Genomic DNA, 115,343 nt, shown 5'->3' on the forward strand with positions numbered 1-115,343 from the left:
TCAATGAAATCACCGAAACTTGTAGAACCTAATAATACTTCAATGTAACCTACATTGCTTCCGCCGCTTTCTTGAAATGCAAGAGCTCTTTCTTTTAAGATTTCATTACGTTTATCAATTCGCTCTTGTATTACTGCGATTTCAGATTCAAGTTTTTTTACTTGCTCTTGTGCTGTTTTTATGTCCGCTTCTGTCTTTATTATCATTTCATTATTATCGGCTACAGCCTGATCTACTCTTTTAACTTGATCATCTAACTTAGCAAGCTCTGTAAGGACAGCTGCGAGCTCTTTTTCAGCTGCTGAAAGATTGGATTGCAGTGTAGAACGCTGTTTCTGGATGCTATCAACTGTTTCTGCTTGTACTGCAGGTAGTGCTAATGAACCTAATCCGAGCATAATAGTAGTATTTAAGACAACTAGCTTTTTCTTCAACATATTCCCCTGCTTTCACTATGTATATAAGGATTATCTCTATATGTAAATAACAGACACTTTTTTATATTTTATGACAATTTAACTAGTACTAATTTCTATACAAATGGGATTATAACATCATATTTTGACAACCGTGTAATAATAATATTACAAATATATTACTAAATACGACAGATTACGAGTTTTCATCCTATTAATTTCCTATTTTTTATCTATTACTTGTTTAATCATTAGCTAAAATGGTATTTTATTTGTAATTCATTCAATAAAGGAGCTTTTGTATGCCAAATATATCGCTTGCTGAAGCTGTAAAATTAAAAAGTGTCTTATCTAAAAGAATTCACGAATTAGAAGAAGAAATGGATCGAACTGCTTTTGTGGAAGTAGAAAAAGGAACTCAACCGCCTAAGCAATCCCGTACATTAGCTCAAGTAGAAAGCGATCTTGCTGCCATTCGCAAGGATTTCCGCCTGCTTGATGTATTAATGTATAAGGCTAATAGCATAAACGAAATCGAATTCGAAGGCAATCATTATACGATCGTAGAAGCGATTGAATTAGCAGCTCAACTTAGAGCTCAAGCGAGAAAATATAAAGTATATGGGTCGGTTCATAAAGAAGAATTTCTTTATGCAGTTGGAGATTCTTCAGCCATGCATAGAGTAGCAACTTTTGAACCTGAAGAATACCGACTAAAAGCTTTAGAAACCGAAAGACAGGCTAATCGTCTTTCGAATGCAATTAATGCAAAGAATTACAGCATTCTACTGGATTTTAATGGCGATCAATATTTTTAACCTTGGAGAGGTGAGACTCCTCTTCAAGGCGTAGAAGGAAAACCTGGTGTGCATATAAGTACAATTGAATAAATGCAAATGGCAAACCAATGACCATTTACCATTTACTCTTTTACCATTAACCCATTCCCAACTATGGCAATGGATGGCTGAATGCCAAAATCGTAATTTTATTTCCTTCTATGAATGTCTCGGCGTTTACGTCGAGGCATTTTTATATTCTTTTCCACTTTATACACAGAGGAACTTTAACAATTGAAATCTTTGTAATGTTTTTGTAATAAAAGTGAAACTTTTTTCCAGCTCTATCCGTCTAATAAGTAACTGAACTATTGGAGGGACATTATTAAAATGAAGAAAACGATATTATCAATTTGCATTCTTTCTGGGAGCCTGTTCTTCTCACCAATACTATTATCTGAGGCACATGTTCAATCAACTTCTTCTAACACAGAAAATATCCAAAATAATGTGCATGCGGCAGAAACAAAGGTGTTATCGAAAACATCTTCTTCAAGCTTAAAATTAAATGCACATCCAGATATTAAGACGTTAAAGGAAATGAGCAACCCGACACATTCAAAAGATGAAATAATCAGCACTTTTGGTGAACCAGCCGATGTTTTAAGAGGCGCGATGGATAACAATCTATTATGGCGCTATGATTATAAAAATGATGAAAACTATGTATTTACACACGATCTTGATGCCATTGACGTGGATGCACTAAAATCAGGTGAACTTGAGTACGTTATCTATATCAGTTTTGAACAGGATGAACAAACAGTTAATAGTATTGCAATTTATTATATTGATCAGGATGGAAAGTTTCATGAGTATCGTGAATATGCTGATGGGTATGTGAAGGATTTGGTGGAATGAAGTTGAACCTAAAAAAGAAGCTGAATGTTCAGCTTCTTTTCTAATTTCTATTTTAATATAATGCAAATGGTGGATCAATTCCTAATACAGGCTCTCCATTTACAGTTAGCCAAATGTAAAAATGATCGATTTCTGTATCTAGTAATTTTTCAATTTTTGCAATAATAGCTTCTTGTACTTCAAATGAGATTCTTGCTGTTTCTTCACCTAGTTCAACATCTTTTAAACCGACTAGATCAGCAATAAATCTGGCTTGTTCAAATGTAACCTCAACATATTGATCATGTTCAGGTAAATAAGCCGCTTCTGCTGAACTTACACTGATTACAGCCGCAAGCAAAAATGCTGTAAACATAACAGTAATTTTTTTCATTAAGTTTTCCCCCTATATTTCTATTATTTTATTTTTTAATGCAAGAAAAACATCTACCACCTTAGGGTGATACATAGTACCCTTACACCTCAAAATCTCATCAAATGCTTCTTCCTTTGAACGTGCTGTTTGATAGACTCTATTAGTTGTCATAGCATCAAAAGAATCCACTACTGAAATAATGGCAGCTTCAATAAGGATTTCCTCACCGGATATACCATTAGGATAGCCTTTTCCATCAAACCTTTCATGGTGCTGCTCAACGATCTTCCCAGCCTCTTTTAAGAAAGTAAGCCCAAGCTCTTCTAGTATTTCTCTGCCATGCTTTGAATGTTGTTTCATTAGTTCCCATTCTTCTTGATTTAACTTTCCAGGCTTCTGCAATACTTCTAATGGAACTCTTAATTTACCTACATCATGAAGAAAAGAAGCAATATTTAAACCCTTTAATTGCTTTGTATTTAAATCCATAGCTTCTCCAACAATCATAGAAAGCTTATTAATCCTTTGACAATGGTCAACTGTATATCCATCTTTTTCTTCAATTGAGATTGAAAGTTCCATTAATTGTTTGGTAGCTTTGCTGTAATAGTGAAAAATAGGCTGAGAACTTACATATAGGAATTCAGTAATACCTATAGCTTGGAAGATATAATGTTGTTCTACAGGAATTTTGAAAAAAGAATCTCCTTCTTTAATAGTTCTTTCTTCATTTGAATATTTTATATTTAGCTGTCCGGAAAGCACATGCAAATATTCCATTGCATCCCAGCCCTCCTGCGGCTCTATACCCCACATTGCTTGATCTTCTAATTTATGATAGATAACCTCTGTCCCATCTCCAGATGCAATTAAAGATATTTGCAGACCTTTCATGTGGACGGTTTCAATGAAGCTATCCTCATTTATTTTGCCCACGCTAAACCCTTCTTTCTCTGTTTCCGCTTTGCGAGACTAAAATGTTACGTGTTTGTCATATAGTAGTTTAGACATAATGCCATTTTATTATATAAAATGTCAAATTTCCACATATTTTTTAATTCTAATAGAATTTGTCAGTACAACTAAATGACAACTATCTCGGAACTATTTCCATAGTAACTAAAGAAAAGCTGCCAACTTTTTATTGACAGCTTTTTTCTTCCTATTTAAATGGGTTTTTCCATTCCATTAGTACACCATAATTTAATGATTCATTATCCTCTAAATAGTTTTCACATACAGCAATCGGTTTTCTGCCGCATCGCAGCAAGAAAGAAATGACGGGATCTTTATAATTTCCCCTGACGACTTCAGCTATATATTCATCAGGTGTTAGTTTCTCCGCTAACAGATGATATCCCGGCATTCTTCCCCCTCCAAGAAGGCGCTTTAGATTTAATTGAATGACGATATGATACATTGCCTCCATTAGCATCTTACCTAATCCTAATTTACGGAACTTCGGCTTCACACTAATGTCAACAATGTAAAGGGTATCTCCATTAGGATCATGGCTCTTGATATAACCATGATCCGTCACTTCCTTCCATGTATGATAAGGATGGTCAGGGTCAAAATTAATCATTAGACCTGTTAAAGAACCAGCAAGCTCACCATCTACTTCAATACATAAGGCACCTTCAGGAAAATGATGAATATGGCTTTTTAGCTGCTCTTCACTCCACCATAAATCCGAAGGAAATGGCGGCGGGAAGCACTCAGCCTGGATTTGAATTAAATCATCAAAATCCTGATCTTTATAATTTCTAATGACAGCGGCTGCGGTTTTTCCGTTGGCATTTATATAAAAGTCGCTGAAATAGTGAATAGTATTATCCATCAATATTCTCTTTTTCCCAGTCTGTATATAAATCAGTCCGCCGATCTCGCCACGTTGTTACCGAACCTCTTTCCCTTACTTCATATAGAAGGTTTAGATCAAGGTCGGCTGTAATGATCATATCATCATTTAATTCGCCTTCTGCCATAATTCCTTTAGGCGGGAATGGTATATCATTCGGAGTGATAATGGCCGCCTGACCAAAGTTCGCTCTCATGAAATCCACGGTTGGCAGCGAGCCAATCGTTCCTGTCACCACAACATATACTTGGTTCTCAATGGCCCTTGCATGGGAAGTATAACGGACCCGATGGAATCCATGACGATCATCTGTGCAAGACGGACAAAAGATGACGTCTGCACCTTTCGCTTTAGCCATACGGACAATTTCAGGAAATTCAATATCATAACAAGTTAAGATCGCAATTCTGCCTTTCTGCGTATCAAATACTTGAAAATGATCTCCTGCCGACATATTCCATTCATCTACTTCAGTTGGAGTAATATGAAGTTTTGCTTGTTCTTCCACTCTTCCATCCGGATAAAATAAATGGGCAACATTATATAACTTCCCATTTCGCGAAATAACATGTGTACCTCCAATAATATGAAGGCTGTTATTGACCGCTAGGCTTATAAACAGATTTTTATATTGTTCTGTAAAGCCTGGAAGTTCATTTATCGTTAAGCTTCCTCCCGCTTCACTTCCTATGGAAAGCAGCTGTGTAGTAAAAAATTCAGGAAATAGGACGAATTCGGCTCCAAACTCCTGAGCTGTTTTCACATAATGTGTACACTGGGCAGCAAATTCCTCAAAAGACCTGATACTATGCAAATGGTATTGCACAGCTGATACTCTCATTTTCATTTATCGTCCTCCTTCTCCACCGTAATGGAACTCATGAATTATCAATGATTTTACAGGATAATAAACACTATGTGTACCCTTTTTCGTAAAAAAAACAATTAGAAGCAGTCCTTATTTCTCCTGAAAGTGCAAGTTATCCCTGAGTCATGAACTCTACTCACATAAAAAGCAGTGAATCGATGTGATTCACTGCTTTATCCTACGCTTTTTGGAATTGAATTTTGTGCAGATTAGCAAATATACCGCCTTTTTCAATTAGCTCATCGTGACTGCCTTCCTCTGCAATCCCATTTTCTGTTACAACGACAATCCGATCTGCATTTCGAATTGTTGCCAGTCTATGGGCAATTACCAATGTTGTTCGATTTTTTGCGAGGTCGGTTAATGCCGCCTGAATAATTCGCTCTGTCTCAGTGTCCAGTGCAGAAGTTGCTTCATCTAAAATTAAAATAGGAGGATTTTTCAAGAACATTCGAGCAATCGCTAAACGCTGCTTTTGCCCTCCGGAAAGTTTTAAGCCACGCTCACCAATTTGAGTCTCATAGCCAAAAGGTAGTGAAGCAATAAAATCCTCCAAATGTGCTTTGCGTGCAGCCTCATAAATTTCTTCATCAGAAGCATCGAGGTTGCCATATCCGATATTTTCCTTTATCGTTCCAGTAAATAAGAAGACATCCTGCTGCACAATTCCAATTTGCGAGCGAAGAGATTGCTTTGTCATGTCCCTCAGATCGATTCCATCAATTTTAATACTGCCGTTTGAAACATCATAAAAGCGTGGAATCAAAGAACAAATCGTTGTTTTCCCTGCACCGGATGGTCCAACAAATGCAACGGTTTCTCCTGCTCTTATTGAGAGGTCAATATCCTTAAGGACAGATTTGTGTTCATCATAGCTAAAGCTGACATCCTCAAAACGGATATCCCCTCTTAAGGTTGATACTTCGACCGCATCCTTTCGATCTTCAACTTCAGGGTCTGTATCAATTAATTCGGTAAATCGTTTAAATCCAGCCATGCCTTTTGGATAAAGTTCCATAAGCGCACTTATTTTATCAATCGGCTTTAACAATACATTTACATAAAGTATAAAGCTGACAAGCTCTCCATGAGTCAGCTCTCCTGTAAAACTTAACCAAGCACCGTATACTAATACAAGCAAGGTAATTAAGCGAGTCATCATATAAATACCAGAAGAACTATAGCTCATAATTTTATAAGCTCCAAGTTTAGCTTTGCGAAATGTCTGGTTATCCTTCATAAACCTAGCAATCTCAAACTTTTCATTAGTAAAAGATTGAACAACACGGACGCCGGAAACACTATCCTCAACACGGGCATTCACATTAGCAATTTCACCATACATTTTTTTCCACGCTTTATTCATGCGTACATTACAAAAAGCAATCAGCCAAACGAGGAATGGCATGACAACAACCGAAACAATGGCAAGCTTAACATTAATGGTCAGCATGATTCCAAAGGCCCCAAAGAAAGTCATGACAGCAATAAATAAATCTTCGGGTCCATGATGGGCAAGTTCACCAATATCCATCAAGTCATTTGTAACCCGGCTCATAATATGTCCGGTCTTCGTATTATCAAAAAAACGAAATGATTGGCGCTGAACGTGATTAAAAAGCTGCTGGCGCATATCTGTTTCTATATTAATGCCAAGCATGTGTCCCCAATAGTTAACGATATATTGGAGAAATGTACTTGTTACGTAAAAGGCAAGCAATCCTGCACTTACAGAAACAATCATAGCCCAATTCTCATCCGGCAGCAGGTCATCGATAAACCATTGCACTGCGAGAGGAAAGCCCAGTTCAAGGAGTGCTACGATAACCGCACTCGAAAAATCAATGATAAATAATTTCTTATGAGGTTTATAATAAGTAAAAAAACGACGGATCATCATGTTCTCCTATTCTTCTGAGATTTTTATGCTACTTGGATTATATGCCCAACAACAGGCTGTTACAAGCCTTTTACTAACTTTTCACCTTTCTTAATGGTATTTTCCGAATCAGCTGATTAAGAACCTCTGAAACAACTAGGCCTACTGCAATTGAGCCAGAAATCATAAATGCTTTGGCTGCAAGCTGAATAGCCGTATTATAATCATTTTCAACAAAGTTCCGCATCGCATCATAAGCAAGTCCTCCTGGGACAAGCGGTATGATTCCTGACACACTAAAAATGATAATGGGCGTCCGGTAATACCTCGCAAACATTTGACTCAGCACTGCAATGGAAAAAGCGGCTATTAATGAAGAAACAACTGCATCAAAATAGCGATCGACTAGTATAATGTAAATCATCCAGCCAACCATTCCGACAAAACCGCATTGAAGCAATGATTTCTTTGGTGCATTAAATAAAATCCCAAATGCTGCGGAGGCAATAAAGCTAGTAACTAAATGTGTAAGCATGTATCTCCGCCTCCCTTATGAATAAAATGCAAAAATAACGGCAATTCCCGTTCCAATGGCGAAAGCTGTTAAAAAAGCCTCTGCTCCCTTTGATAGCCCTGAAACAAGATGCCCAGCCATCAAGTCACGGACTGCGTTCGTTATAAGCAGCCCAGGAACCAGAGGCATTACGGAGCCAATAATAATTTTGTCCAGCTGTGCTCCAAATCCGCTTTTTATAAATAAAAACGCAGCCAGCCCAATAATCAATGAAGCAAGAAATTCAGAAAAAAACTTTATTTGAACAACGCGATGCAGGTATATAAATGAAGTAAAGCCAATTCCTCCGCATATCACCGCTGGTATAAAGTCACTCCACTGTCCTAAAAACATCAACATGAAACAGCCGCTCGCAATAGCAGCCGCCACAATTTGCTGATAAATAGGAAAGGTGAAATCAGCCTCTTCTATTTCTTTTAATCGTATGTATGCCTGTTTGCTGGTTAATTCCCCGCTGGCGGCCTTTCGCGATACTCCATTCACTAACGTTACCTTATATAAGTCAGTAGTTCGTTCAGAAATACGAATCAGCTTCGCAGGTTCTGTTCCGTCAACAGAAAAAATAATGCCCGTTGGGGTAACGTAACTATGGGAATCAGGAATTCCAAATGTTGCAGCGATTCTTGACATGGTATCTTCTACCCGATAGGTTTCAGCTCCGCATTGAAGCATAATTTTACCTGCCAGTAAGCATATATCAATTACCTCCAAGCTGGTAGGAAATTTATGTTCCATTCTTCCGCCTCCTTCCGCGTCATGCATAATGCCTCATTCATCTTAATCCAAATATGCCCTTTAATAAAGTCCTTATTACATCATACAATATTTTCATTTTAGAGAACGTTTACACCCGGAGAAAAGTCACCAAAAAATTAAGTCTCCCCTTGAACGATTGTTGTTCATGGGAATAACTGCAGAACAGATGGGTACTTATCTGATATCTTTTCTTGCCTTTATTGGAAGAAACCGGTGAATTAAGCGGAGATTCTACCCTTATTTTAAGAATTGAGCCATTTTTGGCCAAAATAAGCGGAGATTTTACGGTTATATTGAAAAAAATCGCCTATTTGACCGTTTTTTAGTTCCTTAGCCGGAATTTCTCCGTCTATTTCAGCACAATTTAAGTGATTTTACGATTTAAGCGGAATTCTTCCGCCTATTTATGAAATGTGTAACTCTTGCATTTTGGGGAGTATGGTATTATACCTGTTGGCTGAAGACGAAATAGCAAGAGCCATACGCGGTTAAGCTCAGGCACACCCGCATAGCCTGAATGTGTACTCTGAAGCGAAAACCTTTATACATCTAACTAATAAAGGTAAAAAAAGCATAAAAAAAGAAACTCACGCCATTGGGAGTTTCGCATTTCAAAAATGATCGCTATCACTTTTTGGGATAGCGGTTGGATTGGTTAAAACGGGCATTCAACTGCCCTTGTATCATTTTGTTTCTCGTCGCTGTATCTTCCTTCTTCTTCTTTTTCTTTAATTCCTGAAGTATTTCGTCTGTCCTCACACCTTCTTCTCTTTTATTTGCAATTTCAATGAGTCTTTCCACATCCATAAAAGAATATTTGCGATTTCCCCGATCAGACCTTTCTGGAGAAATTAGCTTTCTTTCTTCATAATACCTAATTTGCCTTTCGGTTAATCCCGTTAACTCGCTTACAGTTCCGATTGAAATGACCTTTCTATTTTTATATGATGCTTCATTTTCCATACCGAGCCCACCCCAAATGAAAAGGTTTTAATACTATTATACACGTTTGTTAGATTTTTTCACTATATATGTTATAAAATATAACATTAACAAAAAAACATGTTAGGATATCTTACAATATAAATGAAAGTTCTCTTTTAATCATATAAACTGACAGAAATAATACGAAATGAGGAGATGGAATATGCAATACTTACGAAAAGCGGTTGAAAAGAAGCGCAACTATTTAATCCAGCTACTCGTAAAAGCTGGTGTTTCTAAAGAAATCGAACAATTGCAAAATCTAACATTAACAGAACTTGAACTACTTTCAAAAAAACATATGGTCGTTAAATAATAGTTACAGGGAGGAAATGAAAAGATGGAAAGTCATGATGCACTTGAACTCGCTAAAAAAATCATTGAACTTGACCTTTTACGGGATAGGATTTGGGAGAACTTAGCGGAAATGGCCGGAGACAATGCATATGAATTAATCAGGAGGGTGCAAAACAGCTAAACCTGTTCCTTAAAATAAAGAATAGAAATTTTTCAGAGGTAATTCAATATGAACACATATAAAACACTGAAGTAGATCGGTGTTTTTTTGTTGTTCATTTTTATCTGTCTCTTATCCTTAAATAGAACCTCCAGCAAAATCATTAAATTTATAAACGTTTTATGCCCTTATACGCCATGATTTTGTTTGATTTCAGTAGACGCCCAATATATACTTACATTATCGATTTCCAATATTGCTTTTCGATAACAGAAAGGAAGTGGTCTTATTGGAAGATCGTGTACTTAGAAAACTGTTTTTAGGCTTTATCCAAATTCACATTCTGCATCATGCTGATGAAGAGCCCATTTATGGTCTATGGATGTTAGATGAATTAAAGGAACACGGATATTCAATGAGTGCCGGTACCATTTATCCCATTCTGCATTCCATGACAAATGATGGCCTGCTTCTTCAGGAAAAGCAAAAAGTGGAGGGAAAGATTAGAAAGTATTATCGTACAACCGAAAAAGGAAAAGAGGTTTTACTGGAAGCAAGAAAGAAAGCTTTTGAACTATTTAAAGAAATAAAAGATTCTTAAGGAGTGGAGATGATTGAAAAACAAATTGGCAAGCTTATGGGAAATCCTGCTTGTGTCAACCAAATTAGGGCTAACGTCATTCGGAGGTCCAATTGCGCACCTTGGCTATTTTAGAGATGAATATGTCATTAAACGAAAATGGATGGATGAGGATAGCTATGCTCAGCTTGTGGCATTATGTCAGTTTATACCTGGGCCAGCAAGCAGCCAAGTAGGCATTGGAATCGGGATGGTACGGGCCGGTTGGCTTGGAGGTATTATATCGTTTATTGGGTTTACCTTTCCATCTGTTTTGGCACTTATACTATTTGCGCTAACATTGCAAAGCTTTAATCAGTTTGATTTAGGCTGGATTCAAGGATTGAAAATTGTTGCAGTTGCCGTTGTTGCTCAGGCTGTAATGGGGATGGCTAAAAATCTTGCGCCAGATTTCCCAAGAAAAACGATTACCCTGCTGGCAGTTGTCACAGCGGTTTTATGGCAAACTACAATGACACAAATTTTAATTATCATTATAGCTGGAATCATTGGCTTCTTCGTTTATAAAAACGTGACGGAGCATAAAGAAACAAGTCTTCATGTGCCTGTTTCTAAGAAATTCGCTTTGCTCTCTCTCGTCATGTTCTTTGCTATATTGGTTTTACTGCCAATCATAAATCAAATTTTCACAGCAGATTGGATCACCGTATTTGATCGATTTTATCGTTCTGGCGCCCTTGTTTTTGGGGGTGGACATGTGGTTCTTCCGCTTTTAGAAATGGAATTTGTTCCTAGCGGTTTTCTTTCTGAAGAAGCATTCCTTGCAGGTTATGGTGCCGCACAGGCTGTTCCGGGTCCGCTATTTACGTTCGCAGCTTACCTCGGAACAATCATTAATGGCTGGCAGGGTGGATTATTAGCGACTTTTGCTATCTTTTTGCCTGCTTTTTTGCTCATTGCAGGAACATTGCCTTTTTGGCAGCAGATCAGCAAAAACAAAAATATGAAAGCAGCCTTATATGGGGTGAATGCAGCAGTTGTCGGCATATTAATTGCAGCGTTATATGATCCAATTTGGACGAGCACCATTCATACTGCAGCCGATTTTTCATTAGCTGCCATTTTATTCTTTATGCTCAATTATTGGAAGCTCCCGCCTTGGATTGTCGTTGTTACTGGTGCTGCAGCTGGAGCATTGATGCACATGCTGTAGAACTTTCAGCAGTTCTCTTAATTAACAGATGTTTACTGTTTAATTTAAACACAAAAACTCTTGCCAGCTGTACGGCAGAGTTTTTGTGTTTTTTTATTTTATATGGGCATAACCAATACTACCCTTGTTCCGCGACCTTTTTCAGAAAGGATATCCAAAGAGCCGCCTTCCACTTTTGCTCTCTCCTCCATACTAAAAAGCCCGACACCCTTCTGAATTTCTTCGTAATCAAACCCAGCACCATAATCTTCAATTACTACTCTAATTTCATGATCATGTTCACGGATGGTAACAAAGGCTTCGTTTGTCCCTGCATATTTACGGATATTCGTTAATGCTTCCTGGATGATTCTATAAATGGTCAATTCTTTATCTGTGCTGAGGCGCTCATTTAAATTACTCGTAAATTGCACATCTATTTGATGGTATTGGGAAAATCGATGCAAATAAGAACGGATGGCAGGCAATAAACCTAAATCATCCAGAACAGACGGCCGCAGCTCTCTTGAAATATCTCTCAGCTCTTCAATTATTTCTGCTGTTTCCGTGTAAAGCTGTTCTAGAAGCGGATGGTTCAATTCAGCTTGCAGGCGATTAATAGTTATCATATGGCTATATAAATTTTGCCCTACCCCATCATGAAGATCGCGTGAAATGATTTTTCGTTCGTCTTCCTGTAAGTTAATCATCCGCGTCATCATATTCTTGATTTCTTCTTCCGCTTTTTTGCGATTGGTGATTTCATGGCGAATGGCTAAAAATTGATATGGCCTTTCATCACCATCAAGGAAAGGAACGATCGTTGTATCCACCCAGTAATTGCTTCCATCTTTGGATTTATTCTTTATTTCGCCTTTCCAAACTTCCCCCTGATTAATTGTTTCCCATAATTGTTTAAAAAATGATTTCGGATGATAACCCGAATTGATAATCCGATGATCAGCACCTATTAATTCGCTTCTGTTATATTTAGAAATTCTGCAAAATTCATCGTTAACATATGTAATTTTCCCTTTCCGATCGGTTATAGCTACGATGGAAGAGGCATCTAGAGCAAATTTCATATCACTTAGCTCTTTATGATAGGAAGCTTCTTCTCTTAGCGGATCAACATTAGCATTCCGATTACTCTGTAATCCTGCATTATTATCATTTTTTGACGCATACTGCTGCTGAGGGTTATTTGTATTCTTCATCTGAACCTCTCCTAATCATGGCTGAATACCACCTTTTCGAGCTTGCTTGTGTAATCTCTTACAGCCTTTTGTTCATGAAGCTGGAACGGTTTTTTCACACGGCGTCCGACCAGCAGCACTCCTTTTGCACTGCCGTTTAAAATAATCGGAACTGCGTAAGCGCTGATTAGCTTCTCAGCAAGCATAATTGGATACTCTAAGTCTCTGCCAATTATATTATCCGGAAAACGATCTAGGTGAATGGGAGTCCCAGTTGAAATAACTCTACCAGCAATCCCTTTTCCATAACGCAGGGTAATTCTTTTATACTTGTCGTTCAAATTTCCGGCAGCATGCTTCCATTTAACATCTGAACCCTTTGGAATCTGAATTGCAATGGCCGCAAATTCACATGGTATATCAACTAGCAGATCGTTTAACATTTGAAGAATCATCTGGTTTTCCATTACTAGGCCATCCTCCTATATACCATAGCCCAGCAGTCCTTTTTTTAATGCAAACTGAACAAGCTCTGGCCGTGTTTTCATCTTCAGCTTTTCCATTACATTACTTTTATGTGTTTCAACCGTTTTAACAGAAATAAAAAGCTGTTCGGCGATTTCTTTATTAGAGAATCCTTTGGCTATTAACGTTAAAACTTCCTTCTCCCGATCTGACAGCAGTTCAAAATGATCAGAATCTCCGCTTCTTACTGTATTTAGGTATTCTTCCATTAATCGTTTTGTTGCAGAAGGATGCAAATAAGCTTCACCCGAAGCAACACTTCTAATGGCTGATATTAGTTCATCATGCGGAGAACTTTTTAACAGACACCCAGATGCACCAGCCTGTATGGCTTTAAACAAGTATTCTTCGTCATCATGCATTGTTAGGATTAAAATTGAAATTTCCGGTTTTTTCTTTTTCAGCTCAATTGTTGCACTTAATCCATCTTTTCCGTGTGGCATACTTAAATCCATAACTACTACATTAGGTTCAAGCTGCAGCGATTTTTCAATCGCTTCATTGCCTTCAGATGCCTCCCCAATTACCTCAAGCTCCGGGTGATTATTTAATAGCATTTTTAACCCCATTCTCACTACTGCATGATCATCGCACAGCAAAATCTTAATCATTTCATTTCCCCCTTTGTCCATTTCCCCATATAAGGCTGCCTCTTTCTAGTATGGTAATGATAGCGTAATAAGTGTTCCATTCCCAATTGCTGATGTGATTAAGCATGTACCCCCAATTAACTCCATTCTTTCACACATAGCTGCTAACCCTGATCTTTTAGCTAAACCTGTATGAATATCAAAGCCTTTGCCGAAGTCTTTTATTTCGATTATTACCTTCTCAGCTTCCCAATTCAATTTCATATGAACAAGATTTGCATCTGCATATTTAGCTATGTTTCCTAATGCTTCTTGACAAACACGGTATAACATAATGTTTTGTTTTTCAAGTAATCTTCTTTCATTGCCAGCAGATGTTAATTCTGTAATAATTCCATAGGTTGAAGTATATAACTTTAAATAACTTTTAAGAGCGGCGGTAATACCTGAAGAGGCTAATGACGGAGGATGCAGCTCAAGAGATAACAGCCGAATCTCCTGTATCGTTTTACTTAACTGCTCCCGTATTTCTGCAGTATAACTTTTCATTGCCGGTTCCTGCATACTGCCTTCCAGGTACTCCAGTCCCGTAAATACACTATATAGCGTCTGCCCTACTCCTTCGTGTAATTCATTTGAAATCCTTTTAATTTCATCTTCTTGTGAGTCTATAATATAATGGCTGATTACAGTATCCTTTTCCACTTAATACACTCCCTTCAATAAGTATAAAATATTTAACCAGTATGTTTATAGGGTTTTCATTGAAAATAAAATTTGCCGGCTGGCAAACTCCATACTACAAAGATCAAGCATCAGCACTCAGTCAGACCTTTAAGTCCAGCTATAATTGACATAAGGCCTGCCCGCAGAAAGTGCGAGGCAGGCCAAATCAGGTTATAAATCTAGTTAGCTTTCTTTAAAGGATAGGTTGTATTCAACTTAGCTTTACGCTGATAATAGAAGAAATTCAGTATAAATGATATGACATATATCACTATGAAAATATATAATGCATTGACAGGCGTTCCAGTTGACTTAGTAGACCAGCCGAATAATTGCGGGATAAAATATGAGCCGTAAGCCGCAAATGCAGCTGTAATACCTAATACTGGAGCAGCTTCTTTTACAGGGAAGATTCCAGGTATCATCTGGAATGTTGAGCCAGAACCAATTCCTGCAGCAATAAACAAGATTAGAAAAGCGGTTAAAAATCCTGCAAACGAAGCTTGTTTAGTAAAGTAGATCACTCCGCCTGCACCAGCACTCATGACAACGAATACCCAAGCAGTTACGGATGCTCCTCCAAATTTATCTGACAGCCAGCCTCCAACCGGTCGTGCAGCTGCCGCTAAAAATGCACCAAGGAATGCCAGCCCCATGTGTTCAGGGAATTGTGATTTTAATAATAATGGGAATGCAGCAGAATACCCAATAAATGAACCAAATGTTGCAACATAAAGGATTGTCATAATCCAAGTATGCTTTCGTTTCAATACAACAAACTGTGCACCAACTGATTGTTTTGTATTTGGAAGATTATCCATTCCAAAATAAGCAGCAATCGTTAAAACTGCAATTGGGATGACCCAGATAAATGCTGCATTTTGCAGCCATACCTTTTCACCACTGGCTAAAGTTTGGCTGTCTCCAAAGAAGGCAAATGCTCCGCTGGCAATGACAAGCGGTGTCACAAATTGTACGACTGAGACACCCATGTTTCCTAAGCCGCCATTAATTCCTAATGCTGTCCCTTTTTCTTTTTTAGGATAGAAAAAGCTTATATTTGCTGATGAAGAGGAGAAATTTCCTCCGCCAAGACCGCATAGTGCAGCCAGTAATAGCATCACTGAATATGGAGTTTCAGGATTTTGAACCGCCATACCAATACCGATCGCTGGAATAGCTAAGACTGCTGTAGAGATAATAGTCCAGTTTCTTCCTCCAAATGATCCGACAGCAAATGTGTAGAAGAAGCGTAATGTTGCTCCTACAAGTCCGGGTACAGCTGCTAAAGTAAATAATTGCTCATCTGTAAATGAGAAGCCTATTTCATTTAATTGTACAGCGACAACAGACCAAATTTGCCATACAATAAAAGCCATCATTAAAGAAGGAACTGAAATCCATAAGTTTCGTTTAGCATGCTTTTTTCCTTGTGTTTGCCAAAACTGTTCATTTTCAGGCATCCAGTCGTTTATTCTTTTCGTTTTCATTTCTTTTCACCTTCCTGTTACAATACTTTTCATTCGACTCGGCATTGCTGTGTGTTAAAGATTACTGATTCAATTCTTTAAAAACGATCTGTCACAGTTTTAAAATTGCCTTCTATTAAAAAGTCATCATTAAAGCATGTACAGATACCCTTATACGCTTATTGGCTTTACTTACTTCAATCAGCTGCCTGCAGCGGAATTTCCTATCACTCAGTTATTCGTTATTTTTCGAATGCAGTATTGCAGCTGACTGTTTTCATCAGTAGCGACCAGTCGGTCATTCTTCCATTCAAATCGTGCTTCCATGGGAATGGCCAAAAACTGAAGGTGGTTTACATACATTCTGAAATGAGTGTGATCAGGACAATTTTCTATCCGTTCAATTCTTTTTGTTAAGAGGGGTGCCTGATCCTCTCCATCTGTATCGATAATGGCTATTTCTACATCTTCATGTATGAACATGCTTAAGCTATTCTTTTTATCGGACTCCACAGCTTTTCCCTCCCTTACTTTGAGGATAGATAAAAGCTTTATATCCTTGCAGATACGTCCAGAAGTCTTCTTTTGCATTTGTCTCTATGAACTGTATCAGCTCAGCTTCGGACTGCCATTTGCTCATCCCTTTAATTTCCGCAACGATGATCTCAAGGCCATCTTTTTGTTTTACGTCTAAGTACCAGTTCAGCCGAATTTTAGCGAACAGTTCTCGTAGCAGCTGATCAATTTCCTCTTTGAACCTTCCACTGCTTTCTCTTATAAAACAAAAATCGATATATGTTTCACTATTCATAGCACTCACGCCTTTTTTGTTTTTTTATAGAGAAAGAAAGCTATAGGGAACATGACGATATTTAAGCCGCAAAAGATCAATGTGTTTACATAATTTTCATAAAAATATTGATGCACCATATATTGAGTGAAAATAATATTTAAAAACAAGACAGCACTGAGGAGAAGAACGCCAATATAACTACGCTTCATATCTCTTCACCCTTACTGCATATACAGCACCTTGATTTACTTCTACTTGTATTTCAGGAAGCGGCCGCCTTGGCGGTCCTGCTGTAGGTGCACCAGTTTCCACATCAAATTTGCCATGATGACAAGGACATACCATTTCTCCCTGCTCTTTGACCCAAAATACTGGACATCTTAAATGGGTACAGGCATTTTGATAAGCAACAAATTTTTCTTCACCTAGTCTGATGAGGATCGCGTCATCATGTTCTCCTGGAAATTTAAACTCTACCGCATCACCAATAGGCAGGTTGTTCAGATCAGCAATTTTTTTATGAGGATACTCTTTCTCTCCTAATCCCATCAGCTCTTTTGCTGCAACTGCTCCCCATGGCAGGGAAGATACAGCAAATACTCCTGCTGCACCTACTAGGGTTTTCATAAACCCACGGCGATCCAGCTTTCTTTCATTGTCCCGATTAATGTTATGAGTATAGTTATCTTCTGGAAAAGGAATCTTGTTATTTCGTTCTTTCATCACCGTCCACCTCCTAATAAAGCTTTGTGATTCCCTGGAGGATCCCAGGAAGATTTACTTTTACATTTGTTTCGCCTTCTAAATACGGCTGACTTGTTACCCATTTTCCGTTAGACATGTTGTATTGCTTTTGTTTTTGCTCAATTTCCTCTTCTGTTAGCCATTGCAGCGTGTTTGAAGGACAGACGCTTGCACACATTGGCGGTATTCCATCTTTCGTACGGTCAATACACAGGTCACATTTGTACATTAGGTTTTGCTCTTCGTCGAATTTCGGAATACCGTATGGACATGCAATCGTACAGTTTTGGCAGCCGATGCATTTTTCAACCAGCGCTGAAAGCACCGCTCCTGTTTCATGAATTTGAATGGCTTGTGCCGGACAGCTGCGGGCACAAGCAGGATTCACACAGTGCAGACACATTAAAGGCATTGTCTGACGGCTGACAAGCGGATTCACATCATAAACGTAGTTTCTGTTTCTTTCTTCATGCCCTCCGCACTGTGTACAGGCTGCTAAACAAGATCTGCAGCCTATACAATTTTCAAGCTCTATATAAAGTCTCTTTTTCATTGCTGTTACACCTTCTCTCGATCAAGCTTTTCGATTTGGGCTGCACAAACTTTAAATTCAGGCATTCTGCTCATAGGATCCAGTGCAGCAATCGTAAGTAGATTGATAGATTTTTCATGGCCGAAATGGTAAGGCACAAAGACCGTATCAGGACGAATTGCCTCTGTTATTTTAACCTTGTAAAAAGCTTCCCCTCTTCTTGTGTAAAGACGTACCTCTTCTTCATGGGAGATCTTATATTTTTCAGCTGTTTGCGGATGAACCTCTATAAATGGTTCCGGACACATGTCACGGAGGAAAGGAATTCTTCTCGTTTGATTACCAGATAGATAGTGATAGACTACGCGGCCATTTGTCATCCGCAGCGGATAGGTTTCATCTGGTTCCTCTGCTGACTTTCGATATGGCAATGCGCAAATTTTTGCTTTTCCATCAGGATGATAAAACTTTTTATCAAGGAACATATGCGGTGTTCCTTCATCGTTCTCATCTTTACATGGCCAAAAGACTCCATCTTGTTTTTCGATTTTTTCCCATGTTGCTCCGTAGTAGTCCGCATAGCCGCCTTTAGAAGCTGCCCTGAATTCATCCGCAACATCTCTGGCTGTTTTCAGATGGGAGAAATACTTCCCTCTTCCCAGACGTTCTGCTAGCTCAACCTGCATTTGCCAATCTGGTTTTGATTCTCCAACAGGCTCTTGCGCTTTATTAATTTTAATAATTCTGCCTTCCAGGTTGGTTGTCGTACCTTCATCTTCTGACCAGGTAACAGAAGGCAAGATCACATCAGCAAATTCAGCTGATTCAGATAGGTAGAAATCTGCACACACCATGAAATCTAAATTCTTCAGTGTTTCTCTGACAAAGTTTAAATTTGGCGCGGATACAGCTGGGTTTGAACAAAGCAGATATAAACCGCGAATTTCCTTTTTAGCCATCAGTTCGAAGAGTTCGTAGGCAGAAACACCAGCCTTTGGCATTTCATCTTCTGAGATTCCCCAGAATTGGCAAACTTCTCTTACATGTTCTGGGTTCGTGATTTTACGATACCCTGGCAGAAGGTCTGATTTTTGTCCATGTTCACGGCCGCCCTGGCCATTTCCCTGTCCAGTAAATGTCGCTACTCCTGATTTAGGTCTTCCGATCTTCCCTGTTACAAGCGCCATGTTTGTATATGCAGAAACATTGTCAACACCTTTATGCTGCTGTTCAATTCCTCTGGCAAACATAACAACCGCGTTAGGAGCTTTACCGTAGATTTCCGCTGCTCGGATAATCTTTTCCGGATCAACACCTGTAATTTCACTTGTATATTCAGGAGTAAATTCTTTAACAAGCTCTCTTGTTTCTTCAAAACCATTTGTGTGATTGTTCACAAATTGTTCATCAGTAAATCCATTTTCAATTAATAAATGAAGGATTCCATTTGCAAGCGCTAAATCAGTTCCAGGACGAATATCCAAATGCACATCCGCTCTTCTGGCAATAGGTGTCTCCCTTGGATCCACGACGATAATATAACCGCCTCTCTCCTGTACATTCCATAAGCGGAAGATAGAGGTCGGATGACATTCTGCTGTATTACTGCCAGCGATGAATAAGCAATCTGTTTCATGTATATCTGTCCAAGGCAAGGTAGATCCTCGGTCAACCCCAAGTGATCTTAGGAAACCGCCGGCAGCACTTGACATACAGAAGCGCCCATTATAATCGATATATTTTGTTCCTAGTGCAACACGTGCAAATTTCCCTGTCAGATAACATTTTTCATTTGTCATTGATACTCCGCTAAAAACGGATAAACTGTCTTTCCCGTAATTCTCTTGAAGCTCTGTAAATTTTTTAGCGATCAGGTCGTATGCCTCATCCCAGCTGGCTTCTCTAAAACCCTTTGTTGTTCCTTTTAAAGATGCATCATCACGAATAAGCGGTTTTAATAGGCGATCATCATGATTCGTCTGCTGGTAAGCTGTAACCCCTTTGGGACACATTTTTCCTACTGTAACCGGCCAGTCATATCTTGGCTCAACCCCAATGATTTTGTTTGTAGATGTATTAACCCGCAGATTCATGCCGCACTGCATTCCACAATAACTGCAATGTGTTTTAATTAATTTTTCATTCGGGTGATACACATTTTCGATTTCTTTAAAAAACTTATCCCTTTGCATTCTGGTTTGCCTCCTTAACCTTTACTTCGTGAGTAGGAAACCCTGAAAACTGTGCCATCCGATATTTCCTTCTGCATGGCAGACAAAGCTCTGCAAGGTGATGCCCATCCTCTGTCTGAAATTGAATATGATTTGTCTGAAGTACATCTATAACGTCATTTGATTGTTCAACTGATACGAATTCATTGCCGCAAACCTTGCATTGCTTTGGTGCAGCTTCCATATAATGCTCTCGATAGTTTCTTGCAAAGACACTTAATGGTCTAAATGGAATATGTGCAAGCTTACCAAATGGCAAGTAAATCAACGTGATAATGACGGACCACTGATGAATGAGCGACATAACCGGGTGTCCAAATCCATGCAGGAATACATTGCTGAATGTAAGAGCTAATCCTGTTATGCTGATAAAGAGCAGCATATATAATGGAAGAAAGTCGTATAGAAATTTTTGTTCTGCTCTTGCCTGCATATTTTTCAAACGGCGGTAAAGCGCCATACAAACTCCGATAATAACCATTGTTGCGGAGATGTTTAGTGCATTATAAGAAAAGTTAGCGATCAATCCATCAGCTGGCACTGTCAAAATTTGAATGCCCATTAAAATGATGTTGTACATACCGTTCTCATCCATTGTGAAGTACATCCAGCCGAACACTAGCGGAAAAGTAACGAGACAGGACAGGATTACTCCCCAGCCCATCATAATGTGCTGTGTCCATCGGTAAATTCCCCTATTCCAGATAAAACGGTAGGTTGCCAGCTGTTCTACAGATGTTTTTGGTGTTGATTTTCTGAAAAGCAGCTTAATTCCCTTTTTAATGATGATTTTTGTTGGCGGGCGTTCTCCCCAAGCAATAAAGCGATAAAAGAAGCCTCCTAAAAATATGATCGTACCAACCATGTATCCGTATAAATTTAAGTCAACATGTGTAAACATTCTCGTTCCGATAAATGATAGTACTGCAAGTCCTATTACAGATAGAAACATTGATTTTGCGAACCTTGAAGCAAATGCCTGATTAATTGAAGTAACAGCTTTCTCAGTTTTGGCTGTTTCCATGTTTACTCCTCCTTGTTACAACCTTCACATACTTTATGATTTCATTGTATAGGAGAAAGAGCTGTCGCCATATCGGGGAACTTCCCTATCTCTTTAGGGAAAAACCCTTATTTTACTGTCACTTCATTATTTTTTGCTGAACTATGTAATTCGGTTTTAATTATGGTAAAATATGACTAACAAATTAAAGGAGTGTGGATTTAATGGCCAAATCAGCTGCTAAAAAGAAAAGAGAAAAGTTAGTTCGTGAAGGAAGACGGAACCCCGAGCAAAACCGCAGCCCGTTTGCTGGAGCAGATATGAGTACGAGAAAAACGAAGACAAAAAATGAAACGTTATTCCGAATAAAACATAAGAACCATTCATTAGATGAAAATCATGATGGTTCTTTTTTATTGCTTATTTATGTTTTGAGAACTTGACGATTGACTGGTAATCATACATAAAAACAACTTGTTTTCATTTACCTTTTCAACCTTCTAATAAGCTATGTCAGATCATCACTCCTCCCTGAAAGTAAAAAAACAGCCCCTATTAGGACTGCTTTTGCTCTTCGGATAGTATCCCCATTCGCTCAATATGCTCTTTTGCTTCTTCATCACCATATTGATAAATCATCGCATAAACTTTCTCTATTGCTTCATCATATTCATCGTTTTGCGGGTCATGATGATATTCTAAAAATGGAATATGAGATCTAACATATGTTTTCAAGTCGGCATTATAGTTTTTGCGTAATTCGTCACTTATTTTAGCGGCCTCTTCTTCTGGAGCGAATATTTTAAAATGCCATTCTGCTGCTTCTGGTGTTTGATGAATGACTCTGTTTTCAATATCGATATAATAGGTTTTCGTTAGTTCTGTCATGTCGATCCTCCTCATCAAGATCTTTATGTTTTTTTATTCCCTTCTATTAAATAACTAAACCTGAACTGTTTATGAAAGAATCGGATAGGGAAAATAGCAATAGAATGCTGCATAATATCCCTGTAATTCCAATAGGATGAAAGATAAGGAGGTATTGAGATGACATTTTGGCTTATGCTGATAGGAGGTCTCTTTCTGTTTCTCATTCTTTTGGAGGAAGCCATACATTTCTTTTTCTATCGGAAGCTATTAAAAACGGAGCGACGGACAGAGAGTGTTTTTATAAAACTGAAAAAGTTATGGAATAAATTCATGATTAAAGGCAGGCAGGTCCTTCCGAGGAAACACCATGAATGAGATGAGACCAGGAGAAAACTCCTGGTCTTTACTGATCTTCTGATTCATCTTTAACCGGATCTGACTGATCATTTTTTAACGCAAAGTACGTATCTAATACCCTCCGGCCAATATCATAATTAGCTGTATGACCTGATTCTCCTTCATATGCCCACGGCACGACAACCGACATGGCGATCTCTGGATTGTTATATGGTGCATATGCGACCAGACTTAAATTCATAACCGGAATCAGCGGATCTCCTTTTTTTCGATCCGGTCCATCGTAAAAGGCCTCAGCTGTTCCTGTTTTCCCCGCAGGTGCATAGGGTGCATCTGCAAACGCTCTATAAGCAGTGCCGTCCGGGTTGTTCATTACTTGTCTAAATCCTTCCTTCACAATCCCAATTTCATTTTCAGTCATCTCTAATTTGTTTAAGATAGTAGGCTGCATCTCCTGAATGATTGGTCCAAGCGTTTCCCCATCAATCGTCGACTCTCTTATCTCTTTTACCATTCTTGGCTGAATACGGTAACCCCCATTTGCAATAGTAGATACGTATTGAGCCAGCTGCATAGGTGTATAAGTATCAAACTGTCCGATCGCAAGGTCAAGCAGTTTTCCCGGCAGTCTATCTTGCCCAATATAACCTGGAATCTCATTAGGCAAATCAATTCCTGTCCGTACACCAAGACCAAATTCACTAAAGCCATCCCGCATATCTTCAAAAGCACGCTTATTTCTTAATGTAAGCGGCTGGTCATAAACATAATTTCCTTCACCAATCGCCATCGCTGTCTTAAACATATAGACATTGGATGATTTTCGCAAAGCCCGTAAGACACTCATATTGCCTTGGAAACTGCCATTAAACCAAGAACTTTTTAAAGGAGTATCCCTAATTTTCACTGGCGAATCATAAAACACTGTATTTTGATTAATGGCCCCTGTTTTAAATCCTGTTAAGACAGTTGCTCCTTTAACTGCAGAGCCAACACCATATGCTGATGAGATGGTTCCAAGCGCATAATCCTGCATTTCCTGTTTTCCTGTTTCTTTATTTCTCACCAGCTGTTTGCCTGCCATTGTTAGGACTTCTCCTGTATAGGGATCCATTAACACGACAAATGCGCGGTCAAGCAGCCGAGTTCTTCCGCTATTTTTTGCCTTGATCATTTCCTCTTCAATTATTTTCTCAATTTTCTGCTGAAGCTCCATATCGACAGAAAGCACTAAATCTTTTCCTCTCGACCCTTCAGTAAGTGTTTCGGTTCCGAGAAGCTGTCCTCCTTTTGTTATGACTTTTTCCTTTGCCTTTTGCCCATGCAGTACTTCTTCATATTGGAGCTCCAAATAACTTTTGCCGACCCGGTCATTAAGGCTGTAATCTCTTGCTAAGTAATAGTCGAGTCTTTCTTTCGGCAGTCCTTCCGATGAATCTGTGATTCCGCCTAAAACTGATTTTAATGTATTGCCAAAGTTATAGGTTCGATCCCAGTCAGTAGTCGTATCTATACCAGGCAAATAAGCAAGGTTTTCACTTACTGCAGCATACTCCTCTGGTTTGACATCTTCATTTTTAACAATCTGCTTTGTAAAAGCATATCCGCTCGTCAACTCTCTAAAAATCGCCAGGACCTCTAAATCTTCCATTGACAGTCCCTTAAGATCTTCATCTGTAATTCTATCTATTTGAAGCTGATATAATTCCTTATCAGATCGTTCATTGTTTTCGAATTCTTCCCATTCTTCCTCTGTAATTTTTTCTTTTGCTACATCGGGATTTCTCATAATCCAAAAATCTTTCTTTTCTCTTTCTCTAATTTTATCGACAGGCTGTTCTATTAAGAGTGACAGGTTCTCGGCAACTTCAAGCATATCCTGCTGTTTTTCATTTGAATTTGTATAGGTAATCGCACTCTTTGGAACATTATCGACGATGATATTAAAATGGCGGTCGAGCATTCTGCCGCGCGGCACAGGATCAGAAACTGTTACATCCTCGGTTTTTTCAACCTCTAGTTTATACGATTCTCCATTTACAATTTGCACAATTCCCAGACGGACGATTAAAATCGAAAATAGAAAAAAAACAGCAAAGAATAACAAGTTGATACGAAATGGCATCTGACTTTTCTTTTCTTTTTTTGTTTCAGCCAAGAAAATACCCCCTTTAACACACCTAAATATACTATTTATTTTATAACTTTTACCAATTAACTGCCATACTTTTCCTAATTACACATCTGAAAAATAAAAAAAGCCAAGGGTATTCCCCTCAGCCATTCTCAGTTTACAATTTAATAAGGATCTGCTTCATGACCTTCATTTATTGCTTGTTCTGGTGCTTTATCTCCATCAATATTTCCTAATGGCTTATGTGTTGTGCCATCCTTTGGTTTGCTGGCAATCCCTTCACGCAATCTGCGGCCATATTCTTCGTCAGCTTCTTCAGCGAGCTGTATCATTTTTTCCTGAATGCGAGGATCACAGTCAGATAAATCATTGACAAGATTTGAAATTAGCTCATCTTTTTCCCATTCTTCAAAGCTTCTGTACGTATGGCCTGCTTGCTTCGTATTGCTCTGTCTATCGATCGATTCTCTTACAAGCTTTCCTTCCACTTTCGGTGTATATTCCTTGCCTGCCTGCTTGGCTTCTTTTAGGCCGCCAAGTGTTGAAGGTTCATAATTTATATGCGGATTTTGCCCGGGTGCTAAATCAACTTTATACTGCATTTGCCCGCCGCGCTGGTTTGTTGCTACTCTTTTCTTCGGTGCATTGATTGGCAGCTGCAAATAATTGGCGCCGACACGATATCGCTGTGTATCTGAGTATGAGAATGTTCTGCCTTGAAGCATTTTATCATCAGAGAAATCAAGTCCATCAACTAATACACCAGTACCAAATGCAACCTGTTCAACTTCAGTAAAATAATCCTCTGGATTTTTGTTTAACACCATTTTTCCGACTGGCATCCACGGAAATTGATCCTCCGGCCAAAGCTTTGTATCGTCAAGCGGATCAAAATCCAGCTCAGGATGATCATCATCACTCATGATTTGAACAAGAAGCTCCCATTCAGGATAATCTTCCTTTTCAATCGCATCATATAAGTCTTGTGTAGCATGATTGAAATTCTTCGCCTGGATTTGCTCTGCTTCTTTTTGAGTTAAATTTTTTATGCCTTGCTTTGGTTCCCAGTGGTATTTCACCAGCACAGCTTTACCTTCTGCATTGACCCATTTATATGTATTGACACCAGAGCCTTGCATCATTCGATAGTTTGCAGGAATTCCCCATGGTGAATATACAAATGTTACCATATGAAAGGTTTCCGGTGAATTCGAACAGAAGTCAAAGAAGCGTTCACTGTCTTGAATATTTGTAATTGGATCAGGTTTAAAGGCATGAATCATATCAGGAAATTTCACGGCATCGCGGATAAAGAAAATTTTCAAATTATTCCCAACCAAATCCCAATTTCCATCCTCTGTATAAAACTTAACAGCAAATCCGCGTGGATCACGCAATGTCTCGGGCGAATGACCGCCATGTATAACGGATGAAAAACGTACGAAAACAGGTGTTTTCTTGCCTTTTTCCTGAAAAAGCTTTGCGCGTGTATATGTTGATACATGCTCGTTTCCACAAGTTCCATATGCTTCAAAATATCCATGTGCACCAGCACCGCGGGCATGAACGACCCTTTCAGGCACACGTTCGCGGTCAAAGTGGCTAATCTTTTCAATAAAATCGTAATTTTCAAGAGTAGCTGGTCCTCGATTTCCAACTGTACGCATATTTTGGTTGTTTGTGATCGGGTGGCCCTGTCTGTTCGTTAATGTTTCAGCTGTTTCTTCATTTAGATTTTCAGCATTTTGATGATCCATGTTTATTCCTCCTTTAGTAACTAATAACAGGATTTCCAGTAAGATGAAATTTTATGTAATAGATTTCCTTTTTTAAATTTTGTTTAGGATTTCCTCTAAACAGCAAAGAGGCTTGGGCAAAACGAAAATACTCTTTCTAAAACAGTAATGTTCATTTTCAAGGTTTGCGTGTTTACACAAGCCCGCTCCATTTCACTCATGTTAATAAAATATATTTTATAATTATAAATAAAAAAAACGAATGATTAGAAAGATGACTTCCTAACCATTCGGTTCTATGGGCATGTTAAATACTTATGTCCCAGCCTCTATACAAACTACATTCATCCAAATTCAAAATATAACTAGTTGCGCACTGTATAAAGCTTGCCTTGTAAGGCAAATGATATTCGTCCTGTTTCTTCTGATACAACTATTGCAATTGCGTCAGTTACTTCGGAAATGCCTATTGCAGCACGATGACGAGTCCCAATCTTTTTCCCATGCTGCTCTGTTTTGGCAACGGGCAATATGTTACCTGCAGAAAGAATTTCATCTCTTCGTATGTGAACGGCACCATCATGAAGAGGATTACCATCATAAAAAATCGTCTCTAGCATTGTATAACTTACTTTCGCTCCCACTTCAATCCCATTGTGCATAAATGCTGTTACATCTTCCGTTCTTTCAATAACAATTAAGCCTCCGTGCCTCCGCTCTGATAAATGCTGAGCAGCCAGACTTAATGTCGCAGCTTCATCTGTATAAGGCAATAAATACGATTGTAAATAATAGGTGGAAGCAAGGTTGTGTGCTTCCATTACTTGTTTTTGGAGCAGTTCAAAATCTTCCAATATACAGCAGCTTTGTATATTCCATGAACCAGATAATTTTTGCAGCTGATTTTTAATACTAACGATATAGCGATCGACGTCATTTTTATATTGTTCAGGGCCGTAAATCACAGCAGGACACCTCCGTGATTGTATCTTCTTTTATAAAATTTCCCTATTCATCTTTCTTATCCAAATTTGTTTGCATTAATGACGTCATTTTAAACTCATTCAGAGGATCAGCCTTTTTTAGTTTTATCCTGTTATATTTACCTTCTTCACAGCTCCAATCAATGTTTCAATTTCCTCCAGCTTATTTTGTTCAAATAACTGAACAATTTTGCTGCCAACAATTACACCATCACAATAAGAACTGATGGATCTTACTTGTTCTGGAGTCGAAATACCAAACCCGGCTAATACAGGAATAGAAGAAACTTCTTTTATACTCTGCAAATAATCGCCGAGCTGAGAATGAAACTCTGAACGTGTACCAGTAATTCCGTTAACGGTAACAGCGTATAAAAAGCCTTTACCTCTTTGAGCAATTTCCTGAATACGCTCCACTGGACTCGTCAGTGTTACTAAGCGAATCAGCTCAATCCCCTCTCTATCCGCCTTTTCTAAAAGTAGTTCTTCCTCTTCAATCGGCAAATCAGGAATAATAAATCCATCTACTCCAGCATTTCTGCAATCCTCAAAGCATCGATCTCTTCCGTATGCTAAAACAGGATTCAGGTATGTCATTAATATAATAGGTATATGAATAATCGGGCGTATGCTGCGGATTGCTTGAATGACATCTCTTAATGAGATATTGTTCTTCAAAGCTCTGATCCCTGCCTCTTGTATAATGGGCCCATCAGCAACCGGGTCTGAAAATGGAATGCCAATCTCTACCGCTGTGGCCCCAGCCCTCTCCAGAAATGTTATTCGTTCTCCTAAGTTTTCTAAACCGCCGTCTCCTGCCATAATATAAGGAACAAATGCTTTTTCTTCCTTAAGATTTAGTGTTTTAAATACTTTTTCAATTCTATTCATTATGGTCACCTCCGAGTCGTTCTTGCACAGAAGATACATCTTTATCTCCTCTGCCTGATAAACAGATGACAATTGATTTTTCTTTTCCCAATTCTTTCGCAAGTTTAACACCATAGGATATGGCATGGGCGCTTTCAAGAGCGGGAATGATTCCTTCTGTTCTGCATAGTAATTGCAGTGCAGATAAAGCTTCTGTATCTGTAATGGACGTGTATTTCACTCTTCCAATATCCTTTAAGTAACTGTGCTCTGGGCCAACTCCTGGATAATCCAAACCTGCAGAAATTGAGAAAGCTTCTTCGATTTGCCCGTTTGCATCCTGCAGCAAATACATATATGAACCATGAAGCACCCCTGGATTTCCTTTTGTTAAAGAAGCTGCATGTTTTCCGCTTTCAAGGCCGATGCCGGCAGCTTCTACCCCAAACAGCTCCACACTCTCGTCTTCAATAAAAGGATAAAACATGCCCATCGCATTACTGCCCCCGCCAATACACGCAACTGCCGCGTCTGGAAGCTTGCCCGTTATCTCAAGAAATTGCTTTTTTGTTTCCTCGCCAATTACACTTTGAAAATGCCGTACCATTTCCGGAAACGGGTGCGGTCCCATTACCGAACCAAGTATATAATGGGTATCTTCCACATTGGTTACCCAATAACGCAAGGCTTCGTTTACCGCATCTTTTAAAGTCGCGCTTCCAGATGTGACACTCACAACTTTTGCTCCCAGCAATTCCATTCGAAAGACATTCAGCTGCTGTCTGCGAATATCTTCTTCTCCCATAAAAATAATGCATTCAAGATTTAGAAGTGCACAGGCGGTGGCTGTTGCCACTCCATGCTGTCCTGCTCCAGTTTCGGCCACAACTTTCTTTTTGCCCATTCTGACAGTCAGCAAAGCTTGCCCGAGAGAATTATTTATTTTATGGGCACCTGTATGATTTAGGTCCTCTCGTTTTAAATAAATCTGTGCTCCACCTGCATATTTCGTTAAATTCTCAGCAAAATAAAGAGGTGTTTCCCTGCCTACATAGTTTTTAAGAAGATGATTAAGCTCTTCTGTAAAAGCTTTATCTTTTAATGCTTTCCTGTATTGTTCATCTAATTCTAAAACGGCCTGCATGAGTGTTTCCGGCACATATCTGCCGCCATAAGTTCCAAAGTGGCCGCGTTTGTCTGGCATTGTATAAGTCATTTGTTTACTTCCTCCTTCATTTCTTTTGCATGCAGCATAAAATCATTGATTTTATCTATATCTTTTACACCTTCCGTTTCTACTCCGCTGCTCACATCGACCATATAGGGATCAACGACGTTAATAGCTGCGGCCACATTTAATGCATTCAATCCTCCAGCAAGAATGATTTTTTTTCCATCTTTATTAAGTGTTTTAGTTATCTTCCAATTAAAAGAAGTGCCATTTCCTCCTCTGTATTTTCCTTTGGGACTATCAAGCAAATAAAAGTCACATTGATACATGGCTAATGTTTTTAGATCACTGCTTGATCCAATACTAAACGATTTAATGACAGGGACCTCATAATGAAGACAGTCTTCTGGAGATTCATCTCCATGAAGCTGGATCACATTAATTCCCGTTTCTTGTATGACTGCCTCTATCTTTTCGCGTGTTTCATTAACAAAAACACCAACTTTAAGAACAGACTCCGGAAGATTTTTTATGATGGATAAAGCCTTTTCAGCCGTTATTTGCCTTTTACTTTCTGCAAATACAAAGCCAACCGCATCTGCACCGCTATTTATTGCGGCTTGTGCTGTATTTAGATCTGTAATTCCGCATATTTTCACTTTCATGCTGAGCTATGCTCCTTTCCTGAACACTTTATTCTGTCAAACATTTCACTCACTCCATCTGCTGTCATAAATGCTTCGCCAACTAGAATTCCGTTTGCACCTGCATTTTTTACCCTTTCAATATCCTCACTTGTTTTCAAGCCGCTTTCACTAATTACATATGCACCACTTTTTTTGATCTTTGGTGCCAGTTCTTCTGTTTTTGCTATATCAACATGAAACGTAGTTAAATTTCTATTATTAATTCCAATAAGCTTCGCACCAATGTCAATGGCACGTTCTGCCTCAGCTTGATTATGAACCTCAACAAGGACATCGAAGCCAAGCTCTTGAGCAAATTGATGCAACTCCTGCAGTCTCTTTCTGTTAAGTGCAGCAGCGATTAATAAAATGATATCTGCTCCTGCGTGTTCTGCCCTGATGATTTGTGTTTCATCAATCATAAAGTCCTTACATAAAACCGGAATGTTCACTGCCTCTTTTACAAGAGTCAAATCTTTAAAATCTCCTTTAAAGAAAGATTGATCAGTGAGAACAGACACAGCAGCAGCACCGTTTTGTGCATATGATAATGCTTGTGAAACTGGATCTCTGTGCATATTAATATCTCCTTTTGATGGAGAAGCCCTTTTAAACTCTGCAATAACAGCCAGTTCAACTGTGTTGTGCAGATGAGAATGGAATGATCGCTTTTCACTGCCTATTGGACGTAATGCTGTACTTTTCAGGATTTCAATTTCTTTCTCTTTTTCAGCTAGTATTTTGTCTAATATGTTTGACATCCTAAATAACCTCCTGCTTATATTTTTTGCTGGCATCTTTTAATAGCAGAAGTTTCTGCAAAGCTTCTCCAGAATCAATGGATTCTTTGGCAAGCTTAATTCCTTCTTGAATGGTTGATGCTCCCCCGCCAGTAAAGATTCCTAAACCTGCATTAAGCAAGACGGTATCGCGAAAAGGACCATGTTCACCGCGTAACACTTTTTTCAATATTGCGGCATTTTCAGCTGCGTTTCCGCCGATAATGCTCTCTGCTGAATAAGTCGGGAGTCCAACGTCAGCTGGATGTAAGGTCATTTCAGTAATGGAGCTATCTTCAAGGATGACCAGTTTGTTCTCTCCTATTAGAGAAGCTTCATCCATACCTCCTGCTCCATGAAGTACAATCGCTCTTTTTCTTCCAAGTGATTTTAATACTTCAGCAAATGTTTTCAAATAATCCTCCCGATAAATTCCGATTAGTTGCTTTTCAAGAGGGACAGGGTTTGTTAAAGGCCCGATTAAATTAAAAATAGTCGGAATCCGCAAATCACTGCGCACCTTCATAATCTCCTTCATATTGGGATGTACATTTGGAGCAAACATAAAGCAAATCCCAGCCTCGTCCAGTAATTCCTCTGCAATATCAGGTGCATAATCAAGGGAGATGCCCAGCTCTTCAAGGACATCAGCACTGCCGGTTTTACTGGAAATACTGCGATTGCCATGCTTTGCGACAGGTATTCCTGCTCCGGCAATAACAAATGCAGAGGTTGTGCTGATGTTAAAACTCTTGGATCCATCTCCCCCTGTTCCGCAATTATCTAGAACATTCGGAAATTTTGTTGCAAAAGGCTTAGACCTTTTTCTAATTGCCTTAACTAATCCGGTAAGCTCTTCTGCGGTTTCTCCTTTTATCTTTAACGCCATTAGAAAAGCCGCAATTTCACTATTGGTAGCTTTTTTCTCGAAGATCGACTCCATGGCTTCGATCACACTTTCCTCTGATAATGATTGTTGATCAGCTAGTTGCTGCAGAATGGCTTTCATCTGTTTTTCTCCTCTCAATTTTATTCAGGAAACTGCTGAGAAGCTCTTTTCCAACTGGTGTTCCTATTGATTCAGGATGAAACTGGAAACCGTAAACAGGATATTGTTTATGTTTGACTGCCATAATTTCATGATCATCAAGCGAATAGCCTAATACCTCTAAACAGGCTGGAAGAGATTCTTTTTTAATAACGAGTGAATGATACCGCATTACTTCGATATGCGGCGAAATCTTTTCAAAAAGGGATGAGCTTTGATGCTGTAATTTCGATATTTTTCCATGCATGATTTTTTCCGCTTTTTCAACATCTGCACCAAAGGCATACCCAATGGCCTGATGTCCCAGGCAAACGCCTAATATCGGAATGCTGGCAAAGAATTCACGGATAAGTTCTATACAAACCCCTGCATGCTTTGGATGACCTGGACCTGGTGATAAGACAATGCCCTCAGGATTTAATTTACGAATTTCGTCCACAGTAATTTCATCATTCCGAACAACCAGCAGCTCTTCACCCAATTCGCCAAAATATTGATAGAGATTGTACGTAAACGAATCGTAATTATCGATTAATAGAATCATGTTCGTCCTCCATGAATGCTTTTAATTTATGAATGGTTTCTTCATATTCTTTTTCAGGAATAGAGTCATGGACAATTCCAGCTCCTGCTTGTATATAGGCTTTATCTCCTTTTATAATCACCGTCCGGATCGCTAAGGCAAAGTCCATACTGCCTGTTACGGAAAAATAACCAACTGCCCCGGAATATAACCCTCTTTTCAATGTTTCAAGTTCATTGATAATTTCCATCGCTCTTACTTTTGGTGCTCCTGATACAGTTCCTGCAGGCAAACAGGCAATAAGGGCATCAAATGCTGTATAAGGCTCTTTCAATGTTCCAGATACCTCGGACACAATATGCATCACATGTTTAAATCTTTCTACTAGCATGTTTTTTTCGATTTTAACTGAGCCAAAGTGAGCTACTCTTCCAATATCATTTCTGCCGAGATCAAGAAGCATTCTATGTTCCGCAAGCTCTTTTTCGTCGGCGAGTAAATCCGCTTCAAGTTCCACATCTTCTTGGTCCGTTTTGCCGCGCGGCCGTGTACCTGCTATTGGATTTGTTAATACTTTGTTACCGCTCACCTTTACTAAACTCTCTGGCGATGCACCAGCAACCGAATAGGAACCGTAATCCAGATAATATAAATAGGGGGATGGATTGCTAATCCGCAATTCTCGATAAAAAGAAAATGGATCTCCTTTGAAATCTGCTGTGAACCTTTGCGAAAGCACGACTTGAAAGATATCTCCTTGCTCAATATATCTCTTTGCTTTTTTTACTATATCTTCGTATTCCTCCTTCTTCATTGACGGAGTAAAGTGTGAAAGCTTTGCCTCACTTTGCTGAAAACGGGCATCAATCTGTTGAATGTCATTTGTTAACTTTTCAAGACTGGCTCTTACCTTTTCTTGCCCACTTATAATTGGATAGCCTACAAGGTAGATCTTTTGCTCAAGATGATCAAAAACGACAACTTCCTCGTATACCATAAAGTGAACATCCGGCAGATTCAGCTCATCTGCTCCGGTCTTGCCGATTTTTTCATATTGGCGAATGGCGTCATATCCTGCAAAGCCAACAGCTCCTCCGCAAAATGGGAGATCAGATTGTTCGTCTATCATGGGAAGCAGTTCCCTTAAAGCTTCAATGGGTTTTTGCTTCTTGCTTATCACCTGACCAGAGAAGCTCAAATCGCATTGGTCATTTCTGCCTGTGAGCTCTAAAACAGGGTTTGTTCCAATAAATGAATAACGGCCAGACTTTTCATGCTTAAGTGAGCTTTCGAAAATAAATTTCCGGCTGCCCTGCAGTTTCATATAAATGGAAATAGGTGTTAGAGTATCACCGGAAAGTTGTTGAATAATTAACTGATTTTTCGAGGCGATCATTTTGTATCCTCCATTCTTTTATTCATTACGTTTACTAAGTTTTGCTCTGACCTTTTAGAGAAATAAAAAAGTCCCCTATACGCATCGCAATGCGCATAGAGGACGAATCTTTCGATCGTGGTGCCACCTCAGTTCGGAGTTTTTTAAACATACTCCCTCTGATCAGTACATCTGTATAACAGAAGTACCTTTTCCTGATAACGGAGGATACCCGTGTCTTCTTACTGCCATTCAGAAGACCTCTCACAAGTCCATTCCATTGAAGAATCACACCGGTTCTCACCATTCCCGGCTCTCTGAAGTGCTTCTTTTCAATATACTACTCTTGATCATCAATTTAAATATTTTATTGAAATACAAAAAGGGCCTCCCGTCATAAAAAGGACGAGAAACCCGTGGTGCCACCTTCATTAGCTGAAAAATTCAGCTCACTTAAACAGATATCTAAATGCTTCAAAGCATTCCAAATACCTGTCTCTTATAACGATGAGACGCTTCGCCAAAGCCTAATTAGGAGTGTTCCCGTTCGGTTTGGAAGCTCTGAAGTCCATTCGCAACTGCAGCTACACTGGTTTGCACCAACCACCAGCTCTCTAAAGTATTTACAGAAGTTACTACTCTTCGTCATTGCCGTTTCATATTTGTTTATTATCATATTTGTCAATTGCAAAAATGTCAAGAATATTTGATAAAAAAATTATTTTGCTGCTCTTATGTATTTTTCCAGCTTTATTTTCCACTCTTCGGCCAGATCATGCAAAGCAAGAAGTTCTCTCATTTTTTGCGGATCATTACGCTGAAACATAATTAAATTAGCATCTAAAACTGAAATACTTTCCTGCTTTCTTTCGATCAGCTCTAAAGTACTCTCTGAATAAACCTTACCCTCATCAAGCACTTTAAAAAAATAGCCTGTATAGCCTGTTTCAAATGTTTTTGAAAGTAATGCATCTGTTTCATTGAATTTTGAAAGCGTCGAACATGGAATTCTTCCTTGCGTGATTTGTATGATAACATTTCCTGTTTGAAAAATATCACCTATGTAGACATCTTTTTCCATCATATCCTTCACACATATATTTTCTCCAAATGATGGTGGAGCAAATGGCTTTTGAAAAACTTTTCCCCAATATTCGTAGTGTTCAAAAGGATATGCACAAACAGCACGATCTGGTCCGCCGTGAAACTTCTCATTAGCAACCCCATCACCTTCAAAGCATGGTTTATTTAATTGGACTTCTTCGACAATTGCCTTCGCAATTCCTGATTCTTCAGGCTTTTTTTTCCATTGAAAAACTTTAGGTTTTCCGATACTTAATGTTATAATTTTTCCTTTCAAAATAAAACACCCCATCACACTTTATTCCTATAGATTACCAAAAAAATAAGTCAATTCAGCAATTATTTTTGTCATAAATCGTCCATATTAAGCTTAGTGACCTTAAACAGAAGGAAGGTTAGCCCACTCATGGACAATATTGAACAGATCGTTGCAAAGAAGAAAAAAGGGAATAACCAGCAAGAAGATAAGAATAATCAAAAATGGGCTATCTTATCCATCTCATCTATTCCATTGGTAATGACGCTTGGAAATTCGATGCTTATTCCAGTGCTGCCTGAGATGGAAAAAGAACTAAATATATCCTCTTTCCAAGTTAGTATGATTATAACAGTTTATTCAATTGTGGCCATCTTTTTAATACCGCTTGCCGGCTTGTTATCTGATCACATCGGCAGAAAAAGAGTTATCATTCCAAGCCTTTTTATTGCTGGAATTGGAGGCATTATCTCTGGCTGGGCTTCATGGAAAATGAATGATCCATACATGATTATCCTCTTGGGAAGAGCACTGCAGGGAGTAGGTGCAGCAGGTGCTGCACCTATTGTAATGCCACTTGTTGGCGATATGTATAAAAATGATGATGAAATTAGCAGCTCCCTAGGCTTAATCGAAACGGCAAACACGTTCGGAAAAGTTCTCAGCCCGATCCTTGGAGCATTATTAGCTGGATTTATATGGTTTTTACCTTTCTTTTCATTTCCAGTGTTTTGCGGAATCTCGATATTGCTTATGTTTTTTCTAGTTAAAACGCCGAAAAAAAAAGAAAAACCCTTGCCTATTAAAAAGTTTTTTAAAAAGATCAAGCAGATTTTCAAAGATAATGGCAAATGGTTATATGCCATCTTTTTGATTGGTGCTATTTTAATGTTTGTATTGTTTGGTGTGCTCTTTTATTTATCTGATGTTCTTGAGAATACCTATGATATAAAAAATCTAAAAAAAGGATTTTTGCTCGCTGTACCTCTTGGCGCATTATGTTTAGCATCCTATATTACTGGAAAAAAGATTAAAGAAAATAAAATCATGATGAAATGGATTATTTTCATTGGCTGTTCTTTATCTGCAGCTTCCGTTGTTCTGCTTAGTTTTTCTGAAAATCTAATCTATATGATTTGCATGTTTTTACTTTGTGGAATTGGCATAGGCGTAGCTCTTCCATGTCTCGATGCTTTAATTACAGAGGGAATTGAAAAAGAGGAAAGAGGAACGATCTCATCTGTGTACAGTTCAATGCGGTTTATTGGAGTTGCTGCTGGACCGCCTGCCATTGCCTTGCTATTAAAACATGCTGAAAACTGGCTTTTCTATTTGTTATGCGCACTTACAGTCCTAGCTGCATTAGCAACACTGTTGGCAATAAAACCTGAAAAGGAAGCTGCCTAAGGCAAGATCTGAGGAATTTCAAATAAATTGCCGTGACTTTGCATGGCTGATATGATATCCTTTAACTAAGTAAAATTAAATACTTAATAAAAACAGCTGTGAATGTTGCAGCATTCACAGCCATTTACAATAGTCCGTTTCCATCGGGGATCGGCCCAAATCACGTAGACCTCACCCTTCTTTTAGCTCAAGGGAGGTCTATTTTTTATCTTTAAAACTTAAGACAGCAATAATCAAGCTTGCAAAGGAAATCATAATCATCATTCCTTCATATACTGTCAAAGGCATCACCCCCTCTCGGAACGGGGTTAGCCGACCACCCTATATAGAAACTTTCCACTGCTATTTCATTATACCATAAACTCGTCCTAAAAATCGAACGTATGTTCTAAATATTGAAATTGAGTCTTCATTCCTATATCTATATAAAAGGCGCCTCCTGCTTTTATAAAGCCGGAAGCGCCTTTTCGGTATCTAAAATGAACTTTACATTATTTTACTGGTTTTTTCAGAAGTCCTATTAATAGAGCAGATACAATTGCTCCAGCTACAATTCCAATCAGGTAAACAAACCATGGACCTTCAACTAATGGAATAACAAATACTCCGCCATGCGGTGCTCTTAGACCAATATTGGCCATCATGGACACAGCACCGGCAATAGCTGAACCAACCATCATAGAAGGAATTACACGGAGCGGATCGGCTGCTGCATATGGTATGGCACCTTCAGTAATGAAGGAAGCACCCATAATGTAGTTCACTTTTCCTGCTTCTCTCTCTTGTTTCGTAAATTTATTTTTAAAGAAAGTAGTTGCTAAAGCAATTGCTAATGGCGGAACCATTCCTGCTGCCATAACAGCTGCCATTGGTCCAAATACATCACTTGCAAGGAGACCTGTTCCAAACACATATGCGGATTTATTGACTGGTCCTCCCATATCAAAGGCCATCATTAACCCTAAAACAGCACCAAGCAAAACAGCATTTCCTGTTCCTAAACCTGTTAACCAGCCTGTAATGGCATCATCTAATGCGGCTACTGGTTTATTAACAACATAAAGCATAATGAATCCAGTTAATCCAATACCAAGTAGAGGATATAATAAAATCGTTTTAATTCCCTCTAATGCTGCAGGCAATCCTGAAAGAACCTTTTTCAAGCCTACAACTAAATATCCAGCCAAGAACCCGGCAATAATACCGCCAAGGAAACCTGCTCCTCCAGTTGCAGCAAGCATACCGCCAACAGCACCAGCTGCAAACCCTGGACGATCAGCAATGCTCATTGCGATGAAGGCAGCCAGAATTGGAATAATAAGACCAAATGCACTGCCACCGCCAATTGTATTTAATGCTTCTGCAATAGGGTGATATGATGGGTCATCAGGATTTGAAGCATTATAACCAAACATAAAGGAAATCGCAATCAAAATACCTCCGCCGACAACAAATGGCAGCATGTTTGATACACCATTCATTAAATGCTTGTAAATCCCCGCTTTTTGTTCTTTTTGCCCTTCACCTGACTTTGAATTACTATCCGCTGTATAAACAGGTACATCCTGATTTAATGCCTTTTCAATTAACTCCTTAGGCTTGCGGATTCCATCAGCAACTGGCGTTTGCAGGACATGCTTGCCTCCAAAACGCGCCATTTCTACTTTTGTGTCAGCCGCTACAATAACTGCAGTTGCTTTCTCAATTTCTTCAGCTGTTAAGACGTTCTTCGCACCGCTAGAACCATTTGTTTCAACCTTAATCTGAACACCCATTTCAGCAGCTTTTGCTTTAAGAGAATCTGCCGCCATATACGTGTGGGCAATTCCAGTTGGACACGCAGTAACAGCAACAATAAATTGCTCAGTCTCATTAATTTCCTCTTGAGCTGGTTCTTCTTCCTCTTCTTGATCATATGAATTGATAATATCGATAACATCTTGCTCTACTTTAACGTTTTGCAGTTTTTGACGTGCTTCTTCATTCATAAGAATGGAGGAAAGACGTGACAATGCTTCTAAATGTGTATTGTTTGCACCCTCAGGAGCAGCAATCATAAAGAAAAGAAACGCCGGCTGTCCGTCCAGTGATTGATAATCAACACCATTTTCAGACTTACCAAAAGCAATGGCAGGAGTTTTGACTGCGGCAGTTTTAGCATGCGGAATCGCAATTCCCTCTCCGATTCCTGTTGTACTTTGCTCTTCTCTTTTAAGAATAGCTTTCTTAAATTCATCTCGGTTATTTAATTTGCCTGCTGAGTCTAATTTATTGACTAATGCTTCGATTGCTTCAGCTTTTTCGCTGCCATTAATCGAAAGCAAAATGGTCTCCTTTGTCAGCAATTCTGTAATTTTCATCTTAGTTCGCTCCATTTCTTTTTCTTATGTTCACTTCATCTAAGAGCTGCTGAATTTTTTCCTCGGTCGCAAGCCCAATAGAAAATGCGGTTGCACTGCCGCTAGCCACACTATATTGAAATGCCTTTTCAATATTTTTTGTTTTTTCATATTGAGCTAAAAAGCCAGCTACCATCGAATCACCAGCACCAACCGAGCTTTGTACCTCTCCCTTTGGAACATTTGAAGTATAGACTTCATTCTCACTGATAAAAATGGCACCGTCCCCTGCCATTGAAACAATGACATGTTGAGCACCCATCTCCAGCAGACGTCTTCCATATAAAATGGCCTGCTCTGCTGATGTAATCTCAGTCTCAAAAAGCTGTCCAAGCTCATGATGGTTTGGCTTAATCAGGAACGGACGATACGGAAGCACCTTTTTTAATAACTCACCTTCAGCATCCACTACAAATGATGTTCCGTTTTCTCCTAGTGTTTTTACGATTTCTTCATATGTTGAAGCAGGCAAACTAGCTGGAATGCTCCCGGCAATAACAAGCAGATCTTCTTCCGTTAAAGCAGAAATTTTCCTTTTCAGCAGATCCATTTCTTCAGCTGTTATATTTGGTCCCTTTCCATTCAGTTCTGTTTCTTCAGCTGCCTTAATTTTCACATTAATTCTTGTATCATCATTAACGTGTACAAAATCTGTATTTATTTGCTCATTCTGTAAATACGTCTCAATATAATTGCCAGTAAATCCTCCGACATAGCCAAGAGCAACACTAGTAACTCCCATTCTTTTTAAAAGACGGGAAACGTTGATCCCTTTGCCGCCTGGCAGCTTTGTTCCCTCTTCAACCCGATTTAAATGACCTACATTAAATTGATTAAGAGATGTGATATAGTCTACAGAAGGATTTAGCGTTAATGTATATATCATGCTGTCACAACCTTTACCATGGTTTTACTCTTTATTTCGCTTAGACTTTCTTCATCATGTTCATTTGTAATAATTACAGCTTCGTGCAAATCTCCTATTTTAGCGAATCCAATTTCAAACAACTTAGAATCATCAGCCAGTACATATGCTTCGCGGGCTAAACCAATGGCCATCTGCTTAATCAATGCCTCTTCCTGATCAGGCGTTGTAAAGCCAAATTCGGGATGAATCCCATTGACCCCCATGAAACATTTATCGAAACGGTACTGTCTCAAGCTTTCAAGTGCTCCCCGGCCAATGACTGCATTTGTTTTTGGCTTTGCAAATCCGCCAATAATGTAAGTCGTAATATTCCGATCTACTAATTGATTTACATGTGTCAGTCCATTTGTTACAACAACTATATTATGAACAGGCAGGAATGGGATTATTTCAGCAACTGTAGAACCTGCATCTAAGTAAATGGAATCTCCTTCTTCAACCAGCGATGCTGCATGTTTGGCAATTTGTTTTTTTTCTTGAAGGTTTTTGGCTGATTTTTCAATCATACTTGGCTCTTGAAGCTTCCCTTGCAATCTTGAAGCTCCTCCATGTACTCTTTTCAGGTATTTCCCTTTTTCCAATTGAGTTAAATCACGTCTGATCGTCGATTCTGAACTATTTGTAGCCTCTACGATATCTTGTATTTTCACCGTTGACTGCTGCTTTAATAGTTTTAATATAAGCTGGTGCCTGTCTGGCGTAAGCATTATAAAGATCTCCTTTTTGCTGAAGCTTTATCATGTTCTTATTGTACTGAAACCGATTGCAGATTTCAATCATTTTCTTTCAAAAACAATCAACTTATGATTGTTTTTGAATGGAAATTGAATTTACTATTATTTTTGGAATTATCTCAAAATAATAGTTTGAACTATATTATGTATTATGCTAAAATCTAAAATAACAACATATAGTTTTAATATTTTTAATAAATACTATATGTTGTTTTATCTTTGTTTTTTCTAATGATTCCATAGTCTCTTTTTTGTCCGTCTCCTTGTGGAACGGATCTTTTTATGTTCCTATATTTTTTGCCTGCAGTGCTGAAATTATTTCTTTTAAAGTGGATGATTGAGGTAGAAATCTAAAATTCCTGAAAAAAATCCGAATAATATCGCAGCATTGTCCGCTAAGTTCACTTTCCTATTATTTTTTATAACATAGTAGCCAAAACAAAAAACCTGGGATGATTATTTAGAGTTAATCATCCCAGGTTCTTCATGTCTAGTACCTACTAAGGTAATTATTCAAATATCTTAATACGCTCTTCCAGCGGTTTAAAATCTTTTTCTCCAGGAGCCATGGTTGGTTTTCCAAATGGCATTTGTGCAATTAGCTTCCAAGATGATGGAATTGACCACTCCTGCTGGATTGACTCATCGATTAGCGGATTATAATGCTGTAAAGAGGCCCCAAAACCAATTTCCTCTAAGGCTGTCCATATTACAAACTGATGCATAGCAGATGTATGCTCTGACCAAACAGGAAAATTGTCTGCATATAACGCAAAATCTTCCTGAAGTCCTTTAACTACTTGCTGATCCTCATAAAATAAAACCGTGCCATATCCAGCTTTAAATGAATTGATTTTTTCATCTGTAGGCGAAAAATTTTCAGCTGGTACAACTTTTCTTAAAGCATCCTTTGTTAAATCCCAAACTTTATCATGTTTTTCTCCCAGCAATAAGACCACTCGCGTGCTTTGCGAGTTGAAAGATGATGGAGTATGGAGAACTGCTTCGTTAATGATTTCCTTTATAGCTTCATTCGAAGCAACATGCTCCTTACTAATGCCGTAAATGGAACGGCGGTTTTTAATAGCATTAAAAAAAGCTGAGCTCATTTTATTCCTCCTAAGTTAAATTCGATCAGATACACAGTTATTATTGTCCACTTAACAAGCAGATTAGACATAAGATGTAATATTCTTGAATTTAAGCATTTGAAAGTGTCAAAAGTAACTTCCTTATCAATCTAATTCAGAAAGCTGTAACAGAAAAACAGCCTTTTAGAACATATAATAAAACTATAAACAATCTTTCGAAAGGCGGTATTAAACAATGAACACCCTTACAAATAGTTATGTTGATTTTTTTCAAAAGTCGATTATCCTGCTTCCATCTGTAAAAATGAAAAATAACTCTACCTTCTGTAGTCACTGGCTCATCGCCATAGAAGGTAATTTAGAGAAAAAGAGAAAATATAGCTGGCGAGTTGCGGTTTACCCATCCAGTGAAACTGGAAACTTTGAATGGAATGAACTTGTCTACCAATCAGAGCGGTTTGATTCTTTCAATTCTGCGTGTGCACATGCTAGAGAAACAGAAGCACTATATAAAAAAGTAAACTAATCTTTCCTATATACTTCATCCACTCCCCTACCTTGTTTCACCCTCTTTTTTTCATCCCGATTGTGAATTCTATCACATAAATCTTAATGTTTAACAACACCCTGAATCGTGAATATAATCAGTAAATCAAATAAAAGGAGGTCATTATGTTGCTTGATATAAATTTAGAAGGAATTGTTCACACGGACATTCAGACAAACGAAGAAAAATCGCTGAACCTATCTATTGGCGGAGAAGATTTGCTTCAATTATTAAAAGATATTGACGGAGAAAAAGTAAGAATTACGATCGAGGAATTGAAATAAAAGCACCACTCCTATAGAGGAGCGGTGCTAAAGTCATTAACTGTATGAAATAAAATATAATCAAAGAAATGCTCTTCCTCATAAGAGATCGATTTTTCTAGTTCTATAACATGTTTCCACATACTTTCTGCAGCTCGCTCTTCCCCAATTAACAATAAATAATCATAGGCAAAAGCATAAACAGCCATTGATTCATAAGAAACGACAGGCTTTCCGCTGTTTCTATCATAGCGGCCAAAAACTTTTCCTTCTTCCTCCAATTGTGAGAGCAGCCAATTGTTGAATAAGGGAAGTTCTTGTCCACGTTTCACTATGTTGGCCGCGATTAACAACTGATCGACCATATGAACCTCATCGCTATATTGATATGCTTGCTTGCTTATATCGTAGTATTCTGGAAAAAAAGGATCTTCGTCATCTATTGCATTCAACAGAAGTGTCTCTGTTCTATCCGTATATGTGAAGGTTTGAAAGAAGTCATCTGTTAAATAACTTAATGTTATCCTTTCTGCTGGTTCACCTGTAGTCCAATCTGAAAAATCACGATACAGTCCATCCTCATACTGCAAACTTACTAAAGAATCCCTTAGAACATCCGCTAATTTTTGATATTCTTGTTCCTTAAATAATAATGAACCTTTGATAAGCGCCTGAATAATCCTTACATCATCTATTAGTGCATTAGCTGCTGCATGCTCGTCAAGAGACCAGCGTATATAGATACCCTTTTCATTTGAAAGAAGGAAATGTTTTTTAAGAACATCTACTTGCTCACGAAACGCTTCATCATACCCGCCATGCAGCAAATATTTCATATACAAACCTATACTTTCTGATAAATATTGCTCATCTTCACCGGTTTGGTAGCTAGAAATAAGTGAATCACTCATATAATGTTCTTTTACATACTTTTGCACGGTAACACCGTCCCCGTTTTTACTCCACATGAAAAAAGCAATTAATAGAACTACAATAATAATCATGATTAATTTATATTTTTTCATTCCTTTGCCTTCTGTTGAAGCACTGAGTTTTTACTCACGAAACAGATTGCCCTTTCATCCTTCCATTAATATCAGTATACTTGCTTCTAAATAGTTAGGTAACAAATAATTGTGCACAGGGGTTAAAATACATAATTATTTTAATGGCATTTCATCGTTCAAGAGACTGTTATGCTCCAAAAATAAAAAACTAGACGGAAATATGATTCCTCGTCTAGTTCATTTGTTTCCCTATTGTTTAGGCTTTATTCTTGAGAAAACCAATTTATGTTTTAAACTTCAACTATTGGTCCTAATGACTTCTCTTCCATACATTTTTGAAGCAATTCTTGTACTGCAATAGCTTTTACAGGCTTACTGAACAAGTATCCCTGATATTCGTCACAGCCATCCTGCTTTAAGGATAACAGCTGTTCATTTGTTTCCACACCTTCAGCTATTACATTTAGATCAAGGCTATTAGCCATATTAATAATTGTTTTGACAATGGCTGCATCTTTCCCGCTTTCGTTGACTGTACTAATAAATGAACGGTCAATTTTTAATGTATCAAGCGGAAAGGACTTTAAATAGCTTAATGAAGAATACCCTGTACCGAAATCATCCAGGGATAATTTTATGCCCATCTCTTTTAATTGATTAAGCACTGGAATCGCATAAACTGGATCTTGTACAATCGTTTCCGTTAATTCAAGTTCCAGGTATTGTGGATCAATTTTAGTATTTTCGATAATTTCCATCACCGTATCTACAAACGAGGTCTGCTGGAATTGGCGTGCAGAGATATTTATACTCATTCTTACGGGAGCATATCCCTGTATCTCCCATTCCTTTGCTTGTCGGCATGCCGTTTCAATTACCCAAGTTCCAATCTGGATAATCAATCCTGTCTCTTCAGCGAGTGGGATAAATTCTGCAGGTGAAACGATGCCCATCTTAGGATGGTTCCAGCGGATTAATGCTTCAACCCCCATAATATGACCAGTGTTCACCTGTATTTGCGGCTGATAATATAGTTCTAATTCGTTATTAATGACCGCTTTGCGCAATCCAATCTCTAGTCTCATTTTTTTTGCCATCAGCTCATTCATATCGGCTGTAAAGAATTGAAAATTGTTTTTTCCATTCTCTTTTGCCCTGTACATTGCTGTGTCGGCATTTTTCACAAGCAAATCAGCTTCACTGCCATCTTCAGGATACATACTGATGCCAATGGAAGCCGAGATAAACAGTTCGTTATCCTCAAAATGAAATGGCATTAACAATTCATCTAAAATCTGCTGTGAAATTTTTGCAGCATGCTGATGATTCATTTGCGGGAAGATTAATATATATTCATCTCCTCCCTGTCTGGCAAGCATGTCCTTTTTCTCAATATATTTAGACATTCGCTTCGATACTTCCACGAGAAGCTGATCACCGACACTGTGGCCGAGTGTATCATTTATATATTTAAAACGGTCAAGGTCAATAAAAAGAACTGCCAATGATTGATGATTGATTGCTGCCTGTTCGATACTTAAGGAAAGATAATTATTCAAGAACCTTCTATTCGGTAAGTTTGTTAATGGATCACGATAAACAAGCTCCGTTATTTTTTTCTCATTCTTTTTCCGTTCAGAAATGTCCCGGATGATTCCACTGAAATACGTATTTTCATCATTCGTCAAGGTTGATAGTGTTAATTCAATTGCAAAGACCTCTCCATTTTTGCGAAGAGCTTCTAACTCAACCGACTTTCCAATAATTTGTTCTTTTCCAGTATCAACATAATCCTTCAAACCCTTACTATGCGCCTTGCGGTAGCTAACAGGAATAATAACGTCCAGACTCTGCCCAAGAATTTCATTTTCTTTGTAGTAGAATATAGCTTCAGCTGCGTTATTCCAGGCAATAATGGTTCCCTCACTGTCAGCTAAAACAATCGCATCATTCGCAGTCATAATAATGGATTGATACATATTATCCAAAAATTGAAGCTGATCGGTTTTCTGCTGAAATCTTCTATCTAAAAATGTACTAACCAAAATAATTGTGAGAAGCAGAAACATTCCAATTCCTATAGTGAACCCCATGACTGTTGTATTGATTGCAGCTGAGGAATGAGCGTGTGCGTGATTGTGTTCAATTCCCATAGATTCATATGTCGCTGCAGCCATCCCTGTAAAATGCATGCCGGAGATTGCGGCACCCATAACTAAAGAACTCGCTATCTTTTTTAGATGTGTGTACTTTTGATTTGCATTTTTTTCAAAATAAAAGAATAAATATAAGGCCGCTAATGAAGCAACAAAAGCAATAATAATCGACAAAACGAATAATAATGGATCATAAATAATCGCAGCATCCATTACCATGGCTGCCATTCCTACATAATGCATTAGTGCAATTCCAGCTGATATAAAGGCAGCTCCTATAAAGATAAATAATCCCCGGTTTAAGCCTACACTAACAATAGCAAAAGCAATGGCACATGCAACTACAGCCAAAACAATTGATAAAACCACCAGAAAGGTATCGTACATAACAGGAATACTAAGATGATGAGCCAACATGGCAATAAAGTGCATAGACCAGATACCAAAGCCTAATGAAAAAGCACCAGCAGTAAGCCAAATATAACGAACCATACCTGAAGATCTTCTTAGACGGCTGACAATATTTAAGGATGCGTATGAAGCAATAACAGCAATTAAAATGGAAATGAAAACAAGAGTTATATTATAGTAGCTGGTAAGCTCCATGGAATGTACCTTGCCTCTCTTAAAATTCTATAGTGGTAATGAATTATTATAGTTAAATGTTCCTATACGTCATATTATAATAGGTAAAAATGTTATTTACCGTATTTACAATATTTAATTTTTTCGTAAAAGAATCAGATTTTTTAAAATAGATTATCTCTCTCATGCAATTACCTTTTTAGAGTATAAAAAAAGCCTTTCCTTTTCGGATAGGCTTTTCGCATGTATGTAGACAATCATACGAGTTTGCGCCTAAGGACCCGGGGTTGAAAATAAATCCCTGTGGGCCCAAACGCTTGTTTATTCGTTTAGACAGAGGTATTTTCCTTTGTAACTTCCCTGTTTTCTTTCCAGATTTTATAATGAGTAAACATTGTAAATAGCAAGAAGAAGTTCATCGCCCAAATTGAAATCACAGGACTTAAGCCACCAAATTGAATGGTTGATGATCCTTTTAGGTACATAGCGATATATGATTCAATAACGATCAGAACAATTGCTCCAAAACCGGAAAATGCAATACGAATCATGATTTCTCACTCCTTCACCTTATTTATAATAATTATAAATTAGATTATGAAGGAATACAATCAAAACGTTCAAAAAATCGTAAAATATTTCTTTGAAATATTATTGACAAATACAATTATACCGAGAAAATATAAAAAAAAGGATTAGCGACGTTTCAAGTCACTAATCCTTTTCTCATTAAAGCTCATCAAATCCGTTATCGACTTGATTCACTTTCGTATATTGACGTGATTTTTGCTCGAAAAAGTCTGATTTGCCCTGGTCAACTTCTTCATATGCTACAATCCAGCGCAGTGGATTTGTTCTAAAACCTTCAAACGGTCGTTCAAAACCGAGCTGGTTGCTGCGCACATTTGCGTAAAATTTAATATACGCTTCAAGATCACTTAGCAGAACACCTTCTAATTTATTCCCAATAACAGTACGTGCCCATTCAATTTCAAGCTCTGCCGCTTCTTTAAATGTTTCTTTCACAAACATTTTTAGTTCTGGTGTATCCAATTCAGGATTTTCAGCTATTATTTCTTTAAAGATCTTCACAAATAAATCCACGTGAATTTGTTCATCACGATTTATATAGTTAATCATCGTGGATGTGGATACCATTTTTTGATTTCTGGCAAGATAGTAGAAGAAAGCAAAGCCAGAATAGAAGAACAAACCTTCTAACACGACATCGTAAACAATAGACTTTAATAGATTTTCGGCAGTTGGGTCCTTTGCAAAATCTTTATAGCCATTTGTAACAAATTCATTTCTTTTTATTAATGTTTCTTCTGTACGCCAGTATTCAAAAACTTCGTCCTGCTTTTGTTTTGAAACAATACTGGATAGTACATAAGAATATGAATGATTGTGAATGACTTCTTGCTGTGCAAGAATGATCATCAATGCTGAAAGGCTGGAATCTGTCAGATAGTCTGCAACCTTGCCGGCATAATCTGTCTGGATACTATCAAGCAGTGCTAATAACCCGATAATTTTCAAGAAAGAATCTTGTTCATCTTTTGTTAATGCAGGAAACTGCTTAATGTCTTGAGACATATTAATTTCAAATGGTGTCCAAAAGTTAGCCAGCATTTTTTTGTATTTAGGATATGCCCAAGAATAACGGACATCATCCCAGTTTAATATATTTGAAGTTGAGCCATTTATAATAGCCGTAGACCGGTTTGGTGCAGTTTCATCCATAATTTTTCTTTTATTGATCGTTGCCATTCGTATTTCCCCTTTCAAATCAGCTGGAGCATGATTCACAATCTTCAATTTCAGAAGATGTTGATCGAATATAATAGGTTGTTTTTAACTTTTCTTTCCAAGCTGTTGTATGAAGATCAAGAAGGTCTTTTGCTTTGATCGTATTTGGTACATATAAGTTAAAAGAGATCGCCTGATCAATATGTTTTTGACGCTGCGCATTTTGCAGAATACTCCATTTTTGATCCAATAAGTAAGCAGATTTGTAATACCATGTTGTCTCACTATTAAGATCTGGAGCAGTTACAGGAATACGATAATCCTTTTTCTCTTCAGAATATTGCTTGTTGAAAATAGGATCGATGCTTGGTGTGCTTCCTGCGATCAGTGCTGTTGAAGCATTAGGAGCTACCGCTAATAAATAAGCATTTCTCATCCCATTTTTTTGCACAGACTCCATTAACCCTTGCCAATCCAGATTGCTGTCTGACTGCAGATATCCGCGTTTTTCAAAATATGCTCCAGTATCCCAATCTGAGCCTTCAAATGCAGGATATGATTCTTTTTCAGCAGCAAGTTCCATGGAGCTTTGAATCGTTAAATAAGCGATTTTTTCATATAGCTCGTCGGCAAATTGAACTGCTCTGTCGCTTTCCCAAGCAATTTTACTGATCGCAAGCAAATGATGCCAGCCAAATGTCCCTAAGCCAATTGCACGATACTTTTGGTTTGTTAACTGCCCTTGGATAACAGGAATTGTATTAATATCGATAACATTATCAAGCATTCTAACCTGAACCTTAATAAGTCTTTCCAAAGCAGAATCGCTGACAGCACGTGCTAGGTTAATGGAAGAAAGATTACATACAACAAAGTCTCCTGGCGTTTTTTCGATCACGATTTTGCCGTCCTTTGTATACTCCTCTATTCTTTTTGTAACACTTTGGTTTTGAACAATCTCTGTACATAGATTTGTGCAGTAAATCATACCTTTATGTCCATTTGCATTTTTACGATTTACTTCATCACGATAGAACATAAACGGAGTGCCTGTTTCAAGCTGGCTTCTCAGAACAGATTTCATAATTTCAATTGCCGGTATTGTTTCACGGCTTAGCTGCTCGTTATCAACACACTCTTGATACTTCTCTCTGAAAGAGCCTTCTCCATCTTTTTCATCGAAGTAATCCTCTAGTGAGAAGCCCATCACTCTTCTGACTTCATGAGGATCAAATAAATGCCAGTCTCCACGACTCTCAACAGCTTCCATAAATAAATCTGGAATACAGATGCCAGTGAAAAGGTCATGTGTACGTAAACGCTCGTCCCCATTATTTAATTTTGCATCTAAGAAAGAGAAAATATCCTTGTGCCAAACATCTAAATAAACACTGATCGCTCCTTGTCTCTGACCAAGCTGATCAACACTTACGGCTGTATTATTTAATTGCTTCATCCATGGCAAAACGCCGGAAGATGCTCCTTTAAATCCTTTAATATCACTGCCTCTGCTGCGGATCTTACCTAAGTAGACACCAATTCCTCCGCCATTTTTAGATAATGCAGCAATATCCGTATTGCTGTCGTAAATAGAATCTAAGCTATCGTCAACTGTTTCGATAAAGCAGCTTGAAAGCTGACCCCATTTTTTCCCGGCATTTGACATAGTCGGTGTTGCAACCGTCATATATAAATTACTTAGTGCCCAGTAAGCTTCTTTTACTAGTTCAACTCTTTGAGAGCGAGCTTCATTTTGCATCAGAATCATACTGATTACCATGAATCTCTCCTGAGGCAATTCATAGACGTTCTTTTGACGGTCTTTCGCTAAATATCGATCAGCCAGCATCTTAATCCCTAAATAAGTAAATAACTGATCTTTTTCAGGATTAATAAAACGGCCAAGCTCATCAATTTCAGCTCTATCATATTTCTCTATTAGTTTACTTTCATATATATCTAATGAGACGAGTTTATGTAATAGATCATAAAAGCTGCCATATTTTTGATCTGCCTGATATCCTCGATTCTCACCTGCATGACGATATAATTGCTGTAAATATAAATGAGCTGCAACATATGTCCAATTAGGTTCATCCATTGAAATAAAGGATAAGCACTCTAGTATTAGCTGATCATAAAAAGAATTTTCATTTAGGCTGTCTAATTGCGCAGCTTTCTTTTCTAAATTTTGCATTTGCAGTTCAGGAAACATTTCCTGCAGTTCCTGAAAGTTAACAACTTTTGTTAAACTCGTCATTGATAATTCCTCCTTCAACATGAAAGAATCAGCGGAATGCTGTTCTTTTGGAAACACATTATGCACCTGATGCACATTATGTAAATGTCCTTTTTCAGGTGTCTTTAAACAGTCGAGAATACGCTCTATCCCACAGATTTGAGCCAAGCAAAACGAAAATTAAAGGTTTCATGCTGTATCCTGCTTCAATTTAACCAGAATCAAAAAAGTTTTTGATGTTTCCAGGAAACATCGATCATCTTTTTTGACCGTTGCTGATTATCATTTTCACAAAAAAAAACACTTCCCGAAGAAAGAAACTTTTGCTCGCGCAAGCAGTTTCTCTGGCTTGTGCATTTTTTTAACTAGTTGCCCCTCACGTCATATTGCCATTTGCAACTATTTATATCAGTGGTTCACTATTTTGATTGCTGCTTAAGATGATAGGCGCAATCATCAGCGTTCTAGCGAATTCCCTCTTAAGTCCGGATGGTCTTGTGTAATTATCTATATATAGTTAACACTATCAAGACCAACACTAGATATTGTATGTAATTCTATCATATGCAAAAATATAATTCAATTTTTTTATTTTGCTAGAACACTCTGTTTTTACCCTTTCTTCCCGAAAAACACTTGTTCCAGCACGATTTCCCAATAAAAAAATATTTTTATCAGATTAAAAAAATAATAGAACGTGCTATAAATACACGTTCTACGATTCTCTATACAACATCATATCCTTGTTCATCAATTGCTGCTTTGATCTTATCTAGTGTAACAGATGCAGGATTATATTCAACCTCAACCTTGCCGCTTTCAAGATGAACTTTCACCTTGCTTACTCCAGATAATTCGCCGACACTGTCCTCTATTGCTTTTACACAATGGCCGCAGGACATGCCGCTGGCTTGTAAAGTTATGTACTCCATATGTGCCCCTCATTTCTTCATCAATTTTTGAACGGTTGTAAGAAATTCATCTAATACCTTGTCATCACCTTCATGAATACGCTCAACTATACAGCTCTTCAAGTGACCTTCCAGCAGCAGTTTTGCCACGCTATTTAAAGCAGATTGAGTAGCAGATATTTGTGTAATGACATCATCACAATATGTATCTTTTTCAATGAGACCTTTTATGCCCCTAATTTGACCTTCAATTCGATTTAACCTGGTAGTCAGGTTTTTCTTGACCTCATCTGAATGATGGCTTTTACGAACATTTTGATGATCGCAAGCTGTATGATCTGCAGCATCCATATTCATGGGCTAGCCCCCTTTTTTAAGGGTATTATACTCTGGCAACGTATTTAAAGGCAACAACATTGATACTTTGTTAACTTCCCCTTGCTTCAATTATTTTAACACTACATACTTAAGGATGCATTCGACCTTTGGCTGTTTTACACTTGTACAAAGATAAAGAGCCGCCTATATAGGCAACTCTTTACATCTCTCTAAGATCTGAAATAGCTACTTCTGTTCGCTCTTCTAAAGGGCCGCGCAAATGCACTGTTGCCATTTTATTTTCTTCATTGATGCCATCGATCCAAACAGATGCACCATTATATTGAACCTCAATATCTGCACTTGATGATAAAATTTGTTTCACACGGTTTATTTCCACCAGGACACCCCTTTTCCCTTGTATGTGATCAGAGTTATTTTAAACAGTTCTGCAAGTTTTATACGCTACTTTAGAATCCTGGAAAATAAATAATCATCTAACTTTTTTATCATTAATAGGACAAGTATTAAACAGATGCCAAACAGTACTGGATGCCAGTATTGGTTTATATGCAATACTCCTGCCTTCTCCAAAATGACATTTAATGAAAAGTCACCGACCAGCAGAATTGTAAACGCTGAAAAAGAAAAACAGTAAAGAACAATGACTGCCAGCAGCAAGCTGTAAATCATCCAATAGGCAGTATTAAATGCAATACTATCTCTGGATAACTCAGAAAACCAGCCAACAGTATAATGGTGTGTTCTCCAAAATGCTTGAATGATAATCGTCAGCCCTTGCATACATGTGGTAATTGCCATATAGATTGTCAAAAACCTAGTAAACGGAATTTGCTGCTTAAGCAGGTTTCTCCACATTTTCAAAATGTAAATGGAAATGAATAAAATAATAAACGTATACCATGATTTCCACCAGTAATGCTCATAGATGTTGATCATGGTAAAAAGCTCCTCTATCAAAAAAACACCAAATAATAAGAACACAATCATTCTTAGCTTCATTTGGAAAGTAACCATTAACATTAGCAGGCTTGGAATAAATAGTGCCTGTGACATACTAGATCCAACTGTGTTATCATACCAATTGTCCTGAAATACATTTGGGTGATATGCATATGCATCAAAAAGTATTAGTACAAAGTAATCCAAAAAAAAAGCAAGTCCCATTGTGAAAATATATAATGCAATGTACAAACGTAAATCTGTTTTTTTGTATGTGCACCAAATCATTATACAGCCGATGATTCCTAAAATGGCATACCATAACGTGTTTTGCATTCAATCACATCCAATAGGAATCTTTTATACACGTTATTTTTTCCTTTCTACACCATAATATGCAACAGCTGATTGATTGACGTATTCCAATTATTCTCCTATACTTTTGTAGTGCTGAATCGGACAATAGTCCAAGTATGCTACGAAAACATTTAAAAAAGGTGAGCATATAAATGGATTTTGAAATTAAATTCTTATCATTTTATGTAATTAATATACACGGTGAAGGCGAAAACGTCAGTAAATCGAATAAACATTACCAGACATTAGATCAGGCTGCTTACGAAGAAAGTCCGCTAAAGGATTTTCTTGATGGAGAACTCACTAAGATTAACAAAAGAAAAGTTGAAAGACACCCTAAATCAGATAATGCACCAACTAAAATTGGCCGCTTTATTACAGAAGAAGGACATGATCTCACCTCTAATCCAAACTATAATGTATTTGCAAAGGTTAGAAACGCTGCTACTAAAGAAGAGTTTCAAGATGCCAACGAAGCAATTGTAGGAGCTTATGCGGATACAGCTGCTATTCGGGGCGGTGTGCTGCTCATTATTTCAGCAAAACTTCGAAAGTATTTTGATGAACCTTTTCTATTTATTATGAAGTGTGATTTCGAGCCAAAAGTAGCGTCTATCTCTGATGAAGCAACCCTAATCAGAAATGTCGAAATGGCCATTACAACAAAGAATATGAAATCAATACAATATCCTTACATGCCCGAAGAAGGAATAATTGAGCCGAATGAAGTTAAGATTCACCAGGCATCACATGCCCGCTATTTTGAAGACTTTTTAAAGTATGTGGAGTACGGAGAATCAATGCCGGAAATTATTAAGTCTCAAGTAATGACAATGGTTCAATCACATATAGAGGAATCATTTGAAGGCGAAAGCGAAGAAAGAGAACAATTCGAAACTGCAATGGATGTTTGGGCAACTAGCCCTAAAAGAGAACTGCAGGAACGATTTAGTACAGAACAAGTAGTAGAGGCCACAGCCCAAATTACAGAGCTTACACCCGAAGCTGAGCTGAAAATGAAGTTAGATCATATTTCAATAAAGGGACTGTTAAGTGATTACGGTGAGCAGATTCATTTGGCCAAAATCAATCAAAAATATGTGCTGCTGATAGAAGCTGATATGATTCAATTTGAACAAGGCTACTCTCCTATAGAGCTGCTCCGCCCCGACGAACTTGATACCGTCCTAGACAAAATGAAAAAGAAATATTAACAGGAATAACTTCGGTAAAGACTGCAAACACTATAAAGGAACAAACTGTTTAAGTGCTCGGTGAATGCTGAAGAGAAGCCTCGTTTGAGAATACACAGCAAAAATGCAAAAAGCTGGCAATATGTATGCCAGCTTTCAAAATCAAGAAATGATTTATTTAGTTGAAAAAATACTGCTGTTGTTTACAACTTGCAATTCTTTTATGTTTTCCTTCATTTCATTGTTACAGATAGGGCAAAGAGGCTTCTCGCTGCTTTTAAAATTGTCTCGCACCCAGCAATTACATGTTTCGGATGTACATTCCCAAATCTTAACCTCTTCCGTTTTTACTTCTTCCATGTTTCTTCTTCCAAATCCCTTTGCCATAAACAGGCACCTCCTAGAAAGAGTAAAACCCTATGAGAAAAATAAAAATCACACGTTAATATAAAGAACGTTTGTTATAGGTTCTTTATAACAAGTGTGGTCAAAGCACAAAAATATTCAAATATTTATCTTTTTTATTATAACACCTTTTGTCTTAGTCGTCAAAGCCGGAAGTTTTGAGCAAAATAGACCAAAGATTTTCATTGTTATACTAAAAAAGTGTATAATGGCTAAGTTGACTGTTAGAAGGAAAGGATGAACATAACATGAATATCAATAGTTATACTGTTGAACAAATAAAAGATCCTACTGGAATACTCTCAGGTTTAAGATATGAGTTTTTCTTAAGTTTAGAAGTTGATGAAGAGGATGAATTATATTCAGAAGCTGGTATTAGCTTGCGTGTCTTATATTATAGAGATGAACAGAATTCCCGAATATTAAATTACCATTTCCAAACAGGAACTGGTGAAATTCTTGATTTCGCTTTAGAGGAAGATGAAGAATCTGAGATCTTGCAATTCTGCAGTGAGCACGCCGCTTCAGCAGAATAAAAATAAAGCACAAAAGCTGAACCATGATTATGGTTCAGCTTTTCTCTTTTCGTTCTAAACTTCTATTGTTTTGCCTTCTTCAATAATATGGTACATTAAATGAGCTAAATGATGGATTGGAGTATAGATTTCCTCTTCTTCCTCCTCATCCTCTTCCAGTTCTTCATTAAACTCCAGATCATTCAAATGCAGGGCAGCAAATTGGTAAAAATCTTTTAATTCAAAAGCATAACAAGCATCCGGCTCCTCTTCTTCCCCTTCATAATGAAGGACCATATAAGATTCCTTGCCATTCTGATCTACACCATCAAAATATACAAAGAAACCAATATTAGTATCTAATTCAAAAAGGTGCCTTGTACCGCCCTCTGTGGCTCTTTGAAAATCTTCTTCATTTAATTTTAATACATTCATTGCATCAACTCGGTCTTCTTTATGAAACTTCACAGAAAATGCTTTCATTTTGTTCGCCCCGCTTTCTCAATTGATCATAGCATAAATAGTTTGATTTTAGTATTATAAACCATTTTATCATTCATCAAACATAACTTTTGTATACAAACTTCGTTCACTTGCAGTAAGATTAATACAAATCGTACGTTCAATGTTAATAAAACAGTTTTTTTATTACAATTTCATCTGGGGGAATCATGAAATGCTAACTTCAAAAGAACTCGAGCAAATTCAGCTGCTGCAAATTATTTGTGAGAACCATGACAATATTAATTTGAAGCTAAATTGGGATATGCTAAAAAACAGAAATGATGAATTGAAAACTGACTTTTTTTATTATCACAATCAAATGTTAGCAGGTTTTGCTGCAATATATGGATTTGGCAGTGAAGCGGAAATTTGCGGAATGGTTCATCCAGATTTCAGAAGGAAAGGCATCTTCTCAGGCTTGCTTGAGGAAGCAAGACCTATATTAAAGACATATGAAAATATATTAATCAATGCTCCATCAAACTCAGCCGCAGCAAAATCATTTCTAAATGCGAAAGAGCATAAATATTCTTTTTCAGAGCACCAGATGAAATGGATACCAAAAGATTTAGCTGTGGAAAATGATCATGTTAATCTGCGTCATGCAAATCAATCTGATTTAGAGAGAATGAGTTTGATTGACCATCTCTGCTTCGGTATTTCATTAGAAAACGCTATTGTTACAAACAGAAAAGCACTTAGTGATGATGATCAGACAAATTATGTCATTACCTTCGAGCAAGAAGATGTTGGAAAAATGCGCATCCAAAACGATGGGACAGGGATCTGGATATATGCATTTGCCATTCACCCCTCATATCAGGGCAAAGGGATTGGCAGAGCAGCATTAACCTCATGTTTAAAATCACTAACTAAAAAAGATGGCGAATCCATCCATTTAGATGTAGTCGCCACCAATTACAATGCTCTTAAGCTATATCATTCCTGCGGCTTCAAAGAATACGGCTCACAGGACTATTATTCATATTCAATTTAATATAATGACAAAAAAAATAAAAAGCCGAAAACGGCTTTTTATTTTTTTGCTTAGCTTTTTGTTACATTTACAGCTTGAGGGCCACGCTGGCCATCTTCTATATCAAATTGAACTTCTTGGCCTTCTTCAAGTGTTTTAAAGCCTTCCGTTTGAATTGCAGAGTAATGTACAAATACATCTTCTCCGCCTTCTACTTCGATAAAGCCAAAACCTTTTTCAGAATTAAACCATTTTACTTTTCCTGTTGCCATTTTTGTTTCCTCCTAATATCTTTAAATCAGAGCAGAAAATAACTGCCTATATTCATTATGCCTAATTTATCTGGATTTTATAATTCATTATTGCGATTTCTATTTCTTCTGCGATCTCTATCTCTTCCGCTTTCTCTGCGGTCACGGCTGCGGTCTCTGTTTCCACGCGGTCTATCAGTATAGCGTTTACGATCACGCGTACCGCTGCTTTTTGGCTTTTTAGAGCGCAATGGTTCTACTGCAGTCAATTTAACCGGAGTAACGTCTGGATCTTTTGTAAGAAGCTTTAAAGCTGCAGCCAGCATTGTTACAGAGTCAGTATCTTCAAGCAAAGATTCTGCAATACGCTTGTAGTCGCCATGTTCATTTTTTTCAACAACATTCATTAATTTATTTATAGTTGCCTGCTGATTACCTGCCAATACATCTTTGAAAGATGGAACAGGCTGTTTCGCCATTTTGCTCTTTGTAACATTTTCAATGATCTTTAAATGATCGATTTCTCTAGGAGTTACAAATGTAACAGCCAATCCTTTTTTACCTGCACGTCCAGTTCTTCCAATTCTGTGAACATATGATTCAGGATCTTGCGGAATGTCAAAGTTGTAAACGTGAGAAACACCAGAAATATCAAGTCCGCGTGCAGCAACGTCAGTCGCAACCATAATATCAATTGTCTGTTCTTTAAAACGGCGGATTACTTGATCACGTTTTGCTTGCGGAATATCACCGTGAATTCCTTCAGCTGAATAGCCGCGCTTGATTAATCCTTCAACTACTTCATCAACACGTTTTTTAGTGCGTCCAAAAACAATAGCAAGTTCTGGTGACTGAATATCAAGCAAGCTGCAAAGCACATCAAATTTTTGTTTCTCATGTACTTCCATATAGCTTTGCTCAATATTTTTAACTGTCATTTCTTTTGCCTTAACTTTTACGATTTGAGGTTCAACCATAAACTTTTCAGCAAGAGCTTGAATTCTTTTTGGCATAGTAGCTGAGAACAATAGTGTTTGACGCTCACCTTTGATCTCGCTTAAAATTCTTTCAATATCTTCAATAAAGCCCATATTCAGCATTTCATCTGCTTCATCAAGAACAACCGTTTTAATATTAGCAAGTCTGATTGTTTTTCTTTCGATATGGTCAATTAATCGACCAGGTGTTGCAGCAATAATTTGCGGTCTATTTTTCAAAGCGCGAATTTGACGGTTTATATCTTGCCCGCCATAGATTGGAAGTGTACGGATGCCCTTTACCTGACCAATACGGTTTAATTCCTCGGCAACCTGAACAGCAAGCTCACGAGTAGGTGCAAGAACAAGACCCTGTATTCCTTCATCTGCTTGAATTTTTTCCAGTAGCGGCACACCAAAAGCAGTCGTTTTACCAGTACCTGTTTGTGCCTGGCCAATCATGTCCTGACCAGTAATGGCGATTGGAATAGCCTGTGCCTGAATAGGTGTTGGCTCCTCGAACCCCATGTTAGATAGAGCTTTTACTAGCTCCGTGCTTAAACCAAAATCTGAAAAAGTTGTCAAAATGTATTTCCTCCTTAATTCTTTCCATGCTAATTTTATCAATAATGCTAGTTTTCCCAGCTTTTAATTGTTTTTATCATTATTTTGAATTTAATTTTATGATTTCTTCTTAGGTCTTTACCTCATTCAAAAAAAAGAAAACTTTTAATTGATCGTCACGAATAAATGAGGCAATATCAAAAAACGCTTAACGTATTTATTTCCTGATGATCTTACTAGTGCTAATTGAGATCTTTTCAGTTAGAAACACATAAGTATATTTAATTGTTGATGATTATGAAAAACATAATAAACATAATGTCACTTCTATTGACAGGATTTATAAAACCGTTTTCCTGCCACAGCTAATAGTGGATGGAATTCCTTTTGAAGAAATAAAAGAAGTCGGCTTGTGTGGAGTCAGAAAGGGACAAAATATTATGTCAAAGATCTTATTAAAGAAAACTTGCCGATTGGCGAGCCTGAAAGGCGATGCCAGAGGCTTACACTTATACTTAACCTAAAAATCAGCAGCTGTGTTGATATTCTCTCAGCTGATCATTTTATGTTCTCAAAGTGCAATAAAAAGGCGATGCATGGCTTTCATGCATCACCTCATGTTAGCAATAATTATGCTTTTGTAACGTTAGCAGCTTGAGGTCCACGGTTACCTTCAACGATTTCGAAAGTTACGTCTTGACCTTCTTCTAAAGTTTTGAAACCTTCAGATTGGATAGCTGAAAAGTGAACGAATACGTCTTGACCTTCAGAAGTTTCGATGAAACCAAAACCTTTTTCTGCGTTAAACCATTTTACTTTACCTGTGTTCATGATAATACCTCCAAAAATGTGTTCACTATAAGTCTTGATTATATAAGCTTAAACATAAAAAGATCGCAGCCACTCGAAATGAGGAGTAAAATCGCCTACATTTCATTGCAGTTACGACCACTTATCCATAAAATATATATAACGAACATTACAGCGTTAGCTTAATAATAAGCGATTTAAACCGATATGTCAAATTAATTGTTAGTTCGGGTACTGCATAACCCTGGCAGATTATCTCAAAAGCAGATTAATTCATTAATTCATCGTTATACTTAGGTTTCAAATCAAAATTATAAAGTTGCACTCTTTTTCGACATATAACTTTCAGCTGAAATTACTGTATGTTTAAGCAGCATCGATATGGTGACAGGACCAACACCGCCAGGAACCGGCGTAATAGCTGATGCTTTTTCAGCACAGCTTTCATAGTCTGCATCTCCAATATTTCCTTTATTATAACCAGCATCCAATACCACTGCACCCTCTTTAATCCATTCACCCTGAATAAAATTAGGTTTCCCTACAGCAGCCACAACAATATCTGCTTGTTTAACAAACTGTTCAAGATTTGATGTGTAAGAATGACAAGTGGTGACTGTTGCATTTCTATTTAATAGGAGTGCAGAAACAGGCTTTCCAAGGATGGGACTTCTTCCAACAACGACTGCATGCTTCCCTGAAGCATCAATATTATAGAAATCCATTATCTCTAATATGGCGGCTGGGGTACAGGAAGGATAGACACCAAATCCAAATGCTGTTTGTCCATATCCAAGGCTTGTTACTCCATCAACGTCCTTCTCAATTGCAATTGTCTCAAAAGCTTTTCGTTCATCTATTTGCTCTGGCACAGGGTGCTGAAGAAGAATGCCGTGAACCTTTTCATCTTCATTCAGTTCGGTGATTGTTTCAAGCAGTTCTTCTGTAGTTGTTTCTTTTGGGAGATGAATTCGTTTAGAAATAATCCCTAACTTTTCACATGCATTGCCCTTCATTCTTACATAGGTTTCTGAAGATGGGTCATCTCCAACGAGGATCGTAGCTAAGCACGGTGTAATTCCTTCCTGTGCTAAAAGGTTTATTCTTTCTTTTAAACTTTCCTTTACACTTGCAGCAACTGCATTTCCATCTAAAATCACTTTCTTCTCCATGTATATCCCTCCAATTAATAAGAAAAGAGACAAGGAAATCCCTCTCTCTGCCCAGACGACCGGCTATACATAGACGCAGCTCCCCAGCGGTTCATTCCGCATTGTCGTCAGTTACTGCGATTTTTAAACATATCCAATTTTTCAATATCATTTTAACACAAAAGACATATAATTCAATGATTTTTATCTTTATCGTTCGGAAAATACCCCTGTACACATATTAAGTTAAAAAATCATTGATCTTCGCTCAGTTCTGAAGGAAGCAGTGCTCCTTAATAGTCATAGAGGGTCCTACCGATTTTAGATTTAAAGTCACTGTTTCTGCAATAGTATTTTAGAGTGACAAAAAAACCCAAACACTTAAACAGATAATAAAGATGATATCTGCTAAACGTTCGGGTTTGTTATAAACTGACATATTAATCGGTCAGCATAATTAATATTTGAGAACCGCGATCCTTTTACCTAAAACAATGAAAGCCCTTCCTCTCTTCCATCCTTACAGCTCCTTGGCTGTTCCAGTGGGAATCAGGATTTCAAGGTATCTTGATAAAAGCAACTCTATATTCGTGAATTATAAAATGATCAGCCTGAGGTCGGCCGTTTTAGATTTGGAGAAAGTATACGGTTATGAAAGAAGATGTTATAAGAAGAAATCCAACATATAGTTGTCCACAAAATTATTTCTTAATTGACATACCAATTACTCGCTCAGTTATTAAGAGCCGCTTTTCTTATTATTGTCTCCGCCAAAATGAAATGGCGTCTTTATTGCTCAAATACTACAATTGGAATTATACTGGATATCCCAGTTAGTGTCAAGGGAATTTACTTTATAACAATTTTTCGAACATTATGAGGTTATTGATTTGTTTTTCAGTTGCTTTATAAAGATTATTGCAGTCCATGAAAAGAAAAATGAAAAAAAAGCAGAATTATTCACTCCGTGGTCTCATACGTCCCCTATTTCTCCGGAAATGGTAGAGCTTTAAAAACAAAGCAAAAGCGATGAGCCAAACAGCTCCTGCAGAAAAACCAGCAAGAACGTCGCTTGGATAATGAACTCCTAAATATATTCTAGATAGTCCGATTCCAATAATCATCAATCCCATTATAAAGCAGCCTAGCAGAGCATATACTTTCCTGCTCGCTAATAAGAAAATTAGATACGCAACCGTTCCATAGAAGATAAATGAACCCATTGAATGACCGCTCGGGAAAGAAAAACCTGCCTCTGTAATTAATGGCTGTATATCCGGTCTTTCTCGTTGAAAGATCCATTTCAGCAGCAAATTGAATAAACCGCCAAATAAATTAACAGCAGCTGTTAAGATTGCCAGGTCCACTTTTTTTAGAAGTAGTAAAATGATTACAGTAACGATTGTACCAATTGTGATCCAAAGGACTGAACCAAAGAAAGTAAAAAGGATGATGATTTCTGTAAGAGTTGGATGAAGAAAGCCCTGTACATATGAAATCACAAGCATCTCATAGGATAATAATTCACTCTCATCCAACGCATCTACCAGTTGAATAAATATGAACAAAAAAAGAGAAATGCTCCCAAAAATGAAAGACCAGTATACGATTTGCCTTTTTGTAAAGTTATTAAATTTCATCTCAATATATACTTCTCCATATCGTTTTTTTTCTAATACCCAATGTGCTGTGGTAAAAACCATTCTAAATTTATTTTTATCATTATATCTTATCATTTTGTCCTTCTCCAACTTAACCTAATTTTAATATGCTCTTTCATAAAAAGACCCGGACGACTACGCAGAGTTACCTTACGCTTCTTTTTTCACCTTTGTACTCACACGCTTCTTCTTAGCTGTTGCTGGTTTTGGTTTTGGTTTTGTCTTATCAATAGAAGCCTGCAATGCAGCCATTAGATCCGTAACATTTGTTGCCGGTGTCTTTTCAGCTGCTGTTACAACTTCTTTGCCAGTTTGTTTTGATTCAATCAATTCAAGCAGTGCTGTACGGTAATCATCTTTATACTTTTCTGGTTCAAACGAGGTAGTTAACTGATCAATAAGCATTATCGCTGTTTCTAATTCCTTGTCTGTCACCTTGTCTTCAACAGGAACATTCGGTACATCCTGAGGTTTTCTTACTTCATCAGGAAAGTGAATTGTTTCCATGACTATTGTATTTTCATACACACGGACAACTGCAAGCTGTTCCTTGGAACGAATTATAATTTTCGCAATACCGACCTTTTCGGAGTTCATAAGGGCTTTGCGGAGAAGCCCGTATGCCTTCCCTCCCCCATCTCCCGGCGACATATAATATGTGCGGTCAAAATAGATAGGATCGATCTCCTGAATTTTCACAAAGTCGATAATTTCAACTGCTTTATCTTCATTTTCTTTACGGAGCTTTTCTAATTCATCTGCTTCTAATACAACAAATTTGCCTTTTGTATATTCATATGCCTTAACAAGGTCTTCATTTTGGACCTCCACTTCACAAACAGGACATACCTTTTCATATTTTATTGGTGAATGACATTCCTTATGAAGTGTCCGTAATTTTATATCTTTATCTTCTGTTGCTGTATGCAGCTTAATCGGTATATTGACCAGGCCGAAGCTAATGCTTCCCTTCCACATCGTATGCATGTTAGGTCCTCCTTCTGTGTTCTTACAGCGGTTACTTTTATTGTTAAGTTACGCTTTAGCAGCTGAATTCACACTATAGAAATTAAGGAAATTATGTTTTGAAATTGCAGGGCATACTATAGAACACCAATATGCAGAGGGAGGTAGCTTATGAAACCAATGCTCCCAACATTAACCTTTGAAGCCGTCAATGGAGATGAATGGCATCATGAAGTAAAATATGACGGTTTCCGCGCAATGCTTGAGTGGAATAAGGACGGAATTTCCATCAAAAGCAGAAATGAAAAACCACTTGGAGATCTTTTTCCGGAAATCATGCAGTTTTTACTGGACAATAAGAAGACCTTTTTGCCTTATGTACCTTTTATATTAGATGGAGAGCTTGTGTCTTTGGAGGATTCGTTCAAAGCAAATTTTTCAGCCATTCAAATTCGGGGCCGCATGAGAGCTAAAGATAAAATACTAGAGAAAGCATATAACCGCCCTTGCCGACTTCTTGTATTTGATCTCCTATTATTGAAGGGTGTATCACAGGTTAACAAATCTTATCTTGAAAGGAAAGCCATCCTTACTGACTTTTTCTCTACGTGTAATCTTCCTTTAAAACCAAATGAACGAAGCAAAGAACTCATCCAATTAATCCCTGGAACAAAAGATTTCCCTGCACTATGGCAGCAGGTCGTTCTTTCAGATGGAGAAGGCATTGTAAGTAAACGGAATACATATAGCTATGACACTGGTAAAAGGTCAGCAGGCTGGCTAAAGTATAAAAACTGGAAGTATGTAAACTGTTTTATAATAAAGTATGAAAAATCAAACGGTTATTTTTATGCAGGCGTCTTTGATCAGCACGATCATATTATTGGAATCGGCCAGTTTCTATTTGGATTGAAGCCAGATGAAAAAAATGCATTAATGCAAATCATAAAAAATAATAAAACGGATGAAGATCAAAATTTCATTTATGTTGAGCCTGCTATATGCACAGAAATCAAATATTTGGAAATGTATGATGAACAAATGCGCGAGCCTCATTTTCACCGTTTTCGATTTGATCTTCAGCCTAAACAATGTACATACCAGGATTTTACGCAGCAGCAAAAAAACCTTCCCGCTGAAATAAATATAACCCATCCAGAAAAGCCATTATGGACCAAACCGGATATAAAAAAAATGGATTATATCCATTTCTTGCAGGAAGTATCACCTTATTTGCTGCCCTTTTTACAGGATCGAATTTTAACCGTTATTCGTTATCCTCATGGCATGCTTGGAGAACCTTTTTACCAAAAAAATGTGCCTGATTATGCCCCGAGCTTTATTGAAACAAAGCAGCATGAAGACATTGAGTATATTGTGTGCAACAATTTGCAAAGCCTCCTATGGCTTGGAAATCAGCTTGCTTTTGAATTTCATATTCCTTTTCAAACGATCCATTCAAAGGGACCGAGTGAGATTGTCTTTGACCTGGATCCTCCATCAGCAGAAGGATTTCATTTAGCGATAAAAGCCGCTCTGCTAATTAAAGAGGTTTTAGATGGCTTGTCCTTAATAGGTTATATTAAAACGTCCGGCAGTAAAGGACTGCAAATTTACATCCCTCTGCCAGACAATCAGTTTACGTATGATGATACAAGGTTATTTACAACGTTTATTGCTCACTATTTAATTACAAAGGATCCAGATTCCTTCACAATTGAGCGGCTGAAAAAAAATCGGGGAAATCGTCTGTATGTGGATTATATTCAGCATGCTGAAGGAAAAACCATTATTGCTCCCTATTCTCCGCGCGGAAAAGAACAGGCAAGCGTAGCAGCTCCATTGTATTGGGAGGAAGTGAACCAAACGCTGCAAATTGGAAACTATACGATCATCAACATGATTGAAAGGTTAAAAAATACAGGCGATCCTTTTCATACGTACTTTGATACAAAAGTAAATCAGCCTTTTTCTCCTGTTCTATCCTTTTTAAAACAAGAGGAAAAAAAGATCCCAAAAGCGTAAGATGCTTTTGGGATCCTTTTTACTACAAATATTCTCTTAAAAAAGATGAAGCTTGCATTTCCAGCTCTTTATATTGAGCTATTTCTTCTGTGTATTCCTCTTTATTTTTAATCTTGAATTCATTGGCATTCAAGTCAGCATTTACTTGGCAGCTAAAAACGTATGATGCATTACCAATCAAATCAATATGATCTTCATGTACAACACATCTTACCTTACCGCCATTGTTATATACTTCTATTATTTCTCCCTTGTTGTTCAATTCCAGTAAGCATGTAACAAGGCTTGAAGCTGACATTGCCGTTCCGCATGCATTTGTAAATCCGACACCGCGCTCAAATGTACGAACATAAATATGTCCTTTTCTAAGAGGCAGTACAAAACTAACATTCACACCGTCCGGAAACAAATCATTCGGACCGTTTACATACTCGCTCATACCTTTTTGAATATCAGATTGAAGCTGCTCCTTTTCTACAACCGCAATTATATGCGGATTAGGCACTGCTAAAGCAGTAAATTCCAAGTCTTCAGACAAGGCTGGCAGCGGACGCTGTATTAATTCCTGTTCTTCGATATGTAAAGGCAAGTCTTTAACATTAAAAGAGATCGGAGAAATTTCAACTAAATAGGTAGGAACGCCATCGTACAAATCATTCTGGACACTTACCTGCAAATCTGCTTTCATTGTTTCAATCACCGCTTCTTTTAAAGAAAGCTTTTCACACACATAGCGCGCAACACAGCGAAGACCATTGCCGCACATTGAAGCTTCAGATCCATCCGAGTTAAATACACGCATACGTGCATCAGCTCTTTCGCTTGCTTGAACAAATAGAATTCCATCTGCTCCGCCAAGCTCAGATTGTCGATTGCAAAGCAAAATAGTTAAACTGCTTCGCTGCTGGTCTGTTAATTCATAAGGATGTGTCATTTCATCTATTATAAAAAAGTCATTTCCTGATCCGTGACACTTAATAACGTTAAATTCCATTAAATACCCCTCCTTAATAGCAATTATAAAAAGATTGCCATAAAAGTGCACATTCTTCAATGAAAAATCAAGCAAGTTGTCATTATTTTAATGGCCAGCTGTCTCATTGACCGCTAAAAGTGACTCGGTCCATTCAATTGCATCTGTATAAATCTTAAATAAATTCGGGCTCGTTATATTTAAACCAGCTGAAATTTGCTCAATCTTTTTCCAATTAGCATTTTCTATTGCTGCCGCAAGATCAAGGACTATTTTTAAATGATTCTCTTTCCCATTAAGTGCATCACAAATAACTTCATCTAAGGGAAGATCTCTCAAAATTACTGACATGGGACTATGAACAAGAGATTCCATTAACGAGAACATTCCTGTAATAAAGTAGCTTGAGGATAAATAGGTCCCGCCAGTTATTGAACATATACCTTCACACACTTTTGCACGAATAAGCGACAGCTGAATGATTTCATTACAGTTTCCGGCTTGTTTAAAGGACGCTTCTCGTACCAGCATAATATAAATCCATTTTTCAAGCTCAATTAATCCGAGCAGCATAATAGCCTGCCTTATTGAACTTATCCGATTTTTCGGGCGATAAGCCGGTGAATTTATTAATTTTAACAGTTTATATGAAAGAGATATATCTCTTTCAAACAATTCAGCAACTCTATCGATATCCGGATCTCCATTTGAAATACTATGTATTATTTCATAATATGTATGAAGGGATGAAGGCACATCATATGTTGAAATCGTTACAGGCTTTGAGAAAAAATAACCTTGAAAATAATCATAGCCTCTCCTTTTCGCATCCTCAAAAGCTTCTCTTGTTTCCACTTTTTCAGCAAGCAGAGAAATATTTAATTTTTTCGCAACAAATTCACTTTTAAGCCGATTCTCTTCTGGCGTATTTAATAAATCAATTTTTATAATATCTACGATTCTTAATAAATGTAGGCTATATTTATTCGTTTCATCAAGAATAAAATCGTCCAATGCGATTCGATAGCCTAATTGCTTCAATTCAAGGCATATATCAACCAATTCTTGTGATGGTTTCACTGATTCCAGTATTTCAACAACCAGTTCATTATGGTCAAAAAAGACAGGCAGCCTCTGTTCAAGCAGCTTTTCTGTAAAATTTACAAAACACGGCTTCCCTGCAGACAACTTTTCTATACCGATATTCAAGAATCCGTTTACAATGACATCAGCTGTTGCTTGTTCACCATCAACTTCAGGGTTTAGCTGATCTCCTCTATATAAAAGCTCGTATGCAAATATTTCTTCATTTTTCGTTAATATCGGCTGTCTTGCAACAAAAACCTCCATGATGTTCCCCCTAAACCAAAACGGATATATATACCTAGGATAATAGTACAGTATAAACACGGATATTTTTGTCGAAATTTGACGAAAATTTATTTAACAATATTTACATGCTTCTCTCATTCTACTTATACTCCTGCTTATTTACCGTTTTCCACATATAAAAAAAGCAGAGGATCTCCTCTGCTTGAATTTATTATGAACCTATTACATGGAAAACAAAATTAAACAAAAACAATGCCGCAATGACATAGAGAGGAACCGATACTTCTTTTGCTTTTCCAGTTGCAATCTTAAGAATTGGATACAAAATAAAGCCAATAGCAATTCCATCTGCAATACTATACGTAAACGGAATCATTGCAATTAGAAAGAGGGCAGGAAAGCTTTCACTCATGTCCTTCATATCTAAATTGCGGATGTTCTGCAGCATTAATCCACCAATAATAATAAGAATTGGTGCGATTGCACTGTTTGGAATCAGCTTAATAACTGGTATAAAAAACGCTGAAGCCAAAAAGAGCAGCCCTGCAGTCACAGTCGTCAGTCCTGTTCTTCCGCCTGCCGCCATACTAGCAGCACTTTCAACAGTCGAGACAGTAGGACTTGTGCCAAAAACCCCTGATAAAAGAGCTGAAACCGAATTGGCTTGAAACGCACGTGAAAAGCGATCATTTCGATTAATAAAGGATACATGTCCATGGACCAGACCAATATTTTCAAAAACCAGTACCATCGTTAATGAAAATACAGCGATCCAAAAGGTTATGGACAAAACGTTATCAAATGACATACTTCCAAACACATGAAAATATTCATTGAACGCAAAATGACCGTTCTGAGAATTTTGTGGCTGAATCGTTCCAAATAACCAGGCAATTAGTGTTCCTGCGATAACTGTAACCAGGAAATTCCCAGGAACATTGCGGATGAAGAGTATCAATGCCAGCAAAAAAGTGATAATGGTCGCCAATACATGGGGTTCCCCCAAATGACCAAGCGCAATCAATGAGTTTGTTCCTTTTACAACAATACCGCCTTTTTCAAGGCCAATCAGCATAAGAAACAACCCTAACCCAACTGTGATTGCTTCCTTAAGAGACTGAGGAATTGCAGCACTTAATGTCGCTGCAAACCGCGAAAATGCAATCACTACAAAAATAAGTCCCGAAACAAACACAACCGCTAAAGCCTCTTGCCATGAAAGACCCATAGACTGTACCATAGTATATGAAAACAGTGCATTAATCCCCATTCCCGGAACAAGCAGGATTGGAACGTTTGCCCAGAATCCCATGATCAGACATCCGACAACTGAAGTGATAATCGTTGCCATAATAGCTGCTTCAAGAGGAATGCCCGCTTCAGAAAGAATGAGTGAATTGACTGCAATAATATACACAATAGTAAAAAAGCCAATAAATCCTGCCATAACTTCTTTTTTGACAGTTGTGCCATTACTGGTGAGCTGAAAAAGCTTATTTAACCACTTATTCATTGTATATTACCTAACTATTCAATTAGCCCTCTCCCTACCCGCTCTCCCTGCAAAGACAGGTGAGCCACAAATCAATATTGTAACAAAAAAAGTGCAAACTGCCAATAGGATACCTAAACCAGCTTAAAGGCAAACTCATTGAAACTTTCTGCTTTTTCAACCGTATAAAAATTAACTTAAAATGAGAGGAATTACCGATTTTGATTGAAACGAAACAGCATTTACAAGAAGAATTAGCTAAGATTAATGAATGGGAAAAAGATCAGTCGGATTTATGGTTCTGGGAGAAATTGGGCCGTCTTCCTTTTAAACTGCTTGATAAGTTTACACCACAGTTTCTGCAGAATAAAGTTGGGGTCATCTTAGATGAACTTGGCAGCTATATTCAATCTGGCGGCAAATATTTAAGTTCCGTAAAGTCCTTACGATCATACTATCCTGAAAAAGGCATTACGGCCCTTGAGGAGGTTGATCGCTTGCCAATCTCCGAAATGGATGAAGCTGTAACAAAGCTTTCAGGAAACAGAAAACGAATTGCTACTGTTCAAGGAGCAAGCACTGGGTTTGGAGGTATTTTCACATTATCCATTGATATTCCGCTTTTGCTTGGTATGCAATTAAAAACATTGCAGGATATCGCCCTATGTTACGGTTATGATCCAAATGATAAACAGGAACGTATGTTTATTGTAAAGATTCTTCAGTTTGTCTCTTCTGATATAGTTGGCAAAAAAGCAATTTTAAATCAAATTACACAAATGAACAACCCGAGTCTTCCTGCTAATCGAGAGGTTATATCCGAGCTTCAAGGCTGGCGTGAAGTTGTTTTTTCATATAGAGATCAAATCGGCTGGAAAAAACTTTTCCAAATGATTCCTGTTGCCGGCCTGTTATTCGGTGCCTTTATTAATCGATCAGCTGTGAATGATATCGCAGAAGCAGGGATGATGCTTTATCGCAAAAGAAAAATTATGGAACGTCTGCAGAGCGTGACAGAAGTAATTGAGGAATAAATAAAAAGCAGCGGACAAGTCTTAAATTGTACCCTTTGTAAAGGACATTTTAAAAAAGCCTAAGCTACTTCTAAAAGATGATCTCTGTATTGAACAGGGGTCATCTTTTTTCGGTTCCATTGATATCTATGGTGGTTATAGTAAGTCATGTATTGCTTAATTTCCTTTTGTACTTCCTCTAGTGTCAGGCAGGATTTAATAGAGGTTTCGTCTTTCAGGTGTCCAAAGAAAGATTCAATGGGGGCGTTATCCCAACAGTTACCCCTTCGGGACATTGATTGCCTGATTCCAAGTCTTTTAATCATTTTCTGAAAGTGAGGATGGGTATAGTGAACCCCTTGATCCGAATGGATGAGTGAATCTTTATGTTTTTTAAACCTTTTGTTTTTCTTTAGCTTTTTGATGGTATCTGTGGCTAATTCAATAGTCATTCTGTCAGACACATTGTAAGCAAGAGCTTCCCCGCTGGAGCCATCTAATATCATTGATAAATACGCTCTGGAACTTTTTCCATAGTTCAAATAGGTGATGTCTGTTAACAGCACTTTCCCTGGTTTACCCTGATTGAATTGGCGCTTCAGGAGGTTAGGGACCACTGAATGTTCCTGGGTGGCCTTCATAAGACGCCTATATGGATTCGCCCTCCGGAAGGGGCAAACGATGTTATACTTCTTCATGATTCTTCGAATTCTTTTTAAGTTAAAGACAATCTTAAATTGACCCGCCAAAGTCATTTTAATTTGACGCGCCCCTTTCTTTCGATTCTTATGACGGAATGCTTTCAAGATGATTTCTTTCAGTTCTTCATCCCTTTCTTCCCGTTGTTTTCTATGCTCTTGAGACTCGGGAGAGTAGTATTTATAATAGGCACTTCTGGAAATTCCTGCGACCCCACAAAGGTATCTCACCATTTTTTTGAGCTTATATTTCTCTATTACGGAACGAATGAGAATGAACTTTTGACTTGGAGAGAGGACTACTTCTTTAGCCCCCTTTCCGCGAATCGAATCTTTTTTAGAAGTTCATTTTCCGCCTTAAGCAGGTTGATTTGTGCTTCTAGTCGAGCATTCTTATCCTCAAGGGATAACTCCCGTTCTCTAGGTCTCCCGGAATTGCCCTTCCTTGTATCACTGAGCCCCAAAACTCCGTTCATTTTAAAAGCAGCATTCCATCTCTTACTAGCGGCATGAATACGTGTCATACCAATTATATTTGTATCAAATCCAGCCTCTTCAAAGATCTGTCTAGAGAATTTGCCGCTCTCCTTCTCAGCGATAAATAGGCGTTTAAATTCATCTGTGTAGGTAATTCCCTTAGGACTTACAGCTTTCACAAAAGGATTAATAGATAATTGTTTGATTTCTTTCTCTGTAAATGTTTTTTTACTCATGATGTTTTCCCCGATTTCTACTAGTTGTCTATTTGTCATTATACAAAAAAATACCCTATAGGTAGACTTTTTTAAAGTGTCTACTCTATAGGGTACATTTTATCTGGGTCCGCTGCTTTTTTAGTTCCCTTTAGGCTCTGTTTTTTCGGCTGACGGGCACTTTCGCGATGCCTTTGTTCCCTTCAGACTCTGTTTTCTCGGCTGACGGGCACTTTCGCGGTGCCTAAGTTCCCTTCAGACTCTGTTTTCTCGGCTGACGGGCACTTTCACGGCGCCTAAGTTCCCTTCAGACTCTATTTTCTCGGCTGACGGGCACTTTCGCGATGCCTTTGTTCCCTTCAGACTTTGTTTTCTCTGCTGACGGGCACATTCACGGCGCCTAAGTTCCCTTCAGACTCTGTTTTCTCAGCTGACGGGCACTTCTTTTCATGACCGGCTTAATAGCCATCTGATATTTTTAAGGAAGTTTTAAAATTTGATTCTCCAGATATTCTTCATCAAGTGTACCTAAGACGATATGACGGATTACCCCATCAGAATCGATAAAATAGGACGTAGGGTACCCTACCACATCATAGTCTCTGCTTACAATTCCGTCTGTATCCATCGGAATCGGGAAAGTAAGTTCATGCCTTTTCACGAATTTTTCAGCATCTTTATCGTTTCGCTCACTTTGACTCATATTTACAGCAAAAACGGCAAATCCTTCATCTTTATATTTCTGATACAGCTTTTCCATATGAGGCATCTCGATTTCACAGGGACCGCACCAGCTCGCCCAAAAATTTAAAAGTACTTTTTTCCCGCGCAGCTCACTAAGCTTCTGAGTGTTGCCCTCCATATCAAGCAGGTCAATTTCTGGAGCTAGCTCTCCTACTTCTAAACCAATATTTAAATCATCCACATTTTCAATTTTTTCATATTTTTCTACGCCAAAAGAAATGGGGATAATACCTTTGTCTTTTAAGATCGTGACATCTATGATGAACATCACAGCGAGTACTGCAATAACAATGATCACTAACTTTTTCACTCTTATCACCTCATGCAAAGCCAATTATATCACTGTTTATAGCACTCGTATATGTTTTCACAAAATTTTAAAAAAGTGAAGAATCCATGCCGGCCATAGATGAAAAGCCTTAATGATCTACTGTAGATAAATAGTCAGCGAAAATAGCTAAAACACTTATTTTTTCTATGTGGTTAAGTTCTTTATAAAATGTTAATAGCGGTGTATTTGCGTCTCTAAAAAATGATTGATACGAAAGCGGCATATATCCTCTTTGCAATACAGCAGCTTCCGCTGAAGAGTTAATAAATATTTTAGCATCCATTCGAAACAGAGCATGCTCCAGATAATAACTTTTAGAGCGTTCATAATCCAGAAACTCAATGAAACCTTTGTTCCTCTGGTCTTTAAAATGCAAAACCACCTTTTGATCTAATCCAATCAGTTCAATTGTATTTTTCTTTATAAGGATCGTTGTATTCAGCCTGCCGCTATGATCATATAATCCATACGTTTTAGTCAATAATTTTTCTGCAAAATAAGGCATAAACCACCGAACCGCTTTCTGATTTATATCCCTTAGCTCCCCTGCCAAATATCCATTGTGATCATATAGCTGCATATGCAAATTCGGCGAAGGCAAAAACGTAATTAACAGTTTTTCAATTGAGGTAACATCCTGTTCAGTGCTTACAGCAGCTTCTTCCATAATACTCTTCGTTTCTTCACTTCTTTTCTTGTTTAAGACAAATACATAATAACAAATAAAACTATAAACCAGAAATGGACATAATAGCCATATGAAGTATCTATGAAGCGGATCAATCAGACCATACACAATAAAATATACCGGTGGAATCAGCGCAGCTATTCCTGCATTTAATGCGATAATGGCTTTTCGTTTATAGTACATATGCATGTTCAATTTACTCACCTACTATTTTGGACTTATCAATCTCCTACTCTAGTAAGTCTATTATGAACCTTTTATTTTCATGATAGAATCCGCTAAAAATTATATAAAAATAAAATTCTACTGCCGTTTAAATGCTTACACAAGTTCTCTTTTTGAAAAGATAAATATCGAAGAACCTATAAAAATAAAGATACTAATAACAGTAATAGTTAAAACGCTGTAAAAACCGCTGGGAAATGGTTCATTTTCCAGGACTAAGCCTGAATAGGAGCTTAATAAGGATGGATTCCAGGATAACCCTTCTGGAATCACACTGCTCACCATACTAATAAAAATTACTATAGCAAAGACAATAAACGCAATCATTCCCTGAGATTTAAAGATACTATTAAAAAACAGCAGGAGTGATAAAATAAACAAGAGCCATAAGCTATATAAAGAGAGCGACTCAATAAAATCCTTAAGTGGAATAAAAGCAAATAAATTCCCTGTATAATACCATGTGGCAAAATAACCGCACAAAACTGAATATAATAATAGCAATGCTGAACTAAACCATTTTGCTAAAATATAAGCTGATCTCGATACTGGTTTTGCCAGGATCATCCCTGCGCTTCCATTCTTCCGTTCAGCTGAAATCATCCCCATAAAAGCCAGAACAACTGTTAAGATGCCAAGAGTATTATATTGCCCAATGGAAGCTGCAAACACTTCTTCAGCAGAGGGTGTCGGAATTTCAATCACTGTTCCCTCAGGAAGATTTCCAGCAGAATTAATAATATCCGGCAAAAAATAGAGTGATAGGGGCTGCTGTACACCAATCAGTATAAAGACAATTGGCATCCAAACCCATTTATAGCTTCTCCACATTTCAAGCCATTCTTTTTCTGCAAATAATCGCCATTGTTTCACTTTTGATCAGCCACCTTTAAAAACATTTCTTCCAAACTAGTGCTGCTTATTTCAAATTTAAGCGTTCGCCAATTTCTTGCTAATACTTCCTTCATTAATAATTGCTGTGCTGCATAACAATCCTCTGAGAAAATATGAATTATTTGTCCTTCACTTTCCATTTTAAAGTCTGGAAATGCAGATCGTAATTGGGCCATAACAATCTGAATATCTTCCTCAAACACAATTGATAGTTTATTTTTCTTATATTTCTTCTTTAAAGACTGCAATGAGCCTCCCTCTACAATCTGCCCTCTATCAAGAAAGATAATTTCATCACTGACTTCCTCAGCGTCATGTAATATATGTGTAGAATAAAACACAGTTGTATGTTTTTTCAGCTGCTGAAATAAGGTGAGAACCTCTCTTCTTCCAACCGGATCCAATGCGGAAACCGGCTCATCGAGCAGCAATATATCCGGCTGATGCGTAATGGCCTGTGCGATCCCTAACCTTTGGCGCATTCCCCCTGAATATTGAGCTATTCTGTTATTGACTGCATCACCAAGACCTACAGTTTCAAGTAAACTTAGTGCTCTATCATAAGCAGCCTTTTTGGTTGCACCTGTTAGTCTAGTACTGTATATGAGGTATTCCAAACCTGTCATCCAATCAAAAAAAGCTGGATTTTGAGGTAAATACCCTATGGCAGTTCTTCTTTTTTTAATAGATGCTGAACCGTTTACAATTATTTGCCCTTCAGTTGGGTGAATGATTCCAGCCAGCATTTGGAGAACGGTCGTTTTTCCAGCACCATTTGCCCCTAATAAAGCAATACATGTATTCGCTGGAAGATCAAACTGAATTCCTTTTATGACTTCCTTTTTTGAATACTTCTTCTTTAGGTTTTCAGCTCTCAATGTGATCATCTATTTTGCCTCCTTCCAAATATAAAATAAAGAATGGAACCTAAAATATTCCCAACAAGTACAATAAGGATCCACATCCATTTAGGGCCATTCAGTTGTTTATTCCTGCAAATATCAATAAGGGCAAGGATTAAAAGAATACCTTGCAAAATAAAAAATGGCAGCAGTAACGCCCAATTGATTTCATCTAAAGCTTCCATGCTGTTCCTCCCAGTTCATATTTTTTACTTTTGCGCTTATACGCCGGCTTTAGCAGTAAAAATGACAAGCAACCTGTGCCTGCTATTGGCTGAAGCACCTTCAGTACAGATAAGACGAATAAGTTCAGAAATCGTTCAAAAAATCTTTACAAACTATAAAAACTTTAAAAAACACGAAAAAGCCCCGGAAGGAATCTCCTCCGGGGCTGCTATGCATTATAAAATTCGAAACACTAATGGGATGCGGTATCCTTTTCCTTCAAAGGCTTTGATGGCAGCGATAATAGTGAAAACAAAGGCTAAGACACCAATTATCCAAATGGTTACAAATCCAATTAATACGATCATTAATACAACACTGATGATGGAATAAACACTGTAAGAAATAAAGAAGTTCAAATACTCTCTTCCGTGATGATCAACAAATGCAGAAGAATCTTTCTTTAATAGCCAAATAATCAGTGGTCCAAGAAAGGCTGAAAAAAAGCTCGTCACATAAATGGCGGCTGCGATTAACCTTTCATCTTGTGAAGGACTTCCCATTTTATCTAAATTCATTTTAACGCTCCTATTCATTTAATCGTTATTTTCCTCTTATCTTATTTTACGTACCAGCTCTCTAAAAGTTTCATTGTATTTTTTAGGGTTCTTGATTTGGACAACCTGAATAAAATGAAACAAGGCCGTAATTCCTTAGGCTATATTTTAAAACACTATATTATATCTTTCAAAGGGTGATGGTTTTGTTATCAAAAATTGAGGCTTTTATATTAGGAATTATCCAAGGATTAACTGAATTTATTCCAATATCAAGTACAGGACACCTCTATATAGGAAGACATTTATTTGGCTTGGACGAGGCTGGGCTTTTTTTAGATACTATGCTTCATATCGGAACGTTATTAGCCGTTATTGTAGTTTATAAAAACGAACTGCTTCAGATTATCAAAAAGCCATTTGGAAAGCTCTCCATGCTCCTGATCGTCGGTACGATTCCTGCCGTTATCATCGGAATTGCATTTAATGATTTGTTCGAGAGTATTTCAAAAACTGGCGTAACTATAGGCTGGGAGTTTATTTTTACTGGCTTTATTTTATGGATGGCCGACTCTGTTAAGAAGGGAGCGAAACAAATGCATGATCTCTCATATGGCGATGCCATTTTTATTGGTTCCTTTCAGGCAGCTGCTATATTTCCTGCTGTTTCCCGTTCCGGACTGACAATCGCTGCTGGTCTATTTCGGAAACTTGATCGCGAAACAGCCGCCTATTTTTCCTTTCTGCTTTCCATTCCTGTTATTGCCGGCGGAATTGTGATGAAGTTTGGCGATATGGTAAATGGACATATAGAAGCTGTTTCTCTTGGCAGTTTATTAATTGCTACCCTGTCATCCGCTCTGTTTGGCTATTTTGCTGTTGTTTGGATGATTAATTTTCTAAAAAAGAAATCGTTAAAGGTATTTGCCGTTTATGTTTGGATATTAGGTTTGACGGTCGTCCTGCTGCAGGTAACTGGAGTATTTTGATCAAATACACATATACGAATGAGCGCCGATTGCCATATCTTCTTAATAAGAACCATCGGCATATAAGAATAAGGCTTAACATTTTATAAAACAAGATCAAGCAGGAGAATAGAAGTTATATATGGACAGTACTCTTCTTCATATTCTGCTCATTGTTCATTGTTTAGATAAAAGGGTGAAAATATGACAAAAAAGATATTACTGAAGAATGCTTACATTAATCCCATTACAAGATCACCTTTTTTAGGAGATGTGTATGTTTCTGATGGAATAATCAGCAAGCTTGCTCCAAGTATTCCTATATCAGAGGATTGTACAGTAATTGAATGTGGTAACCGTCCATTGTTTCCCGGATTTATTGATGTTCACACACACTTAGGGTTATATGATGAAGGCACAGGCTGGGCAGGCAATGATGCAAATGAAACAATTGAACCGCTAACTCCGCATATTCGTGCTATGGATGGTGTCTACCCATTAGATCCAGCATTTTCTGATGCAATTAAATATGGGATCACAACGGTTCATATTATGCCAGGAAGCGCCAACGTCATTGGGGGTACAACCTCAGTCATTAAAACTCATGGAAAAAACATACAAAAAATGCTCGTTCAAGAAACAGCAGGATTAAAGGTTGCTTTAGGTGAGAACCCCAAAAGAATGCATAGTCATGGAAACAAAGAATCTATTACAAGAATGGGCATAATGGGTATGCTGCGTGAAGCCTTTTATTCTGCTTTTTATACCGATCATCCAGAAGATATCCGTTATCGTCCTCTCATTCAAGCTCTTAAAGGAGAGATCCCTGTAAGGGTGCATGCCCATCGTGCAGATGATATTATTTCAGCATTGCGTTTTGCTGAAGAATTCAACCTTGATTTACGAATTGAACATTGTACGGAAGGCCATTTAATAGCAGATGAGCTTAAAAATCGAGCTTTAAAAGTTTCTGTTGGACCGACCTTAACAAGAAAATCTAAAATTGAATTAAAAAATAAAACATGGAATACGTATCAAGAGTTAGCACAGCGGCAGGTTGAAGTATCCATTACAACAGATCATCCCTATACACCTATACAATATTTAAATGTTTGTGCTGCCGTAGCAGTTAGAGAAGGATTATCTGAGCAAAAAGCTTTAGAAGGAATCACGATCCTTCCCGCACGCAATTTGAAAATAGACCATAAACTCGGAAGCATTGAACAGAGCAAAGATGCAGATCTTGTATTATGGAGCTCTCATCCCTTCCATTTTTCTGCTAAACCGATCTGGACAATGATAAACGGCGAAATCATTTATCATTAACTTTTGACTACCATGTTTATAATAAAGCACAAATTTCGCCAAAATCCCACTTCATAAACAATGTAGAAATATGCCAAAAAATGATGAAAAAAATAAGAAAAAAATCTATTCCCTTTTTCGATTTTTTTTAGTATTATACGATAGTAATGAAAATACAGAGACGACTGATCTTAAAAAGGGAGCAATTATACATTTTTGTTTGTATATAAAAAGCAGTAGTATATAGGGAAGGCAAATGGTGCGCCACCAGTAAAACTGGTTCTAGTGGGTTCGATTCCCACCCCGAAATTTTTTAGCAACATTTACAAAAAATTTCGAGGGTGGACCGGATTCTCTATTTGACGTGGAGAAGGACTGTCCTCAGTTTGGAGGGACCCCCCATGCTTAAGAAACGCGATCTTCAAGATTGCCATGATTTGTACGAATTAATGACGCATCCAGATGTCTTCCCTTTCGTGCGCCAAAAAGCATACTCTGATGATGAATTTTTATTTTTAACCAAACAAACGATTGAAGCTGAAGAACGCGGTGAACTTATATCACGCACCATTCTTGATGAGTGGGGTTCTCCAATCGGCACAATTAATCTTTTTGATATTCAAGAAAATGCTGGTTTCTTAGGCACTTGGCTTGGCAAAGAATATCACGGAAAAGGTTATAACAAATTGGCTAAAGATGCATTTTTCGAGGAATTATTTTATGAATTAGGCATTGAAACCATTTATATGCGAATACGGGTAGAAAATATCCGTTCTCAGAAAGCCGCTGAAAAACTGCCTTATGTTGTAAAAGCAAATGAAACAAGAAAATCATTATTACAGCAATTAAATGCCAATGGAGCTACCTATAATTTGTACGAAATTCCAAAGGATTTGTATACATTACATGTCCTAAGAACAAATACTGCTATTGTTGAAGATAGCTCACATTTGTTAGAAGCATAAATATAAAGAAAAAAAGCACCCTGAGACGATCGTCTCAGGTGCTTTTTTCTGCTGCTCAATTTTCGCCTCGCTCCTGAAATATATGACTATTCTGTCTATAATTTATGTATTTTCCCCAAAACATCTTTTCCCCCAGTTACTGGTATGATGCTCCCAGTAATGAAACTGGATTTGTCTTCAACTAAAAAGCTAATTAATCTTGCAATGTCCTCTCCCGTTCCCGGTCTTCCGACTGGTGTATCTTTATCATCCACATGAATGGCATTCTCTATCTCTTTCTCTTTCCATTCGCCCACAATATCACCAGGTGATATCATGTTTGCTGTTATGCCATATTGAGCTTCTTCCATTGCCAATGTTTTTGTTAATGAAGCAACAGCCGATTTACTCGCCGCGAAAGCCGATCTGTAGATCCATCCTGAAGAAGCTTCAGCACGGTCAAATCCTATGGTGATAATACGTCCCCATTGTTGAGCTCTCATTTTAGGAATGACTAATTTTGATAAATAAAATACTGCATTTAAATTGCCGTCTACAAGGTATCTCCATTCATCTAATGTGTATTCTGTCATCCTTTTTCGCTCATGTATGTAGGGACCAGCATTATGAATAATAATATCAATATATTCACATTTTTTTAATGCTTCGCTAATAAGAAATTCGCAGTCATCACTGTTCGTTATATCTCCTCGGATGCAAATATTATTGGTTCCAAATTCTTTTGTTAAATGCTGACAAAGTTCTTCCGCTTCTTTCTGACTGTGACGATAATTAATCACGAGATTAATTCCCTCTTGTGCGAGTTTATATGCTGTCATCTTACCGATTCCAGTTGCTCCTCCTGTAATTAAAGCAGTTCTTATTCCCACAAATAATTACCTCGTTTTGTTTTTTATTGTACAGACCTATTATCATTATACTAGTTAGTACCATTCATATATGCAACAAAAACGTTAAAATGAAAAAAATTACAGCACATTAAAGTACAAAAAGTGGTACAAATGCATAGATTATCATGTATATAACTCATGCTAGCTTTCATGTTAACGTAATATTGTTTTCTCAATATAGTCATGAATTCATTCTTACCCATTTAATTGTTTTGCTCTGTTGAAAGGATGATTGTGATGTTTCCGTGGAACTTATTCCCTTTTAATAAAGAAATGAAAAATAACTTCCAGGATTTTAAAAAAATGAAACCGGAAGAAATAAATAAATATGTTCATAATATAATGGGAAATGTATTTCCCCAGCAATCAAATGGCATGCCAAACTTCAATGATATTTTCGGCGGTCTTAACCCTGAAAATGCCGAGTCTAAAAATAATCAGACATCCGCAAAACTGAATGCTTCCGTCTTTGATACCCATGACGATGTTTATGTAAAAGTATTTATAGAAGATGAAGGCTGGCTTCATCAAATGAAGTTATATCATACATCAAATCAAATGATTATTGAGGCAATCCCTGCTTATGAGGATAAAACAACCATTACTTTGCCAGCAGCTGTAAAACGGAAAGGATCAAAGGCTAATTATCAGGATGGCATTCTTGAAATAAAATTACCTAAAAATGCTCAAGCTCAATTTACTGAAATAGAGTTTACTAAACATGAGTGATTACATTACAAAAAAAAATAAAGAGCAGCCAGCTGGCTGCTCTTTATCACAAAATTATTTTCCGATAAACATTTGAGTCCAATAATTTCCATCTGCAAGATGACCTACACCAAGATGTGTGAAGTTTGCATTTAAGATGTTTTTACGGTGTCCTTCACTGTTCATCCATGCAGTAACTACTTCTTGTGGTGAACGCTGACCCATAGCAATGTTTTCACCTGCAGTTTTATAGCTAATGCCAAACTGCTTCATCATATCAAACGGTGAACCATATGTTGGGCTATTATGGTCAAAGTAACCTTTTGCTTTCATATCATTTGACTTTTCACGCGCTACCTTGCTAAGTTCTGTATCAAGCTTAAGAGCAGGTACACCATACTTTGCACGCTCAGCATTTGTTAAATCAAGTACTTGCTGTTCGAATGCAGATACTTGAGATTTTGCTTGAGTAGCTGTGTTTGATTGAGCTGGTGCTTTTGTTTGTGTATTTGCTGTTGGAGCAGTTGTTTCAGCTTTCGGTTTTTCAGTTTGCACTGGTGCTTTTGCTGGAGCTTCTGTTTTTGGCTTTTCAGTTTGCACTGGTGCTTTTACTGGTGCTTCTGTTTTTGGCTTTTCAGCTTGTACTGGCGCTTTTGCCGGTGCTTCTGCTTTTGGCTTTTCAGTTTGTACTGGTGCTTTTGCCGGCGCTTCTGTTTTTGGCTTTTCTGTTTGTACTGGTGTTTTTACTGCCGTTTCTTGTTTAGCCTGCTGCTGAATAGCTGTTTTTTGCAGCAATGCATTTAAGTCTAAATTATAGTAGTTTTTCATATATTTTTGAAGAATGCTATTGATCTGTTCAAAGTTCACATTACTAGCTTGATAGTGATACACTTTTGATTCTACTTTTGCTTGAACTGGTGAAGCAGCATCTGCTTTATTGATTCCAGGTGCTGACATTAATAGTGTTGCTGCTGCTGCGACTGAAAAAATCATTTTTTTATTCATCTATTTGTTTCCTCCCTGATATCTGTAAAGTTTTTTGTGCTGTCTTGCTTGCAGAATCATCATACCACGGGTTTTTCCGTAATAATTGAGGGAGGATTTAACAAATAGGTATATTGATAGATCATAAATAGTGATATTCATTTGAAGCAATGAGTAAAACATAATAGCCATCTATGTTTTTCTCAAACTCTGCTGGTTAATTATTCTAAGGTTCTATTATACTAAATTGGCAATGAGCTTATGAGAATACCAATTATATACTAAGAAATGAGCATTGACAGGTTTTTAGGAGAGGATCTGCCGTTACGTTTATTACACATATGTAACAAAGCTTGCCTATTAAAGACAAGCTTTGTGTAATTCTCTATTAGATGACTGGCAGCAATACTTTTACGGTAGTTCCTTCATTTACTTTGCTCGAAATCAATAGTTCACCGCCATGAAGCTGTACAAGCTTCTCTGCAATAGCCAAGCCAAGCCCTGTTCCTCCATCACTCCGCGTTCTAGCCTTATTGACACGATAAAAGCGCTGCTTTACCTTTTCTAAGTCTTCCTGAGGAATTCCTAATCCAGTATCAGTCACTTCTATACAGCAGCCATTTTTTGCGGCATATAAAGAAATTGAAATTCCGCCTTCATTTGTATATCGAATAGCATTATCCATTATGTTTTGAATCACTTGTTCTATTCGCCCTTCGTCACCATTAATAATAATGTCAGGATCCAGATTCTTCATTAAGGATAATTTCTTTTCTTTAAGAGTTGAACCGTATTTTTGAAGTGCATCTTCAATTAATTGAGCAAGCGGCAGAGGCATCTTTTCTAATCGATATTCATCTGTTTCCAGCTTCGAAAGATCTAATAAATCTCCAACCAGTCTTTCCATTCTTCCAGATTCGCGATGAATTAAATGTAAATATCTAATTCTATCTTCCTCAGAAGTAACCATATTTGTCATTAATGCATCACTATAACCTTTAACATAAGAAATAGGAGTTCTTAATTCATGAGAAACATTTGCAAGAAACTCCCTCTTTCTTTCATCCTCACGTCTTATTGAATCAGCCATATGGTTAAAGGCAAATGCAAGCTCCCCAATTTCATCCTTAGATTGAATGTTCAGATGCACACCATAGTCTCCTTTTGAAACCGAATCGGCAGCCTGCTTCATATCTAATAGCGGCTTTGTTAGTCTTTTAACCAGCCATGCACCTGTACCTAAAGCAACAATCAGAAATAGAAAGGAAGCAATCATCCAGAGGTAAGCAAAGTCTTGTGTGATTTCTGTAATTTTGGCTAATGGCAAATAAATATAAATAATTCCTTCTAAACGGTCTTGATCAAGAAGAGGAATGATAACACCCATAATGTTTCGGTCAAAGCGTTCCTCAAACCCTTCTTTAAAAACTGCATTCCCCTGCAGCAGCTCTTCACGTTCAGCTTCGCCAATTAATGTTTCGTAATCAATATCAAACGGCAAACAAGCACTTAATTCCCTTGGATTACTGACAATAAAAATCTCAGAGTCTGATTTCGTGTTATACCACTCTACCTGTTCCTTAAGCTCCGTTGTTAAAGGTCCGCCTTCATAGTCCTCAGCAAGGGCCATTCCTTCTTCAAACAAAGATTCTTCAATATCCTCTACATAAAGTTTTTCATAGAATAAATAAGAAAGAAAATAGGAATATAGAATAGTAATCAGAATGGCTGCTGTAACAGTGAGCCAAAGTTTTTTTGCCAGTGTATTGGTTAAATGCTTCATGCAGAAGGAACCTCCAGCTTATATCCAACACCCCAAACCGTTTCAATATAATCGCCTTCCTGCAGTTTCATCCTAAGTGTTTTTACGTGTGTATCTACTGTTCGCAAACTGCCTTCATAGTCTATTCCCCAAACATGCTCAAGAAGCTGTTCTCTTGAAAGAGCCTGATTGCGGTGATCCATAAAAAAAAGCAGCAGTTCAAACTCTTTTAAAGTAAGGTTAACCGTTCGCTGATCAACCATTACTTTTCGTGCTTTTTTATCTAAGCTGATTCTTCCAATCGTGTTAATAGCTGATTCCTGCTTAGAGAGACCAGTTCTCCTTAATACTGCATGAATTCTAGCAACGAGTTCTCCAGGACTAAGCGGTTTAACGATATAATCATCCCCGCCTAATTGGAGGGCTTTAACTTTATCCCACTCTTCACCTTTAGCGGATAGAAATATGATAGGGGTATTATATTTTTTTCTTAAATTGGCACAGACCATATAGCCATCTTCACCAGGCATCATGATATCAAGAATAATTAAATCAATTTTTCGCTTCTCCATCACTTCATAAGCTTCCGTGCCGCTGCCGGCAGAAACACATAAAAAGCCTGAATTTGCAAGATACATTTCGGTTAGATGCCTCATATCAGCTTCATCATCAATGATTAAAACGGTAATGCTGCTCATTCTGTCTTCTCCCTCAATACAATTTTAAATGGGCCATTGCCTACTTCAATTTTATCTTCTTCCTCTAAATTTTCAGGATTGATAAATGAAAGATCATTGCTGTCATAACCGGCAACAAGAAGTGTATGTTCTGACGTTAAAGCCAATTCAAATGGATTTGCTCCAACTTTGACTGTCTCCATAATATTCCCATCAAGATCCATTTTATAGAGCTGATTTGAACCGTGGCTCAAAACAAAAATAGATTGCTGATTCTGCAGAAAGTTAATTGGCATAACAGGAGCGGGGATTTTTTTGATAAACTCTCCGTCACTGGCATTATACACATGAATATCCTTTTCAATCGTCGCCCCTTCACCATGCCCCCCTAACCAAAGCTGAGTTCCGTCCTCTAATAAAAGTGCACCAGAGGCAGCACCATGTATTGGATAACCGCCGATTGTTTTTTTCGTTTTCAAATCCACTCTAGATAAAGTTTCATTTTTAAAACTTAAAACAAATAATTCTCCCTCTTCCTCGCTTTCCACAATCGAGAGCGGTGAAGATTCTGTTTCTGCTTCTGCAAGCTTCTCTCCATCTAAATCATAAAAAATCACTGAACTATTATTTTGATTTACAAGTGCAATTTCTTTTTGATCATTTATTACCTTAGCATTGACAATTCCTTTCCCTGTGTCCCAGCTTGTCTTTTTTTCACCTGTTTGCAGAGAAAACAAATCCGCCGTTTCCATCTCTTTTCCATACAATAAAAAAGTATCGCCATCTGGAAAAACAATTCCGCCTGTATAAGGTTTTTCAAGCTGCCATTCTGCTGCAATTTCACGTTTTTCTACATCAATAAATGTTACAGACATACTTTTCATATTTACGGTTGCTGCCAATGAAATATCTGAAGGAACGGGCTTATATGTATGATTGCTGCATGAAGATAAGAAAACGATCAAAGATATACTGTATAAGAAGGCTTTGAATACTGACATCTTTCTATTCCCCTTTGTCACTCTATGCCTATACTATAAGACTTTTTTGTGTGTAATTTGTGAACTATTTCTTACTTCTTAATTGTTCCATTAGGGAAATATGAATAGAAATAAGCTCTTCTTTATCTTCTGGAACCAAACTTGATTCGTTAATCCTTTTAATCGCCTGGTAGAATTTTTCATATAAGGACTTGCGTACGCGTGGATGTGCATTTTCATCTAGCAGCTCACGCTGAATTGTCCTTTTTAAAACTTGCTCCGGGGTATTTTCTTCAGTGATCAATTGCCGGTTTTGCCATAGACTTTTGTATTGATTCAATAAATAATCATATTTCATGGTTTTCTCCCTTTTCATTCTTTTTTACTCCACTTAGTATTTTCACATAAAAAAAAGAATAAATGCAAAATATAAGATATAGCTATATTTGCTTGTTCCTTAGGATTAGAATAGCCAAAATAAATAATTGGACAAATAGGCATATTCTTATGTTATTTGCTTGTCACAATGAACTTCTTGCCCAAAGTTGTTATCTACTCTGCTCATTGCAAAATGAGGCAGATATTGAAAGGAGAAAACAAATGAGTGCACCCTATTGTTGTCCCAACTGTAAAACAAATCGCAGCAGATTTAATATCATTGAACAAGTTTCAAAACCAGTAAAATTGGATCCTTTTACAGGTGATACCGTTGAGGAATATACTGCAAATGATCTATCACCTTTTCACATTCCGTATAAAGGTCCAAATCATAAAGTTCAATGTGCTGCCTGTGGTTTAGTTGAAGATGAAAAGACTTTTATCGCTTTTGGAGAAAAGAGATAAGCTTGAGAGAATACCTCTCAAGCTTATTTTTTAGGTTCAGTCAGCAATTGTTTATGATCTTCGAAAAATTGGAGAGAATCTACCTTCCACGGACCAGCTGCTGAAAATCTGACTAAAACAATTTTACCGTTAAATATTTGTTTTCCATGTTCTTTTATATACCACTCGATTTTAACAGGAACCTCTAATACTAAGTCAGACAGATCAGTGGTTTCTTCCGGAAGCTCAACAGCTGACAGTTTAGCATTTTCAATTTCGGGGAATACGGTGTTCCAATTAATTGTCTGCAAGGAAATAAACTCTGCAATTTGTTCGTCATGTTCCTTTAAGCCTGTTATATAAGAGTGAATCACTTCTTCAGCATTGGCAAATGTTAAATATGGGTATAACCTGCCCGAAGCTTTGAATATCATTAATTTATGGGATAGATCCATCTCGTTGGTGCGATGAGTGGTGCTGCCGTAAAAGTGAATGCAAAAATGACCTGGAAAATTATTAGGCAATGCACCAGCACCATGAGGCATTCCGTGCATGGATGCGGCAATCCACCTATCCTTAGTGATCACAATAATCGATCTTCTTCTCCAGCTCCACTTGCCATTATAAATTTCCTTCATTATTTTTGTATCCTTTGCTGTCAAAGGCTGAACATCAGCATGATTAGATCCTGCTCTTCTCTGCACTTCGAACATTCTTCCAGACTCTGTATCCAAAACATGAAATTTACTGAATTTCGGGAGCTGTTTATTTACTTCAACCCAATCAAGCATCTCAATATGATAGCCAATCCCATGTTTGGAAGCTTTAACTTCTATGGTGTTGAAACTAAAGAAATAGAGAAAAATAAAAGTTAGCATCAATGTATATTTGTGAGTTGTATTTTTGTTCATATTAAAAGTCTCCCTAAAATTTAGAGAGACTATTCGTTATTATATAAAGTTATTCTCTGTTTTCTTTCCATTCCTTCGCTTTATCAATGGCTATTGGAATGGCTCGCCCTTCCTCATAGTCCTCATCAATCAGGGCATTTGCAATCTCAATTGCTTTGTTTCGGACTGCTGGATCTAAATTTTTCATAGCATCTGGATAATCATTTTTGCTCCATGGCATATCGATCAACTCCTTTATTGGAGTCATTCCCTTTTAGCATGCAATAAAACCTAAAGATTAGGCAGACTCAAGAGCTTCTAATTGGGACTTCAGGTTATGCCAATCTATATTTTCACCGATAAATACCAAATTCAAGCGCATTTTCATGTTCTCAGGCAGAAAAATCGGCATGCCATATGAATACTGAAAAAGCTCAGGATACACCGAATTTGTAAACTGAATGTATCCTTTCATTCTATAAATAGTATCAGGCAGTCCATGCAGAAAGCTCATAAAATCTTCTCGATGGACAGGCTGTTTAAATGTGTATACAAAAGTGCTTAAGTTTAAATCTTGAACTACATGAGCCGTTTCATTTGCTCCTTTTTTACCGGCAGATAAGTTTCTAACCTTTTCCATTGGTACTTTTGAAAAGGTGGTCAGCAATGCCAGCACTTTTGGATTGAGTCCTTGAACATCAAAGACAAGCTGAGCTTGCTGTGATTCTGTCAGCTGATCTGCTTTATTTAATAGAAGTAAGTCTGAATGCTTTACCTGTTCGACAAGAAGCTGTCTGATTTGCGGACTTAATCTGTTTCTTTCTAACCAAAGATGCCCATCTAACACAGAGATAATACCTTTTACCAGCAACTGATCTGCAAAAATAGGAGACAATATTCCATCTAAAACTTCAATGGGATGAGCTGCACCAGTTGACTCTATGTAAATCACTTCGGGCTTATCCACTATTAATAATTTTTGAAGCTGTGCCTCCAGTTTATCTTGAATCGTACAGCATATACAGCCGTCGAGAAGCTCTTTTAAAGGAACATCTGTATCAACTGCGTCAGAATCAATGGATACTTTTCCAAGCTCATTCATCATAACAGCTGTTTTTCTTCCCTTTTCTTTTTCTGACTGCAGCAATTGCTTTAGAAGTGTTGTTTTCCCGCTTCCTAAAAAGCCTGATAGAATATATATTTCTGTTTTATTCATAACGTTCACCATTTTCCGCTCTCTCTTCCAGCATTTCTTTCATCATTTCGTGGAGCATTTTTCCTACATCCGAAATTGTACGTCTTGTAAGATAACCAACCTTTTGAAACATTTCTTGCTTACATTTCCATATTGGAATGTAAGCGTTTGGATAGTATTCATCACCATTTTCGACACCAATCTCTAAAAAAGACTCATAATTAGGTCTGAACAGATCTTCCTGTGCTGCTTTTTTGCCTTTTTGAATCCTTATTACCTCTATAATTAAATCTTCATTAAACGTAATGAACTTTTGGTGGTAGATGTTAAAAATCTCATTCGCAATGACTTCCCATTTACATTCAATTGCAGCAACTTCCTGTCTAATATGTTCATCGAATTGAACAATCTGTCTCAAGAAATCACCTCGTTTACAATATTCATTTTTATTATGAGACTCTAAATAATTATTTTAAAGGTTTTGCCTGAAACGTACAAATGATTTATCTCATGAGCAAAAACATGAAAAAAGGAGGCTGGGACAAAACGAAATTAATATTTTCTAAAACACGAATATTCAATATCTTGGTTTTGGTATTTAATCAAGACCGTTCCATTGCGCTGCGAACCCTCGCTTTCCGCGGGGAGCAAGCTGAGCCTCCTCGTCACTTCGTTCCTGCGGGGTCTCACCCTTTGCTCTGCAGCCCGCAGGAGTCGAGGGCCCTCCGCTCCATTTCACTCATGTAAATAAAATATATTTTATATTTATAAATAAAAAACCGAATGATTAGAAAGATGACCTTCCTTACCATTCGGTTCACTAGGGTGCTAAATACTTATGTCCCAGCTTCCTTCACAATTCACTTAGCTTCTGATTTCATTTGCATCATTTTTCATCAAAAATATGAATCAGTTTTCTTCTTTGTTTGATTCTGGCTTCATAATTTCTTCTTTTTTCACTTCATTGAAGAATTGTTTTAAGGCCTCTGTATTTTCCTCAAGATTCATTTCGAGTACGGCACCAGCATGATTGTAGCTTTTGTTTTCGTAGCTGTCAGCAACAGGAACTCTTAATGTTTCAACTTCCGTTATGGGATTAAGCAAGAAGGAAGTACCAATAGAAAATGCTTGTTCAAAGTTTAAGTCCGTCTCCACATAGTTCATAACTTCTTTCAGCATTTCCGGAAATTTTACTAATCCTTCTGGAGTTGTAAATTGCTTCATCACTTGATCTTTAATCGAAACCAATACCTCCTGCTGACGATCTACTCTTCCAAAGTCGCTTTTGGCATCATGACGAAAGCGAACATAGGAAAGCAGCTGCTCGCCATTAAGCTTTTGTTTGCCTGGTGTTACATCAAGTTTCATATCATCAATCAGCTGCTGTGAAACTTCCACCTCTATACCATCTGGAGCCAGAATGTCCATCATAGCAGCAAAACCATTAAAGTCAATTACAGCCGTATGATCAATTTTTATGCCAAAATTTTCTTGGATCGTATCCTTTAACAACTCTTTACCGCCTAAATAGTAGGCATGATTTAATTTGCTGTATTCAAATGGGTAGTCAGGAATTTTCACATAGCTGTCACGCATAAGCGAAACAATTTTCATCGAATGATCATCGGGTTCATAGCGGGCAACAAGGATTGCATCCGACCTTGATTCCTCTTCCCCTCTGCTATCTACTCCCAGCAAAAGAAAGTTTTTATGATCTGATGAATAGTTAATAGGCTCTGACTCTTTCTCTGCTAATGGATCTGCATTTAAGCAGCCAGACAAAATTAACACCGTAAATAATAGTAAGAGACTTACTCTTTTTTCCATAACTGCTCACCTCTAAGTTAGGAGTAAAAATTTCTCCTTTTACAACCATTGTGATACAGAAGGATCTTTTCTATACGTAATCAATTAAATACAGAACTTTGGCCCATATATAATGTAACAGAACCGTGCATAAGTTACAGACTCCGGCTTTGCTTAAAATACAAGGTAAGAATAAATAAACTCCCCACCTGATAGTGGGGAGCAAATTTTTACGAATTAAGTTTTTCTTTTAATAATTCTGTTGCTTTTAAAATTTGAGTATCATTTTCATCAATTAGTGCTCTTAATTCTTCCATCAGCTTAAGTGTTGTTTGGCCTGTAAGTATGCCTGTTTCTTCAAGCTGAGCAGACTTTTGAAATTCTTTAACAGCTGTTTCTGTTTGTTCATCAAAGAATCCATCGGTTCTGCCTGGATCAATGTCTAATGCAGCAAGCATTTGCTGTGCTGATTGGACTTGTGTGGAAGAAGAAGAAAGCTTCAATTCAAGATCTGGACTGACATATGGCAATGAAGCATATTTTGGCAATGCCACTTCATAGTCTGGCTGGATGCCTTTTTTGTGAATCCAATTGCCTTCAGGTGTCAGCCATTTCTCTGTAGTGAACTTCATATTTGATCCATCAGAGAAATCTTGTGCACGCTGTACTGTACCTTTACCGAAAGATTTCTGGCCAACAAGCGGGACATCTGCTGACTCTTGTACTGCTCCAGCTAAAATTTCCGATGCACTTGCGCTTCCTTGGTCAATAACAACAACTAGCGGCATGTCTGTGTTATCTTGTGCAGTAGACTGCATGGCTTCTCGATTGCCTTCACGATCTTCAATTTGGAATAGTATTTCCCCTTCAGGAACAAACAAGCTTGAAATTAAAATCGCTTGATCAAGAAGACCACCTGGATTCTGTCTAAGATCCAGAACAAGCCCCTTCATCCCTTCGGCTTTAAGGGTATTCAAGGTCTCCACTAATTCTTGACCCGTTTTTTCAGAGAAAGAGGTGATTTGGACTTTTGCAATCTCATCATCAATCATTTCTCCATAAACAGTTTCAATCGGAATTGTATCACGAACAATCGGGAAAGTGATCGGCTCATTTGTGCCTGGGCGCTGGATGGCAAGCTCCACCGTAGATCCTTTCTCGCCTCGAATCAGCAGAACTGCTTCTGTTGAACTCATCCCTTGAATACTTTCTCCATCTACTGATAAAACGATATCATTAGGTTTTAATCCAGCTTTTTCTGCAGGTGATCCTTTTAATGGTGAAACAATTACAATGGATCCTTCCTGTTCAGTAATTTCAGCTCCAATGCCTTCAAAAGAAGAAGAAATGCTTTCATGGAAGTTCTTAGCTTCTTCAACATCCATATAATCTGAATAAGGATCATCTAAAGATTCAAGCATCCCATTAATGGCTCCATTAATGAGGGTATTATCTTCTACCTCTTGGAAGTAACCATTCTTTAATGTATCAAAGGCCGTATACAATTTATCAAATTCACTTCGACTTGTTTCATTTCCTACGCTGACTGCTTTCTCGTCTCCAAATGCCAAAGCAAAAGTTGTTATGCCAGCAGACAAAAAGACAATGATAAATAACAGCATAACAAATTGGAATTTCTTCATTTTTATAAAACTTGATTGCTTCTCTGTTGATTCTTGATTTATGTTCTCATCTTGCAAACCCTTCACCACTTTCATAACCGTTAGGTACTAACGAAGCTTCTTTTGAATAGAATACCATTTTTTCATGGTGATTAACAAAAAAATCATTCTTTTTCACTAAGAGACATTTATAAAAACCTGTTCAAATTATACACCATTCATTTAACAATTGGATAATAAAAAATTCATTTCAAGCAGTATGAACACATCTTCCTTCTAGCCTTTATTATTGCAAAATATGAGTCAGGTTAACAATTCCAAAAACTGACTGCTAAAAGGTGAAAGCATTCACTCTTCAAATTTTCTTTACCAAATTAAAGTATTCTTCCAAGGTTAACTTATTTTCGAAAATCGTTTTGGCTGCTTCTTGTCCTACATACCGATAATGCCAAGGCTCAAAGCTATAGCCCGTTATACTTTCTTTCCCTTTAGGATAGCGCAAAATAAATCCAAAGGAATGTGCATGATTTGCAAGCCACTTTCCCTCAGCCGTATTCGCAAATTCTTCAGACAGCATGAAGTCAGCACTTTGGCTTGAAATATCCATTGCCAGTCCTGATTGATGCTCACTGCTGCCTGGATATGCAACTACTTGTGCTGCCAGTTCCTCGCCAACTTTTGCTACCTCAGCCTTAAAAAGGTCGTTTTGTCTAGCATAAGACCGATAACCAGATACAGCAAAAAGGTTTATCTTTTCTTTTTTTGCTTGTGAAAACATCTTCTCTAAAGCCAGCGCTGCTTCCTTTCGCATATAGCTTTTTTCGATATCCTGATCTCCAAAAGAAAACGCCACGTTTGGTCTTACAAGATCAGCGGGAGTATATTTTGCAATATAATAATATTCCTTGTTCACTAATGCCATTACATTCTCTGGATTTTGAATGAAATTTTTCCCATCGACAACCTTAATATCATTAAAGAATGAAGCTTCCAGCACCAATTGATCTTCTTGCTTTGTTGGTTCTTCATTATCTGATTTTTCTGCATCGGTATCTTTCTGCGGTTCATTTTTAACTTCTTCTTCAGGATTCTTGTCGTCATTTTGCACAGGTTCAGTTTCATTTTGTGAATCATTTTCACTCGCGTTCCCTATAAAAGGAATTTTTTCTAAATAACCGTCCAATTGGCTGCAGCCTGCTAAAAGGACACTTAGCAATCCTAACAGCACTATTTGCTTTTTCAATGTTCTCACCTATCTTTTTCTAAATCATTCCACTCTATTTTAGCATGATCAAGAAATGAATGCGAAAAATGTCGTTAATGGTAAATTTTATACAATTTTTCATAACCGTCTTTACTCGATTATCAAAATAAAAAACTGGCCAAACCGGCCAGTTTAGTTTAACATTGCTTATTCTTTAATAGCTGCTTCTAAAGCAACTTCAATCATTTCGTTGAAGGTTGTTTGTCTTTCTTCTGCTGTCGTTTCTTCACCAGTTAAAATATGATCGCTTACCGTTAACACAGATAATGCTTTGCGATCCAGTTTAGCAGCAAGCGTGTAGAGTGCAGCTGTTTCCATTTCAATCGCAAGAATTTGATATTCAGCCCATTTTTCCAGCTCAGCATTATCGTTATAAAACATATCTGCAGTAAAAACATTTCCAACTTTTAAGTTCAAGCCTTTTTCAAGACCGGAATCATATGCTTTCTTTAAAAGATCAAAATTAGCAGTTGGCGCATAATCAACACCGCCAAAAGTAAGCCTATTCATTTGAGAATCTGTTGATGCAGTCATCGCAAGGATAACATCTCTAACTTTTACGTCCTTTTGGATTGCTCCACAAGTACCTACCCTTATTAGGTTTTGGACATTATAGCTGTTCATCAATTCATTAATGTAAATAGATATGGATGGAACCCCCATACCAGTTCCCTGAACTGATATGCGTTTTCCTTTATATGTGCCTGTATATCCGAACATATTACGGACTTCGTTATAGCATTCTGCACCTTCCAAAAAGGTCTCAGCAATATATTTTGCTCTGAGCGGATCTCCCGGCAATAACACCGTCTCAGCAATTTGGCCTTCTTTTGCTCCAATATGTACACTCATTAAAAAAACCTCCCAATTTCTAACTGTGTTAACTCTTGTTACATTCACAATATACCATATAGATACTTGCGAAGAAACCTTCAGCACCAGAATGAGAAAACTCATCATGGACAAACTATTGTTAGCTTCTCAAGTTTTTAGTGAGAAATGCACAGCTAACACATATTCCGCAGTATCTTTTAAAAAAGGAAGGGGAACCAATATGGGAAAAAAACATCGCAATCGAATTAATTCACCAAAGAAAAATAATCATATTCCCGAAGAAGCAATAATCGCCGAACAAGAGGCTCACGGAAAAGAATATTCAGCTAGCGGGGGGCGTAAAAACGGTCCCGGTTCACATAAATAATAGAGAATAAAATGAAAACTCCCTAAAAGAAGGGGAGGTTCACTCCTTCTTTTAGGGAAAATAGATTACCGTATATGAATTCGATTAATTTCCTGCCAGCCGCCTGGCTGAAGCTGGTAATAGCACTGGCCGCGACGACCCTCATCTATATAGAGGATATCTCCAGTAGAAATATATCTGCCCCGAAAATCAGCAGGAAGCCGATCTAGTACATTAAATTTTTTGAACACACTGCCTAAACATTCATCATGATCTGCACTTTCCACCATGATGCGGTAAACTTGTTTATACCCCTTTTTCTGGTTAAACATTGGTGTTTGAAAAATAGTGACATCAAATTGTTTCTTTCTAGTTTTTGTTAATTCCTTCAGCATCTACATCCCTCCAAATGTTTACATAGTAATGGATATAACTAAGTCCTTTCCTTGTATAACAGTTTAGAGATTAGGCTTGTCGTTTCCTTTATCAGAAACATTCTATTTTTGTCGATTTAGAAAAGATATTTTACATTTTTTTAGCTAAGTCGAGCAATTCCTGCTTTTTTAAACATTATGTATGCCCAGAGAGAAGGTTGGGTCCCATTTTCTGACAAAAAAAAGATGAGGCCATTCCCCATCTTTTTTTCCTTTATGAATACTGTGCAATGACTGATTGCAATTTCTGCTGCAGATTTGGTATATCGCTTTGATGAATCATTAACCTTAAATTAGACTCATCCATTGACAACGCTTCTGATAAGAAGCCGCCTAAACCGCGCGCTTTTCGATCAACCTGCATTAAGATTTCTGTCTGGTTTTGGGAGACAGGGAAAAAGACGATTTCAAGCTCATCCAAGCGTCCTCGGAAAGCACCTGATGTTGGGACAAACTCAAATTCTTGGATAAATGGAAGTCTTTTTCGTAAACGATGAGGTGCCTGTTCGCACTCAACTTCCCTGATTCGGAATCCCAGGTTAGAAACCGCATGTAAAACGGAATTTACTAATTCATTCGGTATGACTGTAATATAATCCTTGTCAGTTGGATCAACAGCATTTTTTATATCAAGGCCCGTTGCCAGCCAGACTTTCGTTCTACCATAAGAGAGCGGTGTATCTAACGGCAGAATAAAAGAAAAGGGAATCTCTCTTCTTTCATTGGCGTTTAATGTAAAAGCTTCAGTAATATGATAACGTTCAATTTGTCCTGTCACATTTACTTTCTTATCATCTGATTCTTTAATATAGGTTGTATTTAAAGTTAAATAGATGTCAGAAATATGCTGCTCAGTATTTCCTCCCTGAATCTCAACAATTCCCTTTACTTCACTCCCAGGCATTACTTTATCACTTTCAAGTTTTGTATCAACTTTAGCAGACCCAATCCCTACACTAGCCAGCATCTTATTAAAAAAAGACATCCTATTCCCTCCCGGATCATTACAAAGGTATTTTAAATTTCTGTATGTATACGTTTTAAAAGAATTTAAGTTTCATTAAAATGCAAAAATGGCGAATGTTATTCGCCATCTTGATCGTCACCTATTGGGTCCTGGATTAAACTTTTATTCATCGTCTATTTGTTCGTCAATAATGCATTTTTGCAGTAAATATTCAAATGTAATGTCAGCTAGATCGTCTAATTCACCCTCAGTTGGGACATACCCCCGTTTCGCCAGCTCATGAAAGAAAAATTCTGCAATCTCCTCCGTATCAATAAAAACCTCAATTTCCCTCATAGCAACGCCCCCTTTGTACCAAATGTATGACAGACAGTACTGTTTCATGTGCACATATTACATTCCTATCTATTAATACCTCTTATTTGAAAGCAAATCGTTCTAGACAGACTAAAAATGGCATAAAGATAGATTCATATACAGCTTTCATCCCACTATTTATCCGGAGGTAATGACATGAAAAAAATATCCTGCTTAGCCGAAGCATTTATTGAAGATGTAAATGATGATCAAGGTAAAATAATAAATTTCTTAAATAAAGGGCTTCAAAAAATGTTCCAGACCTTTTTATTAATAGGGATTCCGGTTGTTGGGTATAGCATCCTTCAACTTTTCATCTAGTTAAACGGTGCTTTTGCCATCATTTTCAGCTAAGTTTTTTAATTTTCTAATAATCATACGCATAATATATTTGTATTCTTCATCCTGGAACAAACGGTATAAGATCTGATAATCATTATAAATATCAAGGAGTCCATCGATTAGCTCCTGCTTATCCTGCTTGATTGCCAGAAGGTCTTTCTCGGCTTTTCTGAAAGTGGCTTTTGATTCCTTTAATTCAGGCAATTTTTCTTTTTTGTTCATTAAATAAAGAGTACCGAGTTTTTGTATAAAAGCCTCAGCACTTTCTGCATCAGCAAGAAGTGTTATTTCTTCTTCTGAGGCTTCCAGCCATTCGCCATCATTCATCCTTGAGAGCTCATAGATTACATCCTCCCAGGCATCCTCTTTGTATCTCCATATTTCAGTACGAAAACCAACAATTTTGAAAATATCTGTACCATATCCTTTTATCTGCACTAAATCACCGATAAAATATTGATATTCAATATCTACATGCTCCTTTTCAACAATACTTCCTTTGTAATCTGATAACAACTGTAAGCTTGATTCAACATATAAGCCTTCACTTTTATTCACTTCATACACATACATATCATCCAGCCATTTTACATCTGTAATTTTCCCAACCGTACCATATATAATAATGACGACTGTATCGCCGATATTGTATTTTGCTTTCTTCCGATTATTCATTTCCTCCATCCTCTCAATGAATCACCGCAGCTTTTGAATACAATAGTATATGCATAAACGATAAAATTCGCTTCATCAGATTTGAATCTGCCTTTTGAAGTACACAGCAAAAAAACACTCCAGCGTAATGAGTGTTTTTTTCAATTATATGGTGTTGTGTCAAAAAGACAGTATGTTATCCTTCAGAAAGCAAATAAAGCTCCCATGCTTCATCAAAAACCATCATACTTTGTAAATAACTCCCATTCAACTCGAGATACGAGCTAATTTCTTCGTAGTTTTCAGAAGTTTTTGGGAAGCTATGATCCTCGTAAGCGTCATTAGCAAACTGGCTAATTTCGTCTTTTGGATTCGGATGTCTGTACTTCATTAAAAAATGATAAAAGGTTTTAGCCATATTAAACGCCTCTCTGTTTCATTAAGAATTAGTTATATGATGATTGAATAGACAAAATAAATCAAGAAGAAAAATATGCGACCATATAAATTCATAAACTGAGACGCTGTATTTCAGTGGAACAAAACTTAAATAAGACCCGGCACACGCCAGGCCTCATTTAGGAATACGGCTTCTGTCTTATTCTAATGAAGAGGATTGAAGAAATTCGAGAATTTGTTTATTATATTTTTCAGGTTCATCATGAAAAACACCGTGACCACTTTCTTCAAAAGGAACAAGCTTTGCATTAGGAAGCTGGTCAGCCAGCTGCACGCTAAAATCATATGGACAAATTTGATCTTTTTTCCCATGAAGGATCGTGATTGGTGCTGCAATACCTGACAGCTCATTGCGAAGGTCTTCATCTCTTAATGCAATAGCTGAGTGTATGGTACCATATGAAGATGAAGAAACAGCCATATTTAAGAACCATTGTTGAAATTCTTCAGAAGGCTCCTTCTCAAAGAACTTTTCTCCAAAAGATGCAATTGCGTGTGGACGATCTGTCTTCAGCTGATCAATCAGAGTGTCTACCTCCTCTTTCTCCATTCCAAAAGGGTAGTCATCCCGTTTTGTAAAAATAGGTGCTGCTGGGCTAAGTAACAGCAGTTTTGAAATTCTGTCTCCATCGTAGCGCGACATATATCTGAGAGCGATTGGCCCGCCCATTGAAAAACCCGCAAGAACAGCATTATTTATATCAAGCTTTTGAATAACACCATGAATATCGTCTGCCATCGTATCATAATCATATCCATTAAATGGTCGATCTGATTTTCCATAACCACGCAAATCAATTCCAATAAACCTGAACCCGTGTTTTGGGAGCTCATTCATTTGATATTCAAACATTCCATGATTTAATGGCCAGCCATGTAGGAATATAACAGGCTGTCCATCTCCGATATCTTCTGCATATATTTGTACATTGTTTTTGGTGTTGATGTAGTGTCCCATAAAAATCTCCTTTCAAATTGATTCCGGATGTTTGATTAATTTTCATTCGTTTTTCTTTACCCTTTAGATTGAAGTCGGAAACAGTACCTGGCATATGAGATCCTAACCAAATCAATCAATTAAGTTACGCTTCGTAATACGGTAAAAAAGAGAGCTCTGCCGTCGCAGAACTCTCTTACTTTGTCACTCGGTTGCTTCAATTAAAATTTTTGTATAAGCTAAAGTCGCGAATTTCAGCAAGCACTTTAACAAGAAGCAAGCTGGTATTTTTTATTTAGACTGGTTCTAATCATTAAGACCCAAGTGAAGGTCTAAATCAAGAATTAAAAAATCTTCCGCCTTCTTATCCTCATTCATATTTCCAAGGTTAAGGCCAAGGTCAAGCCATAAATGCATTGTTCATTAGAGATCCGTCTTTCTTAACAGTTGCAATGATGTCATAAATTGTTTCAGAACAAGAATTTAAGGTTTCACCATTTTCTGTTGGCAGGACTACAACATTCAAGTCCGTGTTTACATCCACTAAAGACGTTTTTTCGCAATTAAACTCTTTTAGCCTGTACTAAAGAACTCTTTACAATTCTAGTGGTTAGTTGATATCTCCCCTACGCCCCTACTGGGTTTCAGCATGTCCGTCATTCAAAAAAATCACCCCAGCAAGAGGGCGATTTTTCTTAAAATAATTATTGAAATAACACAGTTTGTTATTAAGATATTTTAGAAATCGAAATAGTTTCTCTTTAATATTCTTTCCATCTCCATAAGATCTTTATATGAAATCACGTCGCTTAATTGCTTACGATTGATAAGGAATAACTGATCTTCGATATTTTTCACCATTTCATCATTTTGATAAATCATATGACAATCATTACAATAAATAGATGGGGTATCAGTAATTTCAATCGCTCTTGTTCCTTCTGGCAATTCCCAATAAACCGATTGCTTTGTTATATTCACATGGCCACTTTCACACCAACCACAGTTATTGCCCATCAACATTCTCCCCCTCTTTACTGATTTGGCCAGCTTTTTTTCGTTCTGCAAGATATTTCTTTTCCTTTAGCTCATCTCGCTTTTCCCGCTTATCCTTTAAAGAGTTATGAGCAGGGTCCTGATCATACAGTTCACGCCGATTTAATCGCTGAAGTCCTTTTGGGACAAGGTTGAATGCTGTGTCATTCATTAACGCTGCAATACCTACATTGGATTGCTTTTTTGAAACATCAGGGTAGATTTGTGCAAAATAATCATCCGCTTTTCCTGCTGTATAATTCTCTGGCTCTGGATACGTTGTAATCACGCCCTCAAAATTACGCAGCACCGTTTTTTCTGCACTTTGGGAAATCACGTAATTAGGCTGTAATGCAATTTTTCCGCCGCCGCCAGGTGCATCGACGACGAAGGTTGGCACTGCATACCCCGAAGTATGCCCCCTCAGTCCTTCAATGATCTCCAGCCCTTTTGCTACTGGTGCACGGAAATGTCCGATTCCTTCAGATAAATCACACTGATAAATATAATATGGACGTACTCGGATTTTAACGAGATCATGCATCAGTTTTTTCATAATCGGAACGCTGTCATTGATACCAGCGAGTATAACTGCCTGATTACCAACAGGAACTCCTGCATCAGCGAGCATTTCACATGCTTTTTTTGCTTCTTCCGTTATCTCAATGGATGTGTTGAAGTGGGTATTGAGCCAAACAGGATGGTATTTTTTCAAAATATTGCATAAATTCTCGGTAATCCTCTGTGGAAAAACAACTGGTGCTCTAGTGCCAATTCGAATAATTTCGACATGATCAATTTCACGCAGTCTTTTTAAAATATATTCTAAAATCTGATCATTAATTAACAGTCCGTCACCGCCTGAAATAAGAACATCCCTAACTTCTTCGGCAGATGCAATATAGTCAATTGCCTCATCAAGCTGTTTTTTTGGCACTCCCATCCCAATTTGTCCCGAAAACCGCCTTCTAGTACAATAGCGGCAGTACATCGAGCATTGGTTGGTGACAAGAAATAATACACGATCAGGATAACGATGTGTCAACCCGGGAACAGGTGAATCTTCGTCTTCATGAAGCGGATCCTCCAGGTCGTATTTCGTTTTGTACATTTCCTTTGAGATGGGAACTGATTGCATTCGAATTGGACAGCGGGGATCATCTGGATTCATGAGCCATGCATAATAGGGTGTTATATTTAAAGGAATCGTTTTTGTCGCAATTTTCACGCCTTCTTCTTCATCTTCTGTTAGGTTGATCACCTTTTTTAAATCGTCGAGAGTTCGAATCGTATTTGTCAGCTGCCAAAGCCAGTCATTCCATTTTTCGTCGGGTACATCTTTCCAAAGTTCAATCTCTTTCCAATGTCTTTCAGGCTTATATAAATTGTATTTCATGCAAACTCCCCCTTTATCCTCTTTCATAAATATAGGATGCAAGATTCATGCCAAAGTTTAAAACCTTTGCATTAACATATTCAAAAGACTAAAATCATGCGACTTTGCCGGCTGGCGAGCCTGTTAGCCGACCATTAAGCTTAGCTGCACTTCTATTCTCTGAATATCCGAATGAGGAGGAGTTCTATTCTTTAATGATTTGCCGAATTTTCGGCAGTACTAATATTGTATTTTTGAATTTTGTATTGTAAGGTTTGGCGGGGGATTTGCAGGAATTGTGCTGCCTTTTTGATATTTCCTTCTGAGTTTTCTAGTGCTTGTTGTATTAACTCCTGTTCAAATTTCATCATCTTCTCCTTTAATGGCGCGGAGCCCATCGCCGCATCCGCTTTTTTGTATTTAAGCATAATGGGGAGATTGGCCTCTGTCAGCATCTGTTCTTCACATAAATTCATCATATATTCGAGCGTGTGTTTTAGTTCTCGGACATTGCCTGGCCAGGAATGGTCAAAGAATATATATTCAACTTGTGTTGACAGACCTTGCACTTGCTTGCCTAACAAATTATTATATTGTCCGATAAAGTAATTGGATAAATACAGAATATCTTCTTTTCTTTTTCTTAAGGGCGGGAGTTCAAATGTTAATACATTCAGCCGATAAAACAAATCTGCTCGCATCATTTTTTTTTCAATCGCTTCTTTTGGATGAATGTTCATGGCAGCAATCACACGTACATTCACAGTTTTGCTTTTTACCGAGCCAACGCGCCGAAGTTCACCATCCTCCAGAATTCGCAGCAGCTTTGCCTGGAGCTCAGGTGGCATTGCATGGATTTCGTCTAAAAACAAAGTCCCTTCATCAGCAAGTTCAAACAATCCTGGACGGTCAAGTGCACCGGTATAGCTTCCTTTCGTTGTGCCAAATAGGATGCTTTCCAATAGGGCTTCAGGAATGGCTGCACAATTTTGTGTTATAAAAGGACCTTTTGTAGCAGTCGAGGCTTGGTGAATTGCTTGTACAAATAATTCCTTGCCCGTTCCGCTTTCCCCAAAAACAAGAATCGGTGATGGAGAACTTGCCAGTTTTTTAGCATGCTCCTTAATTTCCATTAACTCTTTATTAAGTGTTAGTAAGTTATCAAATGTATATATATGCTGTGTTGCTTTTTTTCGTTTTTGCTGTGGTGTAAACATAAGGCTCTGTAAATGCAGTAATTTTTCTGAGATGGCTTTTAATCTTGTGTAATCCTTCGCGATCTCAACAGCACCAACTAGTTCGCCATCTACATATAGCGGATAGGTTGAATTGACCGTTTCAATTTTCTTTCCATGGATATTCACATAAACTTGTGTTTCGTTTAAAATCGGCTTACTTGTATGAATCACCCGCAGCAATGTACTTGACTGGCTGTTTAGTGATGGAAATGCTTGAAGTAGCTGCTTTCCAACCACTTCATTCGCTTTCAGCCCGTCGTGATTACTCGCTACATCATTATAATAAATCGTGGTGCCAGTCAGATCGACTACATGAATTGCTTCGTCAATCCCTTTTAAAATCGCATCTAACACCTCTCTTGAAATCTGCTGATTCATGCGCACCACCCTCTCCCTTTGCATCTGCCAAAAACTCGGCACATAGTGCCCGTTTTTCAGCAGCCTTAATGAGCAGATAAATCTTTCACCCACACATTCATATCCTCAAGCTTATTAAAAATAAAACAATTTTTAGTTAAACGGCCGCGATATTTATATCCGAGTGAATGAAGGGAAGCATTCATGCCAAATGATAAAGATCTTGCGATGGAATAAGCACAATAAATGTTATGTTTCTTTAAAACTTCTTCAAGCTGCACAAGAAGAATTTTCATTAATTGATGCTTTCTATGCTGAGGAAGTGTCGCACAATCTGTCAGCTCTGCATTCCCATGCTCCCAGTCAATTTCGGCTGCAGCAGCACTCACAAGTTCTTCTCCAAAATACACTCCATAATAAACGGTTCCTTCTTCCATTGTTTTACGGATGTAAACCGGATCGTGGAGCGGTACAGGATAGATTTCAAATACCGTTTGATAGAGCAATGCCATAGCTTGAACATCTTCGGCAGAAAGCTCCTTTAATCTATATGGTTTCGGCAGCATAATAGCAGTCTTCTCAGAAACTTCTTTATCCTGCACAGACTGTAATACATCATCCTCTTCAATCCAATGCTCACTGTTTCTGCGTTCGCTAGAATAATATTTACAGAAAAAGTACATATCGGTTCCCCTAAAAAACTGATCAATCTTAGCTTCTAAAGAAAAACCCTGCTCCTGAAAAATGGGTAAATCCTGAAGCTTCCCTTTGACAATTAATTTTTCTGCTTGATTCTCCCGGGCAATCTCTTCTGCATACTTTATAGATTCTAAAAGACTTCCTATCAGTTTATCAACACGAATTCTTTTATTAAAAGGGTCCATATATATGATAAGCTTACAAGCATCTTTTTCGAATTCGACTGTTTTGCCCACACCCTCACCATCCAATCATCATTTAGTTTAAGTATATGAAAAGAAAGACCCGGAAAACCGGGTCCTGAATACTGCTTCTATCAATCAAGCTTAATGGTAATAAGCTTCAGCTCAGTCATCTCTTCAATCGCATACTTAATTCCCTCTCTGCCGGTGCCGCTTTCCTTAACACCGCCGTAAGGCATATGGTCTACACGGAAGGTTGGAAAGTCATTAATCATAACCCCTCCAACCTCTAATTTTTTCGCTGCTTGCATTGCATGCTGGATATTTTGAGTGAAGATGCCGGCTTGTAAGCCATATTTCGATGTGTTTACCATGTTAACGGCATCCTCTAACTGTGAAAATGAATTGATATGAACAACTGGGGCAAACACTTCCTCACAAGAAACCTTCTCCTGTTCGTGCACATTTAGCAGAACAGTAGGCTGAAGGATACCATTCTCTGTGTTTCCTCCCAAAGCCAGCTGTGCTCCGCGGCTTACAGCACTATTAATCCACTCTAGTGCACGGTTCGTATCATCCTCTGAGATTAAGGCTGAAAGGTCGGTTTCTTCATTTAAAGGATCACCAGTAACTAAGTTTTTGGCTGCCTGTAAAAATGATTCTGAGAAGCTTTCCGCCAGGGTTTCATGTACAAAGATGCGCTGTACCGAAATGCACACTTGGCCTCCATATACAAATGCACCAGCTGCGATACGCTCTGCCGCTTTCTTTGGATCTGTTCCTTCATCGACAATTACCGCAGAATTGGAGCCTAATTCGAGTGTCACCTTTTTCAGTCCGGCTTTTTCTTTTAAAGACCGTCCTACGCCTGGACTGCCTGTAAAAGTAATCATTGAGAGGCGTTCATCTGTGACCAAAAGATCACCGATGGTTTTGCCGCTGCCTGAAACTACATTTAGTGCACCTGACGGCAAGCCTGCTTCATGAAAATATTGGGCAATGCGATAGGCTGAAAGGGGAGTTTGCGATGCAGGCTTAAGGACAACCGTGTTGCCTGCTGCAATAGCTGGCCCAATTTTATGAGCGACTAGATTCATTGGGAAATTAAATGGTGTAATAGCCCCGATGATTCCAAGGGGTTCTCTCATCGTATACGCAATACGATTTTCTCCGCCAGGCGCTGCATCCATCGGAATGGTTTCTCCATAAATTCTTCTGGCTTCCTGAGAAGCAAATTTATAGGTCATGATGGTGCGATCCACTTCACCTCGTGCCGTTTTTATTGGCTTAGCGGCTTCATTTGCAATGATCTTAGCACAGTCCTCCCGATCTCTTTCAAGGAAACTTGCCACTTTTTCGAGAATATCCGCCCTTTTATGTGCGGGCATCTCTCTAAGTGCAGAAGCAGCTTCTTCTGCTGCTTCAATTGCCAGGTTTACATCCTCTGCTGCTGCAGAAGCTACTTCTGCAATCACCGTGCCGCTGTAAGGACTTTTTAATGTAGAATAAGTGTTAGTTTCAACGTTTTTTCCATTAATCCATAAATGTTGCTTCATCTTTTATCCTCCTGTCTGACAGCATTCCTTTATAACATCTTCTAAAATTGAGAAGCCTTCCTCCAGCTGTTCATCACTCACAACTAAAGGAGTTAGCAGGCGGACAATGTTGCCATATAACCCAGCACTCATAATGATTAAACCTCGGCTTTGTGCCAGTGCTGTAATGCTCTGAACAAGCTCTTTGTCCGGCTCCTTTGATACTGAATCTTTAACAAATTCAATGGCACACATTGCTCCTAAAGCTCTAATTTCGCCTACCTTATTATATTGTAAAGGAAGTCTTGAGAATTTTTCAGCAAAAAAGCTTCCGATATGATCCGCGCGTGCGAGCAAGCCATCTTCTTCGATCATGTCAATAACCTCTAATGCTGCGACACAGCCAAGCGGACTTCCGCCATATGTTCCCCCAATCTCTCCTACGCCCGGGGCATCCATTATTTCGGCTCTGCCTGTTACGGCACTAATCGGTAAACCGGCTGCAATTGATTTTGACATCGTTACTAAATCAGGAATAACGTCAAAATGTTCGATTGCAAACATTTTCCCTGTCCGTCCAAATCCTGTTTGCACCTCATCGGCAACAAACAAAATCCCATGTTTTTCACAGATTTTTTTCACCTGCTGTACAAAATACAATGATGGAATAACAAAGCCGCCTTCTCCTTGTACAGGTTCCATAATGACCGCAGCGATCTCTTCTGGAGAGGCTTCATTTAGGAAAAAATCATGAAATTGAGCGAGAAGCATATCATCCAATCCTTTTTGATCACCATGTTCATTTCGGTAATAGTATGGATATGGCCATTTATAGGTTTCTGGAACAAAGGGCCCAAACTCATATTTATATGGCTTCACCTTGCTTGTCAGTGACATGGACATGTATGTGCGGCCATGAAAGCCGCGCTCGAAGGAGATAATCCCTTTTCTTCCGGTATATTTTCTTGCAATTTTAATCGCATTTTCCACCGCTTCGGCACCTGTGCTTAAGAAAAAGGTCTTTTTATGATGTGATCCTGGCGTTATTTCATTGAGTTTTTCAGCAAGCTTTATATAAGGTTCATACATCATGACATGAAAGCTTGGATGCAGATATAAATCGATCTGTTTTTTTAAAGCATCAACTACTCGCTGTGGACAATGACCTGTATTTAATGAACCGATGGCACCGGCAAAATCAAGAAACGTATTGCCATCAACATCTGTTAAAAGTGCTCCGTTTCCTTTTGCTGCGAAGGTTTCTACTGTATTAAACGGACCTCTGGGTACATGCTGTTTCTTTGCTTCAAGCAGCTTTTTTGCCCTCGGCCCCGGAATAGCTGTTTTCAAATAGATATCTGACATCCTCAATCCCCCTGTTCATCACGTATTTCGCACCAATTCATGATTGCTTCAGCAATAACTTCAGCAGCCGTAAATACCTCTTTTAATTCGATATATTCGTTTACATCATGTGCTGCGGCTGTCACACCCGGTCCAATGACAACAACTGGTGTATTTCCGACATTAGCGAGCAGACCTCCATCCGTCCCCCATGGAGATGCTTCAATCACTGGCTCAATTCCTTTTACTTTCTTATAAGCTTTTGCTACTGTTTGAATTAATTCATGATTTGTTTCTAAATTGCCCGGCTGCCATCTGGCTCCAAACCATTCTACTTCTGCCGGAAACTCTTTAAACCACGGATCAACATCTGCCAGTTCTTTCAGACAGGTTTCAAGCTGTACTGCAGCGTCTTCCATTTTTTCATGCGGTGCAACTCCAATTCTTCCTTCAATCCAGGCCAGATCAGGAACAGAGGAGGGCCATTGCCCGCTTGTTATTTTTCCAATATTGATCGGAATGGGGATCGGAATATTTTTATATAGAGGATCGGTAATCTGATCATTCCGCATTTTTTCCAATCTGTTTAAAGCATTCATAACCAGAATACTCTTTTCTATCGCATTAACTCCTTCATAACGTGTGCCGCCATGTGCTGATTTTCCTTTCACCGTAATTCTGAACCACATGGAGCCTTGCTGTTTAGGAAATATTTTCATATTGGTAGGTTCCGGAATGATCGCCCCGTCCGCCTTGTAACCTCTTAAAATAGCTGCCAATGTGCCAGCTCCGCCGCTCTCTTCTTCTATGACACTTTGAAAAATAATATCTCCTTTTAATTGAACACCCACTGATGAAATCGCTTCCATAGCTAATAATAAAGCGACCGTACCGCCCTTCATATCAGTTGAGCCTCTACCATATAGCTTCCCATTTTCGACCACAGCACTATATGGATGATGGATCCAATCTTTTTCATTGCCTTCAGGCACAACATCAATATGACCATTTAGAATAATCGACTTACCGCCTCCGCTTCCCTTTTTTACGGCTACGACATTTGGGGTGCCAGAAAAATCTTTACGGTCACAATAAAATGCCTGATGCTCTTTAAGCTCATCACTGCCAATTTCCCATATATCAAGTTCAAGACCCAGCTTTCTGCATTTTTCAATAATGACTGCCTGGGCACTGCTTTCATTTTCCCTTACACTATTTTCTTGTACAAGCTGCTGCAACAGCTTGATCCCTCGATGTTCATTCTTATGCAGCCATTGCTTAATTTTTACCGTTGTATTCACTTTCCTGCCTCCTTTCTGCAAAAGCATTCACTCTTCATGCCATATTACATTTTCTGCGATAGTTAACTGGCAATCGGTGGAATGAATTACATCTTCAATACTGTAAGGCGAAAATACTTCCTTCAGCAGCAGACCTTGCTCTGTTACTTCAATGACCGCCAGATCCGTAATGATTAAGTTGACACATTTAGGGGAAGTGAGCGGCAAAGAGCACTTTGCTGCAATTTTTGATTTTCCGTTTTTATCGGTGTGATTCATTAAGACAACAACCTTTTTAGACTTTTGTGCAAGTTCAATTGCACCACCCATGCCTGGAACCTTTTTGCCTGGCACAATCCAATTCGCCAAGTCTCCTTCTTCATTTACTTGTAATGCACCTAAAATGGTCATATCCAATAATCCCCGTCTGATCATTCCAAAAGCAATCGTACTGTCGCAATAGGATCCGCCCTCTTTTAAGGTGACAGGCAAACCGCCTGCATTACATAAATTAGCATCCTCCATCCCTATTTCTGGGCTTGGACCTATCCCGGTTATACCATTCTCCGCATGAAAAATGACTTGGATTTCATCTGGAAGATGATTCGGCACAAGAGAAGGAATTCCGATCCCTAGATTGACAATCATCCCATTTGTAATTTCAGCAGCGGCTCTTTTCGCCATTTTATTGCGGTGATCTATTCCCAAACCCATTTCCAGTTCACCCCCTCAGATACAACGATATAATCCACAAAAACACCTGGAGTCACAATTTGATCAGGATGAAGTTTCCCCACAGGAACAATTTCCTCTACTTCAGCAATCGTGATTTCGCCTGCCATGGCAACAAGCGGGTTTGTATTTCGTGCACTCTTGTCATAAATTAAATTTCCGTATGGATCTGCCTGTTTTGCATAAACAATGGAGATATCAGCGGTTAAAGCCGTTTCAATTAAATACTCTGTGTTCTCCAGCTTAACTTTTGGTTTATGATTTGCTATAAAGGAGTTTTCCGTTCCAATATCAGAAAGGATGGCGGGTATTCCCACTCCGCCTGCCCGAATTCTTTCTGCTAAAATACCTTGCGGTGAAAACTCAATATCCAGCTTACCTTCTGTCATCAATTGTCCAGCAACAGGATTTGAGCCAATATGTGAAGTAATAATCGATTTTGCTCTTCCGGCACAAACAATTTTACCAATTCCAATGTCTGGGAATCCCGTGTCATTTCCTATTAAATGCAAATTTTCTGCCCCGCTGTCCAAAATTTCATCAATTAGTCCAGGCGGTGTCCCAATTCCTCCAAAACCGCCATACATAATCGTCATTTCATTTGTAAATAGATGCTTTATTTTATCGAACGATGTTTTCTTGTTAAAAGGTTTAACCAAATTTATGCACCTTCCTCCTTTGTAGAACTGCTATCAGTTATCATCATTTGAAACGTTTTCTCAAGACGTTTCCCTAAATCATCCATTTCGGGTTCAGTAATTGTTAAAGGGGGAGCAATTATAATAGCATCGCCATGAATTCCATCTTCACCAGCACCAGCTGGATAAAGAAGCAAACCATTCTTCTGAGCAGTTGAAATGAGACGCTGCGTAAACAGCATTTCACGCGGGAATACAGTCTTTTTGGTTGGATCTTGCACAAATTCAAGGCCAATCATTAATCCTTTCCCGCGAATATCACCTATAAAAGGAAAGGAGATTTGCAGTTTCCGAAGAAGATTTATTAAATAAATGCCTTTTTTTTCTGCCTGCTTTACAAGATCATTCTTCTCTAAATAATCCAAAACAGCTAAAGACACGGCACAGCTTTGCGGATTTGCACTAAGGGTGTGTCCACTCATAATGCTTTTGCTGCCTTTTAGAATTGGTTCCATCACAGAATCACTGACTAAAGCAGCTGCGATCGCCGTATAACCTGCTCCCATCCCTTTTCCTAATGCAACAATATCTGGAGCTGCGTCCCAATGCTCAGCCGCAAACATTTTTCCCGTTCTGCCAAAACCGGTCATAACTTCATCCGCAATAAAAAGGACGCCATGCTTTTTACAGATTTCTTTTATAATCTTGTAATAGTCCTTTGGAGGTGTCAGGGCTGCTCCGGCAGCTCCAACGATCGGTTCGGCAATAAAAGCTGCTATATGTTCTGGTCCAATCCTTTTAATTAAAAGATCAAGCTCATGTGCACAGCTATACTGGCAGCTGCCCTCGATTTCATCATAAGGGCATCGGTAACAATAAGGAGGCGGCAATACAGGGCAATCTTCGAGAAGAGGCATAAATCGTGCTCGTCGTCCTTTATGTCCTGACATGGATAAGGCACCAAGCGTAATTCCATGATAGCTGATCCATCGTGAAAGAATTTTTGTTTTTGTAAAAACACCTTGTTCCTGCCAATATTGAATGGCAATTTTCATAGCTGTTTCAGTTGCTTCAGATCCGCTGTTAACAAAAAAACTCCAGTTCAATTCACCTTTTGCCAATTCAGCCAATTTTAATGCCAGCTTTTCAGCAGCTTCACTTGTAAATTGAGAGCGATATACAAAAGAAACCTTTTCAGCCTGTTGCGCCGCTGCCTGGATAATCTCTTTTGTACCATGACCAATATTGGCTGTTATCGCTCCAGAGCTTCCATCTAAATAGTCATTTCCGTCCATGTCAAATAAGTAGACTCCTTTGCCATAATCAATAACCGGATATGTTTCATCAAGCAGTGGTTTAATTAAATAAGAAGGATCCACTGTTCCCACCTCATTCTTGTCAATTCTTTCAATTATATGATCTTAACGACGGTTTCTTTCATACAAAAAAACTGCCTGTAACAGGCAGTTTCTTTGAGTCATTCATATTTTATTTTCCGTAGCAGCTTGCGCCGATAATAATCAACAAGATAAATAACACAACGATTAATGCGAAACCTTGAAATCCGCCTGTATGACCAGTATATGCACCAGCAACTGGGTAGCTGTATCCAGGTGTGTAGCAAGGGTCTCCGCATCCGTAGTTATATCCGTAGTTCATCAATATCCACTCCTCATTTGTATTAGGCATTTTCAATATTAACTTATGTAATAGGTGCTTGACCTGAGTGTGCATTCGCCCATATTCTAAAATTTCCAATTGTTTCTTTATCTTTCATTTATGTTACATTTACGTTACGATAAGATTAGTACATAAATGCGAGGGAAAACTTATATGCTAAAGAAAAAAATCAGAATTTTCGTTTTTATTATTGCTGCAGTTACTGGAATAACGTTTATAATTAATTATTTTTCTTCTTCAAAAGGTGTGGCTGAATCAGCAAATCTTTACGAAAAACTGGCAAAAAGAGAAGAAATCAGCTATTTAATCATAGGAGACAGCATAGGCAGAGGCTCTGGTGCCTCACATAAATCTAAAACCTGGTTCAGGAAAATGGAAGCTGCACTGTTTGCAAAATACAGGGTGAAAACGGAAAGACATCTGCTTGTCCAAAGTGGCGCTACCGCATTTGAGGGCTTATACAAACTCCAAAACGCAAAGCAGCTTGAACATATTGATCTAATTTTTATCGTCTTTGGTGAAAATGATCGTAAATATATGGATGTCACTCAATTTGCTCACACATATGAAGCATTAATAAGAAAAGCGAAACAGACCTACCCTAACAGTGAAATTATTACGTTTACAGAAAGCTCTTTGAAGGAAGATGAATTTGCCGATAGTATTAAAGAAATTACCTATCATTATCATGCTAAAAATATAGATATGCGCCTTCCTTTTTCAAAATCTGAATACCCTGCAGATCAACTGACGACTGATCTGGTCCATCCTAATGACCAAGGATATGAGCTGTATAGCGCTGCCGTATTAGAAACACTACAGGAACTTACTTCTAAACAGGAAAGTATTGCTTACTTGGCAGAACCTATTTTTCCTAATGCGGATATCAGCTTAAAGGAAATACATGATGTGCATATGTCAAGTGGATTTACAAAGGAAAAGAATTATTGGGTTAGCGAATCAAAAGGGGATACACTGGAATATTCCTTTACAGGCACAATGCTCGGTATACGCGCGTTGCGCAGTGAAATAGGAGGAAAAGCAGATGTTTATCTGAATGGCAATTGGATTACCGAAATTTCAACTTGGTGGCCATTTGAAAGAGAAAGATATTTATATATTGCCAGCGGCTTAGAAAATAAGAAACATACAGTTGTTTTTGTATCAAAAGGTGAAAAATCGATTAACAACACAACAGATCATCACACTGTAGCCATATCATCAATCATTACGGATTAGTCATTCGATTCTTATGATAAACAAAAGCCTAAAAGCAATTTGCTTTTAGGCTTTTGTTAAAAAGAGAACGTATATATGTCTCAATTACTTCATTGTTACTGTCATGACGACATTCGATGCTCGCTGAACAGAAGATGCTAACTGTTTTTCCAGTGAAACTTGGTCAGTATTTGTAATAATAACTGGAGTGATCGTGCTTTTAGCTTTTTCTTTTACCAGGTTCATATCGAAAGTTACAAGCTGATCTCCAACTTCTACCTTTGAGCCTTCTGAAACATGTGCTTCAAAGCCCTCTCCATTCATAGAAACAGTCTCTAAACCGATATGAATCAAGATTTCTGCTCCATTTTCAGCTTTAAGCCCAATCGCATGCTTTGTAGGGAACACTTGAAGTACCTCTCCTTTTACAGGAGAAACAACAACACCTTCAGTTGGTTCGATAGCAATACCATCACCCATCATTTTCTCTGCGAAAACAGGATCAGGTACAGTATCTAAAGAAACAGCTGCACCAGAAAGGGGTGCCAAAATGTCTACAGATTTTACTTCTTCTTTCTTACCGAATAATTTTTTAAACATCATAATCACCTTTTACTTTTATTTTTCTTGAAACAATTTTAGATAAACTTCATAGCCCTCTTCCTGCAGCTGATCTTTCGGAATAAATCGTAATGCAGCTGAGTTGATGCAATAACGAAGACCTGAGGGTCCCGGACCATCGTCAAATACATGCCCAAGATGAGAATCAGCTGATTTGCTTCTTACCTCGGTTCTAACCATAAAATGGCTTAGATCTTTTTTCTCAAGAATTTCTTCGTCTTCAATTGGTTTTGTAAAGCTTGGCCATCCACAGCCTGCATCATATTTATCAAGTGAACTGAATAGAGGTTTACCTGATACGATATCTACATAAATGCCATCTCCGAATTCATCCCAATATTCATTGCGGAAAGGCGGCTCAGTTCCATTGTTCTGAGTTACATCATATTGCATTGGGCTAAGCTTCTCTTTTAAGTCCTTCTGATTGGTCATTTTTATTCACCCCAATGTCTTTTAATATAGTCTGCTCGACCAGATCCTTGCTGGTAAGCATTATACCGAGTCGGATTCTTTTTGTAAAAATGCTGATGATAATCTTCTGCAGGATAAAAGACAGATGCAGGCAAAATCTTTGTTTGGATCGGCTTTTGGAATTTACCGCTTTCCGCGAGATCGTGCTTTGATTGTTCTGCCAGCATTTTTTGCTGTTCGTCATGATAAAAAATAGCTGTCTGATACGATTGACCACGGTCGTAAAACTGGCCGCCAGCATCCGTTGGATCAATTTGCTGCCAGTATAATTCAAGAAGCTTTTCGTAAGGATATACCTCTGGATCAAATTTAATTTGAACAGCTTCATAATGACCTGTTGTTTCCGAACAGACTTCTTCATAGGTTGGATTTTCTTTCGTGCCGCCTGTATAACCTGACAATACCTCAATAATTCCAGGCTGTTCGTCAAATGGTTTTACCATGCACCAGAAGCATCCCCCTGCAAATGTAGCTAAATTGCTTCGCTGATTTTCCATTCCGTCCACCTCTTTCACATTCTCTTCATACTTATTCCCTATTCGAAGAGGTTTAACGCATTCAACATAAGAGTAAAGAAAAATTAGATATTATGCAAGAAAATAGACTAGATGAAGGCTAAGTACACAGGGAAAAAATCTAGAGGGAGGTTTAAAGATGAAAGTAAAAACTTTATATGGCTGGACCGAATCAAAAATGGACGACAGAATCAATCATTTTATCAATGATCCTCGTATTGAAGTCATTCATATCCAATATGCTTCGCCGGTCTTCTTTTTTAGTGCGATGGTTACTTATAAAGAGAAAAAGGAAATGCTATAAGCCATAAATGCTTACATGGCACCTGATAAAAAAAGTTAATAACAATATAAAAAAGCGCAGGATCCTGCGCTTTTTGCCTTTTATCGCTTATTCGATTGAACTGATACACTTTTCCAGAGTTTTTTTTGTTCTGCCTGTGCCCGCTTATCTTGTTTTCGGTCTAGATAAGCCAGCTCCCTCAGCAATTTTTTATAACTGTTTAACCTTGCTTTTTCTATCTCTCCAGCCTTTATCTTTGCCTTTACAGCACACCCAGGTTCTTTTTCATGCTGACAATCTCTAAATTTGCAATCCATGGCAGCCTTTTCGATATCGCTAAAGCTCTCACTAACTCCATGATCACTATCCCATAATTGCAGCTCTCTCATTCCAGGGGTATCAATTAAAATACCGCCGTTTGGAAGTAAAACTAATTCACGATGTGTTGTCGTATGTCTTCCTTTATCATCTGTACCTCTAATCTCCTGCACTTTTTGCTTTTCATTTCCAAGAAAAAAGTTTGTTAAAGTGGATTTGCCAACACCCGATGATCCCAATAAAGCAACTGTCTTTCCCTGCTGCAGATAAGATGTCAATTGATCAAGACCTTCCTCTGTCACAACACTAACTGAAATGACAGGTACACCAAGCGCTACTGATTCAATTTGAGCAATTTTCGAGGCAAGATCACTGCATAAATCAGATTTAGTTAAAACAATGACAGGATTTGCTCCGCTTTCCCATGATAATAGTAAATACCTTTCAATTCTTCTTACATTAAGATCCTCATTTAATGAATTGACTAAAAAAATAGTATCCACGTTTGTTGCCACAATTTGTTCTTCCGTACTTACACCTGCAGCTTTCCTTGAAAACTTACTTTTTCTCGGCAGGAGACGGTGAATGATGCCACGGTTTTCTCCGCTCATTTCTTTCACGGCAACCCAGTCTCCAACAGCAGGGTAATCTTCTCTTTCGGTTGCTTCAAAAGAAAATTTTCCTGATACTTCACAAAGTAATTCTCTTGTTTCTGTCACTACCCGGTAAGATCGTTTATGTTCTAATGTGACTCTTCCAGCCACATATCCGTCTTTCTCAAATGGTTTAAAAAAACCTTCAAAATGATCGTCATAACCTAAATTTTTTAATGTCAAATTTATTTCCTCCGTTTTCGTTTATAAAATAATAAAAACCATAGGCATACACAGCCCATGGTTTAATAAACGAAAGAGAAAAAAACATACTTTCTTCTATAAACTTTACAGATTAAAATCCATTTGGGCTGTGCTAGTGCATTCAATTAACGTTTGATTTACAAATAAACTTGCCATAACACATCACCCTTTCACTTTTGATTTTTTTATTATATCACTAAATTCAGAAAAAGCAAACAGTTTATCATGTCATCCTTAATTCTTTGGTTTTTTAGACACTCACCTAATGCAATTCGCATAATCTGCTATTACATACTTTTATAACCATTGTTAGGAGGTCACCATTTTGGAGAATCACACATCAACACAGCCTCATTTTATGAAAGCTGAACACTATAGAATAAAAGCTGACTATTATAAGTACACAGATATTGAAAAGTATACAAAGTATTACCAAAAATACTTACAGCACATTTATTCAGCGATGAAGCATTCCAGAACGAACTCTCTCCAGCCTCTGCAGGTCCTGCCAAGCAGAGTTCGCTTGCTTCATGCTGCACATGATGTAGAAAAAGCAGATATATACTTAAATGGTTCTAAGATTTTACAAAACTTTCGTTATTCTAATGGAAGCAGTTACTTAGCTTTGCCTTCCGGTACGTATCAGCTTGATGTACATCCAGCAGGCAATTCCGATCAAAGATTGCTGCACCAAGTGATGGAGATAGAACCGGGCAAGGCATACACCATTACCATATCAGGTATTGGAGAAGCTATAAAAGGTACAATATTTGAAGATGATCAAATCGTTCCGCATGGTGAAGCGTCATTTAGATTTATTCATTTATCAACAGATGCACCAGCCATTGATCTAGCCGTTAAAAATGGGGATGTTGTGTTTCATAGCATCAGCTACCGGCAAGCAAGCGAATATCTTGGCATCTCTCCCATAACCGTTCATCTGCATGCAAGAGTAGCAGGAAGTGATAATCATATATTTCCAATCGAAAATATAGTCTTTAAGGCAAATACAATTAACACTATTTTTCTCGTTGGATCTATTACAGGCCGCCCTAAATTAGATGTCTTAATGATGTGAAGCTGCATTTAATGACTCTATTTTATACTGCGGAATTCTCATAATAAAAGAGGTGACCT

Annotated in this window: 125 protein-coding genes, 1 riboswitch and 2 other annotated features (1 of these 128 running past the window's edge); of the genes, 25 read left to right on the plus strand and 100 right to left on the minus strand. The window is 37.9% G+C overall.

The features are described 5' to 3' along the window. Positions 1 to 437, minus strand: the beginning of a protein-coding gene (locus tag J1899_RS12925) for a coiled-coil domain-containing protein (protein ID WP_214474250.1). Its footprint begins 769 nt before the window's first position; 437 of the gene's 1,206 nt are visible here — the first part of the coding sequence; its start codon is at positions 435 to 437; its stop codon lies beyond the left edge, outside the window. A gap of 281 nt (positions 438 to 718) precedes the next feature. Here J1899_RS12925 and J1899_RS12930 point away from each other — a divergent pair, with 281 nt between their 5' ends. Both J1899_RS12930 and J1899_RS12935 read left to right on the plus strand, forming a co-directional pair. Next, positions 719 to 1,234 (plus strand): hypothetical protein, encoded by a 516-nt coding sequence (locus tag J1899_RS12930; protein ID WP_214474253.1) that lies wholly within the window; start codon positions 719 to 721, stop codon positions 1,232 to 1,234. Between the two features lie 351 nt (positions 1,235 to 1,585). Continuing rightward, complete coding sequence (locus J1899_RS12935; protein ID WP_214474254.1) at positions 1,586 to 2,116, plus strand: hypothetical protein; 531 nt, start codon at positions 1,586 to 1,588, stop codon at positions 2,114 to 2,116. Between the two features lie 52 nt (positions 2,117 to 2,168). Here J1899_RS12935 and J1899_RS12940 read toward each other — a convergent pair whose 3' ends face one another. The 8 genes from J1899_RS12940 to J1899_RS12975 all read right to left on the minus strand — a co-directional run bounded on the left by J1899_RS12940 (position 2,169) and on the right by J1899_RS12975 (position 9,372). Continuing rightward, positions 2,169 to 2,489, minus strand: coding sequence for an 8-amino-7-oxononanoate synthase (locus J1899_RS12940; RefSeq protein ID WP_066444867.1), 321 nt, complete (start codon positions 2,487 to 2,489; stop codon positions 2,169 to 2,171). 12 nt (positions 2,490 to 2,501) lie between these two features. Further along, on the minus strand, positions 2,502 to 3,365 hold the full coding sequence (locus tag J1899_RS12945; protein WP_246586477.1) for an HD-GYP domain-containing protein: 864 nt from the start codon (positions 3,363 to 3,365) through the stop codon (positions 2,502 to 2,504). A 268-nt stretch (positions 3,366 to 3,633) separates the two neighbouring features. Next, entirely contained in the window at positions 3,634 to 4,311 is a 678-nt protein-coding gene (locus J1899_RS12950; protein ID WP_214474255.1) for a GNAT family N-acetyltransferase, read from the minus strand. Next, complete coding sequence (locus J1899_RS12955) at positions 4,304 to 5,179, minus strand: carbon-nitrogen hydrolase family protein (RefSeq protein WP_066444859.1); 876 nt, start codon at positions 5,177 to 5,179, stop codon at positions 4,304 to 4,306. The genes J1899_RS12950 and J1899_RS12955 overlap by 8 nt, the downstream gene beginning before the upstream one ends. A 199-nt stretch (positions 5,180 to 5,378) precedes the next feature. After that, positions 5,379 to 7,097: an ABC transporter ATP-binding protein gene (locus J1899_RS12960; protein WP_066444857.1), complete on the minus strand. Its 1,719-nt coding sequence runs from the start codon at positions 7,095 to 7,097 to the stop codon at positions 5,379 to 5,381. 76 nt (positions 7,098 to 7,173) lie between these two features. Further along, a complete protein-coding gene (locus tag J1899_RS12965; protein WP_151572719.1) occupies positions 7,174 to 7,614 on the minus strand; it encodes a threonine/serine exporter family protein in 441 nt (146 codons plus the stop codon). Positions 7,615 to 7,629: 15 nt separating this feature from the next. Further along, positions 7,630 to 8,388, minus strand: a complete 759-nt coding sequence (locus J1899_RS12970) for a threonine/serine exporter family protein (protein ID WP_066444845.1) — start codon at positions 8,386 to 8,388, stop codon at positions 7,630 to 7,632. Between the two features lie 648 nt (positions 8,389 to 9,036). After that, a complete protein-coding gene (locus tag J1899_RS12975; protein ID WP_214474257.1) occupies positions 9,037 to 9,372 on the minus strand; it encodes a MerR family transcriptional regulator in 336 nt (111 codons plus the stop codon). A 184-nt stretch (positions 9,373 to 9,556) separates the two neighbouring features. On the opposite strand from J1899_RS12975, the gene fbpA reads away from it, so the two are divergent. The 4 genes from fbpA (at position 9,557) to chrA (ending at position 11,643) form a co-directional block, all read left to right on the plus strand. Beyond that, positions 9,557 to 9,709, plus strand: coding sequence for a Fur-regulated basic protein FbpA (gene fbpA, locus J1899_RS12980; RefSeq protein ID WP_180320178.1), 153 nt, complete (start codon positions 9,557 to 9,559; stop codon positions 9,707 to 9,709). A 24-nt stretch (positions 9,710 to 9,733) separates the two neighbouring features. Then, positions 9,734 to 9,871: a hypothetical protein gene (locus tag J1899_RS12985; protein WP_180320210.1), complete on the plus strand. Its 138-nt coding sequence runs from the start codon at positions 9,734 to 9,736 to the stop codon at positions 9,869 to 9,871. A 268-nt stretch (positions 9,872 to 10,139) separates the two neighbouring features. Continuing rightward, positions 10,140 to 10,451: a PadR family transcriptional regulator gene (locus J1899_RS12990; RefSeq protein ID WP_066444842.1), complete on the plus strand. Its 312-nt coding sequence runs from the start codon at positions 10,140 to 10,142 to the stop codon at positions 10,449 to 10,451. A gap of 13 nt (positions 10,452 to 10,464) precedes the next feature. After that, positions 10,465 to 11,643 (plus strand): chromate efflux transporter, encoded by a 1,179-nt coding sequence (chrA, locus tag J1899_RS12995; protein ID WP_214474259.1) that lies wholly within the window; start codon positions 10,465 to 10,467, stop codon positions 11,641 to 11,643. Positions 11,644 to 11,741: 98 nt separating this feature from the next. Here the strand turns inward: chrA and J1899_RS13000 are convergent, their stop codons facing one another. The 11 genes from J1899_RS13000 to J1899_RS13050 all read right to left on the minus strand — a co-directional run bounded on the left by J1899_RS13000 (position 11,742) and on the right by J1899_RS13050 (position 21,452). Then, on the minus strand, positions 11,742 to 12,839 hold the full coding sequence (locus J1899_RS13000; RefSeq protein WP_214474261.1) for a PAS domain-containing sensor histidine kinase: 1,098 nt from the start codon (positions 12,837 to 12,839) through the stop codon (positions 11,742 to 11,744). A gap of 11 nt (positions 12,840 to 12,850) precedes the next feature. After that, positions 12,851 to 13,285 carry a GAF domain-containing protein gene (locus J1899_RS13005; RefSeq protein WP_214474263.1) on the minus strand — a complete coding sequence of 145 codons (435 nt, stop codon included), beginning with the start codon at positions 13,283 to 13,285 and terminating at the stop codon, positions 12,851 to 12,853. Between the two features lie 15 nt (positions 13,286 to 13,300). Continuing rightward, complete coding sequence (locus tag J1899_RS13010; RefSeq protein WP_066444829.1) at positions 13,301 to 13,954, minus strand: response regulator; 654 nt, start codon at positions 13,952 to 13,954, stop codon at positions 13,301 to 13,303. A 45-nt stretch (positions 13,955 to 13,999) separates the two neighbouring features. After that, positions 14,000 to 14,638 carry a sensor histidine kinase gene (locus tag J1899_RS13015; RefSeq protein WP_066444827.1) on the minus strand — a complete coding sequence of 213 codons (639 nt, stop codon included), beginning with the start codon at positions 14,636 to 14,638 and terminating at the stop codon, positions 14,000 to 14,002. Between the two features lie 200 nt (positions 14,639 to 14,838). Then, positions 14,839 to 16,149: a NarK family nitrate/nitrite MFS transporter gene (locus tag J1899_RS13020; RefSeq protein ID WP_066444825.1), complete on the minus strand. Its 1,311-nt coding sequence runs from the start codon at positions 16,147 to 16,149 to the stop codon at positions 14,839 to 14,841. Between the two features lie 210 nt (positions 16,150 to 16,359). Further along, the gene (locus J1899_RS13025) at positions 16,360 to 16,641 is read right to left on the minus strand and encodes a hypothetical protein (RefSeq protein WP_066444823.1); all 282 of its coding nucleotides are present in this window, start codon (positions 16,639 to 16,641) and stop codon (positions 16,360 to 16,362) included. Further along, positions 16,628 to 16,939, minus strand: coding sequence for a hypothetical protein (locus J1899_RS13030; protein ID WP_214474266.1), 312 nt, complete (start codon positions 16,937 to 16,939; stop codon positions 16,628 to 16,630). The genes J1899_RS13025 and J1899_RS13030 overlap by 14 nt, the downstream gene beginning before the upstream one ends. Before the next feature lie 180 nt (positions 16,940 to 17,119). Further along, on the minus strand, positions 17,120 to 17,644 hold the full coding sequence (locus tag J1899_RS13035) for a Rieske (2Fe-2S) protein (protein WP_066444818.1): 525 nt from the start codon (positions 17,642 to 17,644) through the stop codon (positions 17,120 to 17,122). 13 nt (positions 17,645 to 17,657) lie between these two features. Next, the gene (locus J1899_RS13040; protein WP_066444816.1) at positions 17,658 to 18,218 is read right to left on the minus strand and encodes a 4Fe-4S dicluster domain-containing protein; all 561 of its coding nucleotides are present in this window, start codon (positions 18,216 to 18,218) and stop codon (positions 17,658 to 17,660) included. 5 nt (positions 18,219 to 18,223) lie between these two features. Then, entirely contained in the window at positions 18,224 to 20,389 is a 2,166-nt protein-coding gene (locus J1899_RS13045) for a molybdopterin oxidoreductase family protein (RefSeq protein WP_066444814.1), read from the minus strand. Then, positions 20,376 to 21,452, minus strand: a complete 1,077-nt coding sequence (locus tag J1899_RS13050) for a hypothetical protein (RefSeq protein ID WP_082851657.1) — start codon at positions 21,450 to 21,452, stop codon at positions 20,376 to 20,378. Before J1899_RS13050 ends, J1899_RS13045 begins: the two co-directional genes overlap by 14 nt. A gap of 203 nt (positions 21,453 to 21,655) precedes the next feature. On the opposite strand from J1899_RS13050, the gene J1899_RS13055 reads away from it, so the two are divergent. Beyond that, positions 21,656 to 21,874, plus strand: coding sequence for a hypothetical protein (locus tag J1899_RS13055; RefSeq protein ID WP_066444812.1), 219 nt, complete (start codon positions 21,656 to 21,658; stop codon positions 21,872 to 21,874). 112 nt (positions 21,875 to 21,986) lie between these two features. On the opposite strand, the gene J1899_RS13060 is transcribed toward J1899_RS13055, so the two are convergent. The 12 genes from J1899_RS13060 to J1899_RS13115 all read right to left on the minus strand — a co-directional run bounded on the left by J1899_RS13060 (position 21,987) and on the right by J1899_RS13115 (position 35,323). Then, the gene (locus J1899_RS13060) at positions 21,987 to 22,319 is read right to left on the minus strand and encodes a hydrolase (protein ID WP_214474270.1); all 333 of its coding nucleotides are present in this window, start codon (positions 22,317 to 22,319) and stop codon (positions 21,987 to 21,989) included. Between the two features lie 385 nt (positions 22,320 to 22,704). Then, positions 22,705 to 24,783, minus strand: coding sequence for a penicillin-binding transpeptidase domain-containing protein (locus tag J1899_RS13065; RefSeq protein ID WP_214478834.1), 2,079 nt, complete (start codon positions 24,781 to 24,783; stop codon positions 22,705 to 22,707). Positions 24,784 to 24,956: 173 nt separating this feature from the next. Then, entirely contained in the window at positions 24,957 to 26,549 is a 1,593-nt protein-coding gene (locus J1899_RS13070; protein WP_214474273.1) for a catalase, read from the minus strand. Between the two features lie 344 nt (positions 26,550 to 26,893). Further along, on the minus strand, positions 26,894 to 27,493 hold the full coding sequence (gene cdaS / locus J1899_RS13075; protein WP_214474284.1) for a sporulation-specific diadenylate cyclase CdaS: 600 nt from the start codon (positions 27,491 to 27,493) through the stop codon (positions 26,894 to 26,896). A gap of 123 nt (positions 27,494 to 27,616) precedes the next feature. Then, positions 27,617 to 28,402, minus strand: a complete 786-nt coding sequence (trpA, locus tag J1899_RS13080) for a tryptophan synthase subunit alpha (RefSeq protein ID WP_214474287.1) — start codon at positions 28,400 to 28,402, stop codon at positions 27,617 to 27,619. Further along, positions 28,395 to 29,597, minus strand: a complete 1,203-nt coding sequence (trpB, locus tag J1899_RS13085) for a tryptophan synthase subunit beta (protein WP_066444791.1) — start codon at positions 29,595 to 29,597, stop codon at positions 28,395 to 28,397. Before trpB ends, trpA begins: the two co-directional genes overlap by 8 nt. Continuing rightward, entirely contained in the window at positions 29,594 to 30,217 is a 624-nt protein-coding gene (locus J1899_RS13090; RefSeq protein WP_214474290.1) for a phosphoribosylanthranilate isomerase, read from the minus strand. Before J1899_RS13090 ends, trpB begins: the two co-directional genes overlap by 4 nt. Beyond that, positions 30,214 to 30,999, minus strand: coding sequence for an indole-3-glycerol phosphate synthase TrpC (gene trpC, locus J1899_RS13095; RefSeq protein WP_214474292.1), 786 nt, complete (start codon positions 30,997 to 30,999; stop codon positions 30,214 to 30,216). The genes J1899_RS13090 and trpC overlap by 4 nt, the downstream gene beginning before the upstream one ends. A gap of 1 nt (position 31,000) precedes the next feature. Then, positions 31,001 to 32,026, minus strand: coding sequence for an anthranilate phosphoribosyltransferase (trpD, locus tag J1899_RS13100; protein WP_214474294.1), 1,026 nt, complete (start codon positions 32,024 to 32,026; stop codon positions 31,001 to 31,003). Beyond that, complete coding sequence (locus J1899_RS13105; RefSeq protein WP_214474296.1) at positions 31,998 to 32,609, minus strand: anthranilate synthase component II; 612 nt, start codon at positions 32,607 to 32,609, stop codon at positions 31,998 to 32,000. The genes trpD and J1899_RS13105 overlap by 29 nt, the downstream gene beginning before the upstream one ends. Continuing rightward, complete coding sequence (gene trpE, locus J1899_RS13110; protein WP_214474301.1) at positions 32,590 to 33,984, minus strand: anthranilate synthase component I; 1,395 nt, start codon at positions 33,982 to 33,984, stop codon at positions 32,590 to 32,592. Before trpE ends, J1899_RS13105 begins: the two co-directional genes overlap by 20 nt. Before the next feature lie 95 nt (positions 33,985 to 34,079). Next, positions 34,080 to 34,326 (minus strand) — a binding site (T-box leader). 35 nt (positions 34,327 to 34,361) lie between these two features. Continuing rightward, positions 34,362 to 34,621 (minus strand) — a binding site (T-box leader). A gap of 60 nt (positions 34,622 to 34,681) precedes the next feature. After that, a complete protein-coding gene (locus J1899_RS13115; protein ID WP_246586478.1) occupies positions 34,682 to 35,323 on the minus strand; it encodes an MOSC domain-containing protein in 642 nt (213 codons plus the stop codon). Between the two features lie 129 nt (positions 35,324 to 35,452). On the opposite strand from J1899_RS13115, the gene bcbE reads away from it, so the two are divergent. After that, the gene (gene bcbE, locus J1899_RS13120; protein ID WP_214474306.1) at positions 35,453 to 36,709 is read left to right on the plus strand and encodes a bacillibactin exporter BcbE; all 1,257 of its coding nucleotides are present in this window, start codon (positions 35,453 to 35,455) and stop codon (positions 36,707 to 36,709) included. A gap of 198 nt (positions 36,710 to 36,907) precedes the next feature. Here bcbE and J1899_RS22855 read toward each other — a convergent pair whose 3' ends face one another. The 5 genes from J1899_RS22855 to J1899_RS13140 all read right to left on the minus strand — a co-directional run bounded on the left by J1899_RS22855 (position 36,908) and on the right by J1899_RS13140 (position 41,879). Beyond that, entirely contained in the window at positions 36,908 to 36,997 is a 90-nt protein-coding gene (locus tag J1899_RS22855) for a putative holin-like toxin (protein ID WP_367659892.1), read from the minus strand. A gap of 203 nt (positions 36,998 to 37,200) precedes the next feature. Continuing rightward, complete coding sequence (locus J1899_RS13125; protein WP_066444758.1) at positions 37,201 to 39,069, minus strand: PTS fructose transporter subunit IIABC; 1,869 nt, start codon at positions 39,067 to 39,069, stop codon at positions 37,201 to 37,203. 1 nt (position 39,070) lies between these two features. Beyond that, a complete protein-coding gene (gene pfkB, locus J1899_RS13130) occupies positions 39,071 to 39,994 on the minus strand; it encodes a 1-phosphofructokinase (protein WP_214474309.1) in 924 nt (307 codons plus the stop codon). Beyond that, positions 39,991 to 40,743: a DeoR/GlpR family DNA-binding transcription regulator gene (locus J1899_RS13135; protein WP_214474312.1), complete on the minus strand. Its 753-nt coding sequence runs from the start codon at positions 40,741 to 40,743 to the stop codon at positions 39,991 to 39,993. Before J1899_RS13135 ends, pfkB begins: the two co-directional genes overlap by 4 nt. A 536-nt stretch (positions 40,744 to 41,279) precedes the next feature. Beyond that, complete coding sequence (locus J1899_RS13140; protein ID WP_214474314.1) at positions 41,280 to 41,879, minus strand: nitroreductase family protein; 600 nt, start codon at positions 41,877 to 41,879, stop codon at positions 41,280 to 41,282. Between the two features lie 217 nt (positions 41,880 to 42,096). Between J1899_RS13140 and J1899_RS13145 the strand changes: the two genes are divergently transcribed. Together J1899_RS13145 and J1899_RS13150 are read left to right on the plus strand one after the other, a co-directional pair. After that, positions 42,097 to 42,387 carry a hypothetical protein gene (locus J1899_RS13145; RefSeq protein ID WP_214474316.1) on the plus strand — a complete coding sequence of 97 codons (291 nt, stop codon included), beginning with the start codon at positions 42,097 to 42,099 and terminating at the stop codon, positions 42,385 to 42,387. A 146-nt stretch (positions 42,388 to 42,533) separates the two neighbouring features. Beyond that, positions 42,534 to 42,692 (plus strand): hypothetical protein, encoded by a 159-nt coding sequence (locus J1899_RS13150; protein ID WP_214474318.1) that lies wholly within the window; start codon positions 42,534 to 42,536, stop codon positions 42,690 to 42,692. 11 nt (positions 42,693 to 42,703) lie between these two features. Here J1899_RS13150 and J1899_RS13155 read toward each other — a convergent pair whose 3' ends face one another. The 9 genes from J1899_RS13155 to J1899_RS13195 form a co-directional block, all read right to left on the minus strand. After that, complete coding sequence (locus J1899_RS13155; RefSeq protein ID WP_214474320.1) at positions 42,704 to 43,696, minus strand: hypothetical protein; 993 nt, start codon at positions 43,694 to 43,696, stop codon at positions 42,704 to 42,706. Between the two features lie 272 nt (positions 43,697 to 43,968). Further along, complete coding sequence (locus J1899_RS13160; RefSeq protein ID WP_214474322.1) at positions 43,969 to 46,440, minus strand: bifunctional diguanylate cyclase/phosphodiesterase; 2,472 nt, start codon at positions 46,438 to 46,440, stop codon at positions 43,969 to 43,971. Between the two features lie 308 nt (positions 46,441 to 46,748). Next, the gene (locus J1899_RS13165; RefSeq protein WP_066444734.1) at positions 46,749 to 46,970 is read right to left on the minus strand and encodes a hypothetical protein; all 222 of its coding nucleotides are present in this window, start codon (positions 46,968 to 46,970) and stop codon (positions 46,749 to 46,751) included. Positions 46,971 to 47,148: 178 nt separating this feature from the next. Beyond that, positions 47,149 to 48,189: a ribonucleotide-diphosphate reductase subunit beta gene (locus J1899_RS13170; RefSeq protein WP_214474325.1), complete on the minus strand. Its 1,041-nt coding sequence runs from the start codon at positions 48,187 to 48,189 to the stop codon at positions 47,149 to 47,151. A gap of 19 nt (positions 48,190 to 48,208) precedes the next feature. Next, positions 48,209 to 50,428: a ribonucleoside-diphosphate reductase subunit alpha gene (locus tag J1899_RS13175; RefSeq protein WP_246586479.1), complete on the minus strand. Its 2,220-nt coding sequence runs from the start codon at positions 50,426 to 50,428 to the stop codon at positions 48,209 to 48,211. A 704-nt stretch (positions 50,429 to 51,132) separates the two neighbouring features. Continuing rightward, positions 51,133 to 51,339 (minus strand): copper chaperone CopZ, encoded by a 207-nt coding sequence (gene copZ / locus J1899_RS13180; protein ID WP_066444719.1) that lies wholly within the window; start codon positions 51,337 to 51,339, stop codon positions 51,133 to 51,135. Positions 51,340 to 51,348: 9 nt separating this feature from the next. Next, on the minus strand, positions 51,349 to 51,675 hold the full coding sequence (locus J1899_RS13185; RefSeq protein ID WP_066444717.1) for a metal-sensitive transcriptional regulator: 327 nt from the start codon (positions 51,673 to 51,675) through the stop codon (positions 51,349 to 51,351). A gap of 181 nt (positions 51,676 to 51,856) precedes the next feature. Beyond that, positions 51,857 to 52,036: an H-type small acid-soluble spore protein gene (locus J1899_RS13190; RefSeq protein WP_066444715.1), complete on the minus strand. Its 180-nt coding sequence runs from the start codon at positions 52,034 to 52,036 to the stop codon at positions 51,857 to 51,859. Positions 52,037 to 52,101: 65 nt separating this feature from the next. Next, a complete protein-coding gene (locus tag J1899_RS13195; RefSeq protein ID WP_214474327.1) occupies positions 52,102 to 52,935 on the minus strand; it encodes a hypothetical protein in 834 nt (277 codons plus the stop codon). Positions 52,936 to 53,108: 173 nt separating this feature from the next. On the opposite strand from J1899_RS13195, the gene J1899_RS13200 reads away from it, so the two are divergent. Next, positions 53,109 to 54,170, plus strand: coding sequence for a DUF3900 domain-containing protein (locus J1899_RS13200; protein WP_214474329.1), 1,062 nt, complete (start codon positions 53,109 to 53,111; stop codon positions 54,168 to 54,170). Positions 54,171 to 54,323: 153 nt separating this feature from the next. Here J1899_RS13200 and J1899_RS13205 read toward each other — a convergent pair whose 3' ends face one another. Next, on the minus strand, positions 54,324 to 54,536 hold the full coding sequence (locus tag J1899_RS13205; RefSeq protein ID WP_066444704.1) for a cold-shock protein: 213 nt from the start codon (positions 54,534 to 54,536) through the stop codon (positions 54,324 to 54,326). Between the two features lie 266 nt (positions 54,537 to 54,802). Between J1899_RS13205 and J1899_RS13210 the strand changes: the two genes are divergently transcribed. Further along, positions 54,803 to 55,090, plus strand: coding sequence for a DUF6509 family protein (locus J1899_RS13210; RefSeq protein WP_214474331.1), 288 nt, complete (start codon positions 54,803 to 54,805; stop codon positions 55,088 to 55,090). Positions 55,091 to 55,144: 54 nt separating this feature from the next. Here J1899_RS13210 and J1899_RS13215 read toward each other — a convergent pair whose 3' ends face one another. Beyond that, a complete protein-coding gene (locus tag J1899_RS13215) occupies positions 55,145 to 55,552 on the minus strand; it encodes a cytosolic protein (protein ID WP_214474333.1) in 408 nt (135 codons plus the stop codon). A gap of 193 nt (positions 55,553 to 55,745) precedes the next feature. On the opposite strand from J1899_RS13215, the gene J1899_RS13220 reads away from it, so the two are divergent. Next, complete coding sequence (locus J1899_RS13220) at positions 55,746 to 56,570, plus strand: GNAT family N-acetyltransferase (protein ID WP_214474344.1); 825 nt, start codon at positions 55,746 to 55,748, stop codon at positions 56,568 to 56,570. Positions 56,571 to 56,620: 50 nt separating this feature from the next. Here the strand turns inward: J1899_RS13220 and J1899_RS13225 are convergent, their stop codons facing one another. From J1899_RS13225 to ku, 6 genes are all read right to left on the minus strand, one after another. Then, on the minus strand, positions 56,621 to 56,821 hold the full coding sequence (locus J1899_RS13225) for a cold-shock protein (protein ID WP_214474350.1): 201 nt from the start codon (positions 56,819 to 56,821) through the stop codon (positions 56,621 to 56,623). A gap of 77 nt (positions 56,822 to 56,898) precedes the next feature. Beyond that, positions 56,899 to 58,362 carry a degradosome RNA helicase CshA gene (gene cshA / locus J1899_RS13230; RefSeq protein ID WP_281420579.1) on the minus strand — a complete coding sequence of 488 codons (1,464 nt, stop codon included), beginning with the start codon at positions 58,360 to 58,362 and terminating at the stop codon, positions 56,899 to 56,901. A gap of 609 nt (positions 58,363 to 58,971) precedes the next feature. Beyond that, complete coding sequence (locus J1899_RS13235) at positions 58,972 to 59,172, minus strand: cold-shock protein (protein ID WP_066444687.1); 201 nt, start codon at positions 59,170 to 59,172, stop codon at positions 58,972 to 58,974. A 290-nt stretch (positions 59,173 to 59,462) separates the two neighbouring features. Continuing rightward, positions 59,463 to 60,323, minus strand: a complete 861-nt coding sequence (locus J1899_RS13240) for a bifunctional 5,10-methylenetetrahydrofolate dehydrogenase/5,10-methenyltetrahydrofolate cyclohydrolase (protein ID WP_214474352.1) — start codon at positions 60,321 to 60,323, stop codon at positions 59,463 to 59,465. A 42-nt stretch (positions 60,324 to 60,365) separates the two neighbouring features. Further along, positions 60,366 to 60,448: riboswitch (ZMP/ZTP riboswitch) on the minus strand. Between the two features lie 810 nt (positions 60,449 to 61,258). Beyond that, complete coding sequence (locus tag J1899_RS13245) at positions 61,259 to 62,038, minus strand: phosphatase PAP2 family protein (protein WP_246586480.1); 780 nt, start codon at positions 62,036 to 62,038, stop codon at positions 61,259 to 61,261. A 75-nt stretch (positions 62,039 to 62,113) separates the two neighbouring features. Then, positions 62,114 to 62,950, minus strand: a complete 837-nt coding sequence (gene ku / locus J1899_RS13250) for a non-homologous end joining protein Ku (protein WP_214474360.1) — start codon at positions 62,948 to 62,950, stop codon at positions 62,114 to 62,116. Between the two features lie 150 nt (positions 62,951 to 63,100). Between ku and J1899_RS13255 the strand changes: the two genes are divergently transcribed. Beyond that, complete coding sequence (locus J1899_RS13255; protein WP_214474363.1) at positions 63,101 to 64,954, plus strand: DNA ligase D; 1,854 nt, start codon at positions 63,101 to 63,103, stop codon at positions 64,952 to 64,954. Positions 64,955 to 64,976: 22 nt separating this feature from the next. Here J1899_RS13255 and dapF read toward each other — a convergent pair whose 3' ends face one another. The 3 genes from dapF to J1899_RS13270 all read right to left on the minus strand — a co-directional run bounded on the left by dapF (position 64,977) and on the right by J1899_RS13270 (position 68,772). Then, positions 64,977 to 65,948 (minus strand): diaminopimelate epimerase, encoded by a 972-nt coding sequence (gene dapF / locus J1899_RS13260; RefSeq protein WP_214474372.1) that lies wholly within the window; start codon positions 65,946 to 65,948, stop codon positions 64,977 to 64,979. A gap of 87 nt (positions 65,949 to 66,035) precedes the next feature. Continuing rightward, positions 66,036 to 67,277, minus strand: a complete 1,242-nt coding sequence (locus tag J1899_RS13265) for an EAL and HDOD domain-containing protein (RefSeq protein ID WP_214474375.1) — start codon at positions 67,275 to 67,277, stop codon at positions 66,036 to 66,038. Positions 67,278 to 67,470: 193 nt separating this feature from the next. After that, positions 67,471 to 68,772, minus strand: coding sequence for an NCS2 family permease (locus tag J1899_RS13270; protein WP_214474378.1), 1,302 nt, complete (start codon positions 68,770 to 68,772; stop codon positions 67,471 to 67,473). Between the two features lie 200 nt (positions 68,773 to 68,972). Here J1899_RS13270 and J1899_RS13275 point away from each other — a divergent pair, with 200 nt between their 5' ends. Next, positions 68,973 to 69,785, plus strand: coding sequence for an EcsC family protein (locus tag J1899_RS13275; RefSeq protein ID WP_214474381.1), 813 nt, complete (start codon positions 68,973 to 68,975; stop codon positions 69,783 to 69,785). A 59-nt stretch (positions 69,786 to 69,844) separates the two neighbouring features. Here the strand turns inward: J1899_RS13275 and J1899_RS13280 are convergent. From J1899_RS13280 to J1899_RS13310, 7 genes are all read right to left on the minus strand, one after another. Beyond that, a protein-coding gene (locus J1899_RS13280) for an IS3 family transposase (RefSeq protein ID WP_214474385.1) occupies positions 69,845 to 71,214 on the minus strand; the annotation gives its coding sequence in 2 pieces (ribosomal slippage) (positions 69,845 to 70,803 and positions 70,803 to 71,214; 1,371 coding nt in all). Positions 71,215 to 71,632: 418 nt separating this feature from the next. Continuing rightward, the gene (locus tag J1899_RS13285) at positions 71,633 to 72,208 is read right to left on the minus strand and encodes a TlpA disulfide reductase family protein (protein WP_246586481.1); all 576 of its coding nucleotides are present in this window, start codon (positions 72,206 to 72,208) and stop codon (positions 71,633 to 71,635) included. Between the two features lie 109 nt (positions 72,209 to 72,317). Next, complete coding sequence (locus tag J1899_RS13290) at positions 72,318 to 73,112, minus strand: hypothetical protein (protein WP_214474387.1); 795 nt, start codon at positions 73,110 to 73,112, stop codon at positions 72,318 to 72,320. 126 nt (positions 73,113 to 73,238) lie between these two features. Continuing rightward, positions 73,239 to 74,015, minus strand: coding sequence for an ABC transporter permease subunit (locus tag J1899_RS13295; RefSeq protein WP_214474389.1), 777 nt, complete (start codon positions 74,013 to 74,015; stop codon positions 73,239 to 73,241). Continuing rightward, positions 74,012 to 74,923, minus strand: a complete 912-nt coding sequence (locus J1899_RS13300; protein ID WP_214474390.1) for an ABC transporter ATP-binding protein — start codon at positions 74,921 to 74,923, stop codon at positions 74,012 to 74,014. Before J1899_RS13300 ends, J1899_RS13295 begins: the two co-directional genes overlap by 4 nt. Further along, positions 74,920 to 75,123 (minus strand): PLD nuclease N-terminal domain-containing protein, encoded by a 204-nt coding sequence (locus tag J1899_RS13305; protein WP_214474392.1) that lies wholly within the window; start codon positions 75,121 to 75,123, stop codon positions 74,920 to 74,922. Before J1899_RS13305 ends, J1899_RS13300 begins: the two co-directional genes overlap by 4 nt. 216 nt (positions 75,124 to 75,339) lie before the next feature. Continuing rightward, positions 75,340 to 75,681, minus strand: a complete 342-nt coding sequence (locus tag J1899_RS13310; RefSeq protein WP_214474394.1) for a DUF4870 domain-containing protein — start codon at positions 75,679 to 75,681, stop codon at positions 75,340 to 75,342. Between the two features lie 179 nt (positions 75,682 to 75,860). Here J1899_RS13310 and J1899_RS13315 point away from each other — a divergent pair, with 179 nt between their 5' ends. The 3 genes from J1899_RS13315 (at position 75,861) to J1899_RS13325 (ending at position 78,898) form a co-directional block, all read left to right on the plus strand. Beyond that, positions 75,861 to 76,649, plus strand: a complete 789-nt coding sequence (locus J1899_RS13315; protein ID WP_214474397.1) for an undecaprenyl-diphosphate phosphatase — start codon at positions 75,861 to 75,863, stop codon at positions 76,647 to 76,649. Positions 76,650 to 76,832: 183 nt separating this feature from the next. Beyond that, positions 76,833 to 77,954, plus strand: a complete 1,122-nt coding sequence (locus J1899_RS13320; protein ID WP_214474400.1) for an amidohydrolase — start codon at positions 76,833 to 76,835, stop codon at positions 77,952 to 77,954. Positions 77,955 to 78,334: 380 nt separating this feature from the next. Beyond that, positions 78,335 to 78,898, plus strand: coding sequence for a GNAT family N-acetyltransferase (locus J1899_RS13325; protein WP_214474402.1), 564 nt, complete (start codon positions 78,335 to 78,337; stop codon positions 78,896 to 78,898). A gap of 95 nt (positions 78,899 to 78,993) precedes the next feature. Here the strand turns inward: J1899_RS13325 and J1899_RS13330 are convergent, their stop codons facing one another. Next, complete coding sequence (locus J1899_RS13330) at positions 78,994 to 79,716, minus strand: SDR family oxidoreductase (RefSeq protein ID WP_066451553.1); 723 nt, start codon at positions 79,714 to 79,716, stop codon at positions 78,994 to 78,996. Positions 79,717 to 80,091: 375 nt separating this feature from the next. On the opposite strand from J1899_RS13330, the gene J1899_RS13335 reads away from it, so the two are divergent. Beyond that, entirely contained in the window at positions 80,092 to 80,517 is a 426-nt protein-coding gene (locus J1899_RS13335; protein WP_343216719.1) for an Hsp20 family protein, read from the plus strand. A 54-nt stretch (positions 80,518 to 80,571) separates the two neighbouring features. On the opposite strand, the gene J1899_RS13340 is transcribed toward J1899_RS13335, so the two are convergent. The 5 genes from J1899_RS13340 to J1899_RS13360 form a co-directional block, all read right to left on the minus strand. After that, positions 80,572 to 81,501: a CAP domain-containing protein gene (locus J1899_RS13340; protein WP_214474413.1), complete on the minus strand. Its 930-nt coding sequence runs from the start codon at positions 81,499 to 81,501 to the stop codon at positions 80,572 to 80,574. Positions 81,502 to 81,868: 367 nt separating this feature from the next. After that, a complete protein-coding gene (locus tag J1899_RS13345) occupies positions 81,869 to 83,263 on the minus strand; it encodes a sensor histidine kinase (protein ID WP_214474414.1) in 1,395 nt (464 codons plus the stop codon). Continuing rightward, positions 83,260 to 83,940, minus strand: coding sequence for a response regulator transcription factor (locus J1899_RS13350; RefSeq protein ID WP_066444632.1), 681 nt, complete (start codon positions 83,938 to 83,940; stop codon positions 83,260 to 83,262). The genes J1899_RS13345 and J1899_RS13350 overlap by 4 nt, the downstream gene beginning before the upstream one ends. Continuing rightward, complete coding sequence (locus J1899_RS13355) at positions 83,937 to 84,920, minus strand: YncE family protein (protein WP_214474416.1); 984 nt, start codon at positions 84,918 to 84,920, stop codon at positions 83,937 to 83,939. The genes J1899_RS13350 and J1899_RS13355 overlap by 4 nt, the downstream gene beginning before the upstream one ends. Positions 84,921 to 84,984: 64 nt before the next feature. After that, on the minus strand, positions 84,985 to 85,275 hold the full coding sequence (locus J1899_RS13360) for a hypothetical protein (protein WP_246586482.1): 291 nt from the start codon (positions 85,273 to 85,275) through the stop codon (positions 84,985 to 84,987). Between the two features lie 224 nt (positions 85,276 to 85,499). Between J1899_RS13360 and J1899_RS13365 the strand changes: the two genes are divergently transcribed. Continuing rightward, positions 85,500 to 85,742 (plus strand): DNA alkylation repair protein, encoded by a 243-nt coding sequence (locus J1899_RS13365; RefSeq protein WP_214474424.1) that lies wholly within the window; start codon positions 85,500 to 85,502, stop codon positions 85,740 to 85,742. 23 nt (positions 85,743 to 85,765) lie between these two features. Here the strand turns inward: J1899_RS13365 and J1899_RS13370 are convergent, their stop codons facing one another. The 8 genes from J1899_RS13370 to deoD form a co-directional block, all read right to left on the minus strand. Then, positions 85,766 to 86,632, minus strand: coding sequence for a hypothetical protein (locus tag J1899_RS13370; protein ID WP_246586483.1), 867 nt, complete (start codon positions 86,630 to 86,632; stop codon positions 85,766 to 85,768). Between the two features lie 49 nt (positions 86,633 to 86,681). Further along, positions 86,682 to 86,852 (minus strand): DUF2188 domain-containing protein, encoded by a 171-nt coding sequence (locus J1899_RS13375; RefSeq protein WP_214474426.1) that lies wholly within the window; start codon positions 86,850 to 86,852, stop codon positions 86,682 to 86,684. A 57-nt stretch (positions 86,853 to 86,909) separates the two neighbouring features. Further along, entirely contained in the window at positions 86,910 to 87,827 is a 918-nt protein-coding gene (locus J1899_RS13380; RefSeq protein WP_214474429.1) for a CobW family GTP-binding protein, read from the minus strand. Beyond that, complete coding sequence (locus tag J1899_RS13385) at positions 87,820 to 88,224, minus strand: hypothetical protein (RefSeq protein ID WP_214474430.1); 405 nt, start codon at positions 88,222 to 88,224, stop codon at positions 87,820 to 87,822. The genes J1899_RS13380 and J1899_RS13385 overlap by 8 nt, the downstream gene beginning before the upstream one ends. 491 nt (positions 88,225 to 88,715) lie before the next feature. Then, on the minus strand, positions 88,716 to 89,633 hold the full coding sequence (locus J1899_RS13390) for an LCP family protein (protein WP_214474432.1): 918 nt from the start codon (positions 89,631 to 89,633) through the stop codon (positions 88,716 to 88,718). 209 nt (positions 89,634 to 89,842) lie between these two features. Beyond that, entirely contained in the window at positions 89,843 to 91,255 is a 1,413-nt protein-coding gene (locus tag J1899_RS13395) for a lmo1851 family serine protease (RefSeq protein ID WP_484840050.1), read from the minus strand. Between the two features lie 334 nt (positions 91,256 to 91,589). Further along, positions 91,590 to 92,477, minus strand: coding sequence for a M15 family metallopeptidase (locus tag J1899_RS22635; RefSeq protein ID WP_246586484.1), 888 nt, complete (start codon positions 92,475 to 92,477; stop codon positions 91,590 to 91,592). A gap of 168 nt (positions 92,478 to 92,645) precedes the next feature. Continuing rightward, the gene (gene deoD, locus J1899_RS13405) at positions 92,646 to 93,350 is read right to left on the minus strand and encodes a purine-nucleoside phosphorylase (protein WP_214474436.1); all 705 of its coding nucleotides are present in this window, start codon (positions 93,348 to 93,350) and stop codon (positions 92,646 to 92,648) included. 106 nt (positions 93,351 to 93,456) lie between these two features. On the opposite strand from deoD, the gene J1899_RS13410 reads away from it, so the two are divergent. Then, positions 93,457 to 93,699, plus strand: a complete 243-nt coding sequence (locus tag J1899_RS13410; RefSeq protein WP_214478978.1) for a hypothetical protein — start codon at positions 93,457 to 93,459, stop codon at positions 93,697 to 93,699. A gap of 65 nt (positions 93,700 to 93,764) precedes the next feature. Here J1899_RS13410 and J1899_RS13415 read toward each other — a convergent pair whose 3' ends face one another. The 3 genes from J1899_RS13415 to J1899_RS13425 all read right to left on the minus strand — a co-directional run bounded on the left by J1899_RS13415 (position 93,765) and on the right by J1899_RS13425 (position 95,415). Next, entirely contained in the window at positions 93,765 to 94,073 is a 309-nt protein-coding gene (locus J1899_RS13415) for a YodL domain-containing protein (protein ID WP_214474444.1), read from the minus strand. 253 nt (positions 94,074 to 94,326) lie between these two features. After that, on the minus strand, positions 94,327 to 95,097 hold the full coding sequence (locus J1899_RS13420) for a sporulation protein (RefSeq protein ID WP_066444585.1): 771 nt from the start codon (positions 95,095 to 95,097) through the stop codon (positions 94,327 to 94,329). A 144-nt stretch (positions 95,098 to 95,241) separates the two neighbouring features. Beyond that, positions 95,242 to 95,415, minus strand: coding sequence for a YozD family protein (locus J1899_RS13425; RefSeq protein WP_066444583.1), 174 nt, complete (start codon positions 95,413 to 95,415; stop codon positions 95,242 to 95,244). A 177-nt stretch (positions 95,416 to 95,592) separates the two neighbouring features. On the opposite strand from J1899_RS13425, the gene J1899_RS13430 reads away from it, so the two are divergent. Next, positions 95,593 to 95,757, plus strand: coding sequence for a hypothetical protein (locus tag J1899_RS13430; protein WP_156495746.1), 165 nt, complete (start codon positions 95,593 to 95,595; stop codon positions 95,755 to 95,757). On the opposite strand, the gene J1899_RS13435 is transcribed toward J1899_RS13430, so the two are convergent. The 15 genes from J1899_RS13435 to J1899_RS13500 all read right to left on the minus strand — a co-directional run bounded on the left by J1899_RS13435 (position 95,758) and on the right by J1899_RS13500 (position 109,902). Continuing rightward, the gene (locus J1899_RS13435; RefSeq protein ID WP_214474447.1) at positions 95,758 to 96,453 is read right to left on the minus strand and encodes a hypothetical protein; all 696 of its coding nucleotides are present in this window, start codon (positions 96,451 to 96,453) and stop codon (positions 95,758 to 95,760) included. It abuts the gene before it with no gap. 175 nt (positions 96,454 to 96,628) lie between these two features. Next, entirely contained in the window at positions 96,629 to 96,850 is a 222-nt protein-coding gene (locus tag J1899_RS13440; RefSeq protein ID WP_066444575.1) for a YozE family protein, read from the minus strand. A 180-nt stretch (positions 96,851 to 97,030) separates the two neighbouring features. Next, positions 97,031 to 97,849: an alpha/beta fold hydrolase gene (locus J1899_RS13445; protein ID WP_214474449.1), complete on the minus strand. Its 819-nt coding sequence runs from the start codon at positions 97,847 to 97,849 to the stop codon at positions 97,031 to 97,033. 379 nt (positions 97,850 to 98,228) lie between these two features. Beyond that, positions 98,229 to 98,354, minus strand: a complete 126-nt coding sequence (locus J1899_RS22750) for a hypothetical protein (protein WP_281420580.1) — start codon at positions 98,352 to 98,354, stop codon at positions 98,229 to 98,231. Positions 98,355 to 98,566: 212 nt separating this feature from the next. Next, entirely contained in the window at positions 98,567 to 98,845 is a 279-nt protein-coding gene (locus J1899_RS13450) for a YokU family protein (protein WP_214474452.1), read from the minus strand. Further along, positions 98,835 to 100,259 (minus strand): lysine 2,3-aminomutase, encoded by a 1,425-nt coding sequence (kamA, locus tag J1899_RS13455; RefSeq protein ID WP_214474461.1) that lies wholly within the window; start codon positions 100,257 to 100,259, stop codon positions 98,835 to 98,837. Before kamA ends, J1899_RS13450 begins: the two co-directional genes overlap by 11 nt. A gap of 191 nt (positions 100,260 to 100,450) precedes the next feature. Further along, entirely contained in the window at positions 100,451 to 101,854 is a 1,404-nt protein-coding gene (locus tag J1899_RS13460) for a sigma-54 interaction domain-containing protein (RefSeq protein ID WP_214474473.1), read from the minus strand. Positions 101,855 to 101,919: 65 nt separating this feature from the next. After that, a complete protein-coding gene (gene ablB / locus J1899_RS13465) occupies positions 101,920 to 102,717 on the minus strand; it encodes a putative beta-lysine N-acetyltransferase (RefSeq protein ID WP_214478842.1) in 798 nt (265 codons plus the stop codon). A 131-nt stretch (positions 102,718 to 102,848) separates the two neighbouring features. Beyond that, a complete protein-coding gene (locus tag J1899_RS13470) occupies positions 102,849 to 104,270 on the minus strand; it encodes an aldehyde dehydrogenase family protein (RefSeq protein WP_214474475.1) in 1,422 nt (473 codons plus the stop codon). Positions 104,271 to 104,273: 3 nt separating this feature from the next. Then, entirely contained in the window at positions 104,274 to 105,614 is a 1,341-nt protein-coding gene (gabT, locus tag J1899_RS13475; RefSeq protein WP_214474477.1) for a 4-aminobutyrate--2-oxoglutarate transaminase, read from the minus strand. A gap of 2 nt (positions 105,615 to 105,616) precedes the next feature. Beyond that, on the minus strand, positions 105,617 to 106,894 hold the full coding sequence (locus J1899_RS13480) for a peptidase (protein ID WP_246586485.1): 1,278 nt from the start codon (positions 106,892 to 106,894) through the stop codon (positions 105,617 to 105,619). Positions 106,895 to 106,921: 27 nt separating this feature from the next. After that, positions 106,922 to 107,587: a 3-oxoacid CoA-transferase subunit B gene (locus J1899_RS13485; RefSeq protein ID WP_214474488.1), complete on the minus strand. Its 666-nt coding sequence runs from the start codon at positions 107,585 to 107,587 to the stop codon at positions 106,922 to 106,924. Next, a complete protein-coding gene (locus J1899_RS13490) occupies positions 107,572 to 108,264 on the minus strand; it encodes a CoA transferase subunit A (RefSeq protein ID WP_214474490.1) in 693 nt (230 codons plus the stop codon). The genes J1899_RS13485 and J1899_RS13490 overlap by 16 nt, the downstream gene beginning before the upstream one ends. Before the next feature lie 2 nt (positions 108,265 to 108,266). Further along, positions 108,267 to 109,622, minus strand: a complete 1,356-nt coding sequence (locus tag J1899_RS13495; RefSeq protein ID WP_214474492.1) for an aspartate aminotransferase family protein — start codon at positions 109,620 to 109,622, stop codon at positions 108,267 to 108,269. A gap of 109 nt (positions 109,623 to 109,731) precedes the next feature. Further along, on the minus strand, positions 109,732 to 109,902 hold the full coding sequence (locus J1899_RS13500; protein ID WP_066444527.1) for a YjcZ family sporulation protein: 171 nt from the start codon (positions 109,900 to 109,902) through the stop codon (positions 109,732 to 109,734). A gap of 174 nt (positions 109,903 to 110,076) precedes the next feature. Between J1899_RS13500 and J1899_RS13505 the strand changes: the two genes are divergently transcribed. Next, positions 110,077 to 111,162: an SGNH/GDSL hydrolase family protein gene (locus J1899_RS13505; protein ID WP_214474494.1), complete on the plus strand. Its 1,086-nt coding sequence runs from the start codon at positions 110,077 to 110,079 to the stop codon at positions 111,160 to 111,162. An 84-nt stretch (positions 111,163 to 111,246) separates the two neighbouring features. Here the strand turns inward: J1899_RS13505 and J1899_RS13510 are convergent, their stop codons facing one another. The 3 genes from J1899_RS13510 to msrA are packed head-to-tail and all read right to left on the minus strand — an operon-like array spanning position 111,247 to position 112,730. Then, the gene (locus tag J1899_RS13510) at positions 111,247 to 111,741 is read right to left on the minus strand and encodes a PTS sugar transporter subunit IIA (protein ID WP_214474496.1); all 495 of its coding nucleotides are present in this window, start codon (positions 111,739 to 111,741) and stop codon (positions 111,247 to 111,249) included. An 18-nt stretch (positions 111,742 to 111,759) separates the two neighbouring features. Continuing rightward, complete coding sequence (gene msrB, locus J1899_RS13515; RefSeq protein WP_066444518.1) at positions 111,760 to 112,194, minus strand: peptide-methionine (R)-S-oxide reductase MsrB; 435 nt, start codon at positions 112,192 to 112,194, stop codon at positions 111,760 to 111,762. A gap of 2 nt (positions 112,195 to 112,196) precedes the next feature. Continuing rightward, positions 112,197 to 112,730: a peptide-methionine (S)-S-oxide reductase MsrA gene (msrA, locus tag J1899_RS13520; protein WP_066444513.1), complete on the minus strand. Its 534-nt coding sequence runs from the start codon at positions 112,728 to 112,730 to the stop codon at positions 112,197 to 112,199. Between the two features lie 157 nt (positions 112,731 to 112,887). Here msrA and J1899_RS13525 point away from each other — a divergent pair, with 157 nt between their 5' ends. Continuing rightward, positions 112,888 to 113,052, plus strand: a complete 165-nt coding sequence (locus J1899_RS13525) for a hypothetical protein (protein ID WP_180320207.1) — start codon at positions 112,888 to 112,890, stop codon at positions 113,050 to 113,052. Positions 113,053 to 113,132: 80 nt separating this feature from the next. Here the strand turns inward: J1899_RS13525 and rsgA are convergent, their stop codons facing one another. Beyond that, entirely contained in the window at positions 113,133 to 114,185 is a 1,053-nt protein-coding gene (rsgA, locus tag J1899_RS13530) for a ribosome small subunit-dependent GTPase A (RefSeq protein WP_066444512.1), read from the minus strand. Positions 114,186 to 114,531: 346 nt separating this feature from the next. Between rsgA and J1899_RS13535 the strand changes: the two genes are divergently transcribed. Continuing rightward, positions 114,532 to 115,284, plus strand: coding sequence for a DUF4397 domain-containing protein (locus J1899_RS13535; protein WP_214474498.1), 753 nt, complete (start codon positions 114,532 to 114,534; stop codon positions 115,282 to 115,284). Positions 115,285 to 115,343: the final 59 nt, after the last annotated feature.

The organism is Cytobacillus gottheilii (assembly GCF_018582665.1).
Classification (GTDB): domain Bacteria; phylum Bacillota; class Bacilli; order Bacillales; family Cytobacillaceae; genus Cytobacillus; species Cytobacillus gottheilii.

Excerpts from the sequence above, each read along its gene's own strand:
- J1899_RS13255 (WP_214474363.1), top strand. The coding sequence starts at position 63,101 with ATGAAACCAATGCTCCCAACATTAACCTTTGAAGCCGTCAATGGAGAT.
- J1899_RS13170 (WP_214474325.1), bottom strand. The coding sequence starts at position 48,189 with ATGGCAACGATCAATAAAAGAAAAATTATGGATGAAACTGCACCAAAC.
- J1899_RS13220 (WP_214474344.1), top strand. The coding sequence starts at position 55,746 with ATGCTAACTTCAAAAGAACTCGAGCAAATTCAGCTGCTGCAAATTATT.
- J1899_RS13375 (WP_214474426.1), bottom strand. The coding sequence starts at position 86,852 with ATGCCATGGAGCAAAAATGATTATCCAGATGCTATGAAAAATTTAGAT.
- J1899_RS13175 (WP_246586479.1), bottom strand. The coding sequence starts at position 50,428 with ATGACGAGTTTAACAAAAGTTGTTAACTTTCAGGAACTGCAGGAAATG.
- J1899_RS12970 (WP_066444845.1), bottom strand. The coding sequence starts at position 8,388 with ATGGAACATAAATTTCCTACCAGCTTGGAGGTAATTGATATATGCTTA.
- J1899_RS13065 (WP_214478834.1), bottom strand. The coding sequence starts at position 24,783 with ATGCCATTTCGTATCAACTTGTTATTCTTTGCTGTTTTTTTTCTATTT.
- J1899_RS12975 (WP_214474257.1), bottom strand. The coding sequence starts at position 9,372 with ATGGAAAATGAAGCATCATATAAAAATAGAAAGGTCATTTCAATCGGA.
- J1899_RS13315 (WP_214474397.1), top strand. The coding sequence starts at position 75,861 with ATGGTTTTGTTATCAAAAATTGAGGCTTTTATATTAGGAATTATCCAA.
- J1899_RS13055 (WP_066444812.1), top strand. The coding sequence starts at position 21,656 with ATGGCCAAATCAGCTGCTAAAAAGAAAAGAGAAAAGTTAGTTCGTGAA.
- J1899_RS13425 (WP_066444583.1), bottom strand. The coding sequence starts at position 95,415 with ATGAGGGAAATTGAGGTTTTTATTGATACGGAGGAGATTGCAGAATTT.
- J1899_RS13035 (WP_066444818.1), bottom strand. The coding sequence starts at position 17,644 with ATGAAAGAACGAAATAACAAGATTCCTTTTCCAGAAGATAACTATACT.
- J1899_RS13160 (WP_214474322.1), bottom strand. The coding sequence starts at position 46,440 with ATGGAGCTTACCAGCTACTATAATATAACTCTTGTTTTCATTTCCATT.
- msrA (WP_066444513.1), bottom strand. The coding sequence starts at position 112,730 with ATGGAAAATCAGCGAAGCAATTTAGCTACATTTGCAGGGGGATGCTTC.
- ku (WP_214474360.1), bottom strand. The coding sequence starts at position 62,950 with ATGCATACGATGTGGAAGGGAAGCATTAGCTTCGGCCTGGTCAATATA.
- J1899_RS13265 (WP_214474375.1), bottom strand. The coding sequence starts at position 67,277 with ATGGAGGTTTTTGTTGCAAGACAGCCGATATTAACGAAAAATGAAGAA.
- J1899_RS13470 (WP_214474475.1), bottom strand. The coding sequence starts at position 104,270 with ATGAAGCAACATTTATGGATTAATGGAAAAAACGTTGAAACTAACACT.
- J1899_RS13155 (WP_214474320.1), bottom strand. The coding sequence starts at position 43,696 with ATGAAAAAATATAAATTAATCATGATTATTATTGTAGTTCTATTAATT.
- J1899_RS13500 (WP_066444527.1), bottom strand. The coding sequence starts at position 109,902 with ATGAACTACGGATATAACTACGGATGCGGAGACCCTTGCTACACACCT.
- J1899_RS13435 (WP_214474447.1), bottom strand. The coding sequence starts at position 96,453 with ATGAATAATCGGAAGAAAGCAAAATACAATATCGGCGATACAGTCGTC.
- J1899_RS13300 (WP_214474390.1), bottom strand. The coding sequence starts at position 74,923 with ATGATCACATTGAGAGCTGAAAACCTAAAGAAGAAGTATTCAAAAAAG.
- copZ (WP_066444719.1), bottom strand. The coding sequence starts at position 51,339 with ATGGAGTACATAACTTTACAAGCCAGCGGCATGTCCTGCGGCCATTGT.
- J1899_RS13000 (WP_214474261.1), bottom strand. The coding sequence starts at position 12,839 with ATGAAGAATACAAATAACCCTCAGCAGCAGTATGCGTCAAAAAATGAT.
- J1899_RS13235 (WP_066444687.1), bottom strand. The coding sequence starts at position 59,172 with ATGAACACAGGTAAAGTAAAATGGTTTAACGCAGAAAAAGGTTTTGGT.
- J1899_RS13305 (WP_214474392.1), bottom strand. The coding sequence starts at position 75,123 with ATGGAAGCTTTAGATGAAATCAATTGGGCGTTACTGCTGCCATTTTTT.
- trpE (WP_214474301.1), bottom strand. The coding sequence starts at position 33,984 with ATGATCGCCTCGAAAAATCAGTTAATTATTCAACAACTTTCCGGTGAT.
- J1899_RS13345 (WP_214474414.1), bottom strand. The coding sequence starts at position 83,263 with ATGAAGCATTTAACCAATACACTGGCAAAAAAACTTTGGCTCACTGTT.
- J1899_RS13210 (WP_214474331.1), top strand. The coding sequence starts at position 54,803 with ATGAATATCAATAGTTATACTGTTGAACAAATAAAAGATCCTACTGGA.
- J1899_RS13185 (WP_066444717.1), bottom strand. The coding sequence starts at position 51,675 with ATGAATATGGATGCTGCAGATCATACAGCTTGCGATCATCAAAATGTT.
- J1899_RS13125 (WP_066444758.1), bottom strand. The coding sequence starts at position 39,069 with ATGAAAATTACAGAATTGCTGACAAAGGAGACCATTTTGCTTTCGATT.
- J1899_RS13445 (WP_214474449.1), bottom strand. The coding sequence starts at position 97,849 with ATGGGACACTACATCAACACCAAAAACAATGTACAAATATATGCAGAA.
- J1899_RS13460 (WP_214474473.1), bottom strand. The coding sequence starts at position 101,854 with ATGAATCAGCAGATTTCAAGAGAGGTGTTAGATGCGATTTTAAAAGGG.
- J1899_RS13205 (WP_066444704.1), bottom strand. The coding sequence starts at position 54,536 with ATGGCAAAGGGATTTGGAAGAAGAAACATGGAAGAAGTAAAAACGGAA.
- J1899_RS13150 (WP_214474318.1), top strand. The coding sequence starts at position 42,534 with ATGTTGCTTGATATAAATTTAGAAGGAATTGTTCACACGGACATTCAG.
- J1899_RS13030 (WP_214474266.1), bottom strand. The coding sequence starts at position 16,939 with ATGAATAGTGAAACATATATCGATTTTTGTTTTATAAGAGAAAGCAGT.
- fbpA (WP_180320178.1), top strand. The coding sequence starts at position 9,557 with ATGCAATACTTACGAAAAGCGGTTGAAAAGAAGCGCAACTATTTAATC.
- J1899_RS13135 (WP_214474312.1), bottom strand. The coding sequence starts at position 40,743 with ATGCTTACGCCAGACAGGCACCAGCTTATATTAAAACTATTAAAGCAG.
- J1899_RS13310 (WP_214474394.1), bottom strand. The coding sequence starts at position 75,681 with ATGAATTTAGATAAAATGGGAAGTCCTTCACAAGATGAAAGGTTAATC.
- J1899_RS13420 (WP_066444585.1), bottom strand. The coding sequence starts at position 95,097 with ATGTCTTTTTTTAATAAGATGCTGGCTAGTGTAGGGATTGGGTCTGCT.
- J1899_RS12965 (WP_151572719.1), bottom strand. The coding sequence starts at position 7,614 with ATGCTTACACATTTAGTTACTAGCTTTATTGCCTCCGCAGCATTTGGG.
- J1899_RS13450 (WP_214474452.1), bottom strand. The coding sequence starts at position 98,845 with ATGGGCAATAACTGTGGTTGGTGTGAAAGTGGCCATGTGAATATAACA.
- J1899_RS13390 (WP_214474432.1), bottom strand. The coding sequence starts at position 89,633 with ATGGAAAAAAGAGTAAGTCTCTTACTATTATTTACGGTGTTAATTTTG.
- J1899_RS13365 (WP_214474424.1), top strand. The coding sequence starts at position 85,500 with ATGAGTGCACCCTATTGTTGTCCCAACTGTAAAACAAATCGCAGCAGA.
- J1899_RS13350 (WP_066444632.1), bottom strand. The coding sequence starts at position 83,940 with ATGAGCAGCATTACCGTTTTAATCATTGATGATGAAGCTGATATGAGG.
- deoD (WP_214474436.1), bottom strand. The coding sequence starts at position 93,350 with ATGAGTGTACATATTGGAGCAAAAGAAGGCCAAATTGCTGAGACGGTG.
- J1899_RS13325 (WP_214474402.1), top strand. The coding sequence starts at position 78,335 with ATGCTTAAGAAACGCGATCTTCAAGATTGCCATGATTTGTACGAATTA.
- J1899_RS12940 (WP_066444867.1), bottom strand. The coding sequence starts at position 2,489 with ATGAAAAAAATTACTGTTATGTTTACAGCATTTTTGCTTGCGGCTGTA.
- J1899_RS13340 (WP_214474413.1), bottom strand. The coding sequence starts at position 81,501 with ATGAATAAAAAAATGATTTTTTCAGTCGCAGCAGCAGCAACACTATTA.
- J1899_RS13485 (WP_214474488.1), bottom strand. The coding sequence starts at position 107,587 with ATGGGTTTGGGAATAGATCACCGCAATAAAATGGCGAAAAGAGCCGCT.
- J1899_RS13380 (WP_214474429.1), bottom strand. The coding sequence starts at position 87,827 with ATGAATAAAACAGAAATATATATTCTATCAGGCTTTTTAGGAAGCGGG.
- J1899_RS13070 (WP_214474273.1), bottom strand. The coding sequence starts at position 26,549 with ATGGATCATCAAAATGCTGAAAATCTAAATGAAGAAACAGCTGAAACA.
- J1899_RS13270 (WP_214474378.1), bottom strand. The coding sequence starts at position 68,772 with ATGAATAAGTGGTTAAATAAGCTTTTTCAGCTCACCAGTAATGGCACA.
- J1899_RS13370 (WP_246586483.1), bottom strand. The coding sequence starts at position 86,632 with ATGAACAAAAATACAACTCACAAATATACATTGATGCTAACTTTTATT.
- J1899_RS12960 (WP_066444857.1), bottom strand. The coding sequence starts at position 7,097 with ATGATCCGTCGTTTTTTTACTTATTATAAACCTCATAAGAAATTATTT.
- J1899_RS13510 (WP_214474496.1), bottom strand. The coding sequence starts at position 111,741 with ATGTTTAAAAAATTATTCGGTAAGAAAGAAGAAGTAAAATCTGTAGAC.
- trpB (WP_066444791.1), bottom strand. The coding sequence starts at position 29,597 with ATGACTTATACAATGCCAGACAAACGCGGCCACTTTGGAACTTATGGC.
- J1899_RS13060 (WP_214474270.1), bottom strand. The coding sequence starts at position 22,319 with ATGACAGAACTAACGAAAACCTATTATATCGATATTGAAAACAGAGTC.
- J1899_RS13355 (WP_214474416.1), bottom strand. The coding sequence starts at position 84,920 with ATGTCAGTATTCAAAGCCTTCTTATACAGTATATCTTTGATCGTTTTC.
- J1899_RS22855 (WP_367659892.1), bottom strand. The coding sequence starts at position 36,997 with ATGCCTTTGACAGTATATGAAGGAATGATGATTATGATTTCCTTTGCA.
- trpD (WP_214474294.1), bottom strand. The coding sequence starts at position 32,026 with ATGAAAGCCATTCTGCAGCAACTAGCTGATCAACAATCATTATCAGAG.
- J1899_RS13240 (WP_214474352.1), bottom strand. The coding sequence starts at position 60,323 with ATGGAGAAGAAAGTGATTTTAGATGGAAATGCAGTTGCTGCAAGTGTA.
- J1899_RS12985 (WP_180320210.1), top strand. The coding sequence starts at position 9,734 with ATGGAAAGTCATGATGCACTTGAACTCGCTAAAAAAATCATTGAACTT.
- J1899_RS13360 (WP_246586482.1), bottom strand. The coding sequence starts at position 85,275 with ATGAAAAGGGAGAAAACCATGAAATATGATTATTTATTGAATCAATAC.
- J1899_RS13320 (WP_214474400.1), top strand. The coding sequence starts at position 76,833 with ATGACAAAAAAGATATTACTGAAGAATGCTTACATTAATCCCATTACA.
- J1899_RS13140 (WP_214474314.1), bottom strand. The coding sequence starts at position 41,879 with ATGAGCTCAGCTTTTTTTAATGCTATTAAAAACCGCCGTTCCATTTAC.
- kamA (WP_214474461.1), bottom strand. The coding sequence starts at position 100,259 with ATGAAATACAATTTATATAAGCCTGAAAGACATTGGAAAGAGATTGAA.
- dapF (WP_214474372.1), bottom strand. The coding sequence starts at position 65,948 with ATGGAATTTAACGTTATTAAGTGTCACGGATCAGGAAATGACTTTTTT.
- J1899_RS13145 (WP_214474316.1), top strand. The coding sequence starts at position 42,097 with ATGAACACCCTTACAAATAGTTATGTTGATTTTTTTCAAAAGTCGATT.
- J1899_RS13195 (WP_214474327.1), bottom strand. The coding sequence starts at position 52,935 with ATGCAAAACACGTTATGGTATGCCATTTTAGGAATCATCGGCTGTATA.
- J1899_RS12935 (WP_214474254.1), top strand. The coding sequence starts at position 1,586 with ATGAAGAAAACGATATTATCAATTTGCATTCTTTCTGGGAGCCTGTTC.
- J1899_RS13395 (WP_484840050.1), bottom strand. The coding sequence starts at position 91,255 with ATGAAGAAATTCCAATTTGTTATGCTGTTATTTATCATTGTCTTTTTG.
- J1899_RS13215 (WP_214474333.1), bottom strand. The coding sequence starts at position 55,552 with ATGAAAGCATTTTCTGTGAAGTTTCATAAAGAAGACCGAGTTGATGCA.
- msrB (WP_066444518.1), bottom strand. The coding sequence starts at position 112,194 with ATGACCAATCAGAAGGACTTAAAAGAGAAGCTTAGCCCAATGCAATAT.
- J1899_RS13005 (WP_214474263.1), bottom strand. The coding sequence starts at position 13,285 with ATGGAAAACCAGATGATTCTTCAAATGTTAAACGATCTGCTAGTTGAT.
- ablB (WP_214478842.1), bottom strand. The coding sequence starts at position 102,717 with ATGGACCCTTTTAATAAAAGAATTCGTGTTGATAAACTGATAGGAAGT.
- J1899_RS12930 (WP_214474253.1), top strand. The coding sequence starts at position 719 with ATGCCAAATATATCGCTTGCTGAAGCTGTAAAATTAAAAAGTGTCTTA.
- J1899_RS12955 (WP_066444859.1), bottom strand. The coding sequence starts at position 5,179 with ATGAAAATGAGAGTATCAGCTGTGCAATACCATTTGCATAGTATCAGG.
- J1899_RS13010 (WP_066444829.1), bottom strand. The coding sequence starts at position 13,954 with ATGATTAAGATTTTGCTGTGCGATGATCATGCAGTAGTGAGAATGGGG.
- J1899_RS13430 (WP_156495746.1), top strand. The coding sequence starts at position 95,593 with ATGAAAAAAATATCCTGCTTAGCCGAAGCATTTATTGAAGATGTAAAT.
- trpA (WP_214474287.1), bottom strand. The coding sequence starts at position 28,402 with ATGAATAGAATTGAAAAAGTATTTAAAACACTAAATCTTAAGGAAGAA.
- J1899_RS13245 (WP_246586480.1), bottom strand. The coding sequence starts at position 62,038 with ATGATAAGATATAATGATAAAAATAAATTTAGAATGGTTTTTACCACA.
- J1899_RS13045 (WP_066444814.1), bottom strand. The coding sequence starts at position 20,389 with ATGCAAAGGGATAAGTTTTTTAAAGAAATCGAAAATGTGTATCACCCG.
- J1899_RS13225 (WP_214474350.1), bottom strand. The coding sequence starts at position 56,821 with ATGGCAACAGGAAAAGTAAAATGGTTTAATTCTGAAAAAGGTTTTGGC.
- J1899_RS13165 (WP_066444734.1), bottom strand. The coding sequence starts at position 46,970 with ATGATTCGTATTGCATTTTCCGGTTTTGGAGCAATTGTTCTGATCGTT.
- J1899_RS13410 (WP_214478978.1), top strand. The coding sequence starts at position 93,457 with ATGGACAAACTATTGTTAGCTTCTCAAGTTTTTAGTGAGAAATGCACA.
- J1899_RS13330 (WP_066451553.1), bottom strand. The coding sequence starts at position 79,716 with ATGACAGCATATAAACTCGCACAAGAGGGAATTAATCTCGTGATTAAT.
- J1899_RS13200 (WP_214474329.1), top strand. The coding sequence starts at position 53,109 with ATGGATTTTGAAATTAAATTCTTATCATTTTATGTAATTAATATACAC.
- J1899_RS13335 (WP_343216719.1), top strand. The coding sequence starts at position 80,092 with ATGAAACCGGAAGAAATAAATAAATATGTTCATAATATAATGGGAAAT.
- J1899_RS13440 (WP_066444575.1), bottom strand. The coding sequence starts at position 96,850 with ATGGCTAAAACCTTTTATCATTTTTTAATGAAGTACAGACATCCGAAT.
- J1899_RS12950 (WP_214474255.1), bottom strand. The coding sequence starts at position 4,311 with ATGGATAATACTATTCACTATTTCAGCGACTTTTATATAAATGCCAAC.
- pfkB (WP_214474309.1), bottom strand. The coding sequence starts at position 39,994 with ATGATATATACATTAACGCTAAATCCTTCTGTAGACTATATCACATCT.
- J1899_RS12945 (WP_246586477.1), bottom strand. The coding sequence starts at position 3,365 with ATGAAAGGTCTGCAAATATCTTTAATTGCATCTGGAGATGGGACAGAG.
- J1899_RS13040 (WP_066444816.1), bottom strand. The coding sequence starts at position 18,218 with ATGAAAAAGAGACTTTATATAGAGCTTGAAAATTGTATAGGCTGCAGA.
- J1899_RS13505 (WP_214474494.1), top strand. The coding sequence starts at position 110,077 with ATGCTAAAGAAAAAAATCAGAATTTTCGTTTTTATTATTGCTGCAGTT.
- J1899_RS13050 (WP_082851657.1), bottom strand. The coding sequence starts at position 21,452 with ATGGAAACAGCCAAAACTGAGAAAGCTGTTACTTCAATTAATCAGGCA.
- J1899_RS13525 (WP_180320207.1), top strand. The coding sequence starts at position 112,888 with ATGAAAGTAAAAACTTTATATGGCTGGACCGAATCAAAAATGGACGAC.
- J1899_RS13020 (WP_066444825.1), bottom strand. The coding sequence starts at position 16,149 with ATGAAAACGAAAAGAATAAACGACTGGATGCCTGAAAATGAACAGTTT.
- J1899_RS13415 (WP_214474444.1), bottom strand. The coding sequence starts at position 94,073 with ATGCTGAAGGAATTAACAAAAACTAGAAAGAAACAATTTGATGTCACT.
- trpC (WP_214474292.1), bottom strand. The coding sequence starts at position 30,999 with ATGTCAAACATATTAGACAAAATACTAGCTGAAAAAGAGAAAGAAATT.
- J1899_RS13090 (WP_214474290.1), bottom strand. The coding sequence starts at position 30,217 with ATGAAAGTGAAAATATGCGGAATTACAGATCTAAATACAGCACAAGCC.
- gabT (WP_214474477.1), bottom strand. The coding sequence starts at position 105,614 with ATGTCAGATATCTATTTGAAAACAGCTATTCCGGGGCCGAGGGCAAAA.
- bcbE (WP_214474306.1), top strand. The coding sequence starts at position 35,453 with ATGGACAATATTGAACAGATCGTTGCAAAGAAGAAAAAAGGGAATAAC.
- J1899_RS13105 (WP_214474296.1), bottom strand. The coding sequence starts at position 32,609 with ATGATTCTATTAATCGATAATTACGATTCGTTTACGTACAATCTCTAT.